This window comes from Nonomuraea sp. NPDC001831, from assembly GCF_042892035.1.
GTDB lineage: Bacteria > Actinomycetota > Actinomycetes > Streptosporangiales > Streptosporangiaceae > Nonomuraea.
Genome location: NZ_JBIATU010000026.1, coordinates 1 through 103,519 on the forward strand (window position 1 = coordinate 1; position 103,519 = coordinate 103,519).

Annotated in this window: 82 protein-coding genes; 45 read left to right on the forward strand and 37 right to left on the reverse strand. The window is 72.4% G+C overall.

Annotation, left to right across the window (positions count from 1 at the left end; all coding sequences use genetic code 11):
* Positions 1-41: 41 nt before the first annotated feature.
* The 6 genes from ACFYYW_RS45845 (at position 42) to ACFYYW_RS45870 (ending at position 10,676) form a co-directional block, all read left to right on the forward strand.
* Positions 42-1,343 carry an aminotransferase class V-fold PLP-dependent enzyme gene (locus tag ACFYYW_RS45845; protein ID WP_387660078.1) on the forward strand — a complete coding sequence of 434 codons (1,302 nt, stop codon included), beginning with the start codon at positions 42-44 and terminating at the stop codon, positions 1,341-1,343.
* A gap of 187 nt (positions 1,344-1,530) precedes the next feature.
* On the forward strand, positions 1,531-3,096 hold the full coding sequence (locus tag ACFYYW_RS45850; RefSeq protein ID WP_387660081.1) for an OmpA family protein: 1,566 nt from the start codon (positions 1,531-1,533) through the stop codon (positions 3,094-3,096).
* 689 nt (positions 3,097-3,785) lie between these two features.
* Positions 3,786-4,040 carry a MerR family transcriptional regulator gene (locus ACFYYW_RS45855; protein ID WP_352321845.1) on the forward strand — a complete coding sequence of 85 codons (255 nt, stop codon included), beginning with the start codon at positions 3,786-3,788 and terminating at the stop codon, positions 4,038-4,040.
* 229 nt (positions 4,041-4,269) lie between these two features.
* On the forward strand, positions 4,270-4,653 hold the full coding sequence (locus tag ACFYYW_RS45860) for a YbaB/EbfC family nucleoid-associated protein (RefSeq protein ID WP_352321770.1): 384 nt from the start codon (positions 4,270-4,272) through the stop codon (positions 4,651-4,653).
* A complete protein-coding gene (locus tag ACFYYW_RS45865; protein WP_352321768.1) occupies positions 4,650-4,952 on the forward strand; it encodes a hypothetical protein in 303 nt (100 codons plus the stop codon). The genes ACFYYW_RS45860 and ACFYYW_RS45865 overlap by 4 nt, the downstream gene beginning before the upstream one ends.
* A gap of 6 nt (positions 4,953-4,958) precedes the next feature.
* Entirely contained in the window at positions 4,959-10,676 is a 5,718-nt protein-coding gene (locus ACFYYW_RS45870) for a hypothetical protein (protein ID WP_387660086.1), read from the forward strand.
* 8 nt (positions 10,677-10,684) lie between these two features.
* On the opposite strand, the gene ACFYYW_RS45875 is transcribed toward ACFYYW_RS45870, so the two are convergent.
* The gene (locus tag ACFYYW_RS45875; RefSeq protein ID WP_352321761.1) at positions 10,685-11,596 is read right to left on the reverse strand and encodes a LysR substrate-binding domain-containing protein; all 912 of its coding nucleotides are present in this window, start codon (positions 11,594-11,596) and stop codon (positions 10,685-10,687) included.
* A 227-nt stretch (positions 11,597-11,823) separates the two neighbouring features.
* Between ACFYYW_RS45875 and ACFYYW_RS45880 the strand changes: the two genes are divergently transcribed.
* The gene (locus ACFYYW_RS45880) at positions 11,824-13,584 is read left to right on the forward strand and encodes an amidohydrolase family protein (protein ID WP_387660090.1); all 1,761 of its coding nucleotides are present in this window, start codon (positions 11,824-11,826) and stop codon (positions 13,582-13,584) included.
* A 123-nt stretch (positions 13,585-13,707) separates the two neighbouring features.
* The gene (locus ACFYYW_RS45885; RefSeq protein ID WP_387660093.1) at positions 13,708-14,328 is read left to right on the forward strand and encodes a YitT family protein; all 621 of its coding nucleotides are present in this window, start codon (positions 13,708-13,710) and stop codon (positions 14,326-14,328) included.
* Between the two features lie 15 nt (positions 14,329-14,343).
* Here ACFYYW_RS45885 and ACFYYW_RS45890 read toward each other — a convergent pair whose 3' ends face one another.
* Positions 14,344-14,919 carry a hypothetical protein gene (locus ACFYYW_RS45890; protein ID WP_387660096.1) on the reverse strand — a complete coding sequence of 192 codons (576 nt, stop codon included), beginning with the start codon at positions 14,917-14,919 and terminating at the stop codon, positions 14,344-14,346.
* Between the two features lie 130 nt (positions 14,920-15,049).
* Here ACFYYW_RS45890 and ACFYYW_RS45895 point away from each other — a divergent pair, with 130 nt between their 5' ends.
* A complete protein-coding gene (locus ACFYYW_RS45895) occupies positions 15,050-15,610 on the forward strand; it encodes an RNA polymerase sigma factor (protein WP_387660099.1) in 561 nt (186 codons plus the stop codon).
* Positions 15,607-16,287, forward strand: a complete 681-nt coding sequence (locus ACFYYW_RS45900) for a hypothetical protein (RefSeq protein WP_387660102.1) — start codon at positions 15,607-15,609, stop codon at positions 16,285-16,287. Before ACFYYW_RS45895 ends, ACFYYW_RS45900 begins: the two co-directional genes overlap by 4 nt.
* 48 nt (positions 16,288-16,335) lie before the next feature.
* On the opposite strand, the gene ACFYYW_RS45905 is transcribed toward ACFYYW_RS45900, so the two are convergent.
* The 3 genes from ACFYYW_RS45905 to ACFYYW_RS45915 form a co-directional block, all read right to left on the reverse strand.
* Positions 16,336-17,538 (reverse strand): HAMP domain-containing sensor histidine kinase, encoded by a 1,203-nt coding sequence (locus ACFYYW_RS45905; RefSeq protein ID WP_352321750.1) that lies wholly within the window; start codon positions 17,536-17,538, stop codon positions 16,336-16,338.
* Between the two features lie 97 nt (positions 17,539-17,635).
* Positions 17,636-19,147, reverse strand: coding sequence for a glycerol kinase GlpK (gene glpK, locus ACFYYW_RS45910; protein WP_387660105.1), 1,512 nt, complete (start codon positions 19,145-19,147; stop codon positions 17,636-17,638).
* A 21-nt stretch (positions 19,148-19,168) separates the two neighbouring features.
* The gene (locus ACFYYW_RS45915) at positions 19,169-19,975 is read right to left on the reverse strand and encodes an MIP/aquaporin family protein (RefSeq protein WP_387660108.1); all 807 of its coding nucleotides are present in this window, start codon (positions 19,973-19,975) and stop codon (positions 19,169-19,171) included.
* Positions 19,976-20,079: 104 nt separating this feature from the next.
* Here ACFYYW_RS45915 and glpD point away from each other — a divergent pair, with 104 nt between their 5' ends.
* Positions 20,080-21,768 carry a glycerol-3-phosphate dehydrogenase gene (gene glpD, locus ACFYYW_RS45920; protein WP_387660111.1) on the forward strand — a complete coding sequence of 563 codons (1,689 nt, stop codon included), beginning with the start codon at positions 20,080-20,082 and terminating at the stop codon, positions 21,766-21,768.
* 112 nt (positions 21,769-21,880) lie between these two features.
* Here glpD and ACFYYW_RS45925 read toward each other — a convergent pair whose 3' ends face one another.
* The 3 genes from ACFYYW_RS45925 to ACFYYW_RS45935 all read right to left on the reverse strand — a co-directional run bounded on the left by ACFYYW_RS45925 (position 21,881) and on the right by ACFYYW_RS45935 (position 25,390).
* Positions 21,881-22,867 carry a S66 peptidase family protein gene (locus ACFYYW_RS45925; RefSeq protein WP_387660114.1) on the reverse strand — a complete coding sequence of 329 codons (987 nt, stop codon included), beginning with the start codon at positions 22,865-22,867 and terminating at the stop codon, positions 21,881-21,883.
* A complete protein-coding gene (locus ACFYYW_RS45930; protein WP_387660117.1) occupies positions 22,868-24,034 on the reverse strand; it encodes a HesA/MoeB/ThiF family protein in 1,167 nt (388 codons plus the stop codon). It lies immediately after the preceding gene.
* 147 nt (positions 24,035-24,181) lie between these two features.
* Positions 24,182-25,390, reverse strand: coding sequence for an MFS transporter (locus tag ACFYYW_RS45935; RefSeq protein ID WP_387660120.1), 1,209 nt, complete (start codon positions 25,388-25,390; stop codon positions 24,182-24,184).
* 176 nt (positions 25,391-25,566) lie between these two features.
* Between ACFYYW_RS45935 and ACFYYW_RS45940 the strand changes: the two genes are divergently transcribed.
* The 3 genes from ACFYYW_RS45940 (at position 25,567) to ACFYYW_RS45950 (ending at position 27,560) form a co-directional block, all read left to right on the forward strand.
* Positions 25,567-26,037, forward strand: coding sequence for a hypothetical protein (locus ACFYYW_RS45940; protein WP_387660123.1), 471 nt, complete (start codon positions 25,567-25,569; stop codon positions 26,035-26,037).
* Between the two features lie 67 nt (positions 26,038-26,104).
* Positions 26,105-26,626 carry a hypothetical protein gene (locus ACFYYW_RS45945; protein WP_387660125.1) on the forward strand — a complete coding sequence of 174 codons (522 nt, stop codon included), beginning with the start codon at positions 26,105-26,107 and terminating at the stop codon, positions 26,624-26,626.
* A gap of 25 nt (positions 26,627-26,651) precedes the next feature.
* The gene (locus ACFYYW_RS45950) at positions 26,652-27,560 is read left to right on the forward strand and encodes a cation diffusion facilitator family transporter (protein ID WP_387660128.1); all 909 of its coding nucleotides are present in this window, start codon (positions 26,652-26,654) and stop codon (positions 27,558-27,560) included.
* Here the strand turns inward: ACFYYW_RS45950 and ACFYYW_RS45955 are convergent.
* From ACFYYW_RS45955 to ACFYYW_RS46005, 11 genes are all read right to left on the reverse strand, one after another.
* Positions 27,533-28,189 carry a hypothetical protein gene (locus tag ACFYYW_RS45955; RefSeq protein ID WP_387660131.1) on the reverse strand — a complete coding sequence of 219 codons (657 nt, stop codon included), beginning with the start codon at positions 28,187-28,189 and terminating at the stop codon, positions 27,533-27,535. The two genes, ACFYYW_RS45950 and ACFYYW_RS45955, sit on opposite strands and share 28 nt — an antisense overlap.
* 209 nt (positions 28,190-28,398) lie before the next feature.
* A complete protein-coding gene (locus tag ACFYYW_RS45960) occupies positions 28,399-29,220 on the reverse strand; it encodes a hypothetical protein (RefSeq protein ID WP_387660133.1) in 822 nt (273 codons plus the stop codon).
* Between the two features lie 8 nt (positions 29,221-29,228).
* Positions 29,229-30,140: an ATP-binding cassette domain-containing protein gene (locus ACFYYW_RS45965; protein WP_387660136.1), complete on the reverse strand. Its 912-nt coding sequence runs from the start codon at positions 30,138-30,140 to the stop codon at positions 29,229-29,231.
* Complete coding sequence (locus ACFYYW_RS45970; protein WP_387660139.1) at positions 30,137-30,940, reverse strand: zf-HC2 domain-containing protein; 804 nt, start codon at positions 30,938-30,940, stop codon at positions 30,137-30,139. The genes ACFYYW_RS45965 and ACFYYW_RS45970 overlap by 4 nt, the downstream gene beginning before the upstream one ends.
* A complete protein-coding gene (locus tag ACFYYW_RS45975; RefSeq protein WP_352324129.1) occupies positions 30,937-31,464 on the reverse strand; it encodes an RNA polymerase sigma factor in 528 nt (175 codons plus the stop codon). Before ACFYYW_RS45975 ends, ACFYYW_RS45970 begins: the two co-directional genes overlap by 4 nt.
* Before the next feature lie 124 nt (positions 31,465-31,588).
* Positions 31,589-32,512 (reverse strand): ABC transporter ATP-binding protein, encoded by a 924-nt coding sequence (locus ACFYYW_RS45980; protein ID WP_387660142.1) that lies wholly within the window; start codon positions 32,510-32,512, stop codon positions 31,589-31,591.
* A complete protein-coding gene (locus ACFYYW_RS45985; protein WP_387660145.1) occupies positions 32,512-33,483 on the reverse strand; it encodes an ABC transporter ATP-binding protein in 972 nt (323 codons plus the stop codon). The genes ACFYYW_RS45980 and ACFYYW_RS45985 overlap by 1 nt, the downstream gene beginning before the upstream one ends.
* A complete protein-coding gene (locus tag ACFYYW_RS45990) occupies positions 33,480-34,445 on the reverse strand; it encodes an ABC transporter permease (RefSeq protein WP_387660148.1) in 966 nt (321 codons plus the stop codon). Before ACFYYW_RS45990 ends, ACFYYW_RS45985 begins: the two co-directional genes overlap by 4 nt.
* On the reverse strand, positions 34,442-35,359 hold the full coding sequence (locus ACFYYW_RS45995) for an ABC transporter permease (RefSeq protein ID WP_352324125.1): 918 nt from the start codon (positions 35,357-35,359) through the stop codon (positions 34,442-34,444). The genes ACFYYW_RS45990 and ACFYYW_RS45995 overlap by 4 nt, the downstream gene beginning before the upstream one ends.
* 34 nt (positions 35,360-35,393) lie before the next feature.
* On the reverse strand, positions 35,394-37,031 hold the full coding sequence (locus ACFYYW_RS46000) for an ABC transporter substrate-binding protein (RefSeq protein ID WP_387660151.1): 1,638 nt from the start codon (positions 37,029-37,031) through the stop codon (positions 35,394-35,396).
* A gap of 79 nt (positions 37,032-37,110) precedes the next feature.
* The gene (locus ACFYYW_RS46005) at positions 37,111-39,624 is read right to left on the reverse strand and encodes a collagenase (protein ID WP_387660154.1); all 2,514 of its coding nucleotides are present in this window, start codon (positions 39,622-39,624) and stop codon (positions 37,111-37,113) included.
* A gap of 153 nt (positions 39,625-39,777) precedes the next feature.
* Between ACFYYW_RS46005 and ACFYYW_RS46010 the strand changes: the two genes are divergently transcribed.
* Positions 39,778-40,734 carry a LysR family transcriptional regulator gene (locus tag ACFYYW_RS46010; RefSeq protein ID WP_387660156.1) on the forward strand — a complete coding sequence of 319 codons (957 nt, stop codon included), beginning with the start codon at positions 39,778-39,780 and terminating at the stop codon, positions 40,732-40,734.
* A gap of 25 nt (positions 40,735-40,759) precedes the next feature.
* On the opposite strand, the gene ACFYYW_RS46015 is transcribed toward ACFYYW_RS46010, so the two are convergent.
* From ACFYYW_RS46015 to ACFYYW_RS46030, 4 genes are all read right to left on the reverse strand, one after another.
* Positions 40,760-42,751, reverse strand: a complete 1,992-nt coding sequence (locus tag ACFYYW_RS46015) for a dipeptide ABC transporter ATP-binding protein (RefSeq protein WP_387660159.1) — start codon at positions 42,749-42,751, stop codon at positions 40,760-40,762.
* 12 nt (positions 42,752-42,763) lie between these two features.
* On the reverse strand, positions 42,764-43,669 hold the full coding sequence (locus ACFYYW_RS46020) for an ABC transporter permease (protein WP_352324119.1): 906 nt from the start codon (positions 43,667-43,669) through the stop codon (positions 42,764-42,766).
* Positions 43,666-44,628: an ABC transporter permease gene (locus ACFYYW_RS46025; protein ID WP_352324118.1), complete on the reverse strand. Its 963-nt coding sequence runs from the start codon at positions 44,626-44,628 to the stop codon at positions 43,666-43,668. Before ACFYYW_RS46025 ends, ACFYYW_RS46020 begins: the two co-directional genes overlap by 4 nt.
* 67 nt (positions 44,629-44,695) lie before the next feature.
* A complete protein-coding gene (locus ACFYYW_RS46030) occupies positions 44,696-46,507 on the reverse strand; it encodes a peptide ABC transporter substrate-binding protein (RefSeq protein WP_387660163.1) in 1,812 nt (603 codons plus the stop codon).
* Positions 46,508-46,727: 220 nt separating this feature from the next.
* Between ACFYYW_RS46030 and ACFYYW_RS46035 the strand changes: the two genes are divergently transcribed.
* The 15 genes from ACFYYW_RS46035 to ACFYYW_RS46105 all read left to right on the forward strand — a co-directional run bounded on the left by ACFYYW_RS46035 (position 46,728) and on the right by ACFYYW_RS46105 (position 70,013).
* Complete coding sequence (locus tag ACFYYW_RS46035) at positions 46,728-47,876, forward strand: ROK family transcriptional regulator (protein WP_352324116.1); 1,149 nt, start codon at positions 46,728-46,730, stop codon at positions 47,874-47,876.
* Positions 47,877-47,894: 18 nt separating this feature from the next.
* Complete coding sequence (locus ACFYYW_RS46040) at positions 47,895-49,361, forward strand: M81 family metallopeptidase (protein ID WP_387660166.1); 1,467 nt, start codon at positions 47,895-47,897, stop codon at positions 49,359-49,361.
* Between the two features lie 130 nt (positions 49,362-49,491).
* Positions 49,492-51,303, forward strand: a complete 1,812-nt coding sequence (locus ACFYYW_RS46045; RefSeq protein ID WP_387660169.1) for a trypsin-like peptidase domain-containing protein — start codon at positions 49,492-49,494, stop codon at positions 51,301-51,303.
* A 133-nt stretch (positions 51,304-51,436) separates the two neighbouring features.
* Positions 51,437-51,826 carry a VOC family protein gene (locus ACFYYW_RS46050; protein WP_387660172.1) on the forward strand — a complete coding sequence of 130 codons (390 nt, stop codon included), beginning with the start codon at positions 51,437-51,439 and terminating at the stop codon, positions 51,824-51,826.
* Positions 51,827-52,038: 212 nt separating this feature from the next.
* Positions 52,039-52,245 (forward strand): cold-shock protein, encoded by a 207-nt coding sequence (locus tag ACFYYW_RS46055; RefSeq protein WP_055509312.1) that lies wholly within the window; start codon positions 52,039-52,041, stop codon positions 52,243-52,245.
* Positions 52,246-52,425: 180 nt separating this feature from the next.
* Complete coding sequence (gene asnB / locus ACFYYW_RS46060) at positions 52,426-54,240, forward strand: asparagine synthase (glutamine-hydrolyzing) (protein ID WP_387660175.1); 1,815 nt, start codon at positions 52,426-52,428, stop codon at positions 54,238-54,240.
* Between the two features lie 16 nt (positions 54,241-54,256).
* Positions 54,257-55,150, forward strand: a complete 894-nt coding sequence (locus ACFYYW_RS46065) for an SseB family protein (RefSeq protein ID WP_387660178.1) — start codon at positions 54,257-54,259, stop codon at positions 55,148-55,150.
* Positions 55,147-55,551, forward strand: coding sequence for a hypothetical protein (locus ACFYYW_RS46070; RefSeq protein WP_387660181.1), 405 nt, complete (start codon positions 55,147-55,149; stop codon positions 55,549-55,551). The genes ACFYYW_RS46065 and ACFYYW_RS46070 overlap by 4 nt, the downstream gene beginning before the upstream one ends.
* A 94-nt stretch (positions 55,552-55,645) precedes the next feature.
* Complete coding sequence (locus ACFYYW_RS46075) at positions 55,646-56,041, forward strand: YbaB/EbfC family nucleoid-associated protein (RefSeq protein WP_352320552.1); 396 nt, start codon at positions 55,646-55,648, stop codon at positions 56,039-56,041.
* Positions 56,038-56,373, forward strand: a complete 336-nt coding sequence (locus tag ACFYYW_RS46080; RefSeq protein ID WP_387660185.1) for a hypothetical protein — start codon at positions 56,038-56,040, stop codon at positions 56,371-56,373. Before ACFYYW_RS46075 ends, ACFYYW_RS46080 begins: the two co-directional genes overlap by 4 nt.
* Positions 56,374-56,430: 57 nt before the next feature.
* Positions 56,431-66,783: a hypothetical protein gene (locus ACFYYW_RS46085; protein WP_387660188.1), complete on the forward strand. Its 10,353-nt coding sequence runs from the start codon at positions 56,431-56,433 to the stop codon at positions 66,781-66,783.
* A gap of 46 nt (positions 66,784-66,829) precedes the next feature.
* On the forward strand, positions 66,830-67,354 hold the full coding sequence (locus tag ACFYYW_RS46090; protein WP_352320558.1) for a hypothetical protein: 525 nt from the start codon (positions 66,830-66,832) through the stop codon (positions 67,352-67,354).
* A complete protein-coding gene (locus tag ACFYYW_RS46095; protein WP_387660191.1) occupies positions 67,347-67,898 on the forward strand; it encodes a hypothetical protein in 552 nt (183 codons plus the stop codon). The genes ACFYYW_RS46090 and ACFYYW_RS46095 overlap by 8 nt, the downstream gene beginning before the upstream one ends.
* A gap of 118 nt (positions 67,899-68,016) precedes the next feature.
* Positions 68,017-69,117 carry a family 2 encapsulin nanocompartment cargo protein terpene cyclase gene (locus ACFYYW_RS46100; protein WP_387660194.1) on the forward strand — a complete coding sequence of 367 codons (1,101 nt, stop codon included), beginning with the start codon at positions 68,017-68,019 and terminating at the stop codon, positions 69,115-69,117.
* Positions 69,117-70,013 (forward strand): geranyl diphosphate 2-C-methyltransferase, encoded by an 897-nt coding sequence (locus tag ACFYYW_RS46105; RefSeq protein WP_387660197.1) that lies wholly within the window; start codon positions 69,117-69,119, stop codon positions 70,011-70,013. The genes ACFYYW_RS46100 and ACFYYW_RS46105 overlap by 1 nt, the downstream gene beginning before the upstream one ends.
* On the opposite strand, the gene ACFYYW_RS46110 is transcribed toward ACFYYW_RS46105, so the two are convergent.
* From ACFYYW_RS46110 to ACFYYW_RS46120, 3 genes are all read right to left on the reverse strand, one after another.
* Positions 70,014-70,817: an MBL fold metallo-hydrolase gene (locus ACFYYW_RS46110; protein WP_387660200.1), complete on the reverse strand. Its 804-nt coding sequence runs from the start codon at positions 70,815-70,817 to the stop codon at positions 70,014-70,016.
* A gap of 40 nt (positions 70,818-70,857) precedes the next feature.
* On the reverse strand, positions 70,858-72,048 hold the full coding sequence (locus ACFYYW_RS46115) for a 4-hydroxybenzoate 3-monooxygenase (RefSeq protein WP_387660203.1): 1,191 nt from the start codon (positions 72,046-72,048) through the stop codon (positions 70,858-70,860).
* Between the two features lie 69 nt (positions 72,049-72,117).
* The gene (locus ACFYYW_RS46120) at positions 72,118-73,299 is read right to left on the reverse strand and encodes a cytochrome P450 (protein ID WP_387660206.1); all 1,182 of its coding nucleotides are present in this window, start codon (positions 73,297-73,299) and stop codon (positions 72,118-72,120) included.
* Here ACFYYW_RS46120 and ACFYYW_RS46125 point away from each other — a divergent pair.
* Complete coding sequence (locus tag ACFYYW_RS46125; RefSeq protein ID WP_387660209.1) at positions 73,298-73,432, forward strand: pentapeptide repeat-containing protein; 135 nt, start codon at positions 73,298-73,300, stop codon at positions 73,430-73,432. The two genes, ACFYYW_RS46120 and ACFYYW_RS46125, sit on opposite strands and share 2 nt — an antisense overlap.
* Here the strand turns inward: ACFYYW_RS46125 and ACFYYW_RS46130 are convergent.
* A complete protein-coding gene (locus ACFYYW_RS46130; RefSeq protein ID WP_387660212.1) occupies positions 73,416-74,873 on the reverse strand; it encodes an MFS transporter in 1,458 nt (485 codons plus the stop codon). The two genes, ACFYYW_RS46125 and ACFYYW_RS46130, sit on opposite strands and share 17 nt — an antisense overlap.
* Before the next feature lie 119 nt (positions 74,874-74,992).
* On the opposite strand from ACFYYW_RS46130, the gene ACFYYW_RS46135 reads away from it, so the two are divergent.
* Positions 74,993-75,730, forward strand: coding sequence for a TetR/AcrR family transcriptional regulator (locus ACFYYW_RS46135; protein ID WP_352320572.1), 738 nt, complete (start codon positions 74,993-74,995; stop codon positions 75,728-75,730).
* 38 nt (positions 75,731-75,768) lie between these two features.
* Positions 75,769-76,128 carry an arsenate reductase family protein gene (locus ACFYYW_RS46140; RefSeq protein ID WP_387660216.1) on the forward strand — a complete coding sequence of 120 codons (360 nt, stop codon included), beginning with the start codon at positions 75,769-75,771 and terminating at the stop codon, positions 76,126-76,128.
* A 4-nt stretch (positions 76,129-76,132) separates the two neighbouring features.
* On the opposite strand, the gene ACFYYW_RS46145 is transcribed toward ACFYYW_RS46140, so the two are convergent.
* Positions 76,133-76,987 (reverse strand): FRG domain-containing protein, encoded by an 855-nt coding sequence (locus ACFYYW_RS46145; RefSeq protein ID WP_364392789.1) that lies wholly within the window; start codon positions 76,985-76,987, stop codon positions 76,133-76,135.
* A 104-nt stretch (positions 76,988-77,091) separates the two neighbouring features.
* On the opposite strand from ACFYYW_RS46145, the gene ACFYYW_RS46150 reads away from it, so the two are divergent.
* On the forward strand, positions 77,092-78,144 hold the full coding sequence (locus ACFYYW_RS46150) for an aldo/keto reductase (RefSeq protein WP_387660219.1): 1,053 nt from the start codon (positions 77,092-77,094) through the stop codon (positions 78,142-78,144).
* Here ACFYYW_RS46150 and ACFYYW_RS46155 read toward each other — a convergent pair.
* Complete coding sequence (locus ACFYYW_RS46155; RefSeq protein ID WP_387660222.1) at positions 78,141-79,013, reverse strand: patatin-like phospholipase family protein; 873 nt, start codon at positions 79,011-79,013, stop codon at positions 78,141-78,143. The two genes, ACFYYW_RS46150 and ACFYYW_RS46155, sit on opposite strands and share 4 nt — an antisense overlap.
* 71 nt (positions 79,014-79,084) lie before the next feature.
* Here ACFYYW_RS46155 and ACFYYW_RS46160 point away from each other — a divergent pair, with 71 nt between their 5' ends.
* Positions 79,085-79,651 (forward strand): hypothetical protein, encoded by a 567-nt coding sequence (locus tag ACFYYW_RS46160; protein ID WP_387660225.1) that lies wholly within the window; start codon positions 79,085-79,087, stop codon positions 79,649-79,651.
* 44 nt (positions 79,652-79,695) lie between these two features.
* Here the strand turns inward: ACFYYW_RS46160 and ACFYYW_RS46165 are convergent, their stop codons facing one another.
* Positions 79,696-80,535, reverse strand: coding sequence for an NmrA family NAD(P)-binding protein (locus ACFYYW_RS46165; RefSeq protein WP_387660228.1), 840 nt, complete (start codon positions 80,533-80,535; stop codon positions 79,696-79,698).
* 263 nt (positions 80,536-80,798) lie between these two features.
* On the opposite strand from ACFYYW_RS46165, the gene ACFYYW_RS46170 reads away from it, so the two are divergent.
* The 4 genes from ACFYYW_RS46170 to ACFYYW_RS46185 all read left to right on the forward strand — a co-directional run bounded on the left by ACFYYW_RS46170 (position 80,799) and on the right by ACFYYW_RS46185 (position 84,022).
* A complete protein-coding gene (locus ACFYYW_RS46170; protein ID WP_387660231.1) occupies positions 80,799-81,482 on the forward strand; it encodes a response regulator transcription factor in 684 nt (227 codons plus the stop codon).
* An 88-nt stretch (positions 81,483-81,570) separates the two neighbouring features.
* Positions 81,571-82,170 (forward strand): NADPH-dependent FMN reductase, encoded by a 600-nt coding sequence (locus ACFYYW_RS46175; RefSeq protein WP_387660234.1) that lies wholly within the window; start codon positions 81,571-81,573, stop codon positions 82,168-82,170.
* Between the two features lie 11 nt (positions 82,171-82,181).
* A complete protein-coding gene (locus ACFYYW_RS46180; RefSeq protein WP_352320587.1) occupies positions 82,182-83,183 on the forward strand; it encodes an ATP-binding cassette domain-containing protein in 1,002 nt (333 codons plus the stop codon).
* Positions 83,180-84,022 (forward strand): ABC transporter permease, encoded by an 843-nt coding sequence (locus tag ACFYYW_RS46185; protein WP_387660237.1) that lies wholly within the window; start codon positions 83,180-83,182, stop codon positions 84,020-84,022. The genes ACFYYW_RS46180 and ACFYYW_RS46185 overlap by 4 nt, the downstream gene beginning before the upstream one ends.
* Before the next feature lie 154 nt (positions 84,023-84,176).
* On the opposite strand, the gene ACFYYW_RS46190 is transcribed toward ACFYYW_RS46185, so the two are convergent.
* Both ACFYYW_RS46190 and ACFYYW_RS46195 read right to left on the reverse strand, forming a co-directional pair.
* Positions 84,177-87,347, reverse strand: coding sequence for an AAA family ATPase (locus ACFYYW_RS46190; protein WP_387660240.1), 3,171 nt, complete (start codon positions 87,345-87,347; stop codon positions 84,177-84,179).
* A gap of 49 nt (positions 87,348-87,396) precedes the next feature.
* Complete coding sequence (locus ACFYYW_RS46195) at positions 87,397-88,593, reverse strand: cytochrome P450 (protein WP_387660243.1); 1,197 nt, start codon at positions 88,591-88,593, stop codon at positions 87,397-87,399.
* Positions 88,594-88,734: 141 nt separating this feature from the next.
* On the opposite strand from ACFYYW_RS46195, the gene ACFYYW_RS46200 reads away from it, so the two are divergent.
* The 3 genes from ACFYYW_RS46200 to ACFYYW_RS46210 all read left to right on the forward strand — a co-directional run bounded on the left by ACFYYW_RS46200 (position 88,735) and on the right by ACFYYW_RS46210 (position 92,135).
* Positions 88,735-90,252 (forward strand): FAD-dependent monooxygenase, encoded by a 1,518-nt coding sequence (locus tag ACFYYW_RS46200; protein WP_387660245.1) that lies wholly within the window; start codon positions 88,735-88,737, stop codon positions 90,250-90,252.
* 125 nt (positions 90,253-90,377) lie between these two features.
* Positions 90,378-91,331, forward strand: a complete 954-nt coding sequence (locus ACFYYW_RS46205) for an NAD-dependent epimerase/dehydratase family protein (protein WP_364418035.1) — start codon at positions 90,378-90,380, stop codon at positions 91,329-91,331.
* Positions 91,332-91,382: 51 nt separating this feature from the next.
* Positions 91,383-92,135: a sulfite exporter TauE/SafE family protein gene (locus tag ACFYYW_RS46210; protein WP_387660248.1), complete on the forward strand. Its 753-nt coding sequence runs from the start codon at positions 91,383-91,385 to the stop codon at positions 92,133-92,135.
* Here the strand turns inward: ACFYYW_RS46210 and ACFYYW_RS46215 are convergent.
* From ACFYYW_RS46215 to ACFYYW_RS46225, 3 genes are all read right to left on the reverse strand, one after another.
* Complete coding sequence (locus ACFYYW_RS46215) at positions 92,132-93,340, reverse strand: FAD-dependent monooxygenase (protein WP_387660251.1); 1,209 nt, start codon at positions 93,338-93,340, stop codon at positions 92,132-92,134. The genes ACFYYW_RS46210 and ACFYYW_RS46215 overlap by 4 nt on opposite strands.
* Positions 93,337-93,933 (reverse strand): PadR family transcriptional regulator, encoded by a 597-nt coding sequence (locus ACFYYW_RS46220; RefSeq protein WP_352320599.1) that lies wholly within the window; start codon positions 93,931-93,933, stop codon positions 93,337-93,339. Before ACFYYW_RS46220 ends, ACFYYW_RS46215 begins: the two co-directional genes overlap by 4 nt.
* A 64-nt stretch (positions 93,934-93,997) precedes the next feature.
* Positions 93,998-94,717, reverse strand: coding sequence for a hypothetical protein (locus ACFYYW_RS46225; protein ID WP_387660255.1), 720 nt, complete (start codon positions 94,715-94,717; stop codon positions 93,998-94,000).
* Between the two features lie 198 nt (positions 94,718-94,915).
* Between ACFYYW_RS46225 and ACFYYW_RS46230 the strand changes: the two genes are divergently transcribed.
* A complete protein-coding gene (locus ACFYYW_RS46230; RefSeq protein WP_387660258.1) occupies positions 94,916-96,475 on the forward strand; it encodes a cellulase family glycosylhydrolase in 1,560 nt (519 codons plus the stop codon).
* A gap of 42 nt (positions 96,476-96,517) precedes the next feature.
* On the opposite strand, the gene ACFYYW_RS46235 is transcribed toward ACFYYW_RS46230, so the two are convergent.
* On the reverse strand, positions 96,518-97,096 hold the full coding sequence (locus ACFYYW_RS46235; RefSeq protein WP_387660261.1) for a TetR/AcrR family transcriptional regulator: 579 nt from the start codon (positions 97,094-97,096) through the stop codon (positions 96,518-96,520).
* Between the two features lie 144 nt (positions 97,097-97,240).
* On the opposite strand from ACFYYW_RS46235, the gene ACFYYW_RS46240 reads away from it, so the two are divergent.
* The gene (locus ACFYYW_RS46240; protein ID WP_387660270.1) at positions 97,241-98,770 is read left to right on the forward strand and encodes an MDR family MFS transporter; all 1,530 of its coding nucleotides are present in this window, start codon (positions 97,241-97,243) and stop codon (positions 98,768-98,770) included.
* 162 nt (positions 98,771-98,932) lie between these two features.
* The gene (locus ACFYYW_RS46245; RefSeq protein WP_387660264.1) at positions 98,933-101,836 is read left to right on the forward strand and encodes an AAA family ATPase; all 2,904 of its coding nucleotides are present in this window, start codon (positions 98,933-98,935) and stop codon (positions 101,834-101,836) included.
* On the opposite strand, the gene ACFYYW_RS46250 is transcribed toward ACFYYW_RS46245, so the two are convergent.
* The coding region (locus tag ACFYYW_RS46250) for a M20/M25/M40 family metallo-hydrolase (protein ID WP_387660267.1) at positions 101,833-103,519 on the reverse strand (1,687 nt) is incomplete at its 5' end. The two genes, ACFYYW_RS46245 and ACFYYW_RS46250, sit on opposite strands and share 4 nt — an antisense overlap.

Genomic DNA, 103,519 nt, shown 5'->3' on the forward strand with positions numbered 1-103,519 from the left:
CCTCTGTGCAACGCCGCCTCGCGCGGGATAGGACGGAAGACGTGAGTCAGCAACTGAACAGACGGGCCCTGTTCGGTGTGGGCGTCCTGGCCGGAGCGGCGGCAGCCTGCTCCTCCTCCACACCCCCGTCGCCGCCGCAACCCGCGCCCTCCTTCGACCCGCGCGACTGGGCCTCCGTCCGGGCCCAGTTCGCCCTCCGCCGGGACGTCGCGCACTTCGCCGCCTTCACCCTGGCCCCCGCGCCCGCCCCGGTACGCGCCGAGATCGCCAAGCACCGCGACGGCCTCGACGCCGACCCCGACTACGCGCCGGTCCGCGACCAGGACCCCGACCAACCCGTACGCGAAGCCGCGGCCAGGTTCCTCGGCGGCCGGCCCGAGGACGTCGCCCTCACCGACAGCACCACCATGGGCCTCGGGCTGATCTACTCCGGCCTGCGGTTGCGCCCCGGCCAGGACGTCCTGACCACCGAGCACGACTTCCTGGCCACCCACGAGGGCCTGCGCCTGCTCGCCGCCCGCACCGGCGCGCGGGTGCGCAAAGTCCGCCTCTACGACGACCCCGCCAAGGCCACCGCCGATCGCATGGTCAGCACGATCAAGGCGGCGCTCGGCCCGCGCACCCGGGTGGTGGCGATCACGTGGGTGCACTCCAGCACCGGCGTGCGCCTGCCGGTCAGGCAGATCGCCGCCATGCTGGCCGACGTCAACGCCCGGCGCGACGAGCACGACCGCGTCCTGCTGTGCGTCGACGGCGTGCACGGCTTCGCCGCCGTGGCCGACAAGGTGACCGACCTGGGCTGCGACTTCCTGGCCAGCGGGACGCACAAGTGGTTGTTCGGCCCGCGCGGCACCGGCGTGTTGTGGGGCCGCGCCTGGGACGCCCTGTCGCCGGTCATCGCCGGCTTCGGGCAGAAGTCGTTCGAGATCTGGCAGCTCGGCACGCCGCCCGGCCCCACCACGGCCGAGCTCGCCACGCCCGGCGGGTTCAAGGCCTTCGAGCACCGGTGGGCGATGCCTTCGGCGTTCGCGTTCCAGGAGGCGATCGGACCCGACCGGGTGCAGCAGCGCGTCCAGGAGCTGGCCGGCAGGCTGAAGGCGGGGCTCGCCGGGATCAAGCACGTCACGCTGGCCACCCCGATGGACCCGGCGCTGTCGGCCGGGCTGGTGTGCTGCTCGATCACCGGCATGGAACCCCTGCAGGCGGTCGACGCACTCCGCCGGAGCAAGGTGGTGGCCGGCACCACCCCTTACAACGGGACGTTGCTGCGCTTCGGCACCACCATCGTCAACACCCCCGAGCAGGTGGACCAGGCCGTCAAGGCCGTGGCCATGCTGGTCTGAAGCACCCCGCCGCGCCGCCGGGGCAGCCGGCTTGGCCGGCTTGGCCGGCTCGACTGCTACACCGCAGGTTTACACCGGTGGTTGGATGTGCCCCCGGTGAACCGGCAGATATGGTCGCGTCTCGTTGCTGCCCTTGTGGGCGGTTGAGTGGTTTCTGCGACGGGGGCGATGCAGGATGAGGCGCGCAATGCCGGTGGCCGGTCTGGCGATGGCGATCGTGTCGGCGAGCGCGTGCGGCACCGGGATCCCGTCCTCCCAGCGCTCTCCCGAGCAGGCCGGTCGCACCGCCGTCCCCGGCGTGGTCGCGACGTCGTCGCAACCCTCGCCGAGGGGCGAGGGCCGGCCGCTGGGCAGCCGGTCCCTGGGGGTGAGCAGCAAGATCACCGTTCGGCTGCTGGCCCTGGACCGGGTCTCGGCCCAGGCCGTGGTGGCCCGCTGGCGGGTCCGCAACGACCTGAAGGAGGACTACTCCTTCAGCGCCAGTCTGGCCGTGCCGTGGAACAGCGCGAACCTCGGCCAGAACGCCATCGGCGGAGTGTCCCTGCTCGACAGCGGCAACGACCGCTGGTATTTCCCGCGCGGCTACCGCAACGGCGACTGCCAGTGCACCCGGGGCTGGCCGACCGTCAAGGCGGGCCAGGAGCAGGAGATGGTGGCCGTCTTCCCCGCGCCGCCGCCCGGCGTCACCCGTCTCGACGTCCTGTTCCCGCAGGCGCCGCCGTTTCTGGACGTTCCTCTGGGGCAGGCGCCGCCGACGCCCTTACACGTGCAGGACGGCGAGGACCCGGTGGATCCCGACTCCGCCCGCGTCGGCGACCCGGTGACGCTGTCGATCGTGAACCAGGTCGAGCAGGCTGGCGCGGCCCAGGACGACGATGGCCGGGTGGTGTCGGTCAGGCTGTCGACCGACGTGCTGTTCGCGGTGAACAGGGCCGATCTCTCGCGCGCGGCCCACGCCGCTCTGCGGGAGGTGGCCACGCAGATCGACCGGTCCCCCGGTGACGAGGTCCGCATCGACGGCCACACCGACGACACCGGCACCGACGCCGTCAACGACCCGCTGTCGCGACGACGCGCCGCCAGCGTGCAGGCAGCCCTGAAGAAGCTGGTCACCCGCTCGGGCGTGCGCTTCCGCGCGTACGGCCATGGCTCTCGTGATCCGATCGCCGACAACGATCGCGCCGAGGGCCGCAGGACCAACCGGCGGGTCGGCATCACCTTCGACCGCCCACCCGCGGCGCCCGCCGGCCAGGCACGAGCGACCGTCAGTCGCTCACCGGCCGCCGTGCCGTCCGCGGATGCGACGGGCACGACGCTGCCCGTGCTCGGCCGCGCCCGGGCCGGGAAGGCGCCCGGCGTCGAGGGCGCCTGGCCGGAGCAGGCCGAGGTACGCGTCAACGAACTGACCAGGGACGCAGGCGGTTACGTGAATCTGGTGTGGACCCTGCGCAACGACGGTGACACACCGCTCAACGCCTGGACCTCCTCCCACGACTGGGGCGGTGTGTACGCGGAGGCCAGCACCAGCGCCGCCGCACTCGTGGACGGCCCTCGCCGGTACCGTCCGCTGCGTGACGCCCGGCACCACATCACCGTGGGCCCGTACCTGCTGTCCGTGTCGCGCCCGGAGTACCTGGTGACCAAGGGTGAGGAGTACACGCTGTGGGCGATGTTCAAGCCTCCTGCGGACGTGTCCACCGTCACCGTCCAGATCCCCGGCTTCGAACCCGTCGAGGGTCTCGCCATCCGGTGACGGCTCGATGTGCCACAGGAGAAAATCTGCAGTCGTCACTGTAGACATTCCGGTTGAGGCGAGCTAGAGTTTCTGACATCGCAAGGAACGGATCCACGAGGGCGGCGCAGGACGAGCAGCACGACGGGGCCGCCCGGACGACGTGGAGAGCAGTACAGAAGAAGGAAGAGGCAGAAGGTCGGACTGCCGCGGCCAGGCTGATCGAACATGGGGCCGTGACGGTGGACGCGCTGCCATTGCACGAAGTCGGCACAGAGCTCGACGTGCCGATGTGGAGATAACCGGAAAGGAGTGTTGGACGCCATCAGGATCGCCCGTCGCCGGCGTATCGCCGCACGGGTACCGCAGTTCCACGAACAGGACGGTGGTCTACGGTCACGCTTACGCGATCCCCGCATTTCGCCCCAACGGGCTGACAATTGCGGAACAAGAGAATCGGCCAGCAGGCCGATCGATGGTGTTAAACCTCATTCGGGCCCCGGCGCTATGGCGCCGGGGCCCCTGTTCGCATTCAGGAAGGTTGCATGGATCAAACAGACCAGGCTCAGGCCGCCGCCACCGTCAGCCGGCACCAGCCGCATCACCTGCCGACGCCCCCCGCCACCGCGTCCGCCGCGTCCGTCGCATCGGCCGCAGCCGGCCAGAGCCCCGAACAACGGCTCGACGACGACGACTACCCCGCCTACAGCATGGGACGGGCCGCGGAGATCCTCGGAGTCACCCCGGCGTTCCTGCGCAGCCTCGGCACGGCCAAACTGATCGAGCCGCTGCGTTCCGAAGGCGGCCACCGCCGCTTCTCCCGCTACCAGCTGCGTCTGGCCGCTCGCGCCCGCGAACTCGTCGACGCGGGCACCCAGCTGGAGGCGGCGTGTCGCATCATCATCCTGGAAGACCAGCTCGCCGAGGCCCTGCGGATCAACGAAGAACTCCGCCGGCGCGGCTGAGCCGCACCCCGGGCCCAGGCCCGGGCCCGGCATCGGGCCATTGTCCGGACGCAGGTAAAGGAGGCGAGCTCCGGGGATTTGTGCTCGCCTCTGTACGGCGCGGCGGACGTAACTCAGACACCTCGTGACACCTTTGTTAACAGAAGGTAAACGATACGGACACCCTGAATCCTGTAAAAAAGGGTGACGTATGATGCCTTGCGGTATTAGGCGGGCGAAAGGTGCTTAGGTGGCGGACGCGTTCGAGGCGGAGGTCAGCGCGCTCGCGGGCGAGATCAACCAGCAGGTGGCCCGCGTACGCGAGGCGTTCGGAGAGCTCTCCGCCCTGGAGCACACCGCACGGTCGGCGGACGGGATGGTGACCGTGACCGTCGGCCGCCACGGTCAGCTGCGCGGCGTCGAGCTGAACCCCCGGGCCTATCGCAACCTCTCCCCCAGCCAACTGGCCGACGCGATCATGCAGCAGGCCAATGCGGCCACCGCCGCGGTCTCCGAGCAGAGCAGGCAGCTGCTGGACCCCCTCATGCCGGACGGCCTGCCGTACGAGGACGTCTTCGGCGAACGGGCCACGCTCGACGCGTTCTTCCCCGGCCCCGTGGAGCCGGCCCCGTGAGCGGCTACCACGTGCAGGGGGAGGCGCTGTACCGGGAGGCCAGGACGTACGAGCTGGTCGCGGGGAACGTGGAGCAGGTGCGCGCCGACCTCCGCGCGGCCTTCAACCGGGACCGGAACACGCTGGGCGACGACGAGTACGGCGCGGAGCTGGCCAAGAAGCTGCCCGAGATGGAACGCGGCATCTTCGACGCCCTGACGACGTACATCGACCAGCTGGAGAACGTCGCCTCGGGGCTGAACGCGAGCGCCCGCAACTACAAGGCGGCCGAGCCCACTCCCCCCGTCACGCGGAACTGATCGTCCATGGGGTTCGACGGGTTCCTGGTGCCCGACTTCGCCAAGCCGTACGTCGGCTGGGTGGTCGGCATGGACTGGCCGGAAGGGGACGAGACCGGCTGTTTCCGGCTGGCCGACGCGTGCGTGATCGCCGCGCACCGGCTCGTCGAGGGCACGGGCGCCGACCTGCCGGGCAGCGCGCGCAGGATCGGCAAGGACTGGGACGGCGAGGCCCATCTCGCCTTCGCCGCCCACGTCGACAAGGTGGCGGGCGGTCAGGTCGCCCTCGCGGTCAAGCGGCTCGTGGACGCCGCGGTGGCGCTCAACGGCGTGGGCGTGCAGATCCAGTACGCCAAGTACATGATCGAGGTCACCGTCTGGCTGCTGATCATGCAACTGGGGTATCTGCTGGCCGCGGCCCTGGCCACCGGCGGGGCGAGTCTGGCGCTCGTCCCACCGCGGCTGCAGCTCGCGCGGCTGACGGTCGCGCAGATCGCCCGGCAGTGCCGGCGCAACATCCTGCTGTTCGCCGGGATCGTGGCCGGCATGGACCTGGGCATCCAGGGCGTCCAGATGGTGCAGGGCCGCAGGGACGACATCGACGTCCGGCAGCTCGTGATCTCGGCGGCGAGCGGCGCCGCCATGGGCGGGCTCATGGGGGCGGTCTCGGGCGGGCTGAGCCGCCTGGCCACGCCCACGCTGCGGGCCGGGCTGACCAGGGCCGAGATGTCCACGGCCGAGAAGCTGCTGGCGGCGGCGCACTCGTCGTTGTACGGGCAGGCCGCGCAGTTCGCCGTGACCGGCGGGATCACGACGGCCGGCTCCATGCTGGTCCAGGGCAACTTCAGCTGGGACCTGCTGGCCAAGGGCATCACGTCCAGCGCGCTCGGCGCGGACGGGCAACACCTGACCTCGCCCCTGCCGCACGGCGCCGACGGCCCGTCCGCGCCCCGCTCGTCCTCATCGTCCGGACATCCGCTGTCGGGCCCGGACGGCGGGCCCGGGCACGGGCCCAAGACCGGCGCCGACACGCTCCTGGCGGCGGTGAACCACAACCAGCGGACCATCGAGTCGCCCGCCTGGCACAGCCCCGACCTGCCGTCCGAGGTGCTGCAAGGTCTGACGTCCCAGCTGGCGTCCGCCGACCCGGGGCTGCCGAAGCCGGAGATCCATCCGCCTCGCGTCGTCGAGATGGGAGCCCTGGGCGAGACGGCCGTGCACGACGTCAGGGTGCCGGTGGACCCGCGGGCGGCAGCGCACGCCATGACCGCCGGGATCACGGGGATCGTCCCGCGGGAACGAGCCGTGATCCGCCTCTGGCTGGCCGAGGCGCTCGCCAGCAGCGACCGCGAGGTCTGGACCAACCACCTCCAAAGGGGCGTGGCGCTCGGCGTCGGCGACAAGGTGATCTACCTCAAGCTCCGGCCGAACGAGTTCACGCACGTGGAGCAGCCGAGTCTGCCCCCGGAGAAGCCGGTCGCCTTCGGCGGGGACGGCGTGGACGGCAAGTCCTCGCGGGGCACCTCGCTGGACCGGACCGCGGGGCTGATGAAGGGGCTCTACCACTCGCCGGACGAGGCCGAGGCGAACGCCCTGCCCCGATCGGGCGTCACCAGCACGGCCCGGACGACCCACACGAACGGCGTCGAGGTCATCAGCGGGCACAAGGCCATCTCCCCCGCCCATGACTACTTCGCCGCGGACGTCGTCCTCGACATCTATCGCGACGGCGAGCGGGTCACGCAGACCGCGGCGGTGCCGGACCTCTCGCTGACCATCCCCTTCCCCAAGCAGTTCACCCGGGAAGGGCCGCTGCTGAGCACCGACCACCCGTCGCCGCTCCCCCGCCACGAGGTGCCGGAGGGAGCGGGGCACAAGTTCCGCGACCACGGGATCGCGATCACCGGGCTGGACGTCACGCCTCTCGTGCTGGAGGTGCAGCGCCGGGGGCTGGCGACGGGGCTGCCCGCGGGCGAGGTGGTCAAGATCACCGACCATCTCACCTCCAGCCTGCTCAGCGAGCAGGGGATGAAGAACCGCAGCCAGTCGATGTTGTCGAGCGGGGTCTCCTCCGAGGCGATCCGGTACAAGACGTCCCTGCTGGGGTCGGAGGAGGACGCCGTCCGGATCACCGGCGAGATCACGCGGGTCGAGCCGATCGACGGAGGCGGGCGCGCGCCGGTCGAGACGATGTTCCGGGACGACCTGGGGCGGCGCGAGAGCGAGGGCACGTCGCACCGGCAGGGCGCGAGCGTCGGCGTGCACGCGGGCGGCAAGATCGGGTTGCCGCTGGGCGAGCACGGGGAGGTCGTCGCGCGGGCCGTCGGCGGGGTCGGCTACGGGACGGACCACGTCACCTCCACCAACCGGGCGCACGGCAACCACACCGTCCTGACCAGGCTCGGTGACGTCACCATGTACGACGCCCGGATGCGGCTGCAGGTCGAGACCGAGACGCTCGGCGCCTTCGAGGTGGAGGTGAACGCCGAGCTGATCGTCCCGGCGCGGGACGCGTCCCGGATGGAGCAGGACGTCTTCGGGCACGATCTGCGGCCGCCGGGCGAGTTCAACGACATCCAGCGCAAGCTCGCCGACCTCCACCGGGAGATCGACGACGTGCGGGCGGAGTTCACGCTGAACGAACCGGTCGGCGAGTACCCGGCCAGGGGGGAGCACCCCAACCGCGGCTACGACCCGCACGTCCTGGAGCCGGAGACGCTGGCGGCCGGTCGCGGCACGGGGCTCGGCAGCGGCGTCCGGGTCCATGGGGAGACGCTGCTCAGCGCGGAGCTCCACCAGGCCGTCGACCGGGCGCTGCCCGACCTCCCGCCGGCGATCAGGCGGCAGATCATGCGGGACGTCGAGAGCCGCTTCGGCGTCGTGGCGCTGGAAGCCGACCTGACGCACGCCCTCCACGGCATCAGGTACGACAGGACGATCGGCGGCTACACCGTCGAGATCCTGGCCGAGGGCACGCTGGGCCGCCGGCACGAGGTCGGCGCGTCCGACCTGACGGTCAACGAACGCCGGATCACCTCGCGCACCGACACGAGCCAGCGGGAGACCTCCCGCACGGGCCGCGCGGAGGTGCGCGGGGTCGCGCGCGCCGACGTGGGGGAACGGCTCAAGATCGACCCGGTGAACCTGTCACTCTCCGGCAGCGGCACGAAGTCGGAGAGCACCGGCTTCTCCTCGGGTCACACGAGGTACGACCGCACGGAGACCAGCGGCGGCTTCACGATCACGCGGGATCTGTCCTTCGACGTCAGGATGCGGATCTCGCGGGACGGCACGGAGACGCTGAACACCTCGTGGGAGGTGCACGGCAGCAGGGCGGAGATCCTGGTGCCGGACGTGCACCTGCCGCAGCGGCCGGTGCTCGCGCAGGACGTCGCGCATCTGGGACGGGTCGAGTCGTCCGCCGAGCGGCCCGCCGACCTGTGGCGGCCCGGCGCCGACGAGTTGTCGGCCATCGTCCGGATGGGGGCCATGCCCGACCTTCCGGGCACGCTGGCCGGGGCCTACAACCGGTGGGCGGGGTTGCCGGCGGCCGCGGAGCGGCTGGACGTGCCGCCGGTGTTCGAGACCGCCACCGACGTGATCAACCTGGAGACCATGATCACGTCTCATCCCGACGGCCTGCACTACACCGTGTCGGACCGGGCGGGCACGCGGCACGACCTGCACGTCAAGGCGCACGTGGCCGAGGTGCGGCACGTCAAGTCGGAGACCGGGGTGGAGCACGAGAGCTACTCCAGCAGCAACTCCAGGGCGCTGGACGGCGAACGCGGCAGGCGCGCGGTCGGCGGCCACGCCAGGACCGGCCTGCGCGTCACCCTGAGCGACGGCGAGGCCGCGCACGGAGCCGGGGAAGCCGGCGGGACCGAGCGCAAGGTCGTGGCACGGGCGGGCGTGCACGGCGCCGCCAAGCGCAGTGCCGTGGAGAGCTCCTACCTGGGCAGCAGCGACGTCTCGCGGGTCACCTACTCCGACGGCAGCACCTCCCACTGGTACCGCGCGGACCTGGTCCTGGAGGTCACCCCCAGCAGGACCAGCGCGGGCACGGTCGAGCAGGGCCCGACCACGTACGTCCGGGTGGCGGACATCGTGGACCTCGTGCTGCCCGACGAGGTGGCCCGCCGGCACGGGCTCGACGGCCCGCAGGCCGCGGAGCCCGTCAGGCCGGCCGGGGACACGACGCGGGCTTACACGGCGCCCGAAGCGGCGCTGAACACCGCCTACGTCCAGCACCTCGACGCGGAGGGCGTGCTGCCGCAGATCGTGGAGCTGCTGCGCCGCGACGGCCTCCTCCTCCCCGGCCAGGAGCTCACCAACCACCCGGTGGCCGAACACCTGCGCGGCAACTACGGCCAGGGCGCGCTCGGCACCAAACTGGGCGAGCTGCGCGGGAACGGCGTGTCCTCCTGGTTGTTCGTCACGGACGAGAACGGCCGGGTCACCGAACGCGTGGGCATCCGGGTCACGGCCGAGGTCGGCGACGGCGTACACGTCGGTGAGCGTCCTGACACCGGCCTGATGCTGCGCAACGAGCGCCTGAGCGGCGACCTGAGCGTGCGCGAGGCGGGCACGGACCGTGGCTCGGAGGCGATCGCGCGTTACATGGAGTCCGCGGGCGGCGAGCTCAGGGGAGGCGAGGCGGGGTTCGCGAACTCCCGCGACTCCCACACCGTGGACGGGCAGGGGACGATCGCCAAGGAGATCAACCGCTACCAGACGCGCGAGGCCCCGCAGGAGTTCAGGCATCCGGTCCGGTACGAGATCACGCTCGAACGCGTCCCGGTCCGCCCGCTTCTGGAGCCGGTGCAGAACGTGGCCCGCAACGCGCTGCTCAAGGTGGGCGAGATGACCGGCCACGACGGCGCCGGAAGGCTGTTCGACCGGCACGCCGGGGTCACCGGGACGTCCCGGGCGGTCGTGGACGGCGAGGTCGGCGTCCTGGTGCCGGGCCACCTCACCACGGAGGTGCCGCAGGGCACGCCGGTCGCGGGGCGTACGCCGGTCGTCGCCGCGGATCCGCGCTGGGCGGACGCGAGCGGGCCGAACCCCATGTCCACCACTCTGGGCGGCGGCGTGCCCAGGGGGGACGTCAGCCAGGTCGCGTTCCCGGCCGCCTCTCTGGTCGAGGAATGGGCGCCGCTGAGCGCGGTGCCGCCGAGGCTGCGGGGCGAGGTGCCGTCCCTGGCCGACCGGCCCGACGGGTTCGAGCTCTCCCGCCCGGCCGGCATGTCACTCGCCGAGGCCACCAAGGAACGGACCATGCGCGCCCACCTGGAGCAGTTGCTCGCGCACGAGTACGAGCTCCCGGGGATCGGCAGGGTGGGCATCGACGTCACCGGAGCCCGCGAGGTCACCACCGCGCTGGTCAAGCAGCGTGTCTACGCCCAGACCATGAGCACGGTCGGGCACGGCCAGGAGCAGGGCCGCGGCGTGGCGGTCCGGGCGGGCGGGTCCGCCGGGGCGCAGGACGGGAGCCTCGGCTTCGGCGGCGTCGGCGGCAGCGTGAAGACGGCGGACGAGGCCGCGTCGCGGAACGCCAACATCGTCGAACGCAACTTCCTGGAGGAGCAGCACGACAACACCTACCTTGAGCTGGACGTCTCCCTGGTGTTCTACGGCAAGGACAAGCCCCTGACGGTGGACGTCGCCGGCGGCCTGCATCTCCGGCTGACCGCCGACGGACTCGCCGCCTTCGAGGCCGCACACCCCGGCGTGATCACCCGCTGACCAGGTCGTCAGAAGGGTGGGTGGGCGACGGATTCCAGGGTTTGGATGATCTCTTCGGCGAACAGCAGGGCGGCGGGGCCGGGGCCGTGCTTCTCGCGGCGGACGAGCGAGAGGATGTTGTTGCTGAAGGCGCGGTCGCGCACCGGGCGGAAGGCGAGGGTTCCGTTGTGGTGGTCCTCGGCCATGTCGAACCTGCTGAGGAAGGCGATGGCCTCGCCCGCGGCGGCCAGGCGTTTCATCGTCTCGATCGAGTTGGTGTGGAAGGCGGGCTCGACCTTCAGGCCGGCCTCGGCGAAGGTGTCGGCGATGATGCCGTGGATCACCATCGAGCGGTCGGCGAAGATCAGCGGGTAGGCCGCGCACTGGGCCAGGGGGATGGATTCCAGGCGGGCCAGCGGGTGGGCCGGGGCGATGACCGCGCCGAGCCGGGTGTCCATCTGCCAGCACAGTTCGAGCTGCGGCGAGGACGGCACGTTGAACCCGAGGCCCAGGTCGGCCTCGCTGTCGGCCACCGCGCGGAGGATCTCGTGGGTGGACAGGGCGCGGATGGAGATGCGCACCTCGGGGTGGCGGGCGTGGAAGTTCACGGTGGCGGTGGAGACGATGCTGCTGGCCAGGCCGGTCATCGTGGCGATCACCACCTCGCCGCTCGGCAGTGACTGCAGGTCGCGGATCTCGGTCACGGCCTCGCGGTACTCCTGGAGCGTCCGGCGCACGTGGGCGAGGAGGACCTCGCCCGCCGGGGTGGGCCGCATGCCGCGCGGCAGGCGTTCGAACAGGGGCTCGCCGAGCTCTTCCTCAAGGAGCAGGATCTGCCGGTTGATGGCCGACGGGGCGACGTGGAGCCGCGCTCCGGCGGCCCGGATGGAGCCGTACCGGGCCACCTCGTCGATGTAGTGCAGCACGCGTGAGTGGAGCATCGAGCCTCCCTGGGCTGAACCGTGCGCAAAAAGAGTACAGTCCGTGCGAAAACGGCTGCTTGTCAGCAACGGTGCTGTGCCATTTCATAGCCACAGCGCGTACGAGCGACACGGCCACGGCGGCCCTCTGATGAACTCCGCGACCGGCCGCCGGCATCCCGGAGCCGCGTCCTCGGGTCTCGTTCCGCGAGCGGAATCCAACAGCCGAGCAATGAAGCGAGGAAATCATGCTCCAACAGGAGAAGACGGGCCAGGCCGGTGGGACGGACCGGGTCTCGGTCCACTACGACCACGTGCGGGCGGTCTTCGACATCCTGAGCGGGGAGAGGGAGGCGGACCTGCTGCTGCGCAACCTCAGCGTGCTGGACGTGCACAGCGAGAGCGTCTTCCAGGGCTCGATCCTCGTCTACGACGGGCGGATCATCGCGCTGAACCCGGACGAGTCGATCGTGCGGGTCCGCGAGGTGTTCGACGGCCAGGGCCTCTACGCGATCCCGGGGCTGATCGACGCGCACCTGCACTTCGACGCCCAGCTGGCCCACCCGGCGGCGTTCGGGGAGGCGATCGTGCCGAGCGGCACGACCACCATCTTCGCCGAGACCCTGGACTTCGCCAGCGCGGCCGGCGACGAGGCCGTCGAGGCCGCCGCGGCGTTGTTCAAGGACTACGAGAAGCTGCCCTACCGGATCTACGCCTTCGCGCCGGGCAAGAAGACGTCGGTCGAGGTCACCGACGCCATGCTGAAGATGGACCCGGTGATCGGGCTGGGCGAGCTGGCCCACCTGTCCTACATGACCGGCAACGAGGACGACTTCCGCAAGTCCGCCCTGGGCCGCGCCAACGGCGGCTTCGTCAACAGCCACTGGGGCGTGACGGCGCTGCCCGACATGTTGCTGAACTACATGCCCGCGATCGGCGCGCACAACAACCACGATGTCTGGAACGAGGACGACATCGAGAAGAGCATCCGGTACGGCTTCCAGACCCAGATCAAGTTCGGCGTCGGCAGCCCCGAGGTGATCAGGACCATGCTGCGCGCCATCGTCAAGCGCCGCTGGCCGGCCGAGAACTTCCAGATGTGCGCCGACAACATCTCGGTCGACCGGGTGCTGACCAAGGGGCACATCGACTGGGTGATCTCGCTGGCCGTCGAGATGGGCCTCAACCCGATCCAGGCGATCAAGATGGGCACGCTGTACTCCGCGCGCTCCTTCGGCATGGACCACGACTTCGGCTCCCTCGCCCCGGGACGCTACGCCGACATCGTGCTGACCGACAGCCTGTCGAAGATCAACCCGCGGTACGTGTTCAAGGGCGGCGAGCTGGTCGCCAAGGACCGTAAGCTCCTCAAGCCCGTCAATCTGGACTATTCGGTCATGGTGCAGGAGCCCCGGCCCGGCCTCGCCGACCTGGCTGCCGAACAGCTCGACCTCACGCCGATCGAGATCTCCGACGACGGGACCCGCGCGAAGGTCCTGCTCTTCGACGTCTACGGACGCGGCCACCTGAAGTTCGCCCAGGAGGTCTGGGTGCCGTTCGCGGACGGCGCCGTCGTGCCCGAGGTGGACGGCGTCACGCTGAACCGCATCTCCGTCGTCCAGCGTTACGCGGACGGCGCCCGGCACGTCGTCAACGGGCTGTTCAAGGGGGTCTCGATCGACCGGGGCGCCGTGTCGACGTTCTGGCCCGCGCCCTTCGCCTACTTCGTGGTGGTCGGCAGCGACAGCGCCGAGATGTGCGACAACCTCCGGCAGCTCGACGCCTTCGTCGGCGGCTGCCTCGTGACCGAGGACGGCCAGGCGCAGGCCGCGCTGCCGCTCGACATCTACGGCGTGATGGCCGACATGAGCCTGGCCGAGCTGGTGGACGCGACCCGGTCGATCGACGCCGCCCTGGAGAAGCTGGGCAACCACAACGAGGGCGAGCCGGTCGTCAACAAGCTGCTGACCCTGTTCATCTCACTCGACCGCTTCGGGTTCATGGTCTGAGCCGTGCTCTGAGAAGCGGACCCCCCGTCGTCCGGCAGGCTCCGGCCGGAACAGCCAACAGTCAAGGAGGCAACTGTGCTACAGCATGAAAAAGAGGCCGGAGTCGTCGACACCGGAAGTCTGGTGCGGCGTTGGATCACCTACGGCGCCGGCATCTACCTGCTGACCCTGGGGGTCAGCCTGGCCATCAGGGCGGGGATCGGCATCTCGCCGCAGAGCAGCCTCACCCGGACGATGACCCTGGTCTTTCCCTCGATCAGCCAGGGGACGTTCAACTTCGCCCTTGAGCTGCTGATGTTGCTGCTGACCTATCTCGTCCTGCCGAGGGACTTCAAGCTCAGGAACTTCCTGTCGTTGATCCCGGCCCTGGTGCTGGCCACGTTCCTCGACCTGAACCTGATGCTGACGAGCTGGATCGGGCTGGACGCCTACGCCGCCAAGTTCGTCCTCCTGGTGGTCGCGGACGCGACGCTGGCGTTCGGCCTGTTCCTGATGATCCGGGCCAACCTGGTGCTCATGCCGGTCGACATGTTCGTCAACACGGTCTTCAAGCGGACCGGCTTCAAATGGGGCAACCTCAAGACCGGCTTCGACTGCACGCTGCTGGTGGTCTCCGCGGCGATCGGGCTGATCTTCCTGGGCGGCCCGCAGTTCATCCGCGAGGGGACCATCATCAACGGCATCCTCGTCGGGCAGTACATCAAGCTCTACTTCTTCCTGTTCAAGAAGTTCTCGCGGTCCTGAGCCCCCCGGCGTCCGTCACCGGAGAGCCTCCAGGACCGGACGCCGGCGGGCGTCCGGGACCCCGGCGGCGTCCATCGCGCGGCGCAGCAGGCCGGGGTCGAAGCCGTGGGCGCGCAGGTGGCCGACGAGCGGGCCGTACCGGTCGGCGCGGTCACGCAGGAGCTCGGTGGCCAGCCGGATCTCCAGCCGTACCGCCGGCACCTGGTGCGGGCCGCACGCGACGAGGACGTGATGCCGCCACGGACCTTCGCCGACGCACTCCAGGGCGTCCGAACCGGCCTGCCGCTCGACGGTGCTGAGCTCGACCTCCACCCCGTTCACCGCGAACCTGGCGAAGTACTGCTCGCTCCCGGGGATCCAGGCGGGGGCGTGGAGGCAGGGGAACGGCGACAGGGCCGCGGCGAACGCGTGCAGCTCCGCCCGGCCCGGCATCAGCAGGTCGACGTCCCCGGCCGGCAGGGGGACGCCCTGGAGCAGCGCCGCGCTCGTCCCGCACAGGCGGTAGCGGACGGCGGCGCCCGCGGCGTCGAGGGTCATGGCCAGCGCCGTGGTGACGTCCGCCCGATTCAGTGATCTCTTTCCGTGGCCCATGCCGCGCAACGTAGCAAGACCGCGCCCGGCGTCGTCAGAGACGGCGCCGGGCGTCTGTTCTGTTGGGTCTCATAACGTTTTTTCGGCTACTGACCAAGAAGGGGTGTAATCGACGAAGGGAGCACGGCCGGTGCGTCGCAAAAAGCCGGATATAGCTACAGATCCGGACGCTTTCGAAGCCTTCTACCGGCGCCACGTCGATGCGGTCACCTCGTTCCTCGCCCGCCGGGTCGATGATCCCCACACCGCCGCCGACCTGGTGGCGGAGGTGTTCATGGCGGTGCTCGACTCCGCCCACACCTATCAGCCGGGACGCGGCAGCGAGATCGCCTGGCTGTACGGCGTCGCCCGCAACACGCTCTCGGCCGAGCGGCGGCGGGCGTACAAGGAGTCGAGGCTGGCCGATCGCGTCGGCGGGCGACGGCATCTCGACTCCGACGACGTGGCCGAGCTGGTGTCGCGGATAGACGCCGAGAACCTGGCCAGACGGGCCTTCCGGGCCATGGCCGGACTGCCCGACGGTGACCGCGCGATGCTCGAACTGGTCGTCATCGACCAGCTCAGCATCAGCGAGGCGGCCACCGCCCTGGGCATCCGGCAGGGAGCCGCCCGGGCCAGGTTGCACCGCGCCCGCCAAGCGCTCAGGGACGTGCCGGAGATGGCTCCCTTCGTCATGGAAGGAATCCGATGAACTTCAAGGAGCACGTACTGATGGAACTGAAGGCCGAGATCGAGGCCCGCAACGGGGCCCGGCGCCGGCGCACCAGGCGGCGCCTGCTCACCGGCGCGGCGGTGGCCGCCGTCGCGGCCGCCGCGGCGGTCGTGACGCCGTTCCTCAACGGTTCGGACGCCCCCGCCTACGCGGTCAGCAAGAACACCGACGGCACGATCACGCTGCGGATCAACGAGTTCCGCGACCCCGCCCAGGTGGAGAAGGACCTGAAGGCGCTCGGCGTGCCCTCCGACGTCTCCTACCTCAAGCCCGGCACCCGCTGCGCCCCCGACCGCGCCCCCGCCGACGCTGGCCCGTCCTTCACCAAGGAAGAGCTCCAGAGCACGGACCCCGCGGTCCGCAAGAGGATCAGGGAGGCGATCGAGAACACCCCCAACGCGAAGACGTTCCGGATGGGCGGCGGCGAGGTACGGATCGACCCCAAGCGCATCAAGACGGGGCAGACCGCCGTCCTGGAGTTCACCGAGAACGCCGACCAGACCTCCGGCCCCGAGAAGCCGCGGGCGCTGTGGCAGTTCAGCGGCTTCCTGGTCGACGGGCCGGCCAAGCCCTGCAAGGTGATCGACGACCCGTCCTGGGACCAGATGCCCGACCCGAAGGAGCACCCGGAGGCGTACCCGCCGCCCGGCATGTGAGCGACCCGCCCGCAGGACGGCCCGCGCCCGATCGGAGGCCGGGCCGCCTCAGCGGCCGGGAAGGCTGATCGTCACGGACAGGCCGCCGCCCTCGCGCGGGCGCGCGGTCACCTCACCGCCGTGGGCCTGGACGACCGCGCGGACGATCGACAGTCCGAGCCCCGAGCCGTTCGCCGAGTCCACCCGGTCGGCGTTGAGCCGGCGGAACGGCTCGAACAGGCTGCCCACCTCGTACGCCGGCACGGGTTGCCCGGTGTTGGCCACCCTGACGACGACCTCGCCCGCCGGCGTCTCCTCCGTGCTGATCCAGACCTGCCCGTCCTGCGGGAGGTTGTACTTGATGGCGTTGTCCACCAGGTTCCCCACGGCGTGTTCCAGGAGGACGGGGTCGCCCGCCATGGTCGTGCCGCCGAGGCGGGAGACGACGGTCACGCCGCGCTGGTCGGCGACGGAGGTCAGCTGTTCCACCGCCGTCAGCGCCACGTCGTCGATGTCCACCGGCTTGCGGCGCGCCAGCTCCCGTTCGCTCCTGGCCAGGAGCAGCAGCCCTTCGATGAGCTTCTCGTTGCGCGCGTTGACCTCCAGCAGGGTGCGGGCGAGGGCCTTGAGGTCGGGTGAGGCCGCCGGGTCGGAGAGCGCGATCTCCAGGACCGTGCGGTTGATGGTCAGGGGCGTGCGGAGCTGGTGGGAGGCGTTGGCGACGAAGCGGCGCTGGGAGTTGAAGGCGCTGTTGAGCCGGGTCAGCATCGAGTCGAACGTGTCGGCCAGCTCCTTGAGCTCGTCGTCCGGGCCCTGGAGGTCGATGCGCTGGTGGGCCAACGTGCTCTCCGACAGCTTGCGGGCCGTCGCGGTCATCTTGGCGACGGGCCGCAACGCCCGGTCGGCGACCAGGTAGCCGAACACGAGCGCGAACAGGCCGACGCCCAGCAGGATCAGCACGGACTGCTGGACCATGCGACTGAGGATCTGCTCGTCCAGCTTGACGGCCTGGATCTCGATCTGGTGCCGCCAGACCGTCACCAGCTCGTCGGGGGTGCCCGGCGGCACGTCCAGGGAGAACTCGACGCCGTCGAGCACCGCGCGCAGCAGCAGATAGGCGACGGTGAGCAGGAGCGTGCCGCCGACGAACAGCATGGATCCGTACGTGAGCGTCAGCCGGGCGCGGATGCCCAGCTTCCCGAACAGCGCCGCGGCCCTGCCGGGCGGAGCGTGGCCACCGGGGGCCCGGCCGGCATGGGACGGTAATCGCACGCTGTCTCCTTCCGCTGGAGACCTCATTCTGGGCGCCGCCCCGGTAAGCGCACGGTAAGGGCAGCTCGTGGACGGGCTCGTGCGCCTCCGGCGGCGGTCAGGACTCCCAGTCGAGGGTGCGGCTCACCGCGCGTTTCCAGCCCTCGTACCCCTTCTCGCGCTGCTCGTCGCTCCACTCCGGGTTCCAGCGCCGGTCCTCGGCCCAGTTGGCGCGCAGCTCGTCGGTGTCCTTCCAGTAGCCGACGGCCAGCCCGGCGGCGTACGCGGCGCCCAGCGCGGTGGTCTCGGCCACCACGGGACGGCTGACCGGCACGCCCAGGATGTCGGACTGGAGCTGCATGCACAGGTTGTTCGCGGTGACGCCGCCGTCGACCTTGAGCACGTCCAGCACCACGCCGGAGTCCTGCTGCATGGCCTCCACGACGTCCCGGCTCTGGTAGCAGATGGCCTCCAGCGTGGCGCGGGCCAGGTGGGCGTCCCTGTTGTAGCGGGACAGGCCGACGATCGCGCCGCGCGCGTCGGGCCGCCAGTACGGCGCGAACAAGCCCGAGAACGCCGGCACGAAGTAGATCCCGCCGTTGTCGCTCACCTGCCGGGCCAGGTCCTCGCTCTGCGCGGAGGACCGGATGATGTGCAACTGGTCGCGCAGCCACTGCACGGCCGACCCGGTCACCGCGATCGAGCCCTCCAGCGCGAAGACGGCCGGCTGGCCGGCGAACTTGTAGGCGACGGTGGTGAGCAGGCCGCGCTCGGAGCGTACGAGCTCGGTGCCGGTGTTGAGGAGCATGAAGTTGCCGGTGCCGTAGGTGTTCTTGGCCTCGCCCGGCGCGAAGCACACCTGGCCGACGGTGGCCGCCTGCTGGTCGCCGAGGATGCCGGTGATCGGCACCTCGCCGGCGAACGCGCCGTACCTGCTGGTCGTGCCGTAGGAGGCGGGCTCGGAGGACGGGCGGATCTCCGGCAGCATCTCGCGCGGGATGTCGAAGAAGGACAGCAGCTCGTCGTCCCACTCCAGCGTCTCCAGGTCCATCAGCATGGTCCGGCTGGCGTTGGTCACGTCGGTGACGTGCACGCCGCCGCGGACGCCGCCGGTGAGGTTCCACAGGGTCCAGGTGTCGGTGTTGCCGAAGACCGCCTCGCCGCGCCCGGCCGCCTGGCGCACGCCCTCGACGTTCTCCAGGATCCACTGGATCTTGCCGCCGGAGAAGTAGGCGTCCGGCCGCAGGCCCGTCTTCCTGCGGATGACCTCGCCGCGGCCGTCCCGTTCGAGCTGCGCGGCGATCCTGGCGCTGCGGGTGTCCTGCCAGACGATGGCGTTGCAGTACGGGCGTCCGGTGCGCGGGTTCCACACGACCGTGGTCTCGCGCTGGTTGGTGATGCCCACGGCGGCCAGGTCGGTGTCGTGCAGCCCGGTGCGCTGGAGCGCGGTCTCGATCACCGCGGAGGTCCTGGTCGAGATCTCGATCGGGTTGTGCTCCACCCAGCCCGCCCTGGGCAGGATCTGCTCGTGCTCGAGCTGGAACTTGCACACCTCCAGGCCGCTGTGATTGAAGATCATGAACCTGGTGCTGGTGGTGCCCTGGTCGACGGCCCCCACGAAATCGGGCATGGTCGTTCTCCTCCGTTCGGGTCAGACGCGGCCCGCGTCCTCGATGTCGGGCTCGGGCTCGGGGAGGAACCGGGCGATCATGAGCTGGTAGAGCCCGGCGCCGGCCAGGCCGCCGAGCAGGGGGGCGACGATGGGCACCCAGAAGTACAGGCCGCCGTACTGGTCGCGCCAGGCGCCGGAGTAGCCGGTGAGGAAGCTGGCCAGGCGCGGCCCGAAGTCGCGCGCCGGGTTGATCGCGTAGCCGGCGTCGGCGCCCCACGCCATGCCGATGCCGACGATGAGCAGGCCGATGACCACCGGACCGAGGTTGGCGCCGGGCGCGAGGTTGTGCGAGTCGGACAGGGCGTACAGGACGAACATCAGGATGGCGGTGCCGATGATCTGGTCGCGGAACCCGCCCCAGGCGCCCACCGGGAGCGTGCCGTTGCCGGGCAGGGTGGAGAAGACGGTCTGGGTCTTCAGCGTGTGCCCGGGGTCCACCTGGTTCAGCACCTCGGTGTAGTTCCAGCGCACCAGCAGCGCCCCGGCGAACGCCCCCGCGGTCTGCGCCAGCGCGTACGGCAGCACCTTGGCCCACGGGAACCCGCGGAAGGCCGCGAACGCGAGCGTGACGGCCGGGTTGAGATGGGCACCGGTGATGCGGCCGGCGACGTAGACGCCCAGCGCGACGCCGATCCCCCACGCCCAGGCGATGCTGTCGTGATCGCCGATGCCGGCCGCGACCACCTGGGCGACGACGCCCACCCCGAACAGGATGAGCACCATCGTGCCGGCGAACTCGGCGATGAGCTCACCGGCCAGTTCCAGGCGTTTGACACGTTCGACCACCGCTGTCCCCGCTTTCGTGGTGTCGGTGTTGTGTGCCATTCCCTGATCGGGGAAACGTATACGGATCGTGAGCGTTTGAGCACAAAGTGTTGTTCGGGGGATCCATGAACATGACCGGGGCGATGGACGCCAGGAACCGGCAGGCAGCCATCGACCGGCTGGCGGGGCAGTCCTTCGACGTGCTGGTGATCGGCGGCGGCGTGACCGGCGCGGGCGCCGCGCTGGACGCCGCCTCCCGCGGGCTGCGGGTCGCGCTGGTGGAGAGCCGCGACCTGGCCGCCGGCACGTCGAGCAGGTCGAGCAAGCTCATCCACGGCGGGCTGCGCTACCTGGAGCAGTTCGACTTCAAGCTGGTCCGCGAGGCGCTGAAGGAGCGCGACCTGCTGGTCTCGCGGCTGGCCCCGCACCTGGTCAAGCCGGTCACCTTCCTGTATCCGCTGCAGCACGGGCTCATCGAGCGGCCGTACGTGGGGGCCGGGCTCACCCTGTACGACACGCTGGAGGGCATGCGCCGGCCGATGCCCCGGCACCGGTACCTGTCGGTCAAGGAGTCGCGCCGGATGGCGCCCGGCCTCCGCGCGGACGCGGTGTCGGGCAGCATGATCTACTTCGACGCCCAGGTGGACGACGCGCGTTTCACCCTCACCCTGGCCAGGACGGCCGCCGCGCACGGCGCCGTGGTCGCCACCCGGACGCGGGTCGTCGAGATGCTGCGCGACCAGGGCAGCGAGCGCGTCGTCGGCGCCCGCGTGCACGACGAGGAGACCGGCCGCGACCTCGACGTCAGGGCCGACGCCGTAGTGGTGTGCGCGGGCGTGTGGACCGACCCGATCAACGGGCTGCCCGGCTCGGCGCCGGCCGGTTTCAAGGTCAGGATGTCGAAGGGCGTGCACGTCATGGTGCCGGGCGAGGCCATCGCGTCGTCCACCGGCATGATCATCCCGACCGAGAAGAGCGTGCTGTTCATCATCCCCTGGACGCGGCGGCGGTGGATCGTCGGCACCACCGACACCGAGTACGACGGCGACCGCGAGGAGCCGGCCGCCACCGGCGAGGACATCGACTACATCCTCGACCACGCCAACGCCGTGCTGGCCCGGCCGCTGACCCGGGACGACGTGGTGGGCGTCTACGTCGGCCTGCGCCCGCTGGTGGCCGCCGACGAGAGCTCGGCGACCACGAAGCTGTCGCGCGAGCACGTCGTGGACGTGCCGGCGCCGGGCCTGGCCACGATCGCCGGGGGCAAGTTCACCACGTACCGGGTCATGGCCAAGGACGTGGTCGACGCGGCGCTGGAGGGCTTCGACGTGCCGGAGTCGGTGACCGACCGGCTGCCGCTGATCGGCGCGGACGGGCTGCCGGCGGTGCGCGCGTCCGTACGGCGGCTGGCCGAGGACCACGACGTGGACGCCGACGTCGTGGAGCACCTCGTCCAGCGCTACGGCACGCTCGCGATGGAGGTGCTCGGCCTGGTCGACGACGACCGCTCGCTCGGCGAGCCGCTGGTCGAGGGGTGCCCGTGGATCAGGGCCGAGGTCGTGTACGCCGTCACGCACGAGGGCGCGCTGCACGCCGAGGACGTCCTGTCGCGCCGGACCCGGATGCTCATCGAGGCGATCCCCGCCGCGCTCGACGCGGCCCCGGTGGTGGCGCGGCTGATGGCGGGGCTGCTCGGCTGGGACGAGGCCCGGGTGGAGGCCGAGGCGGCGCGCTGCCGCGCCCTGGTCGAGGCCGAGCGCAGGGCCCTGGCCGAGGCCACGGCCCCGCGCCGGGAGCCCGCCGCCGCGTCCTAGCGACGGCGGGTCACCGGCCGATCGACCGTCAGCGGCGGACGAGGGTCAGTGCGGCCGAGGGTCAGTGGCTGACGAGGGTCAGTGGCTGACGAGGGTCAGTGGCTGACGAGGGTCAGTGGCTGACGAGGGTCAGCGACGGTTCCGGGCCGACCGTCAGGCGGGCCCGGCCGCCGACCGGGAAGGTGGCCAGCGGGTTGGTGTGCCCGACGTCGACGTTGGCCAGGACGGGAACGTCCCGCAGCCCCGGCTGCGTCTCGACGATCTGCTCAAGCAGGGGCCGGGTCATCCGGCTGGCCTGCTGGAACCGCCCGATCACCAGGCCGCGGACGGTCTCGGCGCCCGGGAGCTGGAGCAGCGAGGTGAGGTTGCGGGCGAAGATCGCCGGGTGGGACTCCAGGTCGTCCTCCACGATCAGCAGCGCGCCGTCGAGCGACGGCATGTACGGCGTGCCCTGCAGCAGGTTCAGGGTGCACAGGTTGCCGCCGACGACGCGCCCCTCGGCGGCGCCCGGCCGCAGCGGCCACCAGCCCTCGTTGGGCATCGGCTCGCGCCCGTCCTGGTCGAGGAACCACAGGTCGTCGGTCCAGTACTTCGACGCCCCCAGCTCGACCGGCGCGTCACCGAACAGGACGGCGGCGAACCACTCCAGGGTCTGCTCGAAGTGGTCGCGCATCCCGAACGTCGACCAGTGGGGCCCCGAGTACGTGACCAGCCCGGCGCGGGCGAGGACGGCGTTCTGCAGGGCGGTGATGTCGGAGTAGCCGCACAGGATCTTGGGGTTGGCCCGGATCAGCTCCCAGTCCAGGTACGGCAGGAGCTCGTTGCAGTTGTAGCCGCCGATGACCGTCAGGATCGCCGCCACCGACGGGTCGGCGAAGGCGTCGTGCAGGTCGGCGACGCGGGAGGCGACGCTGCTGGAGTGGAAGGCGTCCCGCTCGTCGACGTGGCGGCCGTAGGTGAGCGTCAGGCCGAGCTCGGCGAAGCGGGCGTCGATGATCGCGGTGTGGTCGTGCTCCATGACCATGGCGCGCGAGCAGGCCGGCGCGACGACGCGGACGACGTCGCCCGCTCTGAGTTTGGGAGGATGGATGACGTCCATCTAGCGAAGCATAGGAGAGCCGCTCTCCGCCTCCGCCCACACCGCGAACGAGGCCGCGTCGGCGCCGTCGCCGCAGACCGGGCAGCCGTCCGGGTCGCGCGGCCACTGAGACATGACCTCCAGCTCGCCGGTCTCGAAGTGCACGTCGAGCTGGCGGCCCAGGGCGATCGGCTCGGCGTGGCCGGTGACCAGCCGGATCGCCTCGCCGGTGATCAGCGAGGCGATCAGCGCGATGTGCGGGGCGAAGGCGAGGGTCACTCGGCCGTGCTCGGCCCGCAGCGCCCCGGCCAGCTGGGCGAGATAGCTGGAGTCGGCGCGCGAGTAGTACAGGTGCAGGCAGTCCATGCAGCCCGTCTCGTGCGGACGCACCGAGAACAGCCGGCCCCGGGTGACGAACGAGCCGCCGCACACGTACGGCACCCCCTCCTGCACGCAGCCCGCGTTCACCCGGCGCTGGGCGACGAACGGGGGCTCGTCGATCGCGCAGATCGCGACGTCGGCGCCCCGGACGAGCCGGGCGACGTCGGCGGCCGACTCGATCCTGCGCTGCACGGCGGCGAACTCCACGCCGGGGTTCACCTCCCTGGCCGTCCGCGCGGCCACCGCGGTCTTGTACGCGCCGAGGTCGCTCTCCCGGTAGAGGAACTGCCGGTTCAGGTTGCTCAGCTCGACCCGGTCGTAGTCGACGGCCGTGATCCGGCCGAACCCGGCCGCCAGCAGCATGGGCAGGATGTACGAGCCGCCGCCGCCCAGGCCGAGCAGCACGCAGTGGGCGCCGCGCAGCCGGTCCTGCGGCTGCTCACGGGCGGCGGACAGGCCGGCGTAGTGGCTGAAGTAGTTGACGTTGCCCTGGTAGCGGCGCGCGTCGCCGCCGTCGTACGGGCTGGGGCGGGCGTCCTCCAGGAAGCCGCGGCCGTCCAGGTCGCGTACGGCGCCGAGCACGTCCTCGACGCCGATGCCCGGGTGCGCCCGGCCCACGGCCGCGGCGACCTCGCCGAGCGTCCGGGTGCCGTCGAGCGCCTCGACGAGGGTCCAGAGCTGTCCGTACGGGTCGGTGAAGTCGACGGTGACGCCTGCCTGGGCGCCGATCCGGAAGCGAGTGCCGTCCAGCCGGTACACCGGGTAGATGGGTTTGACGCGGATGAGTCTGTCGAGCGAAACGGGCATCTTCCTTCGTCCCTTGCCGTCGGGTCGGAAATGGCCGGACGGGCATCCGGGGGGCGGCGTACCCCCCGGATGCCCTCTTGCTGTCTGCCGCTCTCCGCGGCCTGTCGCCGGGATCAGAAAATGACCCAGCTCACCTCGACCGGCGCCTCAGTGCCCAGGTCGTTCATCTCGTACGTCATGCGATTCACCCCCTCTCGCGAATGTCCGGACCGGCCCGGAGACGAGACCGGCCACGCCCGCCGCGGCCACGAGGGCGGCGCCGAAGAGGAACACCGTCCTCGGTCCGGCCGCGGAAGCCAGGAGTCCCGCGAGCAGCGCACCCACGGGGAAGAGCCCGAACGAGGCCACCAGCAGCGCCCCGGACACGCGCCCGCGCACCGCCGCGGGCAGCGTGGTGTGCACGACGGTGATCAGCAGAACGTTGCCCGCCGCGTTCGCCGCGCCCGCGCCGAGGAAGAGCGCCGCGGGCCAGACCCGGCCCTCGGCCAGGCCGACCGCGCCGAGCAGCGCGGCCTGCGGCAGCATCAGGAGCACCGCCGCCCGTACCGGGTTGCGCGGGGCGGGCAGCAGGCCCGCCGCGACGCTGCCCGCCAGCGCGCCGAGTCCGAAGGCCCCCAGCACGATCCCGTACGCGGTGGAGAACGTGGCCGGCGCGCTCTCGTGCAGCAGCGCCGGCAACCCGACCTCCAGGATCCCGGCGAACCCGAGATTGCCGACGGCGGCCAGCGTCAGGATGACTCTGAACAGCGGGAACCCGCGCACGACGGCCCACATGCCGGGCCCGCCGCGCCCCCGCTCCGGACGCACCCGGCCGGGGCGCGGCCGGACGAACCACAGGGTCGCCACCGACACCGCGAACGAGGCCGCGTCCACGGCGAGCGCCGGCCCGGGGCCCAGACGGGCGACGAACACGCCCGCCACCACCGGCCCGGTCAGCGCGACGGCCTGCGCGGTCGCGTAATTGCGGCTGTTGGCGCTCTGGACCCGCGGCTCCTCGACGATGTCGGGGATGACGGAGAAGTTCGCCGGCAGGAAGGCGCCCCCGGCCAGGCCGAGCACCGCCGTGCCTGCCGCCAGCGCCCAGAGCCGGTCCGCGCCGTCCCAGGCCAGGGCGCACAGCAGCCCGGCGGCCGGGGCCCGCACGACGTCGGCCGCCAGCATGACCGGCCTGGGCGACCAGCGGTCCGCGAGCGGGCCGCCGAGCATGAGCCCGATCAACCGGAAGACGCCGTAGACGGTCAGCACCGTGCCGAGGGTCGCGGTGCCGTGCCGCAGCAGCACGATCCCCGGAAGGGCGACGACGAAGAACTGGTCGCCGAACCCGGAGAACCCCTGACCGGCGATGAGCAACGCCAATGACGACACCGGAGAACGGCGCCGCCCGCTGACGTGGCCGGTGTGGCCGGCGGGTATCGAGTACTTCGACGAATGACTCACGTAATACAGGGCGTTCCATCCCGTTCCGGACCCGTTCCATTCGCGACCGGCCCGCGCGCGCGTCGGCCGGCACGCCAGACAAAGGGGATCTCGGCATGACGATCCGAAAGACGGCGTCCCTCGTCGGCTCCGGCTGCCTGCTGTGGCTGGCGGCGGCCTGCACGGCCGCGCCTCCGACCGGTCCGGCGGCTGAGCGGCGGGACGCCACCCCGTCGGCCTCCCCCGCCGAGAGCCCGGCGAGCACGCCGCCGGCCCGGCCCGCGGCCCTGCGGCTGCCGGGCGTGGAGGCCGGCACCACCACCGTGCTCAAGGCGGGGCCGAGGAAGGGCAGCATGGTCGTGGGCGACGTGCCGCCCGGCAAGGACGAGCTGTGGGTGTTGTTCCGGTGCCGGGGCGAGGGCAAGGCGGAGATCATCCTGGAGCCGGGCGTCAACATGCCCTTCACCTGCCTCGACGACCTGATCAGCCCCGTCATGAACCGTCTCGACCTGGGCCGCAGGAAGACCCTGACGGTACGGGTCCAGGCCCCGGACTCGGTCGAGTGGGCCTTGCGCGTCACTCGCTGAGCAAGCGCGGCGGCGCGCCGGGCGAGGCTCCGGGGCCGGGTCCGTCCCGACGCCTAGGGTGTTTGCCATGGTCAAGTGGCTTGTACTCCTGCTGGCTTGCTCGCTGACCGGATGCGCCGGTCCCGTCGGGACGGCCGGGCGCACGTCGCCGTCCGCGCCCGCGCCGCCCGGCTCCGCCGCGTCCGAATCCGCGCCGGACGGGTCCTCGACAGACGGATCAGCGCCGGATGGGTCTGATGCCGCCGCGGGCGAGGGCGGGCGGGAGGTCGGCGGGTGCGCGGACGCCCGGTGCGAGGTCACCCTCCGGGCGGGCGACGTCCTGAAGTTCGGGCAGCGTCACGGGGTCTCCCGGTTCGCCGTCGCGAGCGTCCAGGGCGACAAGGTGACGTGGGAGGCGGACTTCACTGGGGCCGGGGACATGAGCTCCCAGGGCGAGCAGGGCGGCGCGTCCACCTGCAAGTTCGACGAGGGCGGGGGCTGCTCGGGCTACATCCGGGGCGTCACCACGCTCACCCTGAACGACGTCGTCCTGCGCTTCCTCTCTTTCGACCGCGGCCGCGCCGTCGTACGGGTGACACCGAAGCGATGACCGCCGGCCGGAGGGTCGTGCGGGCATGAGCGCGCAGCCCAGCAGCCGGACCAGCGTGATCGTCACGATGGTGGTCGTGGGGGCGCAGGCCGTCGTCCTCGGGGTCCTGGCGGCGGTCACCGGCTCGGCCATCCTGTACGCCGAGGCCATGTTCAGCGTGGCCGACTTCGGGGTGGAGGTGTTCCTGCTCATCGGGCTGGCGCGGGTGGCGCGTCCGGCCGACGAGCGCCACCCGCTCGGCTACGGGCAGGAGATCTTCTTCTGGTCGCTGTTCGCCGCCGTGGGGCTGTTCGTGGGCGGGGGCGTCGCCGCGATCGTGGAGGGCCTGGGCGAGCCGTCGGCCTCGGGCGGTTCGTACGCGCTGGGCTACCTGGTGATCGTGCTGATCACGGTCAGCGACGGGTGGGCCCTGGTCGTCTCGGTACGGGCGCTCGGCGCGCGCGCCACGGTGACCGGCCGGTCGTTGTGGGCGGAGCTGCTGGCCGGCAGCGACCCGGCGGCCAAGACCGTGACCCTGGCCAACGCGGCGGCCGTGGTCAGCGGCCCGATCGCGGTGGCCGGCCTCGCGCTGCACCAGGCGACAGGGAACGAGGTCTTCGACTCGCTGGGCAGCGTGCTGATCGGGGTCCTGCTGGTCGCGGTCTCGGGCCTGCTGCTGCGGCTCAACCAGAACCTCATCGCCGCGCCCAGCGTGGACGCCGCCGACCTGGCCCGCATCCGCCGCGCGATCGTCGAGGTGCCGGACGTCACGGGGGTGCGCGAGGTGATCGCGGTGATTGTCGGGCCCCACCAGGTCATGGTGGCCGCCCGGGTGACCCTCGCCTCGGCCACCGACCTGCCCCGGGCCGAGCGGGCCATGGCCGCGGTCGAGGACCGGCTGCGGCGGCGTCCGGAGATCCGCGAGGTCTACGTCACGCCGGTCGCCCCCGAATGAGCCCGCGCCCGGTCGAGCCGCGGCGACGGCACACGGGGACGCGGGCGCGGGCCCGGGAGCGGCGCCAAGGCCGGTTGCGGGCCCGGGTCCTGGAGGAGGGCTCTGATCTCCTGGCTGATCGTGTTCATGGCGGCGCTCAGGTCGTGCAGGAGCCGGTCGGCCGCGGCCGGGTCGGTGCGGTGGCCGGTGGCGGCGGCGTCGACCGTCCCGGCCAGGTCGCGCAGGGCCCGGCCGAGCCCTTCGCGCAGGTCGTGGTGGAGGCGGCGACGTTCCTCCTCGCGGATGGCGTGCACGCGTTCCCGGGCCCGGCGCAGGTCCGCGGTGACGGCCAGGCTGTGGGCGGCGTCGGCGACGTACGGGGTGATCGCGGCGACCGCCCGCGGGTCGGCGGACGGGGTGATCAGCAGGCGGCCCACCGCGCGTCCGTGCCACACCAGCGGCACGTCGGAGGCCACCGGCCCGGGCTCGCCGGCCGCGATCCGGACGCCGGCCAGCTCCACGGCCACCCCGGCGGCCGGCAACCCGTCCCGTACCAGCTGGACCACGGCGGCCAGCGCGGCCTGCGGCCCGGTGGAGGCGACGGCCCGCCGCAGCCGCCGGACCAGCAACGCCCCCGCCCAGCCACGCACACCGGGCACCCGCACCAACAACGCCCGCCCCCAGCCACGCACACCAGGCACCCGCACCAACAACGCCCGCACCCAGCCACGCACACCAGGCACCCGCACCGGCAGCGCACACTCCCGGCCACGCACGCCAGGCACCCGCACGAGCAGCGCACGCTCCCGGCCCCCGACGCCAGGCGCCCGCACGAGCGGAGGCCGCGAGGCGGGCGGGGTCACGGGAGTTGCCGGGTGGCGGCCAGGGCCGCGATCGCGACCAGGACGGCGCCGACGCCGAGCCAGGGCCCGCGCCGAGCAGCGTCGCGGGTCATCGCCAGCGCCCCCGCCCCCAGGCTCAGCGCCAGCAGGTAGAGGGCGTGCCAGGCGGGCGAGCCGGACACGAACCCCACGGCCTCCAGGTACGGCGGCGGCCCCCACCGCGCGAACTCGACGTAGAAGCCCAGCATGGTCAGCGTCGAGTGCAGCGGCTCCACGACCCCGTTGGCGGCGATCAGCGCCAGCATCACCAGCACGGACGCCCCCGGCCACGGCAGCCACCGGGCCACCGCGACCCCCAGCGTGCCGGCCCCGAGCACGCACAACGGCCCGGCGCCGATCTCGTGGACGCTCGGGAAACGCTCCAACTCGACGCCGGCGAGCGCGTAGACCGTCGCCATGACGGCCTGCATCGCGCAGGCCAGCAGGAACGGCCCCAGCGCGGCCAGGCAGGAGGCCGCGGTGCGCAGCTCGCGCCCGGCGGGGACGGCGGCCAGCAGCTCGTCGGTGCCCGCGCGCCTGGTCGCCGAGACCGTGAGCGTCGCGGCGAAGAACACCGGCACGCCGAGCGGGAGGACGAGGTCGCTGGTGAGCGCGCTGTAGGCGGGCCGGGGCGCCCATTCCGTGGTGGCCAGGCCGATCAGGTGCAGGACCACGCCCGTGCTCGCGAGCGGGTGCAGCATCAGCCGCCGGGTCTCGGCCAGCGCGAGCGCGGGCAGCAGGTGCGCGGGGCCCCCGCCGTTCTCCAGCTCGTCCGATTCGCCCGGCGCGACAGGGCTCACGTGGCGCATCATGCCGTCGCCTCCGTGGTCTCGCCGGTCTCCGGGGTCTCCGCGGTCTCCGGGGTCTCCGGGATCTCCACGGTCGCGCCGGTCTCAGAGGTCGCGCCGGTGAGGAGCAGCAGGTAGCCGTCCTCCAGGGTGGGGTCGGCGGGGCGGGCGTCCATGGGGACGGGGCCGAGGCCGCGGTACCGGCCGTCGCCGGTCCGCCGCGAGCGGCCGCCCGCCTTCTCCGCCGACACCCAGACCTGCCCCTCGGCCAGCACCCGGAGCTCGGCGGGGGCGCCGGTGAACACGCACCGGCCGCCCTTGAGCACGATCACCCGGTCGCAGAGGGCGGCGACGTCCTCCGTCTGGTGGGTGGACAGCACGACCGTGCGGTCCTGGCCGAGGCGCGCGACCAGCTCGCCGAACCGCAGCCGCTGCTCCGGGTCGAGACCGGCGGCGGGCTCGTCCAGGAGGATCAGCTCGGGCTCGCCGAGCAGGGCCTGGGCGATGCCGAGCCGCCGCCGCATGCCGCCCGACAGCGTACGGACGCGCCTGCCGCTCACGGACGTGAGCCCGACCTCCTCGATCACCCGGCGCACCTCGTCGTGCCTGGACCGGCGGTGTGTCATCTCCTTCAGGACCGCCACGTAGTCGACGAACTCGAACGCGGTGAGTCCGCGCTGGAAGCCCAGCTCCTGCGGCAGGTAGCCGAGCCGCCGCCGGATCTCCAGCCGGCCCGCGCCCGGGTCGCGGCCGAGCAGCCGCAGCTCGCCGCCGTCCGGCGCGAGGACGGTCGCGAGGACCCGGACGAGGGTGCTCTTGCCCGCGCCGTTCGGGCCGAGCAGGCCGGTGACGCCCTTGCCGACGGTGAGGGTGAGCCCGTCCAGGGCCCGGTGGCGGCCGTAGGTCTTCACCAGGCCGACTGCCTCGATCATGAGAACTCCCTGCGGCGGACGGCGAGCAGCACGACGGACACCACGATGACGGCCAGGTAGCCGGCCTGCCCGGCGGCCCCGAACATGGCCAGGTCCGGTTCGCGCACGTTCGTGGCGACGACCGCGGCCACCCAGGGCACGGTCACCGCGACGGCGCAGCAGCGCGGGTCGTACCGGCTGGACAGCGCCAGGGTCAGCGAGGTCAGGGCCAGCGAGGGCAGCAGCCACGCGGCCGTCGCCCAGCCGCCGCCCGGCAGGGTCAGCCCGGCCGCCAGCGCCAGCGCCGACGACGACGCCACCACGGCGGCGGCCCGCATCAGCATCAGCCGGAACGTCGAGTACGGCGCGGCCAGCCCGATCTCGTACGCCGGATCGCCGTCCCGCCCGAAGGCCACGGCGACCCCGGCCACCGGTACGACCGGCGCCAGCGTGAGGAAGGTCAGCAGGCCCCACCGGGTCGTCTCCCCCGCGGCCAGCGCGGCGAAGAACAGCGCCACGGCGCTCGCGGCCAGCCACGGCAGCCGCAGCGAGGTCGTGGCGCCCAGCAGGCGGGCGGTGTGCTCGCGCACCCCGGCGGCCCGCAGCAGCCGTTCGACCGGGCGGGGCACGGGCGCGTCCACGGCGTCGGCGATGTCGTCCCAGACCCGGTCCAGGCGGGCGCTCGGCACCCGCGGGGCCAGCAGGAGCCGGCACTGCTCGCAGGCCAGCAGGTGGGCCTCGACGGAGGCGGCGGGCGTCGCGGGCAGCTCGCCCGCCGCGTACGCCGCGGCCATGCCGTCGTCCATGTGCCAGGCGCTCACGCCAGTTCCTCCCTCAGCAGCGCGCGGGCGCGCATCATCCGGGTCTTGACCGTGCCGGCCGGGATGCCGAGCAGGCGTCCGGCCTCGCGGGTGGTCAGGCCGTCCAGGACGGTCGCCTGGACCACGGCGCGCAGCTCCGGGGAGAGCTGGTTGAGCGCCCGGCCGAGCTCGCCGTACTCGATGCCGAGCAGCACCTGCTCCTCGGCGGAGACCATGACCTGCTCGTGGGCGGGCAGCGCCGCCGCGGGGCGGCGGCGCAGGTGGTCGAGCAGGCGGCGCACGCCGATCCCCCAGATCCAGGCCGCGACCTCGCCCCGCCCGTTCCATTTGCGCGCGGTACGCCAGACCGCGACGAAGGTGTCCTGGACCGCCTCGTCCACCACGGCCGGGTCGGCGCAGCGGCGGGTGAGCCGGAGGAGCAGCCAGGGCGCGTGCCGGGCATAGAGGACTTCCAGCGCACGCCGGTCGCCGTCGGCCACGGCCTCCAGCAGCCGGGCGTCCTGCCAGGTCTCGTGCTCGCTCACGGGAGCCCGTTCATCGGTGTCATGCCTCTCTGTCGCGTCCCTCCGCTCCGGCGGTTCACGATGAGAGGAAAAGTACTGGCGGCGACGACCGCTCCGGCCGTCGCCGCCTTGCGGGACCTCCCGCTCACCCCTCCGGGAAGTGGCAGCTCACCTGCCTTCCCCTGACCGTTGTGAGCACGGGCGGCTCGGTCCGGCACAACGACTGCGCCTTCGGGCAGCGGGGATGGAAGGCGCAGCCGGGCGGCGGCGCGAGCGGGCTGGGCGGGTCGCCGTGCAGGACGATGCGCTCCCGCGTGGCCTCCACCTCCGGATCGGGCACCGGCACGGCCGACAGGAGCGTGCGCGTGTAGGGATGGGCGGGATCGGAGTAGACGGTGTCCGACGAGCCGGTCTCCACGATCCGGCCCAGGTACATGACGGCGACCGTCTCGCACATGTGCCGCACCACCGACAGGTCGTGGGCGATGAACAGGTAGCCGAGCCCGAGGTCGGCCCGCAGGTCGGCGAGCAGGTTGACGATCTGGGCCTGGATGGACACGTCCAGCGCCGAGACCGGCTCGTCGCAGACCACCAGACGGGGCCGGGAGGCGAGCGCCCGGGCGATGCCGATCCGCTGCGCCTGGCCGCCGGAGAACTCGTGGGGGTAGCGGTCGGCGTGCTCGGCGTCCAGGCCGACGAGCCGGAGCAGCTCGACGACGCCGTCCCGGTCGACGGTCCGGCGCGGCCCGGCGATGATCTGCCGGACGGTGTGGCGCGGGTTGAGCGACGCGTACGGGTCCTGGAAGATCATCTGGAGCCGGCCGCGCATCGGCAGCAGCGCCCGGGGGCCCAGATGGGTGATGTCGTGGCCGTCGAAGGTGACGGTCCCGCCGGTGGGCTCCAGCAGCCGCACGATCATGCGCCCGGTGGTGGACTTGCCGCAGCCCGACTCGCCGACCAGGCCGAGCGCCTGGCCCTCCGGCACGTCGAAGCTCACGCCGTCCACCGCCCTGACCCGTTGCCCGCGGCGTCCGGGGAAGGTCATCCGCAGGTCGCGCACGGAGAGCATCAGTGGTCGGCTCCTTCCAGGTGGCAGGCGACCCGGTGGGGGTCGCCGGTGAGCGGCGGGCGCGTGGTCGCGCAGACGTCCAGGGCGGCCGGGCAGCGCGGGTGGAAGCGGCAGCCCGGCGGCGGCGCGAGCAGCGACGGCGGCGCCCCCGCGATCGCCCGCAGCCGCGCCCGGCCCGGGGCCGCCGCCGCGCCGGTGAGCGCGTCCGGCGGCGCGCCCGGCACCGAGTCCAGCAGGGCCCGCGTGTACGGGTGCAGCGGCCGTTTGAAGATCTCCCTGGCGGGGGCGTGCTCCACGGTCCGGCCGCCGTACATGACCAGGACGTCGTCGGCCATGCGCGCCACCACGCCCAGGTCATGGGTGATCAGGACGACCGCGAGCCCCCGCTCGCGCTGGATGCGCGCGATCAGGTCGAGGATCTGCGCCTGGACGGTCACGTCGAGCGCCGTCGTCGGCTCGTCGGCGATCAGCACGCCCGGCTCGCAGGCCAGCGCCATCGCGATCATCGCCCGCTGCCGCATGCCGCCGGAGAAGCGGTGCGGATGCTCCCCGGCGCGCCGCCGCGGCTCCGGGATGCCCACCTCGGCCAGCATCTCGACCGCCCGCTCGCGGGCCGCCCGCCGGCCGGCCCGGCGGTGCAGCCGGTACGCCTCGGCGATCTGCTCCCCCACGGTGAAGAAGGGGTGCAGCGACGACAGCGGATCCTGGAAGATCATCGACACCGCGCTGCCGCGCAGCCGGCGCAGCCGTTCGGCCGGGGCCCCGACCAGCTCCTCCCCGTCGAGCTCGATCGACCCGGCGACGGTCGCCCGGCGGTGCAGCCCCAGCAGCGACAGCGCGGTCACGGACTTGCCGGACCCGGACTCGCCGACGACGCCCAGGGTCCGCCCCCGCTCGACGCCGAACGACACGCCGTCCACGATCCGGACGTCGCCGAAGCTCACCGACAGGTCGCGCACGGAAAGGATCACGAGTACCTCACCCTGGGGTCGATGACCGCGTAGACCAGGTCCACGAGCAGGTTGGCCAGCACGATGAAGAAGGCCGCGAGCAGCGTCGTGCCGAGGATCACGGGCTGGTCGGACTTGACGATGCCGTCGTAGGCGAGCCGGCCGACGCCGGGCAGGCCGTACACGGTCTCGGTGATCATCGCGCCGGCCAGCAGGCCGCCCAGGTCCATGCCGAAGACGGTGACGACCGGGGTCATGGCCGCGCGCATGCCGTGCTTGGCGACGACCGTCCGCTCGTGCAGGCCCTTGGCGCGGGCCGTCCTGATGTACGGCTCGGCCATCGTCTCGATCATCTGCGCCCGGGTGAGCCGGGCGTACATGGCGGCATAGAGCGCGGCCAGCGTGACCCAGGGCAGGATCAGGTTGCCGGCCCAGGCGGCGGGGTCGTCGGCGAGCGGCACGTACGCCGGGTACGGCAGCAGCCCGGTCACCCGTACCACCAGCAGGAGCAGCACCATCGCCACGAAGTAGACCGGCAGGGACGCGCTGGTCAGCGTGGCGATCATCAGCGTCCGGTCCAGGACGCTCCCCCGGCGCAGCGCCGACACCACCCCGACCGTGACGCCCACGGCCAGCCACAGCAGGGCCGCGCCGGCCGCCAGGGACGCGCTGGCGCCGAGCCGGTCGATCAGCAGGTCCCAGACCGGCAGGGCGTTCTGGTAGGAGAACCCGAGGCAGGGCACGTGGCAGCCGGGACGCCCGGCGACGATGCCCGCGACGTAGCCGCCGAACTGCTCCCACAGCGGCCGGTCCAGCCCCATCTGCGCGCGCACCTCGGCGACCCGCTCGGGCGTGCAGGTCTTGCCGCACGCCTGGACCGCCGGGTCGGACGGCAGCACGTAGAAGATCACGAAGGTCACCGCGCAGATCACCAGCAGCACGCCGGCCACCGCGAGGGCCCGTCTGGCCAGGTACGACGTCACTGTGCCGCCCCCTTGGGGTCGATGGCGTCGCGCAGGGCGTCACCGAGGAGGGTGAAGGCGAGCACGGTCAGGAACAGGCAGGCGCCGGGGACGAGCAGGTACATCGGGTCGACCTCGTACCAGAGCATCGCCTCCTGGATCATCTGCCCCCAGGACGCGGTCGGCGGGCGCACCCCGACGCCGAGGAACGACAGCGCCGCCTCGGTGCCGATGTTGGCGGGCACCGCGAGCGTCGCGTACACGAGGATCGGCGCGGTGATGTTGGGCATGATCTCGCGGAAGACGATGACGCCGTTCAGCGCGCCGCCGACCCGGGCGGCGTCCACGTACTCGCGGTGCTTGACGGAGATCGCCTGCCCCCGCACGATCCGCCCGATGTACGGCCAGCCGAACCCGCCCATCACACACACCAGCAGGACCATCCGGTCGCCGTCGGGCATGACCGAGATGAGGGCGATCATGAAGATCAGGCTCGGGAACGACATGAGCAGGTCCATGGTCCTGCTGATCACCGCGTCCGCCCAGCCGCCGAGGTAGCCGGCCAGCAGCCCGAGCACGGTGCCGAGCAGCACCGACACCAGCGTCGCCAGGGTGGAGACCATCAGCGAGACGCGGGCGCCGTAGACGACGCGGCTGAACACGTCGCGGCCGTTGACGGGCTCGACGCCGAGCCAGTGCTCGCCGCTGACGCCGCCCAGGGCCCCCTTGGGCACGCCCGCCAGCTCCTGGTCGATCGCGGCGGGGTCGAAGGCGTCCGGCGGCCAGCCGTTCAGCTTGGTGAGCAGCGGCGCGGCGAGCGCGACCAGCACCAGGACCGCCACCACGACCAGCGCGAACCGGGTGGCGGCGCCGCCCAGCAGGCGCTTCCTGACCAGCCGGGCGGGCGGGCTCGCCGTGACGACCGTCGCCGTCATGTCCGGCTCCGCCGGTATCCGGGGTAGCCGTTCCTCACTTCTGCCTCACCCCCAGGACGGCGAAGTCGAGCTGCCCGGACCAGACGGGATGGCCCACCGCGCCGGAGACGTCCTTGCCGACCAGGATCGGCTTGCGGTCCCACGCGTACGGCACCGCCGGCGAGGACTGCATGACCTGCCGGTCGAGGTCCATCCAGGCGGCTTCGGCGGCCTTCGGGTCGCTCATGGCCTGGATCTCGTCGATGCGCTTCTGCACCGCCTCGTCGCGGAACTGCCAGACGTTGCCGGAGTTGCCCTTCTCGACGATCGTGCGCCCGTCGAACAGCAGCGGCAGGAACGTCGCCCCGGACGGGTAGTCGGGGCACCAGCCGTACGTGAACAGGTCGGGCGTCTTGGCGGTGTCGCCGACGGTGTCGTAGTAGACCGAGGGATCGACGGGCGTGAGCACGACCTCGACGCCCGCCCGCTTCAGCGACGCCTGCACGGCCTCGCCGAGCGCCTTGTCGCCGGTCGAGATCGTCATCCGGACGTTCAGCGTCTTCCCGCCCAGCAGGGCCTTGGCCTTCTCGACGTCCCCGGTCGGCGGGAGGTGGAACACGTCCTGCGGCGTGCCGCCCGACAGGGCCGGCGGCAGGTAGGAGGTGGCGATCGAGGTCATGGCCGGGCCGCCGGCGGCGGTCTGGAGCGCCTGCTTGTCCAGGGCGAAGTGCACCGCCTGCCGGGCCTTCGGGTCGTCGAAGGGCGGCTTGGAGGTGTTGAAGCCGATCATGTCGGTGCACCCCGACATGGCGTTGACCAGCCGGGACTTCACGTCCGGCCGGGGCAGGATCTTGGCCAGGCTGGCGGCGCTGACGTCGGTGTAGGCGATCGAGGTGGCGTCCTCGCCCCTGCTCTCGATGAGCCGGTCGTCGATCACGCCCTGCCGCAGGCCCTGCTTGACCACGATGCGGTCGGGCGCGGCCTTGCGCACCGGATCGGTGGCCGCCGACCAGTGCGGGTTGCGGACCAGGACCATCTCCTTGCCGCGGTCGTAGCGCTCGATCTTGTACGGCCCGGAGGAGAAGGGCCGGTTGTCGTACTGCGCGCCGGCCTCCTTCGCGGCCGGCACCGGCGCGAACGTCGGCAGCGTCACCGTGGAGGAGAACTCGGCGACCGGCCGCTTGAGGCGGAAGACGATGGTCCGGTCGTCCGGGGTCTCGATCGAGTCCAGGTGCCGGCCCTTCAGCGGGCCCTTGTAGCCGTCGGCGCCGGCCAGGTAGAGCTGGGCGTAGTTGGGGCCGCCGGGCAGCTCGGGGGCGAAGGAACGCTCCACGTTGTACTTGACGTCCTTCGCGGTGACGGGGGTGCCGTCCTCGTACTTGACGCCGTCCTTGAGGGTGAAGGTCCACACCTTGCCGCCCTCGGAGGCGGTGCCCAGGTCGGTGGCCAGATCCGGGACGATCTCGTGGCTGCCCGCCTTGAAGGTGGTGAGGGTGCGGTAGAGCAGCCGGATGCCGAAGTCCATCTGGGGCATCGTCCAGTTGCGGGCCGGGTCCAGGTGGGAGAAGTCCTGGTTGGACAGGATCGTCAGGGTCCCGCCCCCGGCCGCCGTCGCCGGGGTGGCGGCCTTGCCGCCGCCGCAGGCCGCCACGCCGAGCAGGAGCCCCGCGGTCAGCACGTTACGGAGAGTCACGGATCACTCCAGTGAGGTGAGAGGGCCCGGGCCGGGGACCGGCGGGAGAGGGTTCGCCGGCCCCCGGCGCCCGGGCGGTCTAGTACTCGGTCTTGACGCTCGCGCCCGAGAAGGTCTGCGCGGCGTGGAGGCTGATGTAGTTGTAACCGGCGGGCGGGTTGTTGATCACCAGCGTCTCGGCGTTGCCGGACGCGGTGGAGCGCTGCGTGTAGGCCGAGGTGGTGGCCCAGGTGGCGGCGTTGTAGTAGAGGTCGGCGTTCCCGGTGCCGCCGGAGGCGGTGATGGTCAGCCTGGCCGTCCCGGCGGGCAGGTAGATGTAGAGGTAGGCGTAGTTGCCCTGGGTGGCCGACAGGTTGCTGCGCTTGCAGTTCCTGTCGAGCTTGCGGGTGTCGGAGGCGGTGCACTCCGGCGTCGAGCCGCCGCCGGTCGAGACCGTGACCTGCTTCGACGTCGTCGCGGTGGCGCCGCCGTTGTCAGTGACGGTCAGCGTGACGGTGTAGGCGCCCTGCGCCGCGTAGGCGTGCGACGGGTTGGCCGCGGTGGAGGTGGCGCCGTCGCCGAAGTCCCAGCGGCGGGCGGCGATGGTGCCGTCGGAGTCGGTGGAGGTGTCGGTGAAGGCGGCCGTCAGCCCGCTGACCGTGGAGGTGAAGCTCGCGGTGGGCGCCTGGTTGCCGGTGCCGCCCCCGGAGCACGCCCCGGCCGCGCAGGCGGCGAGCCAGGTGTTCCAGTCGGAGTCGTAGCGGCTGCCGATCGTGCCGGTCAGGAACGACCGGGCGGTGCTCCACGCGCCGGTCCGGTACGAGCCGAGCAGCGTCGCGACGTCGGCCGGGTGCTTCTCGAACATGTAGCGGACGGCCAGGTAGCCCCACCGGTAGATGCGGGTGGTGTCATGGTCGTAGGTGGTGTTCCACAGCGTGCTCAGCGCGTACGTGCGCTTGCCCGCCTCGGTGATCGCCGCGTCGTAGACGACCTTGCGGTAGGAGTAGGAGACGTACTCGGCGAAGCCCTCGATCCACCAGATGGTCGGCGTGCTCACCCCGGCGGTGAAGTCGCCGTACATGTCGAACCGGCCGTCGAGGTAGTGGGTGTACTCGTGGTTGAGGTTCCAGATCTGGAAGTCGGGGCGCAGCCACTCGGCCTCGTAGGCGATGAACCTGGGCTGGTTGCCCGCGGCGGCGGGGTCGCCCTCCAGGTACATGCCCCCGTTGTTGGTGTCGATGCCGAACATCGCGCCGGCGTAGGTCTGGTAGTCGGTGCTGGAGTCGAAGACCACCACTTCCAGCGTGGTGTTGTTGTCGTTCGCGACCGGGCCGTTGTCCTTGACCAGGTTGTGGAAGAAGGCGTCCTGGTTGGCCAGGCTGGCGCAGGTGGCGGCGAGCTGGCTCGCGGTGACCTCCTGGGCCCGGATCCTGATGCTGGCGCTGCAGGTGTGGGTGATCGGCAGCACACTGGCCGCCAGGCGGTTCGCCAGGTCGCAGGTGCCGTAGTAGGAGCAGTTGGCCTTGTCGTAGGAGTCGGTCATCTCGGCCACGCCCACCCACAGCGGCGCGGTGGCGCCGGTCATGGCGCTGCGGCCGAGCAGGTTCTTGGCCAGCGGCCGGACGACGGCCTGCAACGCCGTGTGCTGCAGGAAGCGGCCCAGCTCGCGCCCGGCGTTGGAGACGAGGTAGGAGCGGTCGGTGCCGAGCATGCCGAGGTGGTTGGCGGCGAAGGAGTTCAGGGAGTCCAGGACGCTGCGGTCGGCCTGCACGGCGCTGACGAACGCGGGCACCTGGTGGCCGCGGAACAGCACGGTGTAGACGTTGTTGACCGCGTTGAGCATCCACCACGACGCGTCGTAGGAGCTGTTGTAGCCGTCGAGCAGGCGCTTGACCACGTACAGGTAGCGGTCGTTCTGCTCGGCGCTGTCGATGAGGGTGACGGCCTCGCCCAGCACCTCGCCGTTGGCGTCGCTGACGGTCGAGGACCGGGAGTTGCCGAAGAAGGCGTCCAGGCCGGACCGGATGGCGGTGGTGAGCGCCTGGCCGTACGAGCCGACGTCGCCGGAGTTGTACCAGTGGACGTAGTAGCCGGCCCGCAGGTAGAGGACGAGCTGGGCGGTGCTGGTGGTGTTGTCGCCCGGGTAGTTCGCCGAGTTGTCGCGCAGGGCGTAGGCGACGGTCGTCATCTGCGCCTCGCGGAAGGCGTTGTAGGCGTCCGTGCCGGTCAGGTTGAACAGGGTGTTGACGCAGTCGGTGGCGCTGGCCTTGATCTGCTGGACCAGGGCGCTGCCGGTGCGGCTGGTGAAGTCGGAGACGTTGCAGGCGGCGGCCGCGGCGACGCTCCTGCGCGCCGACGGTCTGGCGTGCTCCGGCCGGGTGGCGGGTTCGTCGTAGTCGCGGCGTAGGGCGTCCTTGGCCGCGGGCTGGGGCGCCCGGTCACGGGTGTCGAGCCGGGACTTGGCGACGTGCGGGGCGTCGTCGGCCGGGACCGCGAGGCGGGCGGCCGGTGGCGGTTCGGCCGCCGCGCTCGCCGGTATCGCGGCGAACGGTGGGAGTAGGGCTAATGCGGCCAGGGGAACGATCAGCCGCCAGCCGTGCAGGACCTTGCGCACAAGAACCTCCGGGGGGTATCCGCATGGATGCGAGGTCGGGTACGAGTGTGCGGTCCGTCCGGAGGGCGTGGTCATACGACGCCGCATAAGTGTTGCCTATGGGCGTTCCCAATACGTCGCCAAGAGCCATCACATGTCACATAATCCTGAGCTATGGACCTGGATCTCCGGCATCTCCGAATGGTCTGTACGATCGCCGAAGCCGGCAGCGTGACCAAAGCGGCCGCGCGCCTCGGGCTGTCCCAACCGGCGATCACCACCCAGCTCCGCAGGATCGAGGAGATGGTGGGCGGTGAGCTGTTCACCCGCAGCCGGAACGGCGTCGAACCCACCCAGCTCGGACGTCAGGTCATCGCCCGCGCCCGGATCGTCCTGTCGGAGATCGACTCCCTCTTCGGCGACCTGCACGACGCGAACCCGGCCGTCACCGGGCTGCGGCTCGGGTGCAGCCACCTGGCGTGCGTGGCCAGCGTGGTGGACCGGGTCGGCGAGGCGTTACCCGGCCGGTCGATCTCCCTGCGCATCGAGCCGTCCAGCGTGCAGCTCGCCGACGCGCTCACCCACGGCCAGCTCGACGCCGCGCTCATGGGCATGATCGAGGGGTTCGACGTCCCCCTCACGCCGCCGGTCGTCACCCGCACGCTGGTGCCCAGGTATCCCATCTTCGTGGCCATGGCCGCCGGGCACCCGCTGGCCGAGCAGCCCGAGGTGCACCTGTCCGACCTCAGGAACGAGCGCTGGATCAGCCCGCCCGGCGCCGACGACGGCTCGCTCGCCGCCCTGCGCGCCTCCTGCCGGGCCGCCGGCTTCGAGCCGGACGTGCGCTACGACGCCCCGAGCGGCGCCGGCCGCCCGCTGGTCGCCGCCGGGCTGGGCGTGCGCCTGGTGGACCCGACCTGGCCGGTGCCCGAGGGCACCGCCGTACGGCCGCTGGCGGGCGAACCGCAGGTCGGGCACCTGGTCATGGCCTGGCGCAGGGACCTGATCGGCGCGGACGCGGCGGCGGCCATCTACCGCGGGCTCGCCGCCGCCTTCGAGGACCACATCGACGACAACCCCACCTTCCGCCGGTGGTGGGACGAGCACCCGGGCGCCCATCCCCTCCGCTGACGGCCGCGACCGGCGCGCCCCGGCCTCACTCCGCCGTGCGCAGCGGGAAGTGGCAGGCCACCTGGTGCTCGCCGCCCGCCAGCGGCGGCTCGGTCTCGCAGATCTCCTGGGCGAGCGGGCAGCGCGTCCTGAACCGGCATCCCGAGGGCGGGTTCTGCGCGCTGGGCAGCTCGCCCTTGATGGCGACGCTGGTACGCGGCGCCACGCCCGGCTCGGCCGAGGGCACGGCCTCGATCAGCGCCTGCGTGTACGGGTGCCGGGCCTTCCTGACGACGTCGCGGGCCGGCCCGACCTCGACGAGCTTGCCCAGGTACATCACGCCGATCCGGTCCGACATGTAGTCCACGACGGACAGGTCGTGGCTGATGAACACGTACGACAGGCCCAGCTCGCGCTGCAGGTCGCGCATGAGGTTGAGCACCTGGGCCTGGATGGAGACGTCGAGCGCGCTCACCGGCTCGTCGCACACGATCAGCCGCGGCTCCAGGGCCAGCGATCTGGCCAGCCCGATGCGCTGGAGCTGGCCGCCGGAGAACTCGTGCGGGTAGCGGTCGAGCACCCGTCGCGGCAGGCCCACCTGGTCCAGCAGGGTGCCGATGCGGGAGCGGCGGCCGGCCCGGTCGCCGGCCTGCTGGATCTCCAGGGGCTCGGCCAGGATGGAGTCGATGCGCATGCGCGGGTTCATCGCCGCGTAGCTGTCCTGGAACATGAGCTGGACCCGCCGGTGCATGGCGCGGCGGGCGCGCCGGTCGAGCGTGGCGATGTCGGCGCCGTCCACCACGATCTGGCCGGAGGTGGGCTCCTCCAGGCCGACGATCAGCCGGCCCACGGTCGACTTGCCGCAGCCCGACTCGCCGACGAGCCCGAACGTCTCGCCGGGGCGCACGTCGAAGCCGACCCCCGCGACGGCGCTGACCGGCGGCGCCTTGCGGCCCAGCGAGCCCGTGCCGTCGTAGTTCTTGACCAGGTCGCGGACGGACAGGATCGGCGCGGTCCCGGCCTGCGGCCCGGCCCGGTCGGGCCGCGGCCCGGCTGCCTCGGCGCGTGCCCGCGGCTGGAGCACCGGGTGCAGGCAGGCGTGCTGGTGCTCGTCGCCGGACAGGGTCACGTCGGTGGTGCGGCACTCCTCGGTCGCGAAGCGGCAGCGGGGTGCGAACCGGCAGCCGGTCATCGGCCGGGACAGGTCCGGCGGCAGGCCGGGGATGCTGTAGAGCGCGCCGTCGTCGTGCTCGGCCGCGCCGGGCAGCGACTCCATGAGCGCCTCGGTGTAGCGGTGGCGCGGCTGCCGGAACAGCTCGGCGGTGGTTGCGGCCTCCACCACGCGGCCGGCGTACATGACGGCGACCCGGTCGGCACGGCTGGCGATCACACCCAGGTCGTGGGTGACCAGGATGACCGCCATCTGGAACTCCTCGCGCAGGTCGTCGATGAGTTCCAGGATCTGGCGCTGGGTGGTGACGTCGAGGGCGGTGGTCGGCTCGTCGGCGATGAGCAGCCGGGGCGAGCAGACCAGGGCCATGGCGATGACCACGCGCTGGCGCATGCCGCCGGAGAGCTGGTGCGGGTAGGCGTCGGCGATCTTGTCGGGACGCGGCATGCCGACCCGGCGCAGGATCTCCACGGCCCGCTCGCGCGCCTCGGCCTTGCCGACGCCCTGGTGGACCCGGAGCGGCTCGGCGACCTGGGCGCCGATGCGCATGGTCGGGTTGAGCGAGGTGAGCGGGTCCTGGAACACCATGCCCATCTCGACGCCGCGGATCCTGCGCATCTCGGCGGGCGGCAGGGACAGCAGGTCGCGGCCCTCGAACAGGATCTCGCCGCCGACGACGCGGCCGCCGGACGGCAGCAGGCCCATGACCGACAGGGCGGTCATGGTCTTGCCGCTGCCCGACTCGCCGACGATGCCGAGCGTCTCGCCCTGCCGCACCTCCAGGTTGACGTGGTCGAGGGCGTGCACGACGCCCTGACGCAGCGGGATGTCGGTGCTGACGTCGCGCAGGCGCAGCAAAGGGCTCATGTTCCGTTCCTCCTAGCGCCGCCGGAGGCGGACCTCGAAGACGTCCCTCAGCCCGTCGCCGATGAAGTTGAAGGCGAGGACGATGAGGATGATGGCGATCCCGGGCGGGTACAGCAGCCACCAGTAGCCGCTGTAGGTGTTGGCGAGGCCGTCGGAGAGCATCCCGCCCCAGTTCGCCGCGGGTGGCGGCACGCCGAGGCCGAGGAAGGACAGGTAGGCGACGTACAGGATGGCGTCGGCGACCTGGAAGGTGGCGTTGACGATCACGGTGCCGATGGCGTTGGGGATGATGTGCCGCCGTACGGCCCGGCCGCCGGTGCCGCCCATCGACCGCATGGCCTGGACGTACTCGCGCGAGCGCAGGGTCAGCGCCTCGCCGCGGACCAGCCGGGCCGGGCCCAGCCAGGCGAAGGCGCCGATGATGAGGATGAGCATCGGCACGGTCGGCGTGACGATGGTCGCCATCAGCATGAACAGGAACAGCGAGGGGATCGACATCATCGCGTCGACCACCCGCATCATGGCCGCGTCCACCCAGCCGCTGGTGAAGCCGGCGATGGCGCCCCAGATCGTGCCCACGACCGTGGCCAGCACGCCGGCGGCCAGCCCGACGACGATGGACGTCTGCCCGCCGAGCAGCAGGCGGCCGAGCTGGTCGTAGCCGACGCCGTCGGTGCCCAGCGGGTGGCCCGGGGTGCCGGGGGGCAGGTAGACCGAGGCGAGGTCGGTGTGCACCTGGTCGGTCCGGTAGAACAGCGGGCCGAGGAAGCACAGGCCGCCCAGCACGATGAAGATGATCAGGCCCAGCAGGGCGAGGCGGTTCTCGGCGAAGACGGTCAGCGCCTGACGCCACTGGCCGCGTACGGGCGCCTCCTCGGCGGGGACCGGCGTGCCGGTCGCCTCGGCGGACGCGGTCATGAGCGGGCCGCCGTCCTGAGCCGGACGCGCGGATCGACGGCGGCGTACAGCAGGTCGGCGAGCAGGGCGCCGAGCACGGTCGCGATCGCGATGATCAGCGTGACGCCGAACAGGATCGGGAAGTCCCGCTTCAGCGCCGCCTGCCAGAACAGCTGGCCCATGCCGGGGTAGTTGAACAGGGCCTCGACGACCAGGGCGCCGCTGAACAGCGCGGGCAGGTACATCCCGAGCAGGGTGATGACCGGGAACAGGCCGTTGCGCAGCGTGTGCCGGGCGACGACGCGCGCCTCCGACAGGCCCTTGCTGCGGGCGGTGCGCACGTAGTTCTCGTTGAGGTTGTCGACCATCGAGGAGCGCACGTACCGCGAGTAGACGGCGACGGTCACGATGGCGAGCGTGACGGTGGGCAGGACGAGCCCGGCCGGGTCGGCCAGCACCTCACCGAGGGTGAACCCCTGCGAGGCCTCCGGCGGCAGGATCGGCCAGACCTGCGAGAAGAGAATGATCATCATGAGACCCATGAAGAAGATCGGCGTGGCGTAGGCCAGCAGCGACAGGGTGGTGATCGTGTAGTCGGGCCACCGGTTGCGCCGCATCGCCTGGACGACGCCGAGCGGGATGGCGACGACGACGGCCAGCATCGTCGAGAACAACGACAACACCATGGTCTTGGGCAGCCGCTGGCCGATGGCCTCGGCCACCGACTGGTTGAGCTGGAAGGAGTAGCCGAGGTCGCCGCGCAGGAGGCGGCCGATGAACATGACGTACTGCTGGACCCAGGGGCGGTCGTAGCCCATCTCGTGGTCGAACGCCGCGAGCTGGGCCAGCGTCGCGTCCTTGCCGAGGGTGGCCCGCGCCGCGCCGCCCGGCAGGAGATGCAGGATGACGAACGTGATCATCGTGACCAGCACGACGATGATCAGGGCCTGGCCCAAGCGGGTGATCAGATACCGGGCCACGCGAGGCCCCTCCTTGTTCCAGGGACCCCGGCGACCCCCGCACGGGCCGCCGGAGTCGGGGACGGTCTCAGCTCTTCCAGGACCAGTCCTGGAAGAACATGTTGTTCATCGGGTCCTGCGTGACCCCCTGGAGCCCGGCGCGGTACGCCGAGATCTGGTACACGGGGTTCGGCATCCAGAGCACCGGCAGGTCCTGGGCCAGCCGGTCGTTGTACGCCTTGAGCGTCGCCTCGTCGTCGGCGAACTGGGTGGCCTCGATGAGCTTGTCGGCCTCGGGGTCGCTGTAGCTGCCCAGGTTGACCGGGGCGCCGGTGGCGAACAGCCGCTCACCGCTGGGGAAGGCCGGGTAGTACCAGCTGCCCTGCGAGCCGAAGAACGACATGTCCCACGAGCAGTTGGAGTCCGAGGACTTGCACGCCGGGGTGACCGCGACCGAGTCCGGCACTTCCTTGATGGCGAGCTGGATGCCCAGCTTGGACATCTGCGACTTGATCTCGGCGAACATCTTGGTCGTCGCGGCGAAGCCGGTCTGGCTGGTGACGGTGAAGGCCAGCTTCGCGCCGGACTTCACGCCCTCGCCGCACTGGTCGGCGCCCGTGCCCGGCTTCTGGCAGGTCGTCTGGCCGTCGGGGGTCACCTGCCAGCCGTGGCTCTCCAGGAGCTGCTTGGCCTTGGCCGGGTCGAAGGGGTAGGCGCAGCCTTCGCTGGAGCCGTTCGTGCCGGGCTTGGCCGGGACGGGACCACAGGTCGGGGCCGCCATGCCGGACCAGATGGCCTTGCTGATGGTCGGCTGGTCGATGAGCGACTGCAGGGCCTGGCGCAGGTAGAGCTGCTTGAACAGGGGGCCTGACTCGGGGTTGTTGAAGTTGAGCTGGAGGTAGGTGATGGACCAGCCGTACCAGGGGGCGATCTGGTAGCCCTTCGACTCCAGGTACTTCTGCTGCGACAGGTTGGCCGGCGGCACGTAGCCGTAGTCGATCTGGCCGGCGCGCAGCACGTTGAACTCGGCGTCGTCGCTGGTGAAGGGGCGCAGCGTGACCGACTTGAGCTTCGGCTTGTCGCTGCCTGAGTAGTTCGCGCGGGCGGTGAGGACGACCTCGCCGTTCGGCACGTACTTCTCCAGCTTCCACGGGCCGCTGTTGACCTGCCACAGCTCGTTGGTCGCGTACGTCTTGGGGTCCTTCGACGCGGCGGTGAGGAAGTCGAAGACCTTCCTGGCGCCCTCGGGGGTGGTGTCGAGGTCGCCCACCTTGCCGGTGGCCGAGTCCTTGTCCCAGACGTGCTGGGGCAGCGGCACGATGCGGTTGAGCTGGTTGCCGACGAACCACCCGGTGTTGTACGTCTTCGTGGTCGTCAGGGAGAAGGTCTTGTCGTCCTTCACCTTGAACGCGGCGATGTTGTCCGGGAAGCCGCCCTCCCGGTAGGACGCCCACTTGTCCTTGTTCGCGGTGACGAGATTCCACCAGAACTGGATGTCACGGGTGGTGACGGGCTTGCCGTCGGACCACGTGTTGTCCTTCAGCGTGATCGTCAGCGTCTTGCCGCCGTCGCTCACCTCGGGCGGTTCGGCCATCGAGCGCCCGGGGTCGATGTTGTACTTCGCCGAGCCGTCCAGCAGGTACTCGTACAGGTGACGGTACTGGGCGGAGCCGAAGATGACGTTCTCGCCCTGGGTGAAGCCGGGTGCCGAGATCGGCAGGATCCAGTTCGGGGTCCTGAGGGCGACGGTCACGCCGTCCTTGCTCTGGCCCCCGCTCTGGGCGCCCTTCTGCGCGCCGCCGGCGGACCCGCTGCACGCGGTCAGCGCCAGCCCGAGGGCCAGCACGCCCGCCAGGGCGCCGGTGCCGCGGAGCCCGCGCCGGTGGAATCTGCTCCCCATGGGATCTCCTCGGTTGACGTCGCACGGCGCCCTGCGCTTACCGGGGGGCCTGGTGCGTTCGATGCGGAGAATGTATAGATGGTCCCGCACGAAGTCAACGGAACTAATGCGCTTTGTTCGCCGACTTGTTTCGGTTTAGAGTCGAAGTCGCCGGTGCCTCATGATGGGGCTCTGTTGCGACGACGGGCCTGCCGGGGAACCGGCCTGAAAGAGGAGCGGCATGCCGGAGCCATCGAGTCCCGCCAACCTGCGTGAGCAGGCGCTCAGCCTCCTGGCCAGCGGTGCGGCGACGTCGCGCGCCGATCTCGTGGAGACCCTCCAGGTGGCTCCGTCCACGGTCTCCAGCGTGGTCCGGCGGCTGCTGGAGGAGGGCGCGATCCTGGAGGAGGGCGTCGGCCGCTCCACCGGCGGGCGGCGGCCGCGGATCCTGCGGCTGCGCGACGTCCCTGGCGCCTTCGCGGTGTCCGAGCTGGGCGCCCAGCACGCGCGCGTGGGGCTGTGCGCGCCCGACGGCCGGCTGCTGGCCGTACGGGAGATCGCCACCGACATAGCGGAAGGGCCCGGCCAGGTCTTCGACGCCATCTGGCGGGCCTACGAGCAGCTCAGCACGGCCAACGCCCCCGGCCAGACGTTGCTCGGCATCGGCCTCGCGCTGCCCGGCCCGGTCGAGTACCCGCACGGCCGGCTGATCGGCCCGGCCCGGATGCCCGGCTGGAACGGCTTCGACGCCCAGACCCACCTGAGGGAGCGCTTCGGCGTGCCCGCGGTCGTCGACAACGACGCCAAGGCCGCCGCCATCGGCGAGTACGTCAGCCGGGGCCGCGACCCCGGCGACATGATCTACGTCAAGGCCGGCACCGGCATCGGCGGCTGCCTGGTCAGCGGCGGCCAGATCTACCGCGGCGGCCGCGGCCTCAGCGGCGACGTCACCCACGTGCGGGTGGCCGACAGCGGCGAGCGCGAGTGCTCCTGCGGTAGCCGCGGCTGCCTGGAGACGGTGGCCAGCGGCGCCGCCCTGGTCCGCCAGCTCAAGGACCGCGGCCTGCGGGTCAGCACCCCGCGCGACGTCGTCGCCGCCACCGTCGACGCCGAGCCGTCCGTCGTGACCCTGGTGCGCCACGCCGGCGAGCTGCTCGGGGTCGCCCTGTCCGGCCTGGTCAACTTCCTCAACCCCGACGCCGTCGTCATCGGCGGCGCGCTGTCCAGCCTCGACGTCTACGTGGCCGCCGCCCGGAGCATGCTCTACAAGCGCTGCCTGCCGTCCATGACCCAGTCACTGTCCATCGAGGCCAGCGCCGCCGGCCCGGACGCCGCCCTGATCGGCCTCGGGCACCTCGTGCGCGCCTCGGCCGACGTCCGTCCCTCCTAGGCAAGGAGTCCCCCGCCCGTGTCCCGTCCCCTCCGCGTCGCCGTCGGCGGCGTGCACATCGAGTCCAGCACCTTCTCCCCGCACCTGAGCACCGCCGCCGACTTCGAGGTCACCCGCGGTGACGCCCTGCTGGCGCGGTACGGCTGGCTCGCCGAGCCGTGGGCGGCCGACGTCGAGTGGATCCCGCTCGTGCACGCCCGCGCCCTGCCCGGCGGGGCCGTGGCCAGGGAGACCTACGACGCCTGGGCGGCCGAGATCGCCGCCGGGCTGGCCGCCGCGGGCCCCGTGGACGGCGTCCTGCTCGACATCCACGGCGCGATGAGCGTGGTCGGGCTGGAGGACGCCGAGGGCGACCTGATCACGGTGGTCCGCTCGGTGACCGGCGGGCAGCCGTTCGTCTCGGCGGCCATGGACCTGCACGGCAACGTCTCCCACCGGTTCTTCGCCGGCTGCGACCTGCTCACCTGCTACCGCACCGCCCCGCACGTCGACGTCTGGGAGACCCGCGAGCGCGCCGCGCGCAACCTGGTGGCGGCCCTGCGCCGCGGGCAGCGTCCGCACAAGGCCCTCGTGCACGTGCCGATCCTGCTGCCCGGCGAGATGACCAGCACGCGCGTCGAGCCGGCCAAGGGCCTGTACGCCCGCGTCCCCGAGATCGAGGCGAGGGACGGCGTCATCGACGCGGCCATCTGGATCGGCTTCGCCTGGGCCGACGAGCCCCGCTGCCGCGGCGCGGTCGTCGCCACCGGCACCGACGCCGCCGCCACCGCCGCGGCCGCCCGCGAGCTGGGCGAGCAGTTCTGGGCGGCGCGCGACGCCTTCACCTTCGTCGCGCCCACCGGTTCCATGGACGAATGCCTCGACCAGGCGCTGATCGCGGTCAAGGACCCGGCCCGGCGTCCGTTCTTCATCAGCGACTCGGGCGACAACCCCGGCGCGGGCGGCGCCGACGACGTCACCTTCGCCCTCGAACGCATGCTGGCCCGTCCCGAGATCGCCGGCGGCTCGGTCCGCGCGGTGTACGCCTCGCTGGTCGATCCCGAGGCCGTGGCCGAGGTCGCCGGTCTCGCGCCCGGTTCGCCGGTCAGCCTGCGCGTCGGCGGCCGGATCGACGCCCGCGAGCCGGGGCCGCTGCCGATCGAGGGCGTGCTGGAGGCGGTCGCCGACGACCCCGACGGCGGGTTGTGCGTCAGCGTGCGGGTGGGCGGTCTGAGCGTGTTCGTCACCTCCCGGCGCATGCAGTACCGCGAGCTGGCCTCCTACGCCCGGCTGGGCGTCCAGGTGGACGACGTGGACCTGGTGACGGTCAAGATCGGGTACCTGGAGCCGGAGTTGTTCGACGCGGCGGGCGACTGGCTGCTGGCGCTCACGCCGGGCGGAGTCGACCAGGACCTGCAGCGCCTGCCGTACGAGCGCCTGGCCCGGCCGGTCTTCCCCCTCGACCGCGACTTCGACGCCGACCTCACCGTGATCACCGGCTCATAGACGCCCTGACGGCCCCCTCCGGCACCGGCCCCGGCAGGGCTTGGAGGGGGCTCCCAGTCGGCTCCAAGCCAGGAACAAGAGGGTTAACTCATCATTTCCGCCTGTGAGCGGATATTTCAGGAAAAGGCTGATGAGGGTCGCCGCGGGTGCGGCGGTCGTCGCGACGGTCATGCTGCCCGCGCTGCCGGCGGCCGCCGACGGCGCCCCCGACGAGCGGCCCGACGTCCCGGTCGGCACCTGGCTGGCGGCGCGTACGCAGCCCGCGGTGCAGCTGACCAGCTTCACCTACACGGCGACGGTGTCCGTCCCGTCCAACACGATCAACGAGGCGGCCTACAACCAGATCGTCCAGGAGGCCGTCGCCGCCGTCCAGTCCGGCAAGATCTCCTCGGACGAGCGCAGCATCGGCAAGTGGGTCTTCCAGCAGATCGCCGCCAACGTGGACACCTACGTGTCCTCGACCACGCCGATGCGCACGGTCGAGGCCGAGGTCGGCGGCATGTGCACCGGCTGGTGGGTCACCCCCGACGGCTACATGGTCACCGGCGCCCACTGCGTCCAGGTCGGCGAGACCGAGCTCAGCCAGCTCTTCGCCCAGCAGGCGCTGGCCAAGTTCAACAAGCAGGACGCCAAGGAGATCATCAAGGGCCTGGGCGACCTCAGGAACGACGAGGAGATCCTCAAGCTCGCCCAGCAGATCTACGTCAGCTTCAACTCCAGCCACATGCAGCTCAGCAACCTCAAGCAGAGCCTGTCGGTCATGCAGAGCCTGCCCGGCGGCGGGGTGGACAAGACGGCCAAGGCGGTCCCGGCCGAGCTGGTGTCGGTGGGCGAGAGCTACCCGGGCAAGGACTTCGCGCTGCTCAAGGTGAACGGCCAGCAGAACCTGCCCACCGTGCCGCTCGGCGAGGACGCCGACGTGCGCACCGGTGACACGCTCTACATCAGCGGCTTCCCCGGCCTGGTCACCAACACGCCGTTCTTCAGCCTGGAGTCGAAGCTGGAGCCGGCCCTGACCGAGGGCCCGTACAACGCCAAGCGCACCACCCAGACCGGCGTGCCCTACATCCAGACGCAGGCGCCGTCCTACCACGGCAACTCCGGCGGGCCGGTGTTCAGCAAGGACGGCAAGGTCGTCGGCATGCTGATCGCGGGCACGGTGAGCGAGGGCGGCGAGGCGTCGGAGAGCGAGAGCTTCGTCCTGCCGGTCGGCATCATCAAGGAGAAGCTCGGCGAGAAGAACGTCAAGCCCGCCCAAGCCGTCACGACGACCCGGTACAACGAGGCGCTCAACGACTTCTTCCGGCACTACTACTCCGACGCGCTGCCGAAGTTCCGCGAGGTCCAGGCGCTGTTCCCGAACCACCCGTACGTGGCCAAGTACATCAGCGACTCCCAGCAGGCGATCTCCGCGGGCAAGGACGAGACGCCCAAGCCGATCCTCATGTGGGTGCTGATCGCCGGCGGCGTGCTGCTGCTCCTGGTGCTCGTCGCGGTCGTGGTGAAGGTCCTGCGCGGACGCCGGCGGCCCCAGCCGGCCATCGTCTCCCCCCAGCCCGGGTACGGCGCGGTGCCGCCGCCCCCGTGGCAGCAGCTCCCCGCGGCCCAGGCCCAGCTCTCGCCGCCGGTGCAGCCGATGCCGCAGGCCCAGAGCCCGTACGGCCACGGCGGCGACGGCTACGGCCCCGGCGGGTACGGCGCGAACGGCCACGCCGCGAGCCCGTACGGATCGGCCCCGGACGCCCACTTCCACCAGCCCCCTCACCAGCAGCCCTCCTACGACCAGCCGTCCTACGACCAGCCCCGCGGCGACCAGACCAGGTCCGTGCGCTACGGCCAGTTCAGCCCGCCCGCGGACAACAGGTCCGGGCAGGTCGCGGACCTGGAACGGCAGATCGCCGACCTCCAGCGCCGGCTCGGCGACCAGCCCCCGAACGCCTGACGGGCCCGCGTGAGCCGAGTCCCGCCAGACACGTCAGGATGCGTGGCCCCGGAACCCCATGACGGGTTCCGGGGCCACGACGCGTGCCCGGCGGATCCGGGCCGCGGCGCCCGCCGCGGCCTACGATGACCCCGTGGACGTGCTGAGCAGCCGCGTGCTCCTGCGGCCGACCGACCCCGCCCGGACCCGCCGCTTCTACGCCGACACCCTCGGCCTGGCGGTCTACCGCGAGTTCGGCCCCGACGACGATCCCGGCGTGGTGTTCTTCCTCGGCCAGGGTTTCCTCGAGGTCGCCGGGCGTTCCGACGGCCCCGCGACCGGCGGCACGCTGTCGATCTGGTTGCAGGTGCGCGACGTCGGGCGCGAGGACGAGCGCCTGCGGCAGGCGGGCGTCACGGTGCTGCGCGAGCCGCGGCTGGAGCCGTGGGGCCTGGTCGAGATGTGGATCGCCGACCCCGACGGCCATCGCATCGTCCTGGTGGAGGTGCCGCCCGGCCATCCGCTGCGCCGCGACCCGCGGTGAACCGCCCCGCGTTTGCCTCCGGAGGAGACCGTGTGCTAGCGTTAAGCCCGTTGCAGTTGTGGTACCCATAAAAGACTTTGTGCGCACCTGACCTAGCTGAACTTCAGGTGCGTTTTTGTTTTCCGGTCATCTCCGGGATGGGCTCATCGCGGCGACACGGGGATCCGCACGGTGCGGATCCCGTCTCTGCACGTCATCTGAAGGAGATCATTATGGCTACCGGTACCGTGAAGTGGTTCAACTCGGAAAAGGGCTTCGGCTTCATCGCGCAGGACGGCGGCGGCGCCGACGTCTTCGCCCACTACTCCAACATCGTCTCCAACGGTGGCTACCGTGAGCTGACCGAGGGCCAGAAGGTGGCCTTCGACGTCGTGCAGGGCCAGAAGGGCCCGCAGGCCGAGAACATCGTTCCCGCCTGACCTCACGCAGCCCGTGTCTGGGCCCGCACCCTCTTCTGGGTGCGGGCCCAGACCGCTTTCAGGGGCATTTCATCGGGTATGGACCGATCAGCTCCGCGCGGTTATGTTGCGAGAGCGTCAGCCAAGTTGTCAGACGACGCCGGGGAGCACCACCAGGACTGCGTCTGAGAGGACCCTCGCATGTGCGGCATCGCCGGATGGGTGGACTTCGACCGCGACCTGACCAGCGAACGGGCCACCGCCCTCGCCATGACCGCGACCATGAGCTGCCGGGGCCCCGATGACCAGGGCCTGCACCTCGAACCGCACGCCGCGCTCGGAAATCGCAGGCTCGCCGTCATCGACGTCGAGGGCGGCCACATGCCGATCGAGGCCGAGGGCCTGGCCGTCATCACCTACAGCGGCGAGGTCTACAACTTCCGCGAGCTGCGCGAGGAGCTGGCCGCCAAGGGCCACCGCTTCCGCACCAGAAGCGACACCGAGGTCGTGCTGCGCGGCTACCTGGAATGGGGAGAGGGCGTCGCCGACCGGATCAACGGCATGTACGCCTTCGCCGTCTGGGACGAGCGCGCGCAGGAGCTCGTGCTGATCCGCGACCGCATGGGCATCAAGCCCCTGTTCTACTACCCGCTGCCCAACGGCGTGCTGTTCGGCTCCGAGCCCAAGGCGATCCTGGCCAACCCGCTGGCCCCGCCCGTGGTCGACCTCGACGGCCTGCGCCAGCTCCTCAGCATGGCCACCGTCCGGCAGCGGTCGGTCTACAAGGGCATGCGCGAGCTGCCGCCCGGTCACCTGCTGCGCGTGGGCCGGCAGGGCGCGCGGTTGCGCCGCTACTGGTCGCTGGAGGGCCGCGAGCACACCGACGACCTCGACACGACCGTACGCACGGTGCGTGAGCTGCTCGACGACATCGTCGGCCGGCAGCTGATCTCCGACGTGCCGCTCTGCACGCTGCTGTCCGGCGGCCTCGACTCCAGCGTCGTCACCGCGCTGGCCAGGACGCACGGCCCGATCCGCTCCTTCGCCGTGGACTACGCCGGTTACGCCGAGCACTTCCAGGCCGACGAGTACCGCGGCGACCCCGACCGGCCGTTCGTGCGGATGCTGGCCGAGCACGTCGGCTCCGAGCACACCGACATCGTCCTCGGGCCGGCGGAGCTGGCCGACCCCGGGCTGCGGGCCTCGGTCGTCCGGGCCTGGGACGCGCCGAGCTTCCTGGGCGACATGAACTCCTCCCTCTACATGCTGTTCCGCGCCATCCGCGAGCATTCGACCGTGGCGCTGTCCGGCGAGTCCGCCGACGAGATCTTCGGCGGGTACGCCTGGTTCCACCTGCCGCAGACGGTCGAGGCCGACACCTTCCCGTGGCTGGCGATGGTGATGCGCGAGCAGCAGCCGACCGACATGCTCGACAAGTCGCTGATCCGGCAGCTCGACCTGGACGCCTACACCGCCGACGGCTACCGTACGGCGCTGGCCGAGGTGCCCCACGTGGCCGGGCAGGACGCCCGCGAGCGGCGCATGCGCGAGATCTGCTACCTGCACCTCACCCGGTTCCTGCCCTTCCTGCTCGACCGCAAGGACCGGATGAGCATGGCCGTCGGGCTGGAGGTGCGCGTGCCGTTCTGCGACCACCGGCTGGTCGACTACGTGTTCAACACGCCCTGGTCGATGAAGACGTTCGACGGCAGGGAGAAGAGCCTGCTGCGGGCGGCCGGGGCCGACCTGCTGCCCGAGCCGATCGCGCGCCGGGTCAAGGCCCCGTACCCGGTGACCCAGGACGTGGGCTACGAGCAGGCGCTCCGGGACGCGCTGCGCGAGCTGGCCGCCGACAAGGACGCCCCGGTGCTGCAACTCCTCGACGCCGACGCCGTCCGCGAGGCCGCCTTCGCGCCGGCCGAGAAGGTGACGACCACGATGAGCAGGTACGGCCTGGAGCTGGCGCTGGACCTGAACGTCTGGCTGACCGCCTACGGCGTGCGCCTGGAGGTGTAGCGGGCACACTGGGCGGATGACGTCCACTGATCATCTGCCGGCCACGCCGTTCGAGGAACAGTTGTGGGCGGCCGCACAGGACGGGCAGACCGCCCTGTGCCTGGGCCTGCTCCGCGACGCCGACCTGGCGTTGCCGATCACCGCCGCCGCGGCGGCCGGGACCGAGCCGCCCGCCTGGGCGACGGCCACGGACTCCGGCCGTACGTGGGTGCTGGCCTTCACCTCGGTCGAGGCGATGGTGACCGCGACCGGCGGCCTGGCCACGCACTGCCGGATCGTCTCGCCCGCCGAGCTGGCGGCCGGCTGGCCGGACCCGCGATGGGGCCTGGCGGTCAACCCCGGCCTCGGGGCCTCGTTCCTGCTGGAGCCGGGGACGCTGGCCAGGCTGGCGGTGCCCACGCTCGTCCAGGACCTGCGGCTCGCGCCCAGGTCGGGGGTGCCGGTGGTGCAGAAGCTGCTGTCCCCGGCCGACATCGGCGACCTGCTGGCGACGGCCGAGCCGCGCGTGTCCGGCTACTGCCACCACGCCCTCGACGTCTCGCACATCGCCACGCCCACGGTGCTGGCCGACGCGCTGGGGCAGCCCGACATGCTGACCGAGAGCGGCTCGCTGAACATCCTGCGCTGGCACCCCGTCGGCCTCGACCTCTACCGCACCCCGTACGGCGGGCTCGACGAGCAGGGCCGGGACGCGGTGGCCGGGTGGGTGGTCGAGGAGCCGCCGTTCGTGGGCATGGGCCTGGTGCCCAACGTCGACCAGGTCATCCGCGAGTACAAGGTGTACGGCGTCGGCCTGCCGCACGGCGCGGAGATCTGGGAGCTCACCCGCCAGGGCACCGAGCACCGGCGCGCGCTCTACCACGGCGACCTGCGGCGATGGCTGCTGATCGGCCGGAAGGAGACGGCATGAGCTGGCACTTCTACCGCGCCCGCTGGCAGGGCGCCGACTACGTGGCCAGCCCCGAGCCGCACCCGCTGGAGCTGTGGGTGCGCCTGCGCACCACGGGCCCGGCCGACGGCTTCGAGGAGGTCGAGCCCGGCTGCCACGTCCGCACGGTGCCGTTCACCGAGTGCGCGTCCCTGCAGTTCGTGACCACGGAGTGCACGTGGCGGGGCGAGCGGTTCCAGGTGCACGACGAGCGGGACGGCCTGCTCCTGCTCGAATACCTGGGCGGCTCCGCGCCCGCGGCGCGCGCGCTGGGGCTGGAGCGCGTCGAGCGGGGGGTGTACCGGGCGTGGGCCCCGCGGACGGAGATCACCGAGCTTCGCGAGGAAGTTGTGGCGATAAGTCCACAAGATGGGCCTTTTTGATGATTGGCTCTTGTCTCCTGTTGTTCATGTGACAGAAACTGACCTGAAAGGTGGATGTGACGTAAGAAACACGCGGCATTGGGGCGGGGGTGTCATGGATTCTCCTGACGTGGCGGGGATGCGGGCATACGGCGACGAGCTGCGCGACATGTTCCGCCAGATCCAGGACGTGGGCATGGAGCTGCACGAGCAGGCCAAGGCCGTCCAGGTGACCGAGACCTCGAAGGACGGCCTGGTGTCGGTGACGGTCGGCTCGCGCGGCGAGCTGATCCGGCTCGACCTCGACCCGCGCATCTACCGCCGCCCCGACGCCCGCCGGCTCGCCGACACCATCGCCGAGACCACCCGGCTGGCCGCCGAGCGCGCCCAGGAGCGCGTCACCGAGATCTTCGAGCCGGTGATCCCGCGCGAGGACTTCGAGGCGCACCTGAGCGGCGACCTCGAGACCGTCATGGCCCGGCTCGCCGACCGCATGGGAGGCGCCCGATGAGGCCCTGGGACGGCACCCAGATCGCCAAGCCCGTCGTGGACTCGGGCATCTCCCAATGGACCACCATGGCCGAGGACTGGGAGAAGGAGTCCGAGCGGCTGGTCGCCGCGGTCGTCGAGGCGCTGGCCGCCGCCCCCTGGGGCAACGGCATGGAGGGCCAGGCGTTCAAGGAGTCCCATTTCCGCGACGACGGCCCCAACCGCATGCTCAACCAGTGCGTCGACCTCTCCAAGCAGATGCTGGACGCGTGCGGCAGGCTGCGCGCGAGCATCGACAACACCCTCGCCGTGGACGCCGCCATGGAGCAGGACCTCAAAGCGCGAGAGGTCTGACGCGTGACGCACAGCGCCACCGGCCCCCAGGGGCCGACTTCCCAGAATTCGTCGAGTGTGTCCACTGTCTCGCCCCCGGTCCGCATCGACCGGGACGTGGAGCCGGTCTGGGAGACCGAGACGATGCCCGACTGGGTGGTCAACTGGTTGATCCCGATGTTGTCGGCCGGTCAGAAGTGGCCGGAGGCGAGCGAGAGCGGGATGTCCAAGCTCGCCCATGCCTACCACGCGCTCGCCGCCGGGGCGATCGGCACCGCGCCGCGCGCCGGCTCGGCCGTGCGGACCGTGGCGGCCGGCTGGTCCTCGCCCGCCAGCGCGGACTTCGTCTCCCGCGCCAAGTACCTGTTCGGCCACAATGCCGGCATGGCCGGCACGGCCGGCAAGTCGCAGAACTACTTCGGCCAGTCGGACAACTTCGCGGTCGAGACCCAGTACTCCAAGCTGTCCGTCAACGTGGCCTTCTGGGTCACGGTCATCGCCATCGCCATCGCGCTCTTCGTCGCCTTCTTCACGGCCGGCTCCTCGACGGCGATCATCGGGCCGTACGCGGCCGCGGCCCGCGCGGCCATCAGCAGGATCCTGGTCCGGCTCGCCATGATCGGCGCCAGGGAGGTGGGCGCCGGCAAGCTGGCCCGGGTCGCCGTGCTCAGCGGCGCCACCGGACGCGGCGCCATCGCCCGGCTGCTCGGCTCCGCGATCGGCAAGGAGCTGATCGAGGAGATCGGCGAGGAGTTCTTCATCGACGCCGGCGCCCAGTACCAGCAGATCCAGATGGGCACCAGGAAGGAATGGGACTGGAAGAAGTCCCGAGCGGCGATCATCGGCGCCGGCAGCGGCGCGCTCGTCGGCACCGGCATGGCCGGGCCCGTCTCCTTTCTCACCCGGCCTCTGCCGGGCATCCCCGGCCGCGTGATGTCCACCGGCGTGACCAACATGATCGCCTCCCCGGTCGGCAGCTTCCTCGCCAACGGCCTGGTGTACGGGCAGTGGGACAACCCGTTCACGGCCGAGGCCCTTGCGGGCGCCTACTTCGGCGCCGCGGGGCGTGTCACGTCGATGAGCCCGTTCAACACCGACGTGACCAGCGCGCTGGCCCACCCGGTCACCGCCCTGGCCTCGGCCTACGACACCGCGGCCCGTACCGACGCCGCCCGCGCGGGTGGCGGCGACCCCAACGCCGGAGGCGGGAACCCGCCGGCCGGCGGCCCGGCCCCTTCGGGCGGCGGGCCCGTCGTCTCCACCGGGGCGCCACACCCCGGCGCGCCCTCCTCCAGCCAGAACGACGACGTCAGGCGCGGCACGCCCGCCACGCCCGCCCCCGATTCGGACACGAACCCGCGTCGCCAGGCGCCCCCGAGGACCGACCAGCAGCGGGACGACGACCGCGAGCCGCGCGCCGACGCCGACGAGACCACGCCGCAGTCCCCCGACGCGCAGTCCCGGAACAACCGCACATCGCCGGAGCAGAACACCCGGCAGAACGACCAGCGGAACACCCTGCTGGACGACCAGCAGACCGACCAGCAGGACGCCCAGCAGGAACCGGCGCCGCGGCAGGACGCCCAGCAGACCAGCCAACTGGACAACCAGCAGACCAACCCACGGAACGACCAGCAGACCAACCCACGGAACGACCAGCAGACCACCCAACAGACCGACCAGCAGGGCGACCAGCAGACCACCCAGCAGACCGACCAGCAGGGCGATCAGCAGGGCGACCAGCAGGAACCGGCGCCGCGGCAGGACGGCCGGCCCGAGCAGGTCTCTCAGGAGAACGGCCGGCCCCAGCCCGCACCCCAGCTGGACGCCCAGCAGGGGCCTGTCGCGCCGCAGGCGGAGAACGACTCCTCCACGATGTCGGCCGACGTCCCCGACGGCGCCACCGTCCCGGCGACCGTCCCGGCGACCGTCCGGGCGCGTACCGCGCTCATGGACGCGCTCGCCACGGACTTCCCCCGCTCGGCCGTCGCCCCGAACGGCGACCTGCTCATCCTGCTGCCCGACGGCCGCGTCAGCTTCATCCGCGCCGCGACCATGCGACGGGTGCGCGCCGCCCTGGACGCCCGCGCCGAAGAGGTCACCGATGCCGAGGACCTGCGGGTGGAGGCCACCTCGCTGATGCTGATGGCCCAGGCGTCGGAGCCGGGCCGGCCGCCCACGAGCCGGCCGGGCACGACCACGTCGAGGCCGCGCAGGCGAGGGGGCCGCAGGTCGGGCGGGCGCAGGTCCGGGGCCGGCAGGGTCACGTCGAGGCCGGTGCCGGGCACCCGGCACGTCACCGAAGGCCGGCCGGGCACCCAGTTGAACCCCGACGAGGTCCGTGCGGGGGCCGACGCGGTACGCCCGGACCACTTCCCGGGCCAGGGCGTGCAGGAGATCACCTGGTCGGCCGACGGCAGCACGCTCGTCGTCCGCACCGACAACGGCACCCACCACTTCCGCCCGGTGATCGGCGGCCTGAGCGAAGATCTCATGGGCGAGACCGAGCTCTCGACGGGCGCGGACGCGCAGCACGCCCACGTCGTGCACTTCGCCCCCGGCGTCAACCCGAGCCAGCTGTCCCGGGTCTGGCTGCACGAGATCACCGACACCCTGCAGAGGATCCAGGAGGACGCCGCTCCCCCGCGGCGGGGCTTCCTGCGCCGCAAGCCGGCGACCAGCGAGCCCACGCAGGACATGTGCGCCCAGGCGCAGCTCAACGAGCTGGCGTTCCTGGCCGAGCAGTGGCACGCCGCGCAGACGCCGCAGGAGCAGCGGCTGCTCGCCCTCGACATCGACGGCGTGTCCCGCCAGCTCAGCAAGCGCGGCCACACCCCGCCGCCGCCGCCGTGGGCCCCCAAGCAGGGGTCCCGGCCCACGCACGCGCCGCCGGTGCCGAAGGGCCGCCCGGCGCGCGAGGAGCTGCCGGCCGTCATCGACGCGCTGCAGCGGGCCGAGCAGGCGCTGCAGGAGCAGATCGCGGCGAAGCGGAAGAGCGCCGAGGAGGCCCAGGAGGCGATCCGCAAGGCGCGTCAGGAGGCGCGGAAGGCCGACAGGCAGCACGACCAGGGCCACGCGGAGCGAGCGCGCAAGGCGCGGCAGGAGAGCCGTACGCATCGCGCCACCCGGGAACGGCACACCAGGATCGCCGACGCGTACGAGGTCGCGCTGCGCGAGGCGACCCGGACCCGGCAGACGTACCAGCAGCTGCTCACGGCGTTGAACGAGATCGAGAACCCGAGCGCGCCCGCCGGGCCGGTCGGCATGCGGCCCGTCGCCGAGCGGCTGGCCAACCAGGTCCTGCAGCAGCACGCCGCCTACCTGGACGCGCTGGCCGCCGCGTTGCCCCAGGAGATCAACCTGGCCGCGGCCCAGCCGACGGGCCGGCTGGCCCACGTGTCCGCCCTCACCACCGCCGTCAACGACCTGCTGGCCGACAACGGCTTCGGCCACCGGGTGACGACGCACGAGCTGGAGGGGGCGATCCGGGCGGACTTCCACAAGGTGGTCTCCGCCGACGGCCTCGTCGTGCAGGTGGGGCACCACGGCGAGGCGGCCGAGGTGCGCATCAAGCTGACGCTCGCCGACCTGGTCGAGGTGCTCGATCCGGCCATCAAGGGGTCGGAGATGATGGTGGGCCTGTTCCACCAGGCCGGCCGTACGGCCTCGGTCAGCCAGGCGGGCAGCGGCGGGCTGTCGATGGGCTTCGACACCAGCGTCCTGGCCCAGTTCATGCCCGAGGACCACGTGGCCAGGATGATGACGCAACTGCTGGGCGTCGGCCTCGGCGCCTCGATCGGGCGCAACTGGTCGAACACCGGTGGAGCCGGCATGTTCGCCCAGAACGGCTCGGTCTCCGACAATCGCAGCGAGTCGCTGCTGTTCGACGCCGCCGCCACCTGGACGGTCGAGATCCGCACCGGTCAGGACGAGAACTGGCGGGGCACCGTCACGGTCGACTCCGGCGCTCCCGGCGACTCCTCGAGCCAGCGGGTGTGGTTCTCGCACTCCGCCACCGACCAGACGCCGCGCAAGCTGGAGTGGATCGACAGGGCCAAGCGCCGCGAGGAGATGCCCAACGTCATCGTCCAGAGCATGAGCGACCTGGAGGGCGCCGTCGACATGCTCGCGGACGCGCTCGGCGGCGACTACGCCGAGGTCGGCACCCCGGCCCGCGACGCGCTGCGCGGGTTCGTCACCCACAACCTGCCCACCAGCCTGCGGACCGCGGTCAACGAAGGGCTGGAGCGCGTCTTCACCAAGGACGGCAAACCGCAGGTCCGGGTACGCGCCGAGAGCCGGGTCGTGGTGGAGCTCTCCGAGCCGGTCGGCGGCTCGACCTCCGAGGAGTGGGAGGAGGAGGTGCTGGTCGACTTCGTCGCGACGCCCGCGGGCGCGTCCTCGGGCGCCTCGCTCGAAGGCAACGCCTCGGCCGGGTTCAAGGCTCCGGGGTTGGAGGGCGTGGACCTCGGCGCCTACCATCCCACGATCGGCCCCAAGGCCAACGGGGCGAGAGGGGCGTCGCGGTCGTACTCGGCCACGGCCAACAAGCAGGCGATCCACCCCAGCGTGCGCCGCCTGACCCACCACAAGCAGAGCTACCGGCTCGTGGTGGTCACCACGTTCACCGTGGAGCGGTTCGGTGAGCCGCCCGTCACGTTGACGCCGGTGCGCAGCACGGTGCTGGCCGACATGCGCGAGAAGGCCGCCTTCCGTTTCGGCCTGCCCGTGGACACCGCCGCGCTGGTCCGCAAGGGCGGACAGCCGGTCATCGACGCCAACGGCGAGCCGGTCCTGCGCGGCGACCCCGACCCCGCCCCGCCGCCCGGCCGCAAGCCGGAGCTGCCCATATGGCTCGGCGAGGGGCCGGGGAAGATGCGCGGCGCGGGCCCGGCGCTGGTGGAGGAGATCGAGGGGCTGGCGGAGTTCCGGGAGAAGATCCTGGAGGAGCTGGCCGAGCGGGGGGTCATCCCCAAGGTCGTGAACGGCGTGCCGGAGTACTCCACCAACGATCTCGCCCGCGCCAGCCAGATCCTCAACCGGCAGGAGCTCTTGGAGCAACTGTCGGATCAGCGGCTCCGCGCCGCCTACGACTCCCTGGCTCAGGACGGCATCGTCCTCGATCTGACGCTGCAGGGTCTCAACGCCGCCCCCGAGCACTTCATGCTGCGCCTGTCGCTGCAGCAGGACTTCAAGGACGTGACCTACGTCGGTCACACCGACACCCAGACGGTGGTCAACCTCGACATCGGCTCCGACACCTCGGCCCGCGCCATCAGCAGGTCCAGGACGTACAGCGGCGGCGCGTCGGTCAGTGAGAGCGACGGCCCGGACAAGGGTCACGACGGCCTCACGCACGAGGTCGGCGTCAACGGCGGCGGCAACCGCACCCGTACGGCGGGCTCCAGCGCCGGCGGCACGACCAACATCGTGACCCTGGAGGAGAGCAACGGCCCGGTCGCGATCCTGAAGCTGGGCCACAAGATGACCGCCGACCTGCTGCACAACGGCACGACGACGACGATCGCGACCACCGAGGGCTCGGCCCAGCTCGTCTTCGCCGCCGACCTGCTCCCGTCGACGAAGGAGACGCCGCCCACGCCGATCGGGCGGATGTCCCCGAAGCTCAGGTCCATCGCCCGGTTGCTGCACGTGGACGTGGGCAGCCCCCTGGACGCGGCCCGCCAGGTGCTGCCACGCGGCACGACCGCCGACTCCGTGGCCCTCCAGCACCTCATGACGTTCCTGAACGTGCGCAACCTGGTCGGCCATCCGAAGCTGCTGAACCAGCCGTTCACCACGGACGGCGCGATCCGGCCGAACGGCGGCCCCACGCGCTCGTCGTTGTCGGTGTCCGGCGAGATCGGCGAGACCGAGGTGCTGGGCATCATCGACCCCGTCACCGGCAAGATCAAGTTCGGGATCGGCAGCGCGGGGATCTCGTGGGGCGGCTCGTCCGGTCTGTCCGCGGCGATGTCGACGAGCGCCTCCGACCTCGACGACGGCGGCACGACCAGGGACGGCGGCTCGCTCTCGCTGCCCTCCCGGTCCGGCGGCACGTCCGAGTCCACCTCGCTCCTGGACATCTGGGGCGACGAGGAACTGGTGATCAACTTCGGCCGCCACTACATGCTGCGCAGCACCGTCGATCTCACCCTCACCGGCTCCGAGAGCGCCGAGCACGGGGTGCCGACCGGCGAGCGCATCACCGTCAGCGGGCCCAGGACGGAGACCGTCTCCGGCACCGCGCTGTTCGTGGTCGCCGAGGACGACGCGCTGCTGATGTACGGGGAAGGCGACCTCGACCTGCCGCTCCACCTGGTCGGCGACGCGGTCGAACGGTTCCTCAACGGCAGCCTGGCCCTCGACCGGAGCATCGCGGTCCCGCTGGTGCAGCGCTACGTCACGGACATGGCGCAGTCGGGGGTCACCAACGAGTACACCGAGCGCCACACCCCGCAGGCCCTGCTGACCAAGCTCAAGGAGGTCTCCGATCTCGGCTCCCCCGCCCCGGGAAGCCCGCAGGAGATGCTCGACCAAGCCCTGGACGACGCCGCCGAGCAGCTCGAACGCTCCAGGGACGTGGTGCTCGCAGCGCCGTACGACCGGTCGGTGGGCGCGAGCGCGACCGAGTCGCTGACCCTGACGGACGAGAACGGCGACCCGGTCGACGTGATCGACGCGGTCCGGAGCGCCGTGCAGGACGCCGTGCCCGGGGCGCTGGACGAGAGCACCACCCTCGCCGAAGAGCTGAACGTCGACTTCTCCGAGGACGCCGCGGTGATTCACGTCGCCGACATGTGGTCGTCGCGGGGCTTCGAACGCAGCTACCACGTCCAGCAGGGCGCGCAGGTGACGCAGGCCGAGGAGGTGACGGTCAGGGTACGCCTCGAACCCGTCGGCGACCCGCGCTCGGCCACGCTCCTCAGTCAGACGTCGCAGGCCGGTCTGATCGTCCAGCGCTACCGGTACACCGACAAGACGCATGCGGAGTCGTACAACGGGTCCTATTCGGCCGGTCTCGACTCGACCACCGGCGATCCGGCCGGCGGCCAGGGCGGCGGCCTGTCCACCGACCGCGGACGCGGGTACTCGGGCTCCACCAACCACCAGAACACGCGGCTGCAGCGGGTCGGCCTGTTCAACGGGCTGACCGAGGTGGAGCAGCAGATGCGGGTCGTCATCGAGGTGGAGCGCCGTCCCGTACGGGGAGGCAGGATCCCGGGCCGCGCCAAGAAGATCGCCGACAGGCTCCAGCGCAAGCCGCGCGCCACGCCGCCGGTCGTCTACGACGCCACGCTGGTGCGGCGCATCCCGACCGGCATGACCAGGCCCGCCGCCGAGGATCCGGGGCCGGTCGTCATGAACACCGACCCCCGGCAGGCCGAGCTGCATCCCGGCTTCTTCCCTGAGTCGTTGTGGGAGAACCCGGCCAAGCCCAGCCTGTACGAGGTCGTCACCGCCCAGCTCACCAAGATGCTGGGCGCGGCGGCGGTGCAGGAACGCCGTCCCGAGCTGATCAGGCGGCTGGCGCCGTCGGCGCTGCTGACCGCGTTCGAACGGATGACGGACCCCTCCGGCGAGCCGATCGTCCCGGTGTCCAGGCAGAAGTTCAAGGACCAGGGCGTGACGGTCACCGCTCACGCCCGCCTGTCCGACCTGACCATCGTGGCCGGCCCGTACGACGGGGAGAAGGGCCAGGTCGACCGCCAGGCCGACGCCCAGAACGTGACCGTCTCCCGCGGGCACACGACCCCGCTGGGCTGGGGCGTCAACGGGTCGGACGCCTCGACCGGGGTCAACGGCGGCGTCAAGGGCGGGGAGCAGACGTCCGAGAGCGTCAGCGACCACCACGGGGCGCGCCGCGAGCGCAGCATGTTCGAGAAGGGCAAGCTCTACACCGTACGCTTCCGGGTCGACTACGACCTCGACTTCCAGTACATGGCGCGGCTGCGCGACGGCAACGAGCACCCGGTCGGCGACGCCGTCCACCTGCCGTCCGCCTCGACCGGCGAGGTGGACGTGATCATGTTCGGGGAGGAGATCGAGGAGCTGCGCGAGCGCATGGCGGCGGGCGTCCGGCTCGGGCCGCCGCGTGCCGACGGCCCGCCGCCCGCGACGTTCACCTTCGTGCCCGCCTCCGCGAACCAGAACCCGATCCAGACCCTCCAGGAGGCCCGCCTGGCCGCCCGCGACCGCGGCGAGGTCGCCCGGGTGGCGATCCGGGAGGCCGACGGCCTCCACCGCTACCGCGTCATGCCCGACGGCTCGCTGTACAGCGAGACCCTGGACGGCGGCTTCGCCGAGTCGATCGCCGGCCTCGCGCCCGACCTGCTGGACGCGGCCCGCGGCGCCGGACTCGACCTGCGCGACGTCTTCATGAACCCGGCCACGGACGGCACCTTCACCGAGCAGGTCAACGCCGCGCTCGGGGCCCTCGACGCCCTTCCCGCGCCCGCCCCGCCGCCCGCCTGGCCCGCCGGGGCTCCGGCCACCGCCGGGCACCCGGACCCGATGGGCGGCAGCGTGGCGCAGGGCGCGACGGCGGCCGCCGGGATGCCGTCCCCGGCGATCGAGAACACGCCGTTCAGCAGGTCGTCGCGCCCCGAAGGGGTCCCCGACCTGAGCCTGGACGAGCTGCGCGGCCAGCCGCTGTCCGCCGTCGACCTCGGCGGCGCCGCCGCCCACGTGGGCTGGACCGGGGAGAACGTCCTGACCGTCCAGGTGCCGGGCGCGCCCGACCAGCACGTCCGCGTGGAGGTCGGCGAGCCGGGCGAGGGCCTGAACGCGGTCACCGTGCCGCGCGCGGGCACGGCCGCGGATCCGCACCTGCTGCGGATCTGGGGACGCGTGCATCCGGACCTGGTGTCGTCGGTCCTGGTCCACGACCTCTCACACGTCACCCAGGCGGCGACCGCAGCGGCCGCCGGCATGCCGCAGGGCGTGCTCAGGACGTCGCCGCAGGGCGAGCAGGCCGAGGGCACCGACCTGTGCCTGCTCCCCCGCATGGACGAGCACGCCCACCTGTCCGACAAGTGGCACGCCACCACCGACCCGGCCCGGCGGGAGCGCCTGGCGGCGGCGATCGACGCCGTCGCCGAGGACATCCGCCGGCGCGGCCACACCCCGCCGGCCCCGCCGTGGGGCACCGGGCCGCGGGCGCCGGCCGCCCCCGAGCCGCAGAGCCGGATCGCCCGTCTGCTCAACGGCGGCTCGGCCACCGGCCTGGACACCTCGCCGCCCGGCCTGGGCAAACTGGCCGAGATCGCCGGCGTGCCCGCCATCACCCCGGGAGCCGGTTCCGTCAACGGGGCGGCCCCGCAGGTGGGGCCCGCGGACACGTTCACGGTGACCACCCCCGGCGGCGAGTTCACGCTGACGCTGGCCGAGGCCGCGCCCGGCGCGGCCGAGGTGACCGTCGAGCCGGGCGCTCCCGGCCACCTGACGCTGCGGGTGCCCGCCGACGCCGGCTCCCGGGCCACGACGGCCGTCGCCGAGCACGTCGCGGCCCACGCCGCCACGCTCTCGGGCGATCCCGCGGCCGGCCGTCCGGCGCAGAACCGTCCTACGGAGTCCGGGCGGCCCGGTCCGGCCGAGGCGGCGGCGCTGGCCCGGCTGCGCGGGCTGGCGCGGGCGGTCGCCGAGGCGGGCCCGATCCGCTCGCGCGCCGAACGGGCGGCGCTCCAGGAGGAGGCCCGGCGGCTGGGGCTGACCGGCGACCGGCAGGGCGCGCCGTCCAGGCTGGTGGAGCTGTCCCGCTCGGGCCACCTCACGCCCGCTGACGTCACGGCGATCCGCGGGCACGCGACGCTCCCCGAGACGGCCGCCGCGGGAGCCGTCGTACGGGCTGCCGCCCTCATGGGCGCGCGCGTCGTGATACACGGTCCTGGCCTGCTCGACATCGTGCTGCCCGGCCGGGCGCCCATCACCGTGGACGTCCGGCCGCCCGGGTCCGGCGAGCCCCACCCCGGCGTGCTGACCTACGAGGTGGACCCGGCCCGCACGATCGGCGCGAACGAGCGGGCCGCCGCCGGGACGGCCGCCGCCGCCGTCGCCCGCGCGCTGCGCCTGCCGCCGGCCGACAGCCAGGAGCTGGCCGAGCTGCACGAGGCGGTGCGCCAGGCCCGCGTGGCCAACATCAGGCAGCGCTCTGGCCGCCTCGGCGTGCTGTTCGACCTGGTCACCAGGGCCCGTCCGGAGATCCTGCGGCTGCTTCCGCCGCAGGTGGCCACCGAGCTGGCCACCCTGGCGGACGGCCGCCCCCGCGACTGGCCCGCGATCCTGGACCGGATCCGCGCGACGGCGAACACGACCGGCTGGAACCCGCCCGAGGCCGAGTGCGTGTGCCCGGCCGACGGCCCGTGCGTGTGCGGCCTCCGGCTGAACGACACCCCGCTGGTGACGCCGGCCCCCGAGGCGGTGGCGGTGTGACAGGCGGGACGTCGGGCATCATGGGAACCCCGAGGAGAGGACGGCTATGGCTTTCGCGGTGGCGCGGACGAGGGACGAGGCGCATCTGTACCTCGACCTCAACCCCTGCGCCTGCGGGTCCACCGACACGACCTGGCGCAACGGGCTGGTCGACGTCGAGGGCGAGCTGGTCAACCGGTACTTCGGCCCGTGCGAGGAGTGCGGCACGCCGCGCGAGTTCGTGTTCGGGCTGCCGGAGCGTCCGGTGATGCCCGCCGGGTTCCCGACGTTCGGCGGCCCTGAGCCGTCGGAGCTGCTCGACGCGGGCGAGTGGTTGTGGGTGGCCGACCTGACGGCGAGCGACGTGCCGGTGGCCGACCGGGCCGAGGCCCTGCGCACGCTGAGGATCGCCGCCGCGGCGGTGGAGGAGGTCGTCAAGTTCGTGCCGGCGGGCGCGGACGCGGTGCCCGACGACGGGTTCTGGTCCGAACGCGGGCAGGAGGTGCGCGCGGCCGAGCCCGGCAGGTTCCAGCTCGACCGGCTGCTCGTCGTCCGCGACACCTACCAGGCGCTGGCGGGTGAGTATGCCTGAGCAGGGTCTGGGCCGCTCGCTCGTCGAGGCGTACGTCTACATCGACCTGGTGGCCCACTCGGGCACGCCGGGCGCCTCGCGCGGCGCCACCGTCGACCAGGACGCCGGGAGCCTGCGGGTGCGGCTGGGCGACGTGGAGGTCGAGGTCCCCGTCGAGGCCGAGCGCGCGGCCAGGGAGACCGGCGCGACGTTCGGCACCGGCCTGTCGGAGCTGCTCGACCCCGGCCAGTGGGTGCTGATCGCCACCACGTACGCGAGCCGGGCCCTGGAGGAGGGCCTGTTCTACGCCGCCGGCCCGGCCTCCCCCGAGCGGTACGACGCCGTGGCGACCGGCTGGCGCTTCGCCGCCGACGCGGTGGCCGAGGCGCTGAAGTTCTTCCCGCCGCAGGCCGCCGAGCTGCCGCCCGACGCCTTCTGGAGCGACCTGGGCAGGACCGTGCGCGAGACCGAGCCGCAGCGCCTGACCCGGGCGAAGCTGGAGGACGACCTGGCCTTCTACCGCAAGAACCTCGACGACTTCGAAAGCCTGCACACAAGGCCCTGACCGGCAGAGTGCGCCCACCTGAGGGTAAGGCTCTCATTACCGATTGGCTACTCTACTTTTAGTAGCTGAATAACTACTTTCGGTAATGTCCTGCTCCTCCTCAGGGAAGAGGCGCGCCATGCCCCAGTACGCCGCGGTCCCGCGGCTCCCGACCGGCCCCACCGGCCTCGGAACCTCCGCGCTCCACCTTCCGATCCCCGCTCCACCCCCCGCCCCCAGGCAGCTCCCGGCCCCGATCCCTTATGTCGAGCGGGAGTGGGGCGACGGCTCCTACCCCCCGCTCTACTGCCCCGAGACGGTCCGCGACGACCCGGCGCTCGGCGCGGAGGTCGACCGGCGGCTCGTGGCGTGGGCCGAGCAGGTGGGCCTGCACGCCGGGCGGATGGACGAGTTCGCCGCCACCGGGTTCGGCCGGCTGGCGATGCTCGCCCACCCCGACAGCGACGACCCCGACCTGCTGCTGATCGCGGCGCAGATGAACACCGCCTGGTGGGCGGCCGACGACTACTACGCCGACGAGACCGACCTCGGCGCGAGCCCTACCGAGCTGCCGCCGCGCCTCGCGCTCGTCATGTCGGCCATGGACCCGCCCCCGCCCGCGGGCGTGTACACCGAGCAGCTCGAAGCGGCGATCGAGGCCGACCCCGTGCTGGTCTCCCTGCGCTCGGCCACCGGCCACCTGTCCCGCCACGGCACCCCGTCGCAGGTCATGCGGGCCTGCAACACCACCTTCCAGATGTACGTGAGCTGGACCGCCTACGCCGCCTGGCGCTACCTGGAGACCCCGCCGCCCGTCTGGCGCTACCTCGCGGCCCGGCAGCACGACAGCTTCTACACCTCCATGACCCTCATCGACGTCGTCGCCGCCTACGAGCTGCCCGCCAACCTGTTCTACGACCGGCGCTTCCACACCGCGCTCATGCAGGCCGGCACGGCCAGCGTCATCGTCAACGACCTCCACTCCGTCGCGCGGGAGGCGGCCGACGAGCTGCCCGACTCCAACGTCGTCCTGCTCATCGCGGGCGAGGAGAAGTGCTCCGCGCGCGAGGCCACCGAACGCGCCGTCGCGCTGCACAACGACTTCGTCAAAGGCTTCGAGACCAGCCAGCGCGAGCTCGCCGCCGTTCCGTCCGTGGAACTGCAGCGATTCCTGCGCGGCGCCCAGGGCTGGATGGCCGGTTGCCTCGAATGGCACGGCAGCAGCAGCCGCTACCACTGATGACGACCGGCCGCCCCCGGCCGGAAAGGAGCTCTTCCCAGGTGACCGTCAACACCCAGTCCCCCGTCCTCACGAGCCACTACCAGCACTCCGTCGCCAGCTACTGGAACGCCGAGAAGAACCCGGTCAACCTGCGCCTGGGCGACGTCGACGGCCTGTACCACCACCACTACGGCATCGGCGAGGTGAACTGGACGGTACTCGACGGCCCCGAGGACACCCGCGAGGACCGCATCGTCAAGGAGCTCCACCGCCTGGAGACCGCCCAGGCCGACCTGCTGATCAGCCATCTCGGCCCGCTCGAACCCCACCACCGGGCGCTCGACGCCGGCTCCGGCCGCGGCGGCAGCAGCCTCCTGGTCAACATGCGGTACGGCTGCGAGGTCGACGGCGTGTCCATCTCCGAGTCGCAGGTCGCCTTCGCCAACGACCAGGCCAAGAAGCGCGGCGTCGACGACAAGGTGCGCTTCCACTTCCGCAACATGCTGGAGACCGGCTTCGAGACTGGATCGTTCCAGGCCAGCTGGAACAACGAGAGCACCATGTACGTCGAGCTGTCCCTGCTGTTCGCCGAGCACGCCCGGCTGCTGCGCCGGGGCGGCCGGTACGTCTGCGTCACCGGCTGCTACAACGACGCCTACGGCCTGCCGTCCCGGGCGGTCAGCCAGATCAACGCCCACTACATCTGCGACATCCACCCCCGCAGCACGTACTTCGAGCAGATGGCGGCCAACCGGCTGGTCCCGGTCAGCGTCGTCGACCTGACGGCGGCCACGATCCCGTACTGGGAGCTGCGCGCCCGCACCCATCTGGCCACGGGCATCGAGCAGTCCTTCCTCGACGCCTACAAGAACGGCAGCTTCCAGTACCTGCTCATCGCGGCCGACCGCGTCTGATCAACCGGCCACCGCGGCGGCCAGCTCCCACGGGTCGTGGGCCGAGAAGACGCTCACCTGGTCGCCGTGGTCCCGCACCAGCTCCCGCAGCCGGGCCTGGGTGCCGAGCCGCAGGTCGTGATGGACCTCCGAGCGGGTCTGCACGACGTCCATGAGCGGGTGCGGATGCGGGTCCAGCTGCAGCTCGCGGTGGTAGTAGTAGGCGTCGCCGCAGTGCAGCAGCCAGCGGTCCCCCTCGCGGACGGCGACGCCGGTGTGCCCGGCGGTGTGCCCGCCGAGGGGGACCAGCCTGATGTCCTCGGGCAGGCCGTCGGGCTTGATCGAGGCGAAGCCGAACCAGTCGTCGTTCGCCTCCGGGGTGTAGGTGACCCAGTCGGGGCCGTGCGCCCAGTGGGCCGGGCGGTAGCGGTAGCTCGGCGCTTCGGCCAGCGCCGCCTCCAGCTCGGCGGCCAGCAGGTGCACCCGCGCGCCGGGGAAGTCCGGCAGCCCGCCGCAGTGGTCGACGTCCAGGTGGGTCACGATGACGTGGCGCACGTCGTCCGGGCGGTAGCCGAGCCGGACGACTTGGCGGACGGCGGTCTCCTCCTCCAGCAGCGCGGGCTCGGCCATGGCCACCCAGTCGGCGCCCAGCGTGCCGGCCGGGTCGCGCACGTCGCCGAGCCCGAGCCCGGTCTCGACCAGCACGAGCCCGTCGGCCGGGGTCTCCACCAGCAGGCAGTGGTTCACGGCCGGGGTGGCGGGCGGGCCGTCGTAGGTGGCTTCGATCGTCCGTACGGATCCGCAGTTCAGGTGATGAATCCTCATGGGGACGATCGTCGTACTTGAACCGCGGTTCAAGTCAACTTCAGCCGCCGGCCATCATGTCGCCGAAGGCGCGGGCCGCCGGGCCCGAGGTGAACAGCCGGTCGAGCCGCGCCCTGGCCAGCCGGCGGCGGAACGGCCCGGCCAGCGTCTCGTCGCCGGCCTCGTGGGTCATCTCCGTCATCCAGCGGGAGAACTCCTGGTGCTGCCAGACCCGTTCCAGGCAGGTGGCGGAGTAGGCGGCCAGCGGCTCCTCGTCGCCCTCGCGCAGGGCGGCGCGCAACGCGCGGGCCAGCACGTCGGCGTCGGCGACCGCCAGGTTCATGCCCTTGCCGCCCATGGGCGTGATGATGTGGGCCGCGTCGCCGACCAGGAAGAGCCGGCCGTGGCGCATCGGGTCGACGACGTGGCTGCGCATCTCGACGAACGCCTTCTCCCCGATCGGGCCGTCCGGCAGGCCGTCGTCGGCCAGGCGCAGCCGCAACTGGGCCCAGATCCGCTCGTCGGGCCAGTCGGCGGCGGTGGCGTCGGGGGTGCACTGGAGGTAGAAGCGGCTGGCCCGGGGTCCGCGCGGGAAGTGGGCGGCGAACCCGTGGGCCGTGATCGCCATGAGCGGGTAGCTCGGCGGCGGGACGTCGGCGAGCACCGTCAGCCAGCCGATGCCGTAGTCGTGGGAGTAGGTGGTGAGGGCGTGCGCGGGCACGCAGGCCCGGCTGACGCCGTGGTGGCCGTCGCAGCCGGCGACGTAGGAGCAGGCGATCTCGTGCGTGACGCCGTCGGCGTCGCGGTAGGTGACCGTCGGCGCGGGCCCCCCGACGCCGCGCGGGGTCACCTCGGCCGCCTCGAATCGCAGGTCGCCGCCGGTTTCCAGAAGCCGCGCCAGCAGCCTGCCGACGAGCACCTGCTGCGGCACGAGCCGGCCCGTCCGGCCCTCGGTGATCGCCGGGACGTCGAGGAAGCGCCGCTCGCCGTCGACGCGGAACTCGAACCTGGTCTCCTGCGGCATGCCCGCCAGGACGGTGTCGGCCAGGCCCCACTCCTCGAAGACGCGGGCGCCGTGGTGGTCGAGGATGCCCGCGCGCTGGCGGTGCTCGACGTAGGGGCGGCTCTGCCGTTCGAGCACCACGCACTCGACGCCGGCCTGGCCGAGCAGGCTCGCCAGGGTCAGCCCGGCCGGACCGGCTCCGATGACGACGACCTCGGTCTGCTCTCGCCTGCTGGTCTCCCCGGACATGGCGGTCCTTTCGCCTCGGTGACGCGCAGTGGTACCCGGCCAGGATGATCACGATGATAGTCCGTGCGGTCACCACCGCACCGGGAGACCGAGCACCCCGTGGATGTCGGTTCCGGCGCGCACCTGCACCTCCTCGGGCGCGACGGCCAGGCGCAGGCCGGGGAAGCGGGTGACGAGCGCGGGAAGGGCCGTGCGCAGCTCCACCCGGGCCAGCTGCTGGCCGAGACATTGATGGATGCCGTGGCCGAAGGACAGGTGGCCGGTCGCGTCGCGGCGCAGGTCCAGGCGGTCGGGGTCGGCGTACCTGCGGGGGTCGCGGTTGGCGGCCGCGAGTGACACGACGACCGACTCGCCCGCCCGGATCAGCCGGCCGGCCAGCTCGACGTCCTCCAGCGCGGCCCGTACGCCGGTGTGGGCGATGGTGAGGTGGCGCAGCAGCTCCTCCACGGCCTGGGCCGCCCGCTCCGGCTCCGCCCGCAGCACGTCGAGCTGGGCGGGGTCGCTGAGCAGCGCGTACGTGCCGAGCGCCAGCATGTTCGCGGTCGTGTCGAGCCCGGCGGCGAGCAGGAAGGTGCCGACGCCGGCCAGCTCCTCGTCGGTGAGGTCGGTGGCGGTCAGGTCGCCGAGCAGGTCGTCGGTGGGCCGGGCGCGCTTGGCCTGGACCAGGCCGTCCACGTACCGCTGGAGTTCGCCGTAGGCGGCGAGCTGCTCCTGCTCGTCGGTGTCCACGCCGGTCAGCGCGGCGGCGTGGTGCTGGAAGGCGTCGCGGTCGGCGTACGGGACGCCCAGCAGCTCGCAGATCACCAGCGCGGGGATGGGCTGGGCGAAGACGCGTACCAGGTCGGCGGGCGGGCCCAGGCGTTCCATGGCGTCCAGGTGGTCGGCGGTGATCTGCCGCACGCGTTCGGTCAGCAGGTTCATCCGGCGGACGGTGAACCTGCCGGTGAGCAGCCTGCGGTAGCGGGTGTGCTCGGGCGCGTCGAGGCCGGTGAGGTCGCCGGGCGGGGCGGCCGGCAGCGGGCCGATCGCGGCGGTCGGGTGGTGCAGGGACTCGTAGCGCGAGCTGAACCGCCGGTCCGCCAGCACCGCCCTGACCTCGGCGTGGCCGGTCACCAGCCAGCCGCGGTGCCCGTCGGGGAAGGCCAGCGGGGTGACGGGCGCCTGCTCGCGCAGCTCCGCCAGGCCCGCGGGCGGGTCGAAGGGGCAGCCCGCGGGACGGGTGACGGGAAGCGTGACGGGGGCGTCGTTCATGAGGGTCCCTTTCAGTGGGTCGCGTTTCAGTGGGTCGCGTTTCGGTGGGTCGCGTCTCAGTGGGTCGCGTCTCAGTGGGTCGCGTCTCAGTGGGTCGCGTCTCAGTGGGTCGCGTCTCAGTGGGTCGCGGTGAGGGACGGTTCCTGGGCCGGCTTGCGTTCGCCGCGCATCACGACCAGCGCCAGGACGGCGGCCGCGACCACCCCGGCCGCGCTGATCCCGAAGGCGGCCGACATGGCCGAGGTGAACGCCTCGCGGGCCACCTGGGCGAGACCGGCGTCGCCGAGGGCGAGCGCGTCGCCGATCGAGCGCCGGGCCGCCTCGGGCGCGCTCGCCGGCATCCCCCGGGTGTAGGCCCCGGCCAGGACGCTGCCGAGGACGGCCACGCCGAGCGCCGCGCCCGCCTGCTGGATGGTGTCGTTCAGCGCAGAGCCGACGCCGGCGTGCTCGGGCGGGATGGTGCCCATCAGCGCGGCGATGGCCGCGGGCATCGCCAGACCGCCGCCGGCGCCCATCACGAACAGGGCCGTGCCGGCAAGGAGGAAGCCGCTGCCGGAGGAGACGGCGGCGAGCAGGCCGAACCCGGCGGCGCAGACGAGCAGCCCGCTGACGATCATGGGACGGTTGCCGAGCCGGGCGCCGAGGCTCGCGCCCAGGCCGTTGAAGAGCAGCGAGGCGACCGCCATCGGCAGGAACGCCAGCCCCGCCTCGGTGGGCGTGTAGCCGAGCACGTACTGCAGGTACTGGGTGAGCACGAGCAGCAGCCCGCCGTTGCCGATCTGGACGAGGGTCAGGGAGAAGCTGCCGCCGCTGAACGTGCGGTCGCGGAACAGGGCGAGCGGGACCATCGGGTGCGGCGTGCGCAGCTCCCAGATCACGAAGCCGGCCAGGGAGAGCACGGTGAGGGCCAGGGCCGGCCAGGACACGCCGTGCGGCAGCTCGATGATCGTCCACACCAGGGCGGACATGCCGGTCGCCGACAGGATCACGCCCAGCGGGTCGGGCTTGGTCCAGGGGCCCTTCGACTCGGGCATGAGCAGCAGGGAGGCGACGATGGCGAGCAGCGCGACCGGCACGTTGATCAGGAACACCGCGCCCCACCAGAACCAGGCGATCAGCGCGCCGCCCAGGACCGGGCCGCCGATCATGCCGATCATCGCCACCGCGCTCCAGGCGGCCATCGCCTTGCGGCGCTCGGCCTCGTCGAACACGGTGATCAGGATCGACAGCGTGCTCGGCATGATCAGCGCGCCGCCGACGCCCATCGCGGCGCGGGCCGCCACGAGCTGCGCCGGATCGGCGGCGTAGGCGGCCAGCAGGGACGCGCCGCCGAAGAGCGCCAGGCCGATGATCATCACCCGGCGCCGGCCGTAGCGGTCGGACAGGCTGCCGGCGGTCAGCAGCAGGCCGGCGAACACCAGGATGTAGGAGTCGAGGATCCATTGCAGGTCCTGGGCGTCGGCGCCCAGGTCGGCCGCGAGGGGCGGGACCGCCACCGTCAGCACCATGTTGTCCACGACCAGCACCAATGTGCTGAGGCACAACACCACCAGGATCCACCAGCGGCGGTTCATGGGTTTCTCCCCTTCGACTTGCGTACGTCGCTCTCGGAATGCGCACACTGTACGCACAAGAAAGCGATGTACGCAATCGGGTGTTCGCTGATGCGTACAGTGTGCGCTAGGCTCGGGTCATGCCAGCATCGCAGCCGCCCGTCCCCTCGGTCTGGGTCCGTCAGCGCCGGCAGCGGGAGCGGCCCGCGCTCAGCCTCGACCGGATCGTGTCCGAGGCCGTCCAGCTGCTCGACGAGGAGGGGCTGGAGGCGCTGAGCATGCGCAGCCTCGGCACCCGGCTCGACGCGGGCGCGACCTCCCTCTACCGCCACGTCGCCAACAAGGACGAGCTGATCGAGCTGGTCGTCGACGAGGTCTACGGCGAACTGCGCGTGCCGTCCCTGGAGGAGGCAGGGGGCTGGCGCGACGGGCTCGCCGTGGCCGCCCACAGCCTGCGCGCGGTGATCCTGCGCCACCCGTGGATGGCGGCCGTGCTCGGCCAGGTCGGGCTCACCAGCCTGGGGCCCAACGTGATGCGGCGCTCGGAGGACCTGCTGGCGCTGGCGCACTCGGCCGGGTTCGTCCCCGGCGAGGCCGACCGGGCGGTCAACACCGTGCTGGCGTACGTGATCGGCGTGACCATCGCCGAGGCGGCCTACCTGTCGACGCTGGCCCGCAGCGGCCGCACCGAGCAGGAGTGGATCGACGCCGTGCGGCCGACCACCGAGCAGGCGTTCGAGGACCACCCGTGGATGCGGGCGGAGTACGCGGCCAAGGGGTTCGACGACCCCGAGCGCGTCCGGGAGGAGGACTTCCGCTACGGCCTCGACCGGGTGCTCGACGGCCTGCAGGCCCGGCTCGACGCATCGGCCGGCTGACCCGCGCCGGGCGCCCCGGGCGTGAGAGCCTCGGCGTCATGGAAATCTGGATCAACCCCGACTGCTCCAAGTGCCGTTCGGCCCTGTCGATCCTCGACGCCGAATCGGCCGGCTACAAGGTCCGCCGCTACCTGGAGGACCCGCCGTCGCCGGACGAGCTGCGCGCCGTCCTGGCCCGGCTCGGGCTGGAGCCGTGGGACATCACCCGTACGGGCGAGCCGGTCGCGGCCGAGCTGGGCCTCGACGCCTGGCCGCGCGACCCGGACGCCCGCGAGCGCTGGATCGCCGCGCTGTCCGCGCACCCGATCCTGATCCAGCGGCCGATCATCACCGCCGACGACGGGCGCGCCGTGATCGGCCGCACCGAGGACGCCGTGCGCGGCACGCTGCCCGGATGAGCGGTCAGTCGTTCATCCGGCCCTCCTGCTGGCCGAGGCGCTCGGGCCCGGACATGCTGGAGCCGCCGGCCGGCACGTCGACGCTGCCCGGGGAGTAGTAGCGGCGCAGCCACTCGGCCAGCCCGTCGAGGCCGGGCAGCAGCACCCGCTCGGTGATCCCGGCCTGGTCGAGCCGCCGCCGGATCTCGACCTTGACCCCGGCCGGGATCGACCAGCCCCGCCACAGCCCGGGATGCTCGGCCAGCCAGTCGTCGAGCTGGTACGTCGCCCCCGACATCGCCGAGAGCACCGACGACTGGTTGACCATGCGCTCGTCCAGCGACGGCGGCTCGAAGAAGGCGACGAACGGGCGATCGCGGCCGAGCGCGTCGAAGCCGGCCAGGCCGGCGGCGCGTTCGGCGAGCATCTCGGTGCTGAACAGCAGCGCGCCCTCGCCGTCGAGCACCTCGCGCAGCGGCTCGGGCAGCAGGCGGTGCGCGCCCGCGCAGTCGACGGCCAGCAGCACGGCGTCGTCGCCGGGCCAGGACGCCGTGGCGAAGTGCAGCGCGACCAGCGGGGAGAACGTCCAGTCCAGGAGGCGGGTGGGCAGGCCGTGGTGCTGGCCGAGGGCCAGCCAGTCCCAGACGGAAGGGCCAGGGGCCGCTCTATGCGCGTATTTCCTAAAATTTCGTATCAAGTGGGTTTCTAGGGTGGCGTAGTCGCCCGCCAGCCGCGCCAGGCTGTGCACGTGCGAGTACGTGCTCTTCGCCAGGCCGCGGAAGACCAGCGTCGAGTGCGCCTGGGCCGGGCCCTCGGTGTGGCCGGCCGCGCTGATCGCGTCGTCCAGCTCGCGCCAGGACGACACCGTCACCATCCCCATCCGCCTCCGGTGCCCCTGGACGCTCCTGTCACACCTGCCGCCTGCAGGGCCGCGAGCCCTTGAAGTGGAGTGGACTCCAGGTCCTAAAGTCGCAGACTATGACAATGCGCTACCGCGTACTCGGCGGCACCGGCATCGAGGTCAGCGTCCACTGCCTTGGGGCGATGATGTTCGGCGCCGTCGGCAACCCCGACCACGACGACTGCGCCCGCATCATCCACGCCGCGCTCGACCAGGGCGTCAACTTCGTGGACACGGCGGACATGTACTCCGCGGGCGAGTCCGAGGAGATCGTCGGCAAGGCGCTGAAGGGCCGTCGCGACGACGTCGTGCTGGCCACCAAGGTGCACTTCCGGATGGGCGAGGGGCCGAACAGGTCCGGGAACTCGCGCCTGTGGATCATGAAGGAGGTCGAGCAGAGCCTCCGGCGGCTCGGCACCGACTGGATCGACCTCTACCAGATCCACCGGCCCGACCACACGACCGACATCGAGGAGACGTTGTCGGCGCTGACCGACCTCGTGCGGCAGGGCAAGATCCGCGCGTTCGGCTGCTCGACGTTCCCGGCGGCGGAGATCGTCGAGGCCCACCAGGTGTCGGAGCGGCGGGCGCTGCACCGGTTCAGGACGGAGCAGCCGCCGTACTCGCTGTTCGCCCGCGGCATCGAGAAGGACCTGCTGCCCGTCTGCCGCCGGTACGGCATGGGCGTCCTGACCTGGAGCCCGCTCGCGTCGGGCTTCCTGAGCGGCCGTTACCGCAAGAACGGCGACATCGACCTGACCACCGGCCGGGCCGCGCTGACCCCCCACCGCTTCGACCCGTCGATCCCGGAGAACGCCGCCAAGCTCGACGCCGTCGAGAAGCTGGTCGAGCTCGCCGACGACCTCGGCTGCACGCTCCCCCAGCTCGCCGTGGCCTTCGCCGCCGCCCACCCGGCGGTCACCTCGGTGATCACCGGGCCGCGGACGATGGCGCAGCTCGACGACCTGCTGAAGGGCGCCACGCTCACGCTCGACGACGCCGCGCTCGACCGGATCGACGAGATCGTCCCGCCGGGCCGTGACATGTACCAGCCGGACGGCGCGTGGCGTCCGGCGTCACTGACCGACCCGGCCTTGCGCCGCCGCCCGCTCGCCGAGCGCGCCGCGGCCGGCTAGGTCCACAGGCTGTGGACGACGGCGGCCACCCGCCGGCCCTGCTCGCGGCCGGCGTGGGCCGCCGGTGACCGGACGGCGGGGTCGAGCGGGTTGGCGCCCATGGCCGCGACGGCCCCCTCGTCCGGGCTGACGACCTCGACCGCGGAGCCCTCCTTGCGCAGCAGGGCCACCTCCTGTTCGAGGGACGTCCAGGGGGAGGCGGGGGCGCCGGGCGGCTGGGGCGAGACCACCAGCACCCGTTCGAAGCCGGCGGCCAGGTCGGCGTTGTCGCTGGACCGCACGCCGCCGTCGACGTAGCGGCGGCCGTCGATGGTGACCGGCGGCCAGACCCCCGGCACGGCGCAGCTGGCCGCCACCGCGTCCACCAGGTCCACCCCGGACGCCCGGTCGAACAGGCGGGTCTCTCCGGTCGCCGCGTCGAGCGCGACCAGCACGAGCGGGCGCTGCGGCCAGTCGGTCTCGGGCAGGCGCGAGGCCACCGCGGCACGCCGTTCCGGCTCGCCGACCGTGGGGGCCTCCAGCGCCCAGGCGCCGATGCGCCGGTGCAGCTCGTCCCGGTCGTGGGCGCCGGCCAGGATGCCCTGGAGGGCGACCGCGAAGGAGGCCGCGTCGAACACCGCGGGGATCTCCCTGGCCTGCAGCGCGGGATCGACCTGCCGCTGGAACAGCTCCTCGACGGTCAGCCGGCTGCGGGCCTGGGCGCCGACCGCCGAGCCGGCCGAGGTGCCCACGATCAGGTCGGCGTCCCGTACGTCCACGCCCTCGTCGGCCAGCCCGGCCAGCACGCCGGTCGCCCAGGCGATGCCGGCCACGCCGCCGCCCCCGAGAACGAGGGCCCGGCGACGGTCAGAAGCTTCGATTCGGTCCATGAACCTCATCATTCACCCATCAGGAACAAAGCGCGCGTCTCATCCGGGCTGTCCGTGTGTATGGTGAGGCTGTGGAACGTACTCATGATTTTGGGTACAACCCCGCCGTCGAGAGCCTGCGACTCATCGATCACGGGCTGCCGAGGCCCCTTCCCGGCAACCTGAGCGGACGCTTCCGCTTCACCCCTGCCTCCCTGTACGTCGGCGACCGGATCGCGGCGACCGCCTTCGCCCGCCTGGACGGCTTCGGCCTGTCCTGGGTGGACGTCTGGCTGCTGTCGTTCCGCCGCGGACGCTGGGCGCTTCGCTCCGGCGACAGCATGTCCGCCGCGCGCAGCGACGACCTGCTGGCCCACCGCCAGAGCGTCTCGGTCCTCAAGGAGCACGGGCTGACCGACGAGAACGGGCGTTTCGACACCAACGCGGGTCGCTGGTTCCCCCGGCCGAAGCGATGGGTGGCCTACGGGCTGCTGCGGCTGTCGGCCGAGGTGGAGACCGTCAGGCTGGCCGGGCGGGAGGTGCCGGTGCCGGGACACGGCCTGCAGGCGCTCGCCTGGCGGCTGCAGGCCGGCCCGGTGGTGGCCGACCTGCTCGACGACATGGGCGAGACGGTCGCGGCGGTGACCCTGACCGCGTAGGCGGGCTCCAGGCTGCGACCAGGCCGGGTGCGTGGGCGTGGGCTTCAGGCCGCGAGGAAGTCGGGGGCGTGGTCGCGGGCCCAGGAGCGGAACGTGCGCGCGGGCCGGCCCAGCAGCTCCCGGACCGTGCCGGTCACGCGTTCCGGCGTGTGCGTGAACGACTCCCACGCCCTGAGCCGGGCCTCGACGAACGCCGGATCCCCCCAGGCGGCCGTCAGCTGCTCGCGGGCGACCTCCGGCGGCAGGTCCTCCCAGCGCACCTCGCGGCCGATCTCCTCGCCTACGGTCCGCGCCAGCTCCTCCTGGGTGATCGACTCGGGGCCGGTGATCAGGTACTTGGCGCCGTCGTGGCCGGGGGTGGTGAGCACGTGGGCGACGACGTCCGCGATGTCCCGCTCGTGGATCAGCGATCTGGCGGCCTTGCCGTACGGGAGCCGGACCACTCCTCGCCGGATCTGGGCGGCCCAGGCCAGCGTGTTCGTGGCGAAGTCGATGGCCCGGACGAAGGTCCACCGCATCCCTGAGGCCCGGATCAGCCGTTCGATCTCCTGGTGGTAGATCGTGGCGGGCTCGCCGTCCGCCAGGTCGGGCACGTCCGCCGACAGGTACACGACCTGCTCGGCCCGTCCGGCCACCGTGGTCACCACCCGGGGATCCACGGGGATGCCGGGCCACATCAGGTACACCCGGTCGACGCCGCGCAGGGCGGGCTCAAGGCTGCCGGAGTCGGCCAGATCGCCGCGTACGGGCTCGACGCCCTCCGGGAGCACCGCCCGGGCCGGGTCGCGCACCAGCGCCCGCACCTCGTGTCCGGCCTCCGCCAGGGAGGAGACGACATGCCTGCCCACGTTGCCGGTCGCGCCGGTCACCAGAATTCCGCTCATGGAAGGCAGCCTAGAACCTCAACCGCAGTCAAGGTCTAGTGACAGAACCGACTCGGTGAAGTGATAAGCCGCACATTCCGGGTAGCGGCAGGAACGGTGATCGCGCTTCAAGGGATGGGAAGGGCTCGGCTGCGGCCGGGCCCTTCCGTTTTCCCGGGCCTTCTGCGCGTCCCCGTACCCGCCCCGGGGTCCCCATCCGATCCTCATCCACGTCACAAGCCGTCCTCAGACAAACCTCATGCACGACCGGCATCGTTTCCGGCATGCACCCGACCGGTCCGACCGTCGCGCCCAGGTCCGCGCGCGACTCGTACGCCGTCCTCGTCGTGGACGAGGGCCCGCTCGGCGAGTCCCTCTCCCGCGCGATGCGCCGCTGGGACGTGCGCAGCCTGGACGGCGGCGAGGCGATCAGAACCGCGCGCGGGTTCCGTCCGGGGGCGATCGTCCTGGACGTCAGGGGCGGCGGCCGGGTCCTGCCCCGGCTGCGGGCCGCGCTGCCCGGCGTGCCGGTCCTCTTCCTGACCGCGCCGGACGCCCTGCCCGGCCCGGCGCTCGGGCTGCGCGCGGGCGCCGACGACTACGTGATGCGGCCGTTCGGCGTGGACGAGGTCGTGATCAGGCTGCACGGCCTGCTGCGCCACTCGGCCGACGCCCTGTCCGTCGGCGACCTCACCCTGGACCAGGAGACCCGCGAGGTGCGGCGGGCCGGCCAGGAGGTCCGGCTCACCCCGACCGAGTTCGAGCTGCTGCGGCTGCTCATGCGCCATGCGGGACGCGCGCTCAGCAAGGCGCACATCCTCGACCGGGTGTGGGCCTACGACTTCGCCGGCCAGGGCAACATCGTCGAGCTGTACATCTCCTACCTGCGCCGCAAGATCGACGCGGACCGCCGTCCGATGATCCACACCCTGCGCGGCGTCGGCTACGTGCTCAGACCGGCCGCCTGACGGCCCGCTAGATCCCGTCTAGCGGACGTCTGGCGGCCGTCTCGCGCCTCCTGGGTGAGAGCCCGGAACGGGCCGAGGGAGGTGGACGATGACGGGCAGGGACGACACCGCGGGTGGGAGCGCCGCACCGCTCCGGCTCGCGGTGATCATCGCGAGCACCCGCGTCGGGCGGATGGGCGAGACGGTGGCGAAGTGGTTCGCCGGCCGCGCCCGCGACCGCCCCGACCTGGCGGTCGGCCTGCTCGACCTGGCCGACTACGCCTTCCCCGACCGCTACCCCGAGCGCAGCACCGCCTCGATGCGCCGCTTCACCGCGGCCGTCGGCGAGGCCGACGCCTTCGCCGTCGTCACCCCCGAGTACAACCGCAGCTTCCCGGCCTCGCTCAAGCAGGCCATCGACTACGCCTACGACGAATGGCAGGCCAAGCCGGCCGGCTTCGTCGCCTACGGCTCGGGATCTTCCGGTCTGTACGCGGTCGAGCAGCTCCGTACCGTCTTCTCCGCCCTGCACGTCGTGACGATGCGCGACTGGGTCGGCCTCGACCTGCTGGGCGACGACGTGGCCGGAAGCGGCGAACCGTACGACACCGACGACCGCGCGCGTGCGGTCGCGGCCATGCTCGACCAGCTCACCTGGTGGGGCCGGGCGTTGCGCGACGCCCGGCGCGCCCAGCCGTACTGCTCATGAGAGGAACACCCATGCGAGACCTGGCGATACAGACCTCCGGCCTGGTCAAGGTCTTCGGCGACAACCGCGCCGTGGACGGCCTCGACCTGGAGGTGCCGGCCGGCACCGTCTACGGCGTGCTCGGCCCCAACGGCGCGGGCAAGACCACCGCCGTCCGCATGCTGGCCACCCTGCTGCGGCCGGACGGCGGCGAGGCCACCGTGTTCGGGCACGACGTGGTGCGCGAGGCCGACGCCGTACGCGGGCGCGTCAGCCTGACCGGCCAGTACGCCTCCGTCGACGAGGACATGACCGGCGCCGAGAACCTGATCCTGCTCGGCCGCCTGCTCGGCCACCGCAAGCCGGCCGCCCGGGAGCGGGCGGCGCAGCTGCTGGAGGCGTTCGGGCTGACGGAGGCCGCGGGGCGGCAGGTCAAGACGTACTCGGGCGGCATGCGGCGGCGCATCGACATCGCCGCCAGCATCCTCAACACGCCTGACCTGCTCTTCCTCGACGAGCCGACGACCGGCCTCGACCCGCGCAGCCGCAACCAGGTCTGGGACATCGTCCGCATCGTCGTCGCCCACGGCACCACCGTGCTGCTCACCACCCAGTATCTGGAGGAGGCCGACCGCCTGGCCGGCCGCATCGCGGTCATCGACCACGGCAGGGTCATCGCCGAGGGCACGCCGGGCGAGCTCAAGTCGTCCGTCGGCGCGGGCTCGGTCCACGTGCGGCTGCGCGACCCCGCCACCCGTCCCGAAGCCGAACGGCTGCTGTCCCAGGTCCTCGACGCGCCCGTCTACCTGGACGCCGACCCCGTCTCGCTCACCGCCCGCATCACCGGCCACGGCCGCGAGGCCGCCGCCGCCGAGCAGGCCTCGCGCGCGCTCGGCCGCCTGGCCGAGGCCGGGATCGTCGTCGACGACTTCTCCCTCGGCCAGCCCAGCCTGGACGAGGTCTTCCTCGCCCTCACCGACCACCCCGCCACCGAGACCGCCGAGTCCGCGACCGCGCAGGAGGCCGCAGCATGACCGCCACCACCGAGACCCCCACGACCTACTCCCCCGCCGCCGACGTGCTCGGCACCGTCCTGGCCCCCGGGGTGAAGCCGCCTCGGCCGAGCGCGTGGTCGGCGTCGGTCACGTTCGGCTGGCGGGCCATCCTGAAGATCAAGCACGTGCCCGAGCAGCTCTTCGACGTGACGGCGTTCCCGCTCATGATGACGCTGATGTTCACGTACCTGTTCGGCGGCGCCCTGGCCGGCTCCCCGACCGACTACCTGCAGTTCCTGCTGCCGGGGATCATGGTCAGCAGCGTCGTGATGATCACCATGTACACGGGGGTGGAGGTCAACAAGGACATCGAGAAGGGGGTGTTCGACCGCTTCCGCACCCTGCCGATCTGGCGTCCCTCGACCATGGTGGGCTACCTGCTCGGCGACGTCCTGCGCTACACCCTGGCCTCGACGGTCATCCTCGCCGTCGGCCTGGCCCTGGGGTTCCGTCCGCAGGGGGGCGTCACCGGCGTGCTGGCCGGGATCGTGCTGCTGCTCGGCTTCTCCTTCGCCTTCTCGTGGGTGTGGACGATGTTCGGCCTGCTCATGCGGAGCGAGAAGTCGGTGATGGGCATGAGCATGCTCGTCCTGTTCCCGCTGACCTTCCTCAGCAACGTGTACGTCGACCCGGCCACGATGCCCGGCTGGCTGCAGATCTTCGTCAACGTCAACCCGATCACCCGCCTGGTGGCCGCCGTCCGCTCCCTGATGGCGGGCAGCCCGGACGTGGGTGAACTGACCTGGGTGCTGATCGCGTCCGTCCTTCTCATCGCGGTCTTCGGCACCCTGACCATGCGCCTCTACAACCGCAAGTAGCCCACCACCGCACGGATCGGGCGCGAAGCAGGCATCCCTGCCTTCGCGCCCGATCCGTGCTGCTTCGATAAGTGCGGCTGCCCCCGGGCTAGCAGTAGTGCGGGACGCGGGCGGTGAACTCGGCGGTGCCGGCGGCGCGGGACGGGCGGCTCGGTCAGAGGCGCCAGGTGATGGGGGTGGTGGGCTGGTAGCGGCAGGTGGCGCCGGTCGAGATGGTGGCGCGGAGGTGGGTGGCGAGTTCGGGGTGGGTCTGGGTGAGTTTGCGGAGGGTGTCGCGGATTCTGGCGGTCACCGTCTTGCGGGCCCGTTCGGCCTCGTCGCCCAGACGGCGGGAGCGGCCGCCCAGCCCGGCGGCCGTGCGCAGCTCCTCCAGCAGGGCCGCGCGTTCGCGGTCGTACTCGGCCGCCCGGTCGTCGTCGCCGCGTTCGGCCGCCCGGTCGATCTCGTCGTCGAGGACGGACAGGCGGCGGCGGTAGTCGGCCTTGGCCTCCTCGTCGAGCACGGCGTCGCCGCCCATCGCGCGGGCGGCCAGCACGACGTCGCCGCCCTCCGGGGCGAGCAGGGCCACGGCGGGGATGTCGGCGCCGGGGTGGCCGAGCAGGTGGTGCAGGTCGCGCAGGCCCTTGGCGTCGGGCATGTGGGCCAGCCGCCCGGCGAACCTGAGGGCCCAGACCTCGCCGTCCTTGCGGAAGTCGCCGGTGGCCGGCTCGGGGCCCTCGTCACGTGCGGGGGCCCGCGGGGGCGCGGGCTCGGGGGCGGCGCCGCCCCGCGACGGGAGGGTGTCGAGGACGTGCTGCATGCCGAGCTCGGCCGCCTCGCGCCGAACCTCCTCCAGCAGCGGACGGGCCCCGGTGGTGTCGCCGCCGGCCAGGAGGGCCTCGGCCAGGCGGGCACGGGCCAGGACGGACCACGGGCGGGCCCGCATGCGGTCGGCCGACCGGTACGCCCGCGCGAACCCCTCGGCCGCCTCCGCCCACCGCTCCTCGGCCAGGTCGAGCAGGGCGATCCACAGGTCGTAGGGGCCGCTGATGTCCCAGCCGTAGTAGGACACCGCCCACCGCCCCCGGTGCGGCAGCAGCGCGGCCCGCGCGCCGGCGGCGAGCTCCCGGTCGTGGGTGGCGGCGGCCAGCTCCGCCTGGAAACGCAGCCACAGCGGCTCCGCCATGCGCCCCACCCGCGCGCCGGCCGCGTGGTGGCGCAGCGCGGTGCCGACGTCGCCGGCCTGCAGGGCGGTCAGCGCCTCCAGCAGGCCGCGGTCGGGGTGGCGGCCGGCCCTGAGCCTGCGCAGGACGTCTTCCTGCTCCTCCACCCTGCCCTGGAGCCAGGCGATCGCCCAGCGGTGGTGGTCGAGCATGACGTCGAAGTCGTGGTCCTTGCCGTCGAGGGACAGGCCCGTCATCAGCGACTCGGCCTCGGCGAAGCGGCCGGCGAGCGCGGCGACGATGCTGGCGTCGACGGACGTGGTGAGGTTGAGGTGGGCGTCGTCGGTGCTGCGGCCCCTGGCCGCGTAGTCGTGGAACCGGTCGAGGTAGCGGGGGTCACCCTCCTCGATCATGGCCACCCAGCGCAGGGCGCCGGCGAAGTGTTCGAGCTCGCGGTCGGAGGTGCGCCGGGCGACGTCGAGCAGCTCGCCGGTCAGCGCCACCCGCTCGCCCGCCGTGCCGGGGCCCCAGATGATGTCGTGGTGGGCCCACAGGCTGAAGGCCAGGACGTCGTCGTCGCCTCCCTGGCGGGCCTGGGCGGTGAGGTGGAAGACCAGGTCGAGGGCCAGGCGGTCGTCGGGGGCCGGCTCGCCGACGAGCTCGGCGTGGGCCCGGCGCAACCGGTCGAGCGAGTCGTCGTGGCCGTAGTGGGAGCGGAAGACCAGCGCGACGCGGGCGGTCAGCTCGGGGTCGCCGAGTTCGGCGGCGACGGCGCCGGCCTCCTCGAACAGCCGGCGGCCCGCGTCGCGATCGCCGCGGTGGTGCAGCTCCCGGCCGAGGTCGAGGCAGACCAGCACGCGCCGGCGGGGCGCGGCGGCGACGCTCAATTCGTGGGCGCGGCGCAGGTGGCCGAGCTCCTCCTCGCCGGCGAGCCGGCTGCGGGCGGCGCGGGCGGCGGCCTGCAGCAGGTCGATCGCGCGCTCGGGGTCGACGCGGTCGCCGGCGAGGTAGGCGTGCCGGGCCAGGTCGCTCGGCAGCACGCGGCGGGCCAGGTCGGGGGCGCCGTCGAGGGCGCGCACCACGGCGGCGTGCAGGTCGCGTACGTCGGGGACGGCGTCGTAGAGGGTCTCGCGGACGAGGTCGTGGGCGAAGGCGAACCGGCCGCCGCCCTTGGTGACCACCAGCCGGGCGATCACGGCGGTGTCGAGGAGCCGGTCGACGTGCGCCACGGGCGCGGCCACGGTGGCGGCCAGCACCTGGCGGTGGAACTCGCGCCCGAGCACGGCCGCGGCGGGCAGCAGCTCCGACACCGGACGCGGCAGCAGGGACAGCCGGCGCAGCAGCGCGTCGCGGACGCCGGGCGCGACGGCCGTGGCCGAGCCGCCGCTGCGCCACAGCCGGGCCGTCTGCTCGACGAAGAACGGGTTTCCGCCGGTGCGCACGTGGACCTCGGCCACCAGGTCGGGGGGCGGGTCGAGCCCGGCGGTGCGGGCCATGAGGGCGCCCACCCCGGCCTGGTCGAGGCCCGTGAGCGTGATGGTGGTGGCCTTGGCGACGAGCGGGGACAGCAGGTCGCGCAGCGGGTGGTCGACCGGCTCGACCTCGGCGTCGCGGTAGGTGCCGACGAGGAGCAGGCGCTCGAACCAGGTCTGACGGGCCGCGAACTCGAGGAGCCGCAGCGAGGCGGGGTCGGCCGCGTGGAGGTCGTCGATGACGATCACGAGCGGGTGGTGCTGGGACAGGGACACCAGGGCGGTGGTGACCGCGTCGTAGATCTGGAACGCGGAGGCGGTGTCGGTGTCGGCGGCGGTGACCTCCAGGTGTGGCTGGGCGAGCGCCGCCGCCTCGCCGAGCAGGGCGGCCAGGCTGCCGCCGGCCGACTGCTCGGCCTCGGCCCACTCGTGGGGGGCGGCCGAGCGGCGCAGGGCGCGGATGACCTGGACCCACGGCCAGTAGCCGGGGGCGCTGCCGGAATCCCAGCAGGCGCCGCCGACCACGAGCGCGCCCCTGCGCCTGGCCTCGGCGGCGGCGCTGGTGACGAGCGTGGTCTTGCCGATGCCGGCCTCGCCGGTGACGAGGACCAGGCCGCCGTGGCTGTCGACCACCCGCGCCACCTCGGCGCGCAGCAGCGCGGCGGGGTGGTCCCTGCCGATCAGCTCGTGTGGCCTGGCTTCGGTTGGCATGACACCCGCACGTTATCCGCCGCCGCCGACAAAATCCGCGTGCGCGCCGCTACCAGGCGACCTCCAGCTCGGTCAGGCCGTAGACGACGTTGAAGGAGCGGAACTCCGGCGTGGACCCGGTCGGGCGCAGGCCGGGGAAACGTTCGAAGAGCGCGGGGAAGGCGATCTTCATCTCCATGCGGGCGAGCGGCGCGCCCAGGCAGTGGTGGACGCCGTGACCGAAGGCGACGTGGCCGGGGGCGCCGCGGGTGATGTCGAGGGTGTCGGGGTCGGCGATGAAGCCGGGGTCGCGGTTGGCGGCGGGCAGCGAGCACAGGATCATCTCGCCCGCGCCGATGGTCCGCCCGGCCAGCTCGACCTCCCTGGACGTGATCTTGATCGTGCCGGAGTGGACGATGCTGAGCCAGCGCAGCAGCTCCTCGACCGTCGCGTCGATGCGCTCGGGCTCCTTGCGCAGGAGTTCGAGCTGCCCGGGGTTGCGCAGCAGGGCGAGCGTGCCGAGCGAGAGCATGTTGGAGGTGGTCTCGTGCCCGGCGAGCAGCAGCAGGTTGCCGATGCCGACGAGCTCGCTGGTGGTCAGGTCGTCGCCGTGCTCGCGGATGAGCATGCCGAGCAGGTCCTCGCCCGGATCGGTGCGCATGCGGGTGACCAGCTCGCGCATGTAGGCCCGCGACTCGAAGTTGGCCGCCACCCGCTCCTCGACCGGCAGCGACAGGTCCAGCATGCGGCCGGAACGCCGCTGGAAGTCGGCGCGGTCCTCGTACGGCACGCCCAGCAGCTCGCAGATCACCAGCGACGGGATCGGCAGCGCGAACGACGACACCAGGTCGGCCGGGGAGCCGGCGGCCTCCATGGCGTCGAGGTGCTCGCGCACGATGTCCCTGATGCGGGGCTCCAGCCGCTTCATCCGGCGGATCGTGAACTCGGGCGTCAGCATCCTGCGCAGCCGGGTGTGCTCGGGCGGGTCCTGGCCGAGGAGGTTGCCCGCGCGCAGCTCGGCGAGCTGTTCCTCGGTCAGCTCGGGCGCTCCGGGCATGCGGGCGGAGCCCTGCCTGGCGAGCCTGAACCGGTCGGCGTCGCCCAGGACCTCGCGGACGTCGGCGTACCGGGTCACCACCCACGCCTCCAGGCCGAGGAGGGTGTCGATGCGCTTGATCCGTTCCTGGTCGCGCACCTCGCCCAGCTCGGGGGCCGGATCGAACTCCAACCGCCGCATGTGCAGCGGCACCGCCGAGGACTCAGTCATGGAACGACCGTAACAAGTCCGGCGGCCGTCCTCTAGATCGTTCCCGATCGGTGATCCGGCGGGCGGTTTCGGCCCGAGCTTGACGTGGGACGCGCGGCGCTTGGAGTATGCCGATGATCACCATGACGAATGGGAGCAAGCGTGCGCCAGACCGACATACCGGTACTGATCGCCGGAGGCGGGCCCGTCGGGCTGGCGACGGCCGTGGAGCTGGCCCATCACGGCGTGCGCAGCATGGTCGTCGAGCCGCGCGAGAGCGTGTCGTGGCTGCGTCCGCGCGCCAAGACCACGTCGGCGCGGTCGATGGAGCTGCTGCGCAGGTGGGGGCTGGCCGAGACGGTCCGCGCCCGCGCGCCGCTCGCGGTCTCCTGGTCCGACGAGGCGGTGTTCACGACCGGCCTGCTGGGCCGCGAGATCACCAGGATCGGCGGCTGCTTCGGCCTCGACCTGACCGGCTCCGACCTGGCCGCAGAACCCGGCCAGCAGGTGCCGCAGCCGATCGTCGAGGAGGTGCTGCGCGAGGCCGCCGGTGACGCGCTGCTCACCGGCTGGCGGGTGACCGGCCTGCGCGAGGACGCCGACGGCGTCACCGCCGACCTGGCCGCCGCGGACGGCGGCACCCGCCAGGTGCGCGCCGCGTACGTCGTCGGCTGCGACGGCGCCCGCAGCGTGACGCGCCCGGCCATCGGCGCCCGCTACGAGGGCCGCCAGGACGCCAGGCCCAACTTCAACGTCGTCTTCCGCGCGCCCGGCCTGGCCGAACGGGTCCCGCACGGCCCCGCCGTGCACTACTGGGTGCTGAACCCGGCCCAGCCCGGCATGCTCGGCCGGCTCGACCTGGAGGACCTGTGGTGGTGCATCGCCCAGGGCGTCCCGGCGGAGGGGACCGACCCGGTGCGCCTGGTCCGCAACCTGGTCGGGGCCGACGTCGAGGTCGAGATCCTGGCCACCGACCCGTGGACCGCGCGCATGCTGCTGGCCGACCGGTACGCCGGCGAGCGGGTGTTCCTGGCGGGCGACGCCGCGCACCAGAACCCGCCCTACGGCGGCCACGGCTTCAACACCGGCATCGGGGACGCGGTCAACCTCGGCTGGAAGCTGGCCGCCGTACTGAACGGATGGGCCCCGGCGGCCCTGCTGACCAGCTACGAGGCCGAGCGCCGGCCGGTCGCGGCGGCCACGATCGAGGCCGCCGCCGCCAACATGGCCACGCTCGCGCCTGAACTGGCCGATCCCGCGCTGATGGGGTCGGACGCCGAGTTCGAGCGGGTGCGCCCGGCCGTCGCGGAGGCGGTGCGGCGGACCAAGGACAGCGAGTTCCACAGCCTGGACCTGGTGCTGGGGTACACGTACACGGGGTCGCCGGTGGTGGCCGGCGGGTGCGGCGAGCGACTGCCGCACCGATGGCTCGCTCCGGGCGAGTCGCTCTACGACCGGCTCGGGCCCGGGTTCAGCCTGGTGGGCGACCTGTCGTCGCCGGAGGCCAAGGTGCTGGTGGAGCGGGCGGCGGAGCTTGGGGTGCCGCTGCGGGAGGTGGACCTGCCGGACGCGGCCGGCACCCTGGCCCTGGTCCGCCCCGACCAGCACGTGGCCTGGCGCCCGTCGCCGGGCCAGGACCCGGCCCACGCGCTTGACCTGGCGATCGGGCGCCCTGCCTGAACGCCCCCGACCTGGCGATCGGCCGCTCTGCCCGAGCGCCCTTGACCTGGCGATCGGGCGGCCTGCCTGATCGCCGCTGGGCACGGCGATCGGGGGGCCGGTTCGAGCCGGTCTAGGGTGGGTGCATGCGCGTAGTGGTGATCGGGGCGAGTGGGCACATCGGCACCTATCTGGTCCCGCGCCTGGTGGACGCGGGCCACGACGTGGTCGCGGTGAGCCGGGGCAAGCGGGAGCCGTACACGCCGCACGGCGCGTGGGAGCGGGTCGCCGGCGTGGTCGCCGACCGGGAGGCCGAGGAGGCCGCGGGCACGTTCGGGCGGCGGATCGCCGAGCTGGAGCCGGACGTCGTCGTCGACCTCATCTGCTTCACCGAGGCGAGCGCCCGCCACCTGGCCGGGGCGCTGGCCGGCCGGGTCCGGCAGTTCCTGCACTGCGGCACGATCTGGGTGCACGGCCCGAGCACCCGCGTCCCGACCACCGAAGACCGCCCGAAGCGGCCCATCGGCGAGTACGGCCGGCAGAAGGCCGCGATCGAGGCGTACCTGCTCGACCTGGCCGCGCGGGAGGGCTTCCCGGCCACGATCGTCCATCCCGGGCACATCACCGGCCCGGGCTGGATCCCGGTCAACCCGGCCGGCAACCTCGACCCGGCCGTGTTCCAGGCCCTGGCCGACGGCGAGGAGGTGCGGCTGCCCAACCTGGGCATGGAGACCGTGCAGCACGTCCACGCCGACGACGTCGCCCGGCTGTTCGTGGACGCCATGAACAACCCGGCCGCCGCCAGGGGCGAGAGCTTCCACTCGGTGGCCGTGACCGCGCTGACGCTGCGCGGCTACGCCGAGGCGGTGGCGGGCTGGTCCGGCCGGGAGGCGCGGCTGTCGTACCTGCCGTGGGAGCAGTGGCGGGAGACCGTGCCGGAGCACCACGCCCGCGTCACCTACGACCACATCGCGCACAGCCCCCACTGCAGCATGGAGAAGGCCGCGCGGCTGCTCGGCCACCGCCCCCGGCACACCTCGCTGGAGGCGGTGGCCGAGGCGGTCGACTGGCTGGTCCGCGCGGGCACCCTCACCCGCTGACCCCCACCTGACCAGCGAGCGCACCAGGGCCACGCACTAGAGTCACCCGCCATGACACCTTGGGAGATGGCCGCGGTCTTCGCGGCGGGCGTCGGAGCGGGAGGCATCAACGCCGTCGTCGGCTCCGGGTCGCTGATCACGTTCCCGACGCTGCTGGCCGTCGGCCTGCCGCCGGTCACCGCCAACGTCTCGAACAACATCGGCCTGGTGCCCGGCGGCGTGACCGGCGTCCTCGGCTACCGCGCCGAGCTCAAGGGTCAGCGCGGCCGCCTGCTCCGGCTGGCCTCGGCCTCCGCGCTGGGCTCGCTGATCGGCGGGCTGCTGCTGCTCAACCTGCCGGAGCGCACGTTCACGGCGGTCGTGACGGTGCTGATCGGGTTGTCGTGCGTGCTGGTCCTGGCCCAGCCCAGGATCAGCCGGCTGCTGGCCAGCCGTCCGCGTCAGGCGCACGGCGGGCCCTGGTTGTGGCTGGGCGTGCTGGCCGCCGGGGCGTACGGCGGCTACTTCGGCGCGGCGCAGGGCGTGCTGCTCATCGGGCTGCTCGGCATCTTCCTCGACGAGGAGCTGCAGCGCGTCAACGCCGCCAAGAACGTGTTGTCGCTCGTGGTCAACGCCACGGCCGCCGTCCTCTACACGCTGGTGGCCGACGTCGACTGGTGGGCCGTGCTGCTGGTGGCGCTCGGCTCGACGGTCGGCGGGTTCCTGGGGGCGCGGGTGGGACGCCGGCTGCCCGCGCCGGTGTTGCGCGGTGCGGTCGTCTGCATCGGGGTGGTGGCGATCGTCAAGCTGCTGACCGCCGCCTAGGCCGTCACCGGCTCGTCCCAGTCGACGTGGTGGCGCTGCTCGGGGCCGAGGGCGCGTTCGGGGGCGAGGAACGTCCGGGTGGCCAGCGGCATCATCAGCCGCATCATCGTGACGGCGAAGGGCCCGAGGGTCTTGCTGCTGTTCGTCCGGGAGGCGCGGGCGGCGACCCGTTCGACGCGGTCGCGGCGCAGCCGTACGTAGGCGTCGAACGCGGCGGGCACGCCGGGCAGGTCGCGCAGGCAGCGGGCGAGCTGGACGGCGCTCTCGGCGGCCAGCGAGGCCCCCTGCCCCGAGCTGGGCGAGGGCGCGTGCACCGAGTCGCCCACCAGCACCATCCTGCCGCGGTGCCAGTGCGGGACGCTCGGCATGATCTCCACCGTGCCGAGCGCCACCAGGTTCTCGGGGGACGTGTGCCGCACCAGCTCCCGCCCCGGCTCCTCACCCGTGAAGAGCTCGCCCAGGCGGCTCAGCCACTCCGCGGCCGGCACCCGGCGCGCCTGCGCGGACGTCGTCGGCTCGGCGTGCGGGACGTTGCAGAACCAGGCCGTGCGCCCGTCGGGCTGCACCCAGTAGCCGAGGAACGCCCGCCGCCCGAACACGAAGTAGGACGCCTGCCTCCCGGCCGGCACGGCGACGTCGGCCAGGCCGCCGAAGTTCAGCAGGGGCACGTGGCGCGGCCCCGGCGCGGCCGGGTCGATCAGGGACCGGACCACGGAACGGATGCCGTCGGCCCCGACCAGGATGTCGGCGCTGGCGCTGCCGCCGTCGGCGAAGCGCGCGGTGACGCCGCCCGGGTGCTCCTCGACGCCGACTAGGCGCCGGCCGTACTCGGTGCGGATGCCGGCGGCCAGGGCCCGGTCGCGGACCGCGCCGTAGAGCTGCGAGCGCCACATCGCCTGGCTGGGCGGCAGGTCGGGCAGGCCGGCCAGCTCGCCGATGCGCCTGCCCGCGCCGTCGCGGACGACCGTGTGCGCCACCGGCTGGCCGACCCCCCGGACGGCCTCCTCCGCGCCGACGGCCCGCAGCGCCGCGAGCCCGTTCGGGGCGATCGTGAGCGTGCCGCCGACGCCCTCCGCGCCGCGGTCGTACGCCTCGTACAGGGTCGCCTCGATCCCCGCGCGGCGCAGCGCCATCGCGGTGACGGGGCCGGCGATGCCCCCGCCGATCACCAATGCCGTGCTCACTGCCGTGCTCACTGCTGTCATTGCCGACTCCCGAACATCTCGTGCCAGGTCCTGGCGTAGTCAGGTGCGCTGAGGGACTCGATGAGGCGGGCGACGAAGGCCAGCTCGGCGTCGAGCACCGCGAGGCGGTAGTCGTCCTCCACGAGGAACACCCAGGCCACGCCGCCCGCGCGGGCGGCGTCGGCGGTGCGGGCGAGCTCGGCCCGCTGGGCGGTCATCGCCGCCGCGCGGCGCTCCAGCAGCCCGACGGCCTCGGCCGGGTCGAGCACGCTGATCAGCGACAGCGCGACGCCGAAGTGCGGATAGTCCTCCTGCGGCGTCGAGACCAGCTCGCGCAGCCAGTCGTAGAGCTCCTCGCGGCCCTCGCCGGTGAGCTCGTAGAGCGTGCGCTCGGGCCGCTCGGTGTCGCGGACGGTCTCCCGCTCGACGATGAACCCCGCCTTGGCGAGCTGCTTGACGACCATGTAGAGCGAGCCGCGGTTGTACTTGAAGCTCTTGTCCTTGTCGGTCTCCTGCAGGCGGCGGCCCAGCTCGTACGGGTGCATGGGCTCGACCAGCAGGAACGCCAGCACCGCCAGCGCGAGCGGGTTGGCCACCTTGCGGCGCTTCTCCATCGGAGTCCCCTTTAGTTGATGTCAACTATCCATCGTCGGCTAGTTGATGTCAACTATAGAGGAGTCAGCCCGCCATCCCCACGAGGAACGCCGCCGGGACCAGCGCCAGCGCGAGGACGAGCGCCCACCAGCGGGGCGCGGGGCCCGTCCGGAGCACCGCGACGCCCATGGGCACCAGCGCGACGGCGAGCCCGGCCAGCGCGGCCAGCGAGACCGGGTCGCTGCTGCCCTTGAGCACGCCGAGCGGCAGCCCGGCCGCCAGCGCCAGCGCGACGCACCTGGCCACGCCGACCGGCCCGTCCCCGAAGGCCCGGGCACGGAAGGCGCCGACGGCCAGCACGACCCAGCCGCCCATGATGCAGACGTTGACCGCCTTGAACACGTGGAAGGCCCCGTACGTGCCGGCGACGACCTGTTCGGCCGCCTCCGGGCCGAGCGCGTCCACCAGCTGGAACGCCAGATGGCTCACCCCGGCGTGGAACACCCTGCCGAACAGCCCCAGCACCGCCAGCGTCACGCCCCACCCGGCCAGAACCGGACGGGTGGCGGCGATCACCCGGCCGAGCGCGGTCACCGCCGGCCACAGCAGCACGGCGCCCGCGGCGTACAGGCTGTAGGACAGGGCCATGCGGCCCGGGCCGGCGGCGTAGGCGGCGAGCTGGCCGGGGAAGAAGTCGTCGGCGCCGAGGCGGACGAGGACCCCGGCGAGCAGCAGTACCGGTCCGAGCACCAGCCCGGCGCCCTCCACCCAGCGCCCGGGGATGGTCATGCGCGTGATCGTCATGCCCGCCATTCAAGTGACGGACGCGTCCGGGCACATTGGCGCGGACGCGAGGACCCGCACTCCACCTGGCACTACCAGGGCATGAAAGTTTCAGGCGTTCGCGCAGGTCAGAGGGGTTGACCGGGGTGCTCGCATTGACGTGCCCGAACGCGGCGGCCGAGCATGACGCCGCGCTCCCCCTCGCGGAAAGGGCACCCCATGCAGACCTCGAAGGCGGCACTGACCGCCCTGGCCACGGTGGTGGCCGGAGCGGCTGTCGCCGTCGCGCTGACCACCACCCCGGCGGGCGCGGCGACCGGAACAGGGACCGGCTACCTGCACACCAGCGGCAACAAGATCCTCGACAGCACCGGCGCGACCGTGCGGCTGACCGGGATCAACTGGTTCGGGATGGAAACGGACAACAAGACCTTCCACGGCCTGTGGTCGAGCAACCCTTGGAAGAGCCAGATCGACAAGATGGCCGCGCTGGGCTACAACACGCTGCGGGTGCCGTACTCCAACGACGCGCTCAAGCCGGGGGCCACCGCCACCGGGATCAACGACTACGTCAACCCCGACCTGGTCGGCCTGTCCCCCATGCAGATCCTCGACAAGGTCGTGGACTACGCGGGCGTCAAGGGCATGCGGATCATCCTCGACCGCCACCGCCCGACCGCGGCCGGCCAGTCCCCGCTCTGGTACGTCGGCGCCACCCCCGAGAGCACCTGGATCAACGACTGGAAGACCCTGGCCCAGCACTACGCGAACAACCCCACGGTCATCGGCGCCGACCTGCACAACGAGCCGCACGCCGAGGGCACCAACCCCAACGCGACCGGCGCCTGCTGGGGCTGCGGCGACCAGGCCCGCGACTGGCGCCTGGCGGCCGAACGGGCGGGCAACGCCGTCCTGGGCGTGAACCCCAACTGGCTGATCTTCGTCGAGGGCGTGAGCTGCCCGAGCGGCGGCCTGTCGAACGTCTGGGACAACGATCCCAGCAACGACGAGGACTGCGGCTGGTGGGGCGGCAACCTGTCGAAGGCCGGCCAGTACCCGGTACGGCTCAATGTCGCGAACCGCCTGGTCTACTCACCGCACGAGTACGCCACCTCGGTCTACCACCAGACCTGGTTCGACGCCCCCGACTACCCCGCCAACATGCCCGCCATCTGGGACAAGTACTGGGGATACCTGTACCGGCAGAACATCGCGCCGATCATGATGGGCGAGTTCGGCACCACGCTGGCCTCGAACGTCGACAAGGTCTGGCTCCAGGAGCTCATGAAGTACACCGGCACCGGGGTGAACGGCATGTCGTTCACGTACTGGTCGTGGAACCCGAACTCGGGTGACACCGGCGGCATCGCCAATGACGACTGGACCACCATCAACCAGGCCAAGCAGGACATCCTCCAGCCGTACCTGATCCCGCCGGCCGGGGGCGGCGGCAACCCCACCACGTCGCCGACGGTGACCCCGCCGGGGCAGTGCACGGTCGGCTACAAGCAGACCAACGCCTGGCAGGGCGGCTTCCAGGGCGAGGTGACGGTGAAGAACACCGGGACGTCCCCGATCAACGCCTGGACCGCGACCTGGACGCTGCCCTCGGGCGTCACCCTGAACAACGCCTGGAACGCGGTGGTGACGGTCTCGGGCACCACCTGGACCGCCAAGGGGCCCGACTGGGCCCAGAACCTGGCGCCGGGCGCGTCGGTGGTGATCGGCTTCACCGCCGACGGCCCCGCCGCCACCCCCGCGAACGCCGCTTGTTCCTGACCCCCGCCGCCCGCCCGCGTTCCCCAACGGGGACGCGGGCGGTCAGCTGAACGGGCGGGACATCTGGTCGAGCATCTCGGCCATGACCTCCCGCAACGAGCGCGACTGACGCTCCTCGACCCACAGATGCGACCCGAGCCGCAACGCCGTCAGGAACCCGGCCGCCATCACCTGGGGACGCACCGGGCTCTCCCGCTCGGAGATCGCCTGGACCAGGTCGCGCTCCAGCGCCGCGTGGTTGGCCAGCTGCCGGGCCAGCAACGACGGGTGCCGCTTGGCCAGGCGGGCGCGCACGGCCCACTCCCGCGCCGGCTCCCCCACCTCCTCGAACACGTCGTCGATCGCCCCGCAGAGCGCCTGCCAGGCGGTACGGCCGGCCGGCTGGGCGCGCACCTTCTCGACCAGGTCGCGGATGCGCTGCTCCTCGCCGTAGAGGACGGCGTCCTCCTTGCCGGCGAAGTAGTTGGAGAACGTGCGGCGCGAGATGTTCGCGGCGTCGGCGATGGTCTCGACCGTGACGGCGTCGAGGCCGTGCTCCCCGACCAGCCGCATGGCCGCCTCGTGCACGGCCTGCCGCGTCTCGGCCTTCTTGCGCTCGCGCAGCCCGCCGGTGCTGTCCATGATGCGCCAAGCCTACCGTCCGGGAATATATGCTCAGCGGGCAAACTTTCCCATTGGGCATTGTTTTAACGTAGGAGGAGGCCGCGCATGAGCGCACCGACCGTCCCGGCCGCGCCGCCGGGCCAGATGAGCCATCGGCAGATCATGGAGGCCCTGAGCGGGCTGCTGCTCGTCCTGTTCGTGGCGATGATCAGCGGCACGATCGTGTCGGTCGCGCTGCCGCAGATCATCGGCGCGCTGAACGGCACGCAGTCGCAGTACACCTGGGTGATCACCGCCTCGTTGCTGGCGTCCACGGCCTCCACCCCGATCTGGGGCAAGCTGGCCGACCTGTTCAGCAAGAAGCTACTGCTGCAGATCTCCATCGTGATCTTCATGGTCAGCTCGGTGGCCTGCGGCTTCGCCCAGGACACCGGCCAGCTCATCGCCTTCCGCGCCCTGCAGGGCCTCGGCATGGGCGCGCTGCAGGTCCTGGTCCAGGTGATCATCGCGGCGATGATCAGCCCCAAGGACCGGGGCAAGTACAACGGCTACCTCGGCGGCGTCATGGCCGTCGCGACCGTGGCCGGGCCGCTGCTCGGCGGCCTGATCGCGGACACCTCCTGGCTCGGCTGGCGCTGGTGCTTCTTCGTGGCGGCGCCGTTCACCGTGGTCGCCTTCCTGCTGCTGCAGAAGACCCTGCGGGTGACCCACGTGCGCCGCGAGGGCGTCAAGGTGGACTACGTCGGCGCCACGCTGATCGCGGCCGGCGTGAGCGTGCTGCTCATCTGGGTGACCTTCGTCGGCAACTCCTTCGACTGGCTGTCCTGGCAGACGGCCGCGATGGTGCTCGGCGGCGTCGCCGTCCTGGCGGTCGCGACCTGGGTGGAGACCGTCGTCAAGGAGCCGGTCGTGCCGCTGCACGTCATCCGCCGCCGGACGCCGGCGCTGGCCATCCTGGCGAGCCTCGCGGTGGGCATGGCGATGTTCGGCGGCTCGGTCTTCCTCGGCCAGTACTTCCAGATCGGCCGCGGCTACAGCCCGACCGAGGCGGGGCTGCTGACGATCCCGATGATGCTCGGCGTGCTGCTGTCGTCGGCGATCTCCGGGCGCATGGTGTCGAGGAGCGGGAACGTCAAGCCGTACATCGTGACCGGGGCGGTCGTGCTGACCGTCGGGTTCCTGGTGTTGTCCACGATGGACCACCAGACCTCGCTCGTGCTCATCGCCGGTGCGATGGTGCTGGTCGGCGCGGGCGTCGGCATGTCGATGCAGAACCTCGTCCTCGCGATCCAGAACACCGTGCCGCTGCGCGAGCTGGGCGCGGCCAGCGGGGCCGTGACGTTCTTCCGCTCGCTGGGCGGCACGGTGGGCGTGTCGGTGCTCGGCGCGGTGCTGGCCAACCAGGTCGCGACCGGCATCGCCGAAGGGCTGGCCAAGGCGGGCATCGACCCGGCCAAGGCGGCCGCGGGCGGCAGGAGCACGCTCAACATCGCGGCGCTGCCCGAGCCGTTCAAGGGCATCGTCAGGGCCGCGTACGGCGACGCCACCGGGCACATCTTCCTGATCTCGGCGGGCATCGCCGTGATCGGCGTGATCGCCACCCTGTTCCTCAAGCCGGCCAAGCTCCGCGACAGCGTGGACCTGGCCGAACCCGCCCCGGCGGGCGACGGCAGGACCCCCGTCGCCCCCTGAGGCGCCGCCCGCGCGGGACGGTGCGGCCGAGGGCGCCGGGATCACCGGCGCCACCAAGGGCACGGCATTTGACCGGAAAACAGAGGGTTGACCCGCGCTGACCCGTGATGGATAACAGTATTCCGACAGGGGGAGTAAACCTGCACTGTTACGGAGACCCCGATGACAAGCCTGGCTTCTCCTGGGTTGATCGGGCGTGACGCCCAGTTACGCTCACTCGTCGACGCCATCACCGGCCCTCCGGCCGTCATCCTCGTGCAGGGCGAGGCGGGGATCGGGAAGACCCGGCTGGTCAGGGCCGCGCTCGACCTGTTGCCCGACGGCGAACGCACCGTCCTGATCGGCCATTGCCACCAGATCCGCGAGCCGTTCCCGTACGGCCCGGTGTTCGACGCGCTGCGGCACGTCGGGTGCGCGCTGCCGGAGACGGGCACGCTCAACCCGGTCACCGGCGCCCTGCGCGGCTATTTGCCGGAGCTGGCCGGGCACCTGCCGCCGGTGCCGTCGCCGCCCCCGCTGGACGATCCGCGCGCCGAGCGCCACCGCCTGTTCCGCGCGGTGCACGCGCTGCTGGCCGCGGCGGGCCCGGCGGTGCTGGTGATCGAGGACCTCCACTGGGCCGACGACGGCACCCGTGACCTGCTGCGCTTCCTCACCGACCAGCCGCCGGCGGGGCTCGCGCTGGTGGTGACGTTCCGCCGGGAGGGCCTGCCGGTGCCGGGGCTGCCGTTCGGGCGGGCGTACCGGCGTCCGCCGGGGGTGCGCAGCGAGGTGATCTCGCTGACGCCGCTGGACGTCGAGGGGGTGCGCCGCCTGACCGGGGCGCTGCTCGGCCGTTCGACGCTGACCTCCGACTTCGTCACGAAGCTGCACGACCGCACGGCGGGGGTGCCGTTCGTGATCGAGGAGGTGGTGCGCTCGTTGCTCGACGACGAGGGCCAGCTACTCGGCGGCGAGGAGGAGCCGGAGGTCCTGGAGCGCATGGCGGTGCCGCTGCTGCTGCGCGAGGCGATGACCGAGCAGCTCACCGGGCTCACGCCGGCCGCGCTGCACGCCGTGCACGCCGCCGCCGTGCTCGGGCTGCCCGCCGACGAGCAGCTCATCGCCGCCGTCTCCGGCCACCCCCTCGGCGACGGGCTGAGCCAGGCGCTCAAGGCGGGCGTGCTGCTCGAACAGCACGACGGCCAGTACGGCTTCCGCCACGCCCTCGCCCAGCAGGCCGTCTACGACGCGATCCCCGGCCCCGACCGGCGGCTCACCCACCAGCGGGCGGTGACCGCATTGTCCGCACTCGAACCGCCGCCGCTCGTCCAGCTCGCCTACCACGCCAGGCGCGCGGGCGACTTCGAGTCCTGGCAGCGGCACGGCCCGGCGGCGGCCGACCAGGCCGCCGCCATGGGCGACATCCCGCTCGCCGTCGAGGTGCTGGCCGGCATGCTGGCCGACCCGAAGCTGCCGCACGACGCGCGCGGCCCGCTCGCGCTGCGGCTCAGCCGGGTGGCCGCGATCGGGCTGTCCTACCGGCGGGTGGTGCGCTCGCTGCGCCACCTGCTGGCCGAGGACTTCCTGTCCCGGCACGTACGCGGCGCCGCCCGGCTCAACCTGGGCGTGCTGCTGTCCAACCAGGCGGGCCTGGTCGCCGCCGGCCGCCAGGAGATCCTGCTGGCCCTGCCCGACCTGCACGACCGGCCGAGCCTGGCCGCGCGCGGGCTCGCGCTGCTGGCGATGCCCGCCTGGGGCGACGAGCCGCTGGCCGTGCACGAGGAGTGGATGAACCAGGCGGAGAAGCTGCTGGCCACGGTCGAGGACCAGGATCCCGAGCTGACCGCCGCCGTGCACGCCAACAAGATCAGCCTGGCCATGATGCTCGGCTCGCCGGACGCCTTCGACCTGGCCGCGACGCTGCCCGCGAACGACCCGTCGGCGGCGGTGCGCCGGCAGGTGGCGCGCGGCTACTCCAACCTGTTCGAGGCGGCCATCGCGCTCGGCCACTACGCGGCGGCCGAGCGCTTCGCCGACCAGAGCAGGCGCATCGCCGAGGAGACGGGCGCCCAGTACCCGGTGTTCCTGGTGGAGATGTCCTCGATCCGGCTCGCCCTGCTCACCGGCCGCTGGGACGGCCTGCGGGAGCGGGCCGTCGCGGCGGTCGAGATGACGGCCGAGGCGCCGCTGCTGGCCGTGGACGCCCGGCTCGCGCTGGGCATGCTGGCCCTGGCCAGGGGCGAGTGGGAGGAGGCCGCCGAGCACCTGGTGGCGGCCGGGGTCAACGACCTTGAGTCGGGGTTCCTGCCGGTCGCCGCCGTGGCCTCCGGCGGCCTGATCGAGCTGCACCTGACCCGCGACTGCCCGCACGAGGCGCTGGCCGAGGCCGAGCGGGCGGTGGCCAGGCTGCGGCGCAAGGGCATGTGGGTGTGGGGCGACCAGCTCGTGCCGCCGGCCGTGGCGGCGCTGCTGAAGGCCGGACGGGCGGAGGAGGCCGAGGACCTGGTGGCCGAGTTCGCGGCGGGCATCGAGGGCCGCGACGCCCCCTCCGCGCACGCCGGCCTCGACGCGGCGGTCGGCTCGCTGGCCCTGGACCGGGGCGCGTACGAGGAGGCGGCCAGGTGCTTCGCCAGGGCGCGGGCCGCGTACGAGGCGATGCCGAGGCCCTACAGCGTGGCCAGGACGGCCGAGTCCGAGGCGGCGGCCCGGCTGGCGACGGGCGACCGGGCACGGGCCGCCGACCTGATCGCCGACGCCTGCGAGCGGTACGCCGGCCTGGGCGCGACCCACGACGCCGCCCGCTGCCGCCACCTGCTGCGCGAGATCGGGCCGGGCAGCGCGCCGCGCCGGGGCAGGAAGGGCCGCAGCGGGGTGTTGTCGCCGCGGGAGGCCGAGGTGGCCAGGCTGGTCGCGCTGGGCCGGACGAACAGGGAGATCGCCGAGGTGCTGTTCCTGTCCCGGCGGACGGTGGACACGCACGTCGCGCGGGTGCTGCAGAAGCTCGGCGTGCGCACCCGCAACGACGTGAAGGAGCCCCGGCCGGATGACCGGCCGGGGCTCGCTACTCCTGATTCCGATGGTTAGACCGTGATGCTCCAGGAGTCCAGGAATCCGGTGTCACCGGCGTAGACGTCCTCGATGTCGAGCGTCCAGGTGCCGGCGGCCTGCTGGCTGACCGGGATCGAGAAGGTCCTGGTGCCGTACTGCGTGCAGGTGGTGCCGCCGTAGGCGTCGACCACGTACCAGGTGCCGCTCGGGCCGCGGAGCCAGATGTCGAGGTCCTCGGCGCAGGTGTGGCTGATCGTGATGGACACCTTGACCGGGGAGGCCGCGGTGCCCGTCGCCGTGGACGTGATCGAGCTCTGGGTGTTGGCGTAGTCCCTGATCTGGTAGTCGGTGTCGTTGGTGAACGTCCGGTTGCCCGAGGTGCCCTGGACGGTCAGCGTGTACGACGTGGTGTGCGTCGTCGTCTCGCCGGTGCCGGTCACGGTGATCGGGTAGCTGCCCGCCGGGGTGGTGGGCGAGGTCGCGATCGACAGGCTGGACGAGCCGCCCGACGTGATGCTGGCCGGGTTGAACGAGGCCGTGGCGCCGGTCGGCAGGCCGCTCGCGGACAGGTTCACCGTCTGGGCGGTCCCGTTCGTGGTGGTCGAGCCGATCGTCGTGGTGGCGGTGGAGCCGGCCTGCACCGTGCCCGAGCCGGGGTTGGCGGAGAGCGAGAAGTCACGCGGCTGGGTGGTGCCGCCGACCGCCTGCTTCCAGATGGCGTACGCCGCGGCGTCCGCCGCCCGGTCGAGGACGGTGTCGTTGATGTTGGAGGTGGTGTCGCAGGAGGAGTGGTAGCAGGAGTCGTAGGCCCGGTTGGCCGTGCCGCCCCACTTGGTCGCCTGCGCCGAGGTCTTGATGGCGCTCGCGCCCGCCGCCACGCCCGAGCTGGCGATGCCGGCGTTGCGGAAGGAGGCGTCGTCGGACCGGTTGGCGCCCTCGGTGTTCTCCTCGGGCTGCAGGTTCAGCTTGTCGTAGAACTCCTTCAGGTAGGACGCGCCGGTGGTGGTGATGTTGTTGATGAAGTAGCCACCGTTGGGCGAGCCGACCATGTCGTAGTTGTAGTAGACCTTGATCTTCGACCGCTCGGTCGAGCTGAGCGAGGCGACGTAGGCCTCGGAGCCGTTCAGGCCCTGCTCCTCATCGGTCCACCAGCCGAACCGCACGTGCTTGGTGAGCGTGGGGTTCTTCTGGGCCAGGGTCAGCGCGACCTCCAGGAGGGTGGCCGAGCCGGAGCCGTTGTCGTTGATGCCCGGCCCCGCGGCCACGCTGTCCAGGTGGGCGCCGGACATGATGACCTGGTTGGCGTCGCCGCCGGGCCAGTCGGCGATCAGGTTGGGGCCGGCGCCGCTGGTGCAGTAGGAGACGCTGCAGGCCTGGCGGGTCACGGTGTACCCGGCCGCCTGGAGCTTCTGCTCGACGTAGGAGACCGACTGCAGGTAGCCCTGGCCGGTGGACCTGCGGGTGCCGCCGTTCGCGGTGGCGATGCTCTGGAGCTGCGCCAGGTGCGTCTTGACGTTGGCGACGCTGACGTCAGGCGGGTCCTGGCCGCCGGGGCCGCCGGTGCCGACCGTGAGGGTGTAGGTCGCGGTGTGCGTGGTCGAGCCGGTGCCCGTGACCGTCACCTGGTAGGTGCCCTGGGCCGTGGAGGCGCCGACGGACAGGGTGAGCGTGGAGGAGTTGCCCGAGGTCACCGAGGCCGGGTTGAAGCTGGCGGTGGTG

Coding starts and splice junctions, on each gene's coding strand:
- ACFYYW_RS46150 (WP_387660219.1), top strand. CDS start 77,092: ATGCGCTACCGCGTACTCGGCGGCACCGGCATCGAGGTCAGCGTCCAC.
- ACFYYW_RS46100 (WP_387660194.1), top strand. CDS start 68,017: ATGCCCCAGTACGCCGCGGTCCCGCGGCTCCCGACCGGCCCCACCGGC.
- ACFYYW_RS46205 (WP_364418035.1), top strand. CDS start 90,378: ATGCGCGTAGTGGTGATCGGGGCGAGTGGGCACATCGGCACCTATCTG.
- ACFYYW_RS46220 (WP_352320599.1), bottom strand. CDS start 93,933: ATGGAGAAGCGCCGCAAGGTGGCCAACCCGCTCGCGCTGGCGGTGCTG.
- ACFYYW_RS45925 (WP_387660114.1), bottom strand. CDS start 22,867: ATGGACGTCATCCATCCTCCCAAACTCAGAGCGGGCGACGTCGTCCGC.
- ACFYYW_RS46070 (WP_387660181.1), top strand. CDS start 55,147: ATGAGCTGGCACTTCTACCGCGCCCGCTGGCAGGGCGCCGACTACGTG.
- ACFYYW_RS46195 (WP_387660243.1), bottom strand. CDS start 88,593: ATGACTGAGTCCTCGGCGGTGCCGCTGCACATGCGGCGGTTGGAGTTC.
- ACFYYW_RS46125 (WP_387660209.1), top strand. CDS start 73,298: ATGAGGGTCCCTTTCAGTGGGTCGCGTTTCAGTGGGTCGCGTTTCGGT.
- ACFYYW_RS45850 (WP_387660081.1), top strand. CDS start 1,531: ATGCCGGTGGCCGGTCTGGCGATGGCGATCGTGTCGGCGAGCGCGTGC.
- ACFYYW_RS46010 (WP_387660156.1), top strand. CDS start 39,778: ATGGACCTGGATCTCCGGCATCTCCGAATGGTCTGTACGATCGCCGAA.
- ACFYYW_RS45940 (WP_387660123.1), top strand. CDS start 25,567: ATGACGATCCGAAAGACGGCGTCCCTCGTCGGCTCCGGCTGCCTGCTG.
- ACFYYW_RS46105 (WP_387660197.1), top strand. CDS start 69,117: ATGACGACCGGCCGCCCCCGGCCGGAAAGGAGCTCTTCCCAGGTGACC.
- ACFYYW_RS46210 (WP_387660248.1), top strand. CDS start 91,383: ATGACACCTTGGGAGATGGCCGCGGTCTTCGCGGCGGGCGTCGGAGCG.
- ACFYYW_RS46165 (WP_387660228.1), bottom strand. CDS start 80,535: ATGAGCGGAATTCTGGTGACCGGCGCGACCGGCAACGTGGGCAGGCAT.
- ACFYYW_RS46030 (WP_387660163.1), bottom strand. CDS start 46,507: ATGGGGAGCAGATTCCACCGGCGCGGGCTCCGCGGCACCGGCGCCCTG.
- glpK (WP_387660105.1), bottom strand. CDS start 19,147: ATGCCCGATTTCGTGGGGGCCGTCGACCAGGGCACCACCAGCACCAGG.
- ACFYYW_RS46045 (WP_387660169.1), top strand. CDS start 49,492: ATGAGGGTCGCCGCGGGTGCGGCGGTCGTCGCGACGGTCATGCTGCCC.
- ACFYYW_RS46075 (WP_352320552.1), top strand. CDS start 55,646: ATGGATTCTCCTGACGTGGCGGGGATGCGGGCATACGGCGACGAGCTG.
- ACFYYW_RS46080 (WP_387660185.1), top strand. CDS start 56,038: ATGAGGCCCTGGGACGGCACCCAGATCGCCAAGCCCGTCGTGGACTCG.
- ACFYYW_RS46035 (WP_352324116.1), top strand. CDS start 46,728: ATGCCGGAGCCATCGAGTCCCGCCAACCTGCGTGAGCAGGCGCTCAGC.
- ACFYYW_RS46095 (WP_387660191.1), top strand. CDS start 67,347: ATGCCTGAGCAGGGTCTGGGCCGCTCGCTCGTCGAGGCGTACGTCTAC.
- ACFYYW_RS46015 (WP_387660159.1), bottom strand. CDS start 42,751: ATGAGCCCTTTGCTGCGCCTGCGCGACGTCAGCACCGACATCCCGCTG.
- ACFYYW_RS45855 (WP_352321845.1), top strand. CDS start 3,786: ATGGGACGGGCCGCGGAGATCCTCGGAGTCACCCCGGCGTTCCTGCGC.
- ACFYYW_RS46215 (WP_387660251.1), bottom strand. CDS start 93,340: ATGACAGCAGTGAGCACGGCAGTGAGCACGGCATTGGTGATCGGCGGG.
- ACFYYW_RS45950 (WP_387660128.1), top strand. CDS start 26,652: ATGAGCGCGCAGCCCAGCAGCCGGACCAGCGTGATCGTCACGATGGTG.
- ACFYYW_RS46135 (WP_352320572.1), top strand. CDS start 74,993: ATGCCAGCATCGCAGCCGCCCGTCCCCTCGGTCTGGGTCCGTCAGCGC.
- ACFYYW_RS46235 (WP_387660261.1), bottom strand. CDS start 97,096: ATGGACAGCACCGGCGGGCTGCGCGAGCGCAAGAAGGCCGAGACGCGG.
- glpD (WP_387660111.1), top strand. CDS start 20,080: ATGAACATGACCGGGGCGATGGACGCCAGGAACCGGCAGGCAGCCATC.
- ACFYYW_RS46055 (WP_055509312.1), top strand. CDS start 52,039: ATGGCTACCGGTACCGTGAAGTGGTTCAACTCGGAAAAGGGCTTCGGC.
- ACFYYW_RS45875 (WP_352321761.1), bottom strand. CDS start 11,596: ATGCTCCACTCACGCGTGCTGCACTACATCGACGAGGTGGCCCGGTAC.
- ACFYYW_RS46130 (WP_387660212.1), bottom strand. CDS start 74,873: ATGAACCGCCGCTGGTGGATCCTGGTGGTGTTGTGCCTCAGCACATTG.
- ACFYYW_RS45980 (WP_387660142.1), bottom strand. CDS start 32,512: ATGCTCTCCGTGCGCGACCTGCGGATGACCTTCCCCGGACGCCGCGGG.
- ACFYYW_RS46225 (WP_387660255.1), bottom strand. CDS start 94,717: ATGACGATCACGCGCATGACCATCCCCGGGCGCTGGGTGGAGGGCGCC.
- asnB (WP_387660175.1), top strand. CDS start 52,426: ATGTGCGGCATCGCCGGATGGGTGGACTTCGACCGCGACCTGACCAGC.
- ACFYYW_RS45965 (WP_387660136.1), bottom strand. CDS start 30,140: ATGATCGAGGCAGTCGGCCTGGTGAAGACCTACGGCCGCCACCGGGCC.
- ACFYYW_RS46110 (WP_387660200.1), bottom strand. CDS start 70,817: ATGAGGATTCATCACCTGAACTGCGGATCCGTACGGACGATCGAAGCC.
- ACFYYW_RS46185 (WP_387660237.1), top strand. CDS start 83,180: ATGACCGCCACCACCGAGACCCCCACGACCTACTCCCCCGCCGCCGAC.
- ACFYYW_RS46020 (WP_352324119.1), bottom strand. CDS start 43,669: ATGACCGCGTCCGCCGAGGCGACCGGCACGCCGGTCCCCGCCGAGGAG.
- ACFYYW_RS45945 (WP_387660125.1), top strand. CDS start 26,105: ATGGTCAAGTGGCTTGTACTCCTGCTGGCTTGCTCGCTGACCGGATGC.
- ACFYYW_RS46115 (WP_387660203.1), bottom strand. CDS start 72,048: ATGTCCGGGGAGACCAGCAGGCGAGAGCAGACCGAGGTCGTCGTCATC.
- ACFYYW_RS45890 (WP_387660096.1), bottom strand. CDS start 14,919: ATGGGCCACGGAAAGAGATCACTGAATCGGGCGGACGTCACCACGGCG.
- ACFYYW_RS46190 (WP_387660240.1), bottom strand. CDS start 87,347: ATGCCAACCGAAGCCAGGCCACACGAGCTGATCGGCAGGGACCACCCC.
- ACFYYW_RS46180 (WP_352320587.1), top strand. CDS start 82,182: ATGCGAGACCTGGCGATACAGACCTCCGGCCTGGTCAAGGTCTTCGGC.
- ACFYYW_RS46065 (WP_387660178.1), top strand. CDS start 54,257: ATGACGTCCACTGATCATCTGCCGGCCACGCCGTTCGAGGAACAGTTG.
- ACFYYW_RS46170 (WP_387660231.1), top strand. CDS start 80,799: ATGCACCCGACCGGTCCGACCGTCGCGCCCAGGTCCGCGCGCGACTCG.
- ACFYYW_RS46175 (WP_387660234.1), top strand. CDS start 81,571: ATGACGGGCAGGGACGACACCGCGGGTGGGAGCGCCGCACCGCTCCGG.
- ACFYYW_RS46090 (WP_352320558.1), top strand. CDS start 66,830: ATGGCTTTCGCGGTGGCGCGGACGAGGGACGAGGCGCATCTGTACCTC.
- ACFYYW_RS45900 (WP_387660102.1), top strand. CDS start 15,607: ATGAACTTCAAGGAGCACGTACTGATGGAACTGAAGGCCGAGATCGAG.
- ACFYYW_RS46230 (WP_387660258.1), top strand. CDS start 94,916: ATGCAGACCTCGAAGGCGGCACTGACCGCCCTGGCCACGGTGGTGGCC.
- ACFYYW_RS46245 (WP_387660264.1), top strand. CDS start 98,933: ATGACAAGCCTGGCTTCTCCTGGGTTGATCGGGCGTGACGCCCAGTTA.
- ACFYYW_RS46140 (WP_387660216.1), top strand. CDS start 75,769: ATGGAAATCTGGATCAACCCCGACTGCTCCAAGTGCCGTTCGGCCCTG.
- ACFYYW_RS46120 (WP_387660206.1), bottom strand. CDS start 73,299: ATGAACGACGCCCCCGTCACGCTTCCCGTCACCCGTCCCGCGGGCTGC.
- ACFYYW_RS45930 (WP_387660117.1), bottom strand. CDS start 24,034: ATGCCCGTTTCGCTCGACAGACTCATCCGCGTCAAACCCATCTACCCG.
- ACFYYW_RS45995 (WP_352324125.1), bottom strand. CDS start 35,359: ATGACGGCGACGGTCGTCACGGCGAGCCCGCCCGCCCGGCTGGTCAGG.
- ACFYYW_RS46145 (WP_364392789.1), bottom strand. CDS start 76,987: ATGGGGATGGTGACGGTGTCGTCCTGGCGCGAGCTGGACGACGCGATC.
- ACFYYW_RS45870 (WP_387660086.1), top strand. CDS start 4,959: ATGGGGTTCGACGGGTTCCTGGTGCCCGACTTCGCCAAGCCGTACGTC.
- ACFYYW_RS46155 (WP_387660222.1), bottom strand. CDS start 79,013: ATGGACCGAATCGAAGCTTCTGACCGTCGCCGGGCCCTCGTTCTCGGG.
- ACFYYW_RS46240 (WP_387660270.1), top strand. CDS start 97,241: ATGGAGGCCCTGAGCGGGCTGCTGCTCGTCCTGTTCGTGGCGATGATC.
- ACFYYW_RS45880 (WP_387660090.1), top strand. CDS start 11,824: ATGCTCCAACAGGAGAAGACGGGCCAGGCCGGTGGGACGGACCGGGTC.